Here is a 107,649-nt window from a genome sequence, read left to right on the forward strand (position 1 = left end):
CGGGCCTGGCTTGGCCGCGCCTGTGGCGTGAAGGCGCCGTCACCTACCCGGTGGCGGATGACAACGATCCGGGCCAGCCGGTGGTCTTCACGCACGGCTTTCCCACGGCCGACGGCCGCGCGCGCCTGGTACCTGCCGCACTCACGCCGCCCGCCGAAACCCCGGATGCGCAGTTCCCGCTGGTGCTCATCACCGGCCGCCAGCTTGAGCACTGGCACACCGGCAGCATGACGCGCCGCAGCGCCGTGCTCGATGCCATCGAGCCCGGCCCGGTGCTGAGCCTGCACCCGCGCACGGCCGCACGCCTGCAACTGGGTGCGGGCAGCGCGGCGCGTGTGGCCTCGCGGCGCGGTGCCATCACGCTGCCGGTGCGGCTCGATGACGGGCTGCCCGCCGACACGGCCTTCATTCCCTTCGCCTACGCCGAGGCTGCGGCCAACCTGCTCACCAACCCCGCGCTCGACCCGCTGGGCAAGATCGCCGAGCTGAAGTACTGTGCGGTGGACGTGCGGCCCGCGGCTTGATCGAGGTCAAGCGCCGGGCCGTGGCCCCGGCCCACAATGGGCCGTTCCGTTCTGAACCCAAGGAGGCCCGCATGTTCAAGAAGATCCTCGTCCCCACTGACGGCTCCGACGTGGGCGCAAAGGCCGCCAGCGTGGCCGCCGAAATGGCCAAGGCCGCGGGTGGTCAGGTGGTCGGCGTCTACGTGATCGACCCGTTCCCCTACATCGGCATCGGTGACGCGTCGGCCGTGGGCCTGCAGAGCTACCTGAGCGACGCCAAGCGCGTGGCCGGCGCTGCGCTGGAGCAGGTGGCCAGCGCCTGCCGCGCCCAGGGCGTGCCTTTCGCGGGCGACACCATCGAACGCAACCTGGTGTGGGAGGGGATCCTGGAAACCGCCAAGGCCGAAGGCTGCGATCTCGTCGCCATGGGTTCACACGGCCGTCAGGGCGTCAAGGCGCTGATCCTGGGTAGCGTGGCACAGAAGGTGCTCACGCATGCCCAGGTGCCGGTGCTGATCGTCAAGGGGTGACACCACCCGGCGCGTCTTCAGCGCCGGAAACGTCCGCTGGCGTCGATGATGGAGAGATCCGCGAAGTCCAGCCCGGTGTGATTGGTGGGGCTGTAGCTCACGGTGAGTCCACCGAGGTCGTAGCGCGTCATGCCCTCCAGCGCGTCGCGCAGTTTCTGTGGCGTGGGGTTGGGCCCGGCGCGGCGCAGCCCTTCGGTGAGCACCTTGGCCGCGGCGAAGCCCTCCATCATGGCGGGTGACACGCCGGGCAGGCCCTTGGCGCGCGCCAGGTCCTGCGCTTCCTTGATCAGACCGTAGCTCACCGAGCGTTCGTTCGGGAACACCTGGGTCACGATCACGCCATGCGCGTGCTCGCCCAGCAGCTTGATGAACCCTTCCGACGCGTTGTTCGACAGCGTGACCACCTGCGCCCGCGAGCCCGCAGCGCGCAGGGCCTTCACCGCGCTCGCGGTGTTGCCCGCCGAGGCGATCACCATCACCGCGTGCGCCTGCAGTTTTGCGACCTCGGCGGCCACGGCGCTGTAGTCGGGTTTGTCGCGCGGCGTCTTCTGGCGCAGCACGGGTTCGAGCTTCACCTTCGCAAAACCCTGCATGGCACCGGCGGCGCTGTCGGCACCGAAGGAGTCGTCGGTTTCGATGATGGCGATGCGGTTCTGGCCGATGCTGGCCAGGTGCTCGATGGCGCGGGCCGCCTCGCGCTGGTAGGTGGCGCGCACGTTGAACACCCAGGGGTTGACGGGTTCGTGCAGCAGCATGGCCCCGGTGCTGGGGCCCACCAGTGGCACCTTTTGCTCGGCCAGTAGCGGCAGCAGGGCCTGCGAGTGCGGCGTGCCGCGGTTCAGGAACAGCGCCAGCACTTTGCGGTCGGTGATCAATTCGCGCGATACCTCCACCGTCAGCTTCGGGTCGAATTTGTCGTCCACCGAAATCAGCTCGATCGGCTGGCCGTTGACGCCGCCGCGCGCGTTCACCGCGTCGAAATAGAGCCGGGCGCCGTCGGTGTTCTCTTTCACGCCTGCAGCCACCGAACCGGTGAAGCCAGAGGTTTGCCCGATGCGCAACTGCGCGTGGGCGCTGCTCAAGGCAAGGGCCAAGGCCCCCAACGCCATCCATTGTTTGATCATGTTTTCCACTCCAGTGGGAACGTCGGTGTCATTGATCGGTCATGTCGCCGATCAGGCTGGCGGTATTGAACAGAGCTTGCGGCGAACACGCCAGTGTGGAATTGACGTAGGGCCGGACACGGTGTCTCAGTGGTCTCTAGAATCTCCCGCTCTTCAATCCGGAGCGCCACATGTCCGATGAGCATCGCCCTTCCGATCTAGTCAGGGCGGAGACCAAAACCGCAATGGAGGTCGACCGAATGGCCGAGGGCCTCATCCGCATCCGCGGGGCGCGCCAGCACAACCTCAAGGGGCTCGACCTCGATATCCGCACCGGCGAACTCACCGTGGTGACCGGGCCCAGCGGTTCGGGCAAATCCAGCCTGGTGTTCGACACCTTGTTTGCCGAAGGCCAGCGCCGCTATGTCGAGACCTTCAGCGCGTACGCACGGCAGTTCCTGGACCGCATGGACAAACCCGCGGTGGACCGCGTGGAAGGTGTGCCGCCCGCGATCGCGATCGACCAGACGAATCCGGTGCGCTCGTCGCGCTCCACCGTGGGCACGATGACCGAGCTCAATGACCACCTCAAGCTGCTGTTCGCGCGCGGTGCCGAGCTGTTCGACCGCGAGACCGCGCTGCCGGTGCGACACGACTCGCCCGAGACCATCCATGCCGAGCTGCAGCGGCGCAGCGCCGCGCAAGGTGACCCGCGGCTGGTGCTGACCTTCCCGGTCGAGCTGCCGGCCAACACCACCGCCGACGAGGTGGAGCAGTGGCTCTCGGCCAGCGGCTACACCCGTGTGCAGGCCGAGCGCACGGTGCAGCGCGAGTTGAAGGAAGAAGCGCCCGCCAAGGGCAAGAAGGCCAAGCCCGCGATCGAGGCCGTGAAGGTGCTCGACGTGGTGGCCGACCGTTTCCGCCTGGCCGGTGCCGACACGGCCCGCGTGATGGAAGCCATCGAGGTCGGTTTGAAGCGCGGCGGCGGGCGCCTGACGGTGTACGCGGTGAAGGACGAGGGCGAGCCTGACATCTGGAAGTTTTCCACCGGACTGCACTGCCCCGAGAGCGACATCCGCTACACCGAGCCCACGCCCTCGATGTTCTCGTTCAACTCGCCCGTGGGCGCGTGCGACAGCTGCCGCGGCTTCGGCCGCGTCATCGGCGTCGACTACGGCCTGGTGATTCCGAACGACAAGCTCACGCTGCGCAACGGCGCCATCAAGGTCTTTCAGACGCCCGCGTGGAAGGAGTGTCAGGACGATCTGATGCGCCACGCCGAGGCCGCGGGCATCCCGCGCGACACGCCCTGGGCCAAGCTCACGCCCGAGCAGCAGGCCTGGGTGAAGAACGGCTCGCCGCAGTGGAACGGCAAATGGAACCAGCAGTGGTACGGCGTGGGCCGCTTCTTCGAATATCTGGAGAGCAAGGCCTACAAGATGCACATCCGCGTCCTCTTGTCCAAGTACCGCAGCTACACCGAGTGCCCGGTGTGCCGCGGCGCACGCTTGAAGACCGACAGCCTGCTCTGGCGCATCGGCACGAAGGCGCAGGCCGACGCGGTGCTTCCCCCGGCGCAGCGCTACCTGCCCGCGGGTGTGCGCTGGTCGCGTGCGCAACTGGAGGCGCTGCCCGGCCTGTGTCTGCACGACCTCATGCTCATGCCGCTCACCAGTCTGCGGCGCTTCTTCGATTCCATCGCGCCGGCGCAGGCCGGCAGTGCGGGCGAGCAGCAGGCGCTCAAGCTGTTGCTGGAAGAAATCAACACCCGCATCCGCTACCTGTGCGAGGTCGGCATCGGCTACCTCACGCTGGACCGGCAGAGCCGCACGCTCAGCGGCGGCGAGGTGCAGCGCATCAACCTCACCACCGCGCTCGGCACCTCGCTCGTGAACACACTGTTCGTGCTGGACGAGCCCAGCATCGGCCTGCACCCGCGCGACATGGCGCGCATCGTGGATGCGATGAAACGCCTGCGCGACGCCGGCAACACGCTGGTGGTGGTGGAGCACGACCCGGCCGTCATGCTCGCGGCCGACCGCCTGATCGACATGGGCCCGGGCCCCGGCGAGCGTGGCGGGCAGATCGTGTTCGACGGCACACCCGAGCAGATCCGCGCGGCCGACACGCTCACCGGTGCCTACCTCGGCGCGCGCAAGACCATCGGCATGGGCTTCAAGCGCGCGGTGACCGACAGCACCCCGCGCCTGATTCTGGAAGGCGCGCGAGAGCACAACCTGCGCAACCTGTCGGTGGAGTTCCCGCTGCAGCGCCTCGTGGTGGTCACCGGCGTCTCGGGATCCGGCAAGTCCACACTCATCCAGGACGTGCTCGCGCCCGCGCTCATGCGCCACTTCGGCCAGAGCACCGAGTCGCCTGGCGCGCACGACCGCCTGCTGGGCGCCGAGCAACTGGCCGACGTGGTCTTCGTCGACCAGTCGCCCATCGGCAAGACGGCGCGCTCCAACCCGGTGAGCTACGTTGGCGCCTGGGACGCGATCCGCGCGTTGTTTGCCGACGCGCCGCTGGCGCGCCAGCGCAGCTACACGCCAGCCAAGTTCAGCTTCAACAGTGGCGACGGCCGCTGCCCCACCTGCGGCGGCTCGGGCTTCGAGCACGTGGAGATGCAGTTCCTCTCCGACGTGTACCTGCGCTGCCCCGACTGCGACGGCAAGCGCTACCGGCCCGAGATCCTGGAAGTGAAGATCGAACGCGGCGGTCGAATGCTCAACGTGGCCGACGTGCTCGAACTCACCGTCAACGAGGCCGCCCACCTCTTCTCGCACGACCGTGAGGTCATCCGTGCCCTGCAGCCCATCGTCGACGTCGGCCTGGAGTACGTGAAGCTCGGCCAGCCCGTGCCCACGCTCTCGGGCGGCGAGGCGCAGCGTTTGAAGCTCGCGGGCTTCCTGGCCGAGGCCGCCAAGACCGCGAGCGCGAGCCGCCAGCCGCTGTCGCGCAAGGGCACGCTGTTCCTGTTCGACGAGCCCACCACCGGCCTGCACTTCGACGACATCGCCAAGCTCATGCGCTCGCTGCGCAAGCTCATCGACGCCGGCCACTCGCTGGTCGTCATCGAGCACAACCTCGACGTGATCCGCGCCGCCGACTGGCTGATCGACCTCGGGCCCGAGGGTGGATCGGGGGGCGGCGCCGTGGTGGCTGAGGGCACGCCCGAGTCGGTGCGCGAACACCCCACGAGCCACACCGCGCGCGCCCTGCGCGAGTACGCGCAAGCGATGGATCGCGTGGTCGCGGTGAACGAGGCGCCGGCCATCCCGTACGCGGGCAGGCCGGCCTCACCCGCCGCCGCGGGCGGTAACGCCATCCGCATCGTCAACGCGAAAGAGCACAACCTCAAGCACCTCAGCGTCGACATCCCGCGCGGCAAGTTCAATGTCATCTCGGGCGTCAGCGGTTCCGGCAAGAGCACGCTGGCCTTCGACATCCTGTTCAACGAAGGCCAGCGGCGCTACCTGGAAAGCCTCAATGCCTACGCGCGCAGCATCGTGCAGCCCGCGGGCCGGCCCGAGGTGGATGCGGTGTACGGCATTCCACCCACGGTGGCGATCGAGCAGCGCCTCTCGCGCGGTGGGCGCAAGAGCACCGTGGGCACCACCACCGAGGTCTGGCACTTCCTGCGCCTGCTGTATGTGAAGCTGGGCACGCAGCACTGCGTGCACGACGGCGCGGCCGTGAAGCCGCAAAGCGCCGACAGCATCGCGGCCACGTTGTTGCGCAAGCACGCCGACCGCCACGTCGGTCTGCTCGCGCCGCTGGTGGTCAATCGCAAGGGTGTTTACACCGAACTGGCCGACTGGGCGCGCCCGCGCGGCCACAGCCACCTGCGGGTGGACGGTGAGTTCCTGCCCACCACGGGCTTTCCGCGCATCGACCGCTTCAAGGAGCACACCATCGAACTGCCGGTGGCCGATTTCGTGATCGACCCGGCCGACGAGGCGAACCTGCGCGCGCAGCTCGCGAAGACGCTGGAGGTGGGCAAGGGCACACTGCACCTGCTGCACCCGCTGGACGGCTTGAAAGAGGCCATCGCCGACGGCCGCTCCACGCGCGACATCGGCGCTGTGGAAGTGTTCAGCACCGCACGCGCCTGCCCGGTGTGCAGCACCAGCTACCCCGAGCTCGACCCGCGCCTGTTTTCGTACAACAGCAAGCACGGCTGGTGCCCCGACTGCGTGGGCACGGGGGTGAAGCTCTCGCGCGAGCAGCGCAAGGCGCTTGACGATTCGGTGCGTGACGACAACGAGAAAGGCCGCGAGCAGAGCTTTGCCGAGCCCGAGGTGGAGGGCGTGGGTGACGAGGCCTGCCCCAGTTGCGAAGGCACGCGCCTCAATGCGCAGGCGCGCGCAGTGCGCTTCAATGGCGTGGCCATCACCGACATCGCGCGGCTGTCGGTCAGCGAGGTGCGTCAATGGGTTCGTGGCTTGATGACCGGTGATGGCCTGGCCGGGCGCGAAGCCGACATCGCGCGCGACCTGTTGCCCGAGATCGAAAGCCGCCTCGCCTTCCTGGAGCAGGTGGGTCTGAACTACCTCACGCTCGACCGCGGCGCGCCCACGCTCAGCGGTGGCGAGGCGCAACGCATCCGCCTGGCCGCGCAGCTCGGCAGCCACCTGCAGGGCGTGTGCTACGTGCTCGACGAGCCCACCATCGGCCTGCACCCGCGCGACAACCAGATCCTGCTCGACGCGCTGCACCAGCTCGGCGCGCAGGGCAACACCCTGGTGGTGGTGGAGCACGACGAAGACACCATCCGCCGCGCCGACCACGTGATCGACATCGGCCCCAGCGCGGGCAAGCGCGGCGGGCGTGTGGTGGCGCAGGGCACCGTGGCCGATCTGTCGGCCACCGCAGACTCACTGACCGGCCGCTACCTGCTGCACGCCATGAAGCACCCGCTGCAGCCGCGGCGCGTGGTGAAGACCGCGGACGATGCGCTGGGGCTGCGCGGCGCCGCGCTGCACAACCTGCAAAAGCTTGATGTGACCGTGCCGCTCAAGCGCCTGGTGGTGGTCACCGGCGTCAGCGGCTCGGGAAAGAGCACGCTGGCGCGCGACGTGCTGCTCACGAACGTGGCGGCCGCGGTGCAGATGCGCAGCACGGCGGCCGGCAAGAAGGCGTGGGAGAAGGGCGATCGCCCGGCGTGGAGCGGTTGCGACAAACTGCTTGGCAGCGAACCGGTGGACCGCGTGCTCGAGGTCGACCAGACGCCGATCGGCAAGACGCCGCGCTCCTGCCCGGCCACCTACATCGGTTTCTGGGACACGGTGCGCAAGCTGTTCGCCGACACGCTGGAGGCCAAGGCGCGCGGTTACGGCCCGGGCCGCTTCAGCTTCAACACCGGCGAAGGCCGCTGCCCCACCTGCGAAGGGCAGGGCATGCGCACCATCGAGATGAGCTTCCTGCCCGACGTGAAGGTGCCGTGCGAAACCTGCCACGGCGCGCGCTTCAACCCCGAGACGCTGGCCGTCACCTGGAAGGGCAAGAGCATCGGCGACGTGCTGCGGATGGAGGTGGACGAGGCGGTGGACTTCTTTGCCTCCATGCCCGCCATCAGCCACCCGCTGCAACTGCTCAAGGACGTGGGCCTGGGCTACCTCACGCTGGGCCAGCCCTCGCCCACCTTGAGCGGCGGCGAGGCGCAGCGCATCAAGCTCGTCACCGAACTCAGCAAGGTGCGCGACGACGTGGGGCGACGCGGACAGAAGGCGCCGCACACCCTCTACGTGCTCGACGAACCCACCGTGGGCCTGCACATGGCCGACGTGGAAAAGCTCATCCGCGTGCTGCACCGCCTGGTGGACGGTGGCCACAGCGTGGTGGTGATCGAGCACGACCTCGATGTCATGGCCGAGGCCGACTGGATCATCGATCTGGGCCCCGAAGGCGGCGCCGGTGGCGGCTGCGTGGTGGCCGCGGCCCCGCCCGAGGCGGTGGTGGCCGCGGGCACGCACACCGGACGCGTCCTGGCGCCGGTGCTCGCGCGGGGCTGAGTCAGGGGCGAGGCAACGGCAAGGCTGTCTTGTAGCGCACCTGCTTGAGCGCGAAGCCCGAGCGGATCTTTTCCACCTCGGCCATCGGTGAGAGGCGCTCAAGGATGAAGCGCTCCAACGCACCGATGTCCGGCACCACGACGCGGATCAGGTAGTCCGAATCGCCGGTCATGAGGTAGCACTCCATCACCTCATCGAGGTCGCTGATGCGCGCCTCGAAGCGCGCCAGTGCTTCCTTGCTCTGGGTGCGCAGGCTGATGTTGATGAAGACATTGAGCCCGAGGCCCAGGCGGGCCGGGTCCACCAGCGCCACGTATTGGCGAATCACGCCCGAGGCTTCCAGCGCCTTCACGCGCGCCAGGCAGGGCGAGGGCGACAGGCCCACGCGCTGGGCCAGGGCCACGTTGGACAACGAGCCGTCGCGTTGCAGCTCTTCGAGTATTCGACGGTCTGTGTTGTCCAAGGTGTGATCTGCCGATGAGGTGGATGATGACGGCATTTTCTGCTGTTCTGACCGGCGTTGGCCCGTTTTTCGACATCACATGCCGCGGCCTCCCCGGTACAGTGCCGCAGCATGAAGCCGACCGACCTCACCGCCTTCGACCCCGACCCGCAGGAAACCGCCGAGTGGGAGGACGCTTTCCTGGCGCTGCTGCACGCCCAGGGCCCGGCGCGCGCGCGCCAGATCCTGGACGGCCTGGCGCGGCTGGCGCGCGGCCACCGCGTGGGCTGGCAGCCGGGGCTGAACACGCCGTATGTCAACACCATCGCGCCGGAGCAGCAGCCGCCCTTCCCGGGCGATCTCGCGATCGAGGAACGTCTGGCCTCCCTGATGCGCTGGAATGCGCTGGCCATGGTGGTGCGTGCCAACCAGGCCTACGGCGAACTCGGCGGTCACATCGCAAGCTATGCGAGCGCCGCCGATCTGTTCGAGACCGGCTTCAACCATTTCTTCCGCGCGCGCAGCACCGATCACGGCGGCGACCTCGTGTTCTTCCAGCCGCACAGCGCGCCTGGCGTGTACGCGCGCGCCTTCCTCGAAGGCCGGCTGAGCGAGCAAGACCTGCTGCACTACCGCCAGGAGATCGTGGCGCCTGCGCGCGGTGCACGCGGCCTCTCCAGCTACCCGCATCCCTGGTTGATGCCCGACTTCTGGCAATTCCCGACCGGCTCCATGGGCATCGGCCCGATCAGCTCGATCTATCACGCGCGCTTCATGCGCTACCTCACGCACCGCGGCTTGCTGGATTGCGCCGGTCGCACCGTGTGGGGCGTGTTCGGCGATGGCGAGATGGACGAGCCCGAGAGCATGAGCGCGCTCACCCTGGCGGCGCGCGAGAAGCTCGACAACCTCGTCTGGGTCGTCAACTGCAACCTGCAGCGGCTCGATGGCCCGGTGCGCGGCAACGGCCGCATCGTGGACGAACTCGAACGCCTCTTCGCCGGCGCGGGCTGGAACGTGATCAAGCTGCTCTGGGGCAGCGACTGGGACGGCCTGTTCGCGCGCGACCCGGGCGGCGCGCTTGCGCGCGCGTTGGGCGACACGGTCGATGGCCAGATGCAGACCTTCGCCGCCAAGGACGGGCGCTACAACCGCGAAAACTTCTTCGGGCAGAACCCGGCACTGGCCGCCCTCGTCGAAGGTCTGAGCGACGAGCAGATCGACCGCCTCAAGCGTGGCGGGCACGACCTGGTGAAGATCCACGCCGCCTACGCGGCCGCGCAGGCGCACCGCGGCCAGCCGACCGTCATCCTCGCGCACACCAAGAAAGGCTATGGCATGGGTGCGGCGGGCCAGGGCCGCATGACGACCCACAGCCAGAAGAAGCTCGACGCCGGGGAGCTGCTGGCCTTTCGCGACCGGTTCGAGTTGCCGCTGAGCGACGAGCAGGCCACCGGCCTGAGCTTCCTCAAGCCGGCCGACGACAGCCCCGAGCTTCGCTACCTGCGCGCGCGCCGCGAGGCCCTGGGCGGCCCGCTGCCGCGCCGCGAAACCGCCTGCGAGCCCGTGCCCGTGCCCGCGATCGAGCGCTACGCTGGCTTCGCACTGGCTGCCGACGGCAAGGCCATGAGCACCACCATGGCCTTCGTGCGCCTGCTGGGCAATCTGCTCAAGGACGCCACGCTGGGGCCGCGCATTGTGCCCATCGTGGCCGACGAGGCGCGCACCTTCGGCATGGCCAACCTGTTCAAGCAGGTCGGCATCTACAGCAGCGTGGGGCAGGTGTACGCGCCCGAGGACATTGGTTCGGTGCTGAGCTACCGCGAGGCGCTGGACGGGCAGATCCTGGAAGAGGGCATCAGCGAGGCCGGCGCGATCGCGAGCTGGACGGCCGCCGCCACCAGCTACAGCGTGCACGGGCTGGCCATGCTGCCCTTCTACATCTACTACGCCATGTTCGGCTTCCAGCGCGTGGGCGATGCGATCTGGGCCGCGGCCGACCAGCGCGCGCGTGGCTTCCTGCTGGGCGCCACCTCGGGGCGCACCACGCTGGGCGGCGAGGGCTTGCAACACCAGGACGGCAGCAGCCACCTGGTGGCCGCGACCATCCCCAACTGCAAGGCCTATGACCCCGCGTTCGCCGGCGAGATGGCGGTGATCGTGGATGCGGGCATGCGCGAGATGCTGGTGGAGCAGCGCGACGTCTTCTACTACGTCACGCTCATGAACGAAAACTACGAGCAACCCGACCTGCCGACCACCGCCCGCGAAGGCGTGCTGCGGGGTGGCTACCACTTCACGTCCCTCGGTCCCGAGGGTGGCGCGCCCCTCACGCTGCTGGCATCGGGCGCCATCTTCACCGAAGCCAGGCGCGCCGCCGACCAGCTCGCGGCCATGGGCCATCGGGTGCACCTCTGCAGCATCACGAGCTGGAGTGAACTCGCGCGCGACGCCGAGCTTGCGCTCGCGCAGGGCGGTACGGCGTGGCTGCATACCCTGCTGGCCGACACCGCCGGCCCGATCACCGCGGTCAGCGACTATGTGCGCGCAGTGCCCGAGGCGATCCGGGCCTGGCTGCCCGGCGGGCGCGCGATGCGCACCCTGGGCACCGATGGGTTCGGACGCAGCGACACCCGCGCCGCGCTGCGGGCCTTCTTCGGGGTGGACGCAACCCATATCGCCGCCGCGGCGACGCAAAGCGCGCGATGATGCGGGGCGGCTTCCGTCGGCCCGGCCCCGTCATCGCGTGACCCACCCCATCATCCTCGTGCGACCCGAAGCGCCGCCCAAGCCCGCGCTGGGCGCCCCTTGCAACGGCTGCGGCGTGTGCTGCCTGCTCGAGCCCTGCCCGCTGGGGCGTGTGATCTCGCGAAAACGCCAGGGCGCGTGCAACGCACTGCGATGGGACGATGCCTCAGGCATCTACCGTTGCGGCGCCCTCACCGACGCCGCGGGCGTGCTCGGCCCGCGTTGGGGCTTCGCCGCACCGTTGCTGCGCCGCTTGGCGCGGCGCTGGATCGCGGTGGGCGTGGGCTGTGATGCGGAGGTCGACGTGGCGGAAATCGGGTCACGTCGCTAGCGCCAGGCTACGGCTGGGCGTGGAACCTGCATGGCCATCAGGAAGTATTGGTAAGCTTTCTACAGTCGCGCACCCTCTCCGTGGAATCCAAGCCTGCTCGGCGATGCCTGGTGGGCGTGGTCGTCCTGGCACACCATCGAAGCACTTTCATGGCATTGCTTCCGCGCCCATCGCCCATCCGCCCCGTATGGTTGGCCGCCTTGTTGCTCGTGGCCACCGCCTTGTCTGTCGTTCGGACCGGCTTCCACTTCGGGATCAGCAACAACGTCTTTCACGTTCCCCTGGTGCTGGACTGGGCGCAACAGCCGGCATTCGAGCAAGACGCGTTCTATGCCACGCTCGGCAAGTTCACGTCAGTGGTCTGGCCCATCGTTCGCTGGGTGGTGAACGAGGCCAACGTCGGTCTGGTCTTCTTTGTGGGTCACTTCGTCAGCCGCCTGTTGGCGGTGCTGGCGATCTTGTGGCTGCTGATCCGGCACTTTCAGATGCAATTTCACCTCGCCGCTGTGGGTCTGCTGGTCTGCGTACTCACACCCTGGTTGGTGGGCGCCAGCTCGGTGGGGGGGCACGGGCTATGGGTGCGTTACTTCACTCACAGCGAGGTCACATGGGGGCCGTTGCTTGCCGCACTGATGGCGGCCCAGGCCGGACGCTGGGTGCTTGCGGGGGCGCTTGCGGGCGTCGTTTTTGCCATCAATGCCTTTGTCGGCATCTGGTTGCTGGCCATTCTAGGGCCGGTGTTTCTGCTCGGCGGCGGCGAGCGCGCATGGTCTCAGGTCCCCAAGGGCGCGCTGGCTTTTGGCCTCCTGGCTTCTCCCGTGCTCGTGTGGATCGTGCAGTCCATGAGCACTGGCGCCAGGGTCGATTTCGATTACCTTGAGTACATCCGTACCTCGTACCTATTACCCCGAGCACTTTCTGATTGAAGCGGCTACCCCACGCGAACTAGTCATCTTCGCCTTCCATTTCTTGCTCGGTTTGCTGGCCGCCGCACTTTCACCACGGCCCCGATTCTGGCTCGTTGTGCTGGGCGCCTGCGCAATGGTCTTCGCGGCCGGAGCGGTGCTGCCGTACATGCTGAATCAACGTATCGTTTTCAACCTGCACCTGCTTCGCATCGAGGGCGTTGCTCAGTGGCTTTCCGTGGTGCTCGCGATTGCGGTGCTGAGCGTTCGCCTTGGTGGCGAGCGCGATCCGTCGGTGCGCGTGTTCGCGATGATTGGCTTGTTGTCGATGCTGTCAACGCTGCAAGAGCCCACGGGGCTGGCCTTCGCGGCCCTGAGCCTCCTCGCCATCGTCGCAATCGAGCGGGGATCACGCTGGATTCCGGGCTGGCTGCGTGCAGCCCAGTGCCGCCTTGCGGTGGCATTCACCGCGATGGTTATTGCTGCCGGCGCCTGGCGGTGGGATTGGACCTTGCTCAATGGACTGCTTTGGATCGTGATGGGCGGCTGGGCGCTCGGCCTGCTGTTCGGGCTCACGTGGCGCAGGCCCTATGGGGTGTTTGTGCCAGTCGCGTTGATCGCGCTTCTGCCTCACATAGCCAAGAGCCCGGGCCTCCAACTCGAGGACGCACATCCACCGGGGCTTACGGAGTTGACCACCTGGGTGCGCGAACAGGGTGTGGCAGGCCCTTTCCTGATCAGCCTTGCGGGGCATGGCGATGGTCACGATTATTTCCAGCTACTCAGCCGCCAGCGGGTATGGGTGGACTGGAAGCAGGGGGCTGCTGTGATGTGGGAGCCGCGCTTTCGCGACCAATGGATACAGCGCTACCGCGAGGTCAAGGCGCTGAAGACACCTGCGGAGTTTGCCGATTACGCGCGCGTCAACGGCCTGCGCCACATGATTGTGGACCAGGTGGGCGCAGATTGCCCGACGGCTACGCGGCAACTCTTTCGCACCAGCCAATACCTGCTCTGTCAGCTGGACTGATCAAGACGACCACAGCCAGAGGGCCACCATGGCGAGCAGGGCAGCCACCACCATCAGCATCCGCGTGCGCACGCGCAGCAGTTGCACCGCCTCCACCAGGCGCGCGTTCTGTTCGGCCAGTTCGCTCAGCGTCTGCGCCATCTGCTGCTGCGCGGTGGCCTGCTGATCGATGAGTTGCCGCGCCTCGATGAGGCGGTTGCGAAGTTCCCCCAGGCTCGGCGGCTCGGCGTTCGGGTCCATCGGTGCGCTCGGTGGCACGGGCACGGGCGGTGCCTTCTGTTTGTCGAGCAGCTTGCGCGCGGCGTTGAGCACCTTGGGCGCGTGTTCGATCACGTCACCCCAGGGGATGATCTTGAGCGCAGCGATCCAGGGAATGGCCATGGTGGGGTCCTTGTGCAAACACCGGGTGAGAGGCGCGGCACGGTTCAGGGTTCCGGGCGCCGCAGCAACCATACCCCCAACGCGGCCACGCCCACCAGCAGGGCGGGAAAGCCCAGCACCGGCGCCCACTGCAGCGCCGCAGCGCCCAGCGCGGGCGCCAGCACACCGCCCAGCGTGTAGCTCATCACCAGCACCGCGGTGCTGTTGACCAGCGTGATGCCTTGTTCGCGCGAGCCGATGTCGATCATGGCCAGCGTGTAGAGGCACCCGCCCGCACCGCCCCAGACGAAGGCCACGGGCGCGGCCAGCCAGGGTTGCCCGGCCACGAAGGGAATGAGCAGCGTGCCGGCGAGCGTGACCCAGGCACACAGCCGCATGAGCGTGAGCCGCGCGGCGCGCGCGTCGCCCCAGCGCGCCCGGGGGTGGTCGGCCATGCGGTCGGCCAGCACGCCGGCGGGCAGCATCATGAGCGCGCTGCCCAGGCCGCTGGCCGACACCAGCAGGGCGGCCAGCACCGCGCCCAGGCCCAGCGCCAGACCGTAGAGCGGCAGGATGGAGGTGAGCCCGCTCTCGAAGAAGCCTCCGACGAAGCCCACCGTCATGATCAGCGGGTGCGCGGCGAGCGCGTGCCACACGCCGGCCAGACCCACGCGGGCGTCGTGCGCGTCGGCCACGGGCGGCACGCGCGGAATCAGCAGACTCCAGGCCAGGCCGATCGCCATGCAGGCGAAAGCGATCCACAGCGCGGTGTCGCTTTGCGGTCCTACCCAGGCCAGCATCAGCGGGCCCAGCACGAAGGTGGCGCCGACCAGGGTTTCGAACAGGCCCACGTAGCGCCCGCGTTGTGCAGGCGGCGCGAACTCCGCCACGATGGCCTCGGCCAGCACCCAGCGCAGGCCCGAGGCCATGCCGGCCACCAGCTTGAGCGCAAACCACAGCGGCAGCGCGGGTGAGAGCGCAAAGACGGCGGTGGCCAGCGTCGGAATGAGTGCCGACAACCACAGCGTCGGCCGCCGGCCCAGGCGGCGCGTGACGGCCGAGGCGAACGGCACCATGAGGAAAATGCCCAGCCAGCCACTGGCCGCGAACAGGCCCGCGAGCGCGGTCGATTCGCCAGCGTCCTTCAGGCGCAGCAACAGCAGCGGCGTGAGCATGAAGTAGCCCACGAGCTCGAAGAAGGTGGCGCCGAAGATGGCGACCAGGCCCAGGCGTGCGTGGGCGGGCGGGGTGGATATGACCCCCCGCGCCGGCAACGGGTGTTCGCTCACAGGCCCCTCGCCGCCAGCAGGGCATGCGCCACTTCGGCGAAGCCTGCACCGCGCTCGGCGGACGTCACGTAACGCGGCAGCGTGTGCAGTTGGGGCACGAAGCGCGCGATGTTCGCCACGCCCACGCTGTGCGGGAAGTGGGCGAACATCACCTGGTCGTTGGTCGAGTCGCCCACGTAGACCCAGCGGTCGAGCTCGTCGTCCAGGTTGCGGCCGGTGCGCTCGCGCAGCACCCAGCGCGCGCCTTCGAGCTTGTCGTGCCCGCCGATCCAGCCGTTGACATGGATGCTGCTCACCGTGGCACGCAGGCCCTCGGTGTGCATCAGGGCCACCACGCGCGCGATGGTCTCGTCGCTCAACTGCGTGAACTCGCTGTGGTCGATCGCGATGTCGGTCTCGCGGCCGGCGCTGTCGGTGGCGCGCCGCGCGCCGGGCACCTCGGCTTCCACGCGCATCAGCACGCGTTGCAGGTGCGCAAAGTTCGCGGCGCGGGTGGCGCTGTCCTGCAGGTACAGGCGGCCGCCGCCGGGCAGCAGTGCCACGGCACCGTTCTCGGCCACGATGGCCTCCACCGGCCAGGCCTGATCCCCCTGGGCAAACGGTTCGCTCCAGCCCACCGGGCGGCCGGTGATGGCGTACACGGGCAGGCCGGCTGCCCGCAATTCGTGCAGCGCGGCCAGCGCGGCGGGCTCGATGGCGCCGTCGCGGGTGAGCGTGTCGTCGATGTCGGTGAAGATGCCCGCGATGCGCGCGCGCTGCGCGGCGGGCCACTGGCTGAGTTCCTGCATGGGGTGCGAGGATAGCCGGGCGGTCTGGCAGGAAACGGCGCCCTGCGATAGAATTTCGGGCTTCCGAGGAGCGTTGCAGCGCCGGCATGGCGTGAGGCTCGGAACCGAATTCGCAACGACGCTCATCCACTTCTGTGCGGTGAGCGTTTTTTTTCGCCCCGCGGCAAGTGGTTTTTTCAAACACGTTTTGGAGCAAACCATGAATGCACGCATTCCCACCCTGCCGACCGACTGCGCGATCGCCGACATTTCCCTGGCCGACTGGGGCCGCAAGGAAATCAAGATCGCCGAGACCGAGATGCCCGGCCTGATGGCCATCCGCGAGGAATACGCGGCCAAGCAGCCCTTGAAGGGCGCACGCATCACCGGCTCGCTGCACATGACCATCCAGACCGCGGTGCTCATCGAGACGCTGCAGGCACTGGGCGCGCAGGTGCGCTGGGCCTCCTGCAACATCTTCTCCACCCAGGATCACGCCGCCGCGGCCATCGCCGCCAACGGCACGCCGGTGTTCGCCATCAAGGGCGAGACGCTGGTCGACTACTGGGACTACACGCACCGCATCTTCGACTTCGGCGCCAAGGGCACGCCGGGCGAAGGCCCCAACATGATCCTGGACGACGGCGGCGACGCCACGCTGCTGATGCACCTGGGCAAGAAGGCCGAGAAGGACCCGTCCGTGCTGGCCAACCCGGGCAGCGAGGAAGAGCGCATCCTGTTCGCCGCCATCAAGGCCAAGCTGGCCGAAGACAGCACCTGGTACAGCCGCAAGAGCGCCGAGATCATCGGCGTGACCGAAGAGACCACCACCGGCGTGCACCGCCTCAAGGAAATGGCGGCCAAGGGCCACCTGATGTTCCGCGCCATCAACGTCAACGACTCGGTCACCAAGAGCAAGTTCGACAACCTCTACGGCTGCCGCGAATCGCTGGTCGATGGCATCAAGCGCGCCACCGATGTGATGATCGCCGGCAAGGTGGCCGTGGTTTGCGGCTACGGTGACGTGGGCAAGGGCTCGGCCCAGGCGCTGCGCGCCCTCAGCGCTCAGGTGTGGGTGACCGAGATCGACCCCATCAACGCGCTGCAAGCCGCCATGGAAGGCTACAAGGTCGTGACCATGGAGTGGGCCGCGGACAAGGCCGACATCTTCGTCACCACCACCGGCAACCGCGACGTCATCACCTACGCGCACATGGCCGCCATGAAGGATCAGGCCATCGTCTGCAACATCGGCCACTTCGACAACGAGATCCAGGTCGCCGAGCTCGAAGCCAAGTGCCAGTGGGAAGAAATCAAGCCCCAGGTCGATCACGTCATCTTCCCCGACGGCAAGAAGATCATCCTGCTCGCCAAGGGTCGTCTGGTGAACCTGGGCTGCGGTACTGGCCACCCCAGCTTCGTGATGTCGTCCAGCTTCGCCAACCAGACCATTGCGCAGATCGAGCTGTTCAGCCACCCGGACAGCTACGACCTGGGCAAGGTCTACGTGCTGCCCAAGCATCTGGACGAGAAGGTCGCACGCCTGCACCTCAAGAAGGTCGGTGCCATGCTGACCGAGCTGTCGGACGAGCAGGCAGCGTACATCGGCGTGCCGAAGCAGGGCCCCTACAAGCCGGACACGTACAGATATTGATCACCCCCGCCGCGCTTCGCGCGACCCCCTTCCGGGGGCGATGCCAGCGGCCCGGCGAAGCCGGTTCCGCGGCATCTCTGGATGGGGCCGCTGCGTTCCACCATGCGTGCTGATCAACTCCTCGTCGAGCGCGGACTCGCGGCGTCGCGATCACAGGCCCAGCGGCTGATTGCCGCGGGCGTGAGGTGGCGCCTTGGGGCCGACTGGAAGCCCGTGGCCAAGAACGGCGACGAGCTGCCACTGGCAGCCGAGTTGCAGGTGCTCGATGCGGCCGAGGCGCGCTTTGTGTCGCGTGGCGGCTTGAAGCTCGACGGTGCGCTCACGCACACCGGGCTCGACGTGCGTGGACTGCGCGCGCTCGACGTGGGGCAGAGCACCGGCGGCTTCACCGACTGCTTGCTGCAGCGCGGTGCGGCGCAGGTGGTGGGCGTTGATGTCGGCAGTGGTCAGCTCAACCCGCGCTTGCGTGGCGACGCGCGTGTGATGGCGATCGAGCAGATCAACGCGCGTGAGCTGACCGCGCAGCAACTGCGCGAGGCCGGGGCCGAGCCGCCGTTCGACCTGATCGTGGGCGACCTGTCCTTCATCTCGCAGACGCTGGTGTGGCCGGCGCTCGCGCCGCTGCTCAAGCCGGGCGGCCATGGGCTCATGCTGGTCAAGCCGCAGTTCGAGCTGCAGCCCGGGCACATCGGCAAGGGCGGGCTGGTGAAGGACGCGGCGTTCTACCCGCTGGTGCGAGAGCGCATCACCACCGCGCTGCAAGGCCTGGGCCTTGAGGTGCGCGACTATTTCGACAGCCCCATCGCCGGTGGCGATGGCAACCGCGAGTTCTTCGTCTTCGTCCGGAAACCGGCATGAACCTGCCCATCAGTTTCGAGTTCTTCCCGCCCAAGACGCCCGAGGGCGCCGACAAGCTGCGCGCAGTGCGCCAGCAGCTCTACGCGCGTCAGCCGGTGTTCTGCTCCGTCACCTACGGCGCGGGCGGCTCCACGCAAGCCGGCACCTTCGGTACCGTGAAAGAGATCCTTGCCGAGGGCGTTGATGCCGCGTCGCACTTCTCGTGCATCGGTGCCACGCGTGCCGGCGTGCGTGAGCAGCTCGCGCAACTCAAGGCCATGGGCGTCAAGCGCCTGGTCGCGCTGCGCGGCGACCTGCCCAGCGGCTACGGCCTGGGCGGCGAATTCCAGTACGCGAGCGACCTGGTCGCCTTCATCCGCGCCGAGTCGGGCGAAGACTTCCACATCGAGGTGGCGGCCTACCCCGAGGTGCATCCGCAGGCCAAGTCGCCCGAAGCCGACCTCAAGGCCTACGTCACCAAGGTGAAGGCCGGTGCGCACTCGGCGATCACGCAGTACTTCTACAACAGCGACGCCTACTTCCGTTTCGTGGATGACGCCTACAAGCTCGGCGCCGATGTGCCGGTGGTGCCGGGCATCATGCCGATCACCAGTTCCACACAGCTGATGCGCTTCTCGGACGCTTGCGGCGCCGAGATCCCGCGCTGGATCCGCCTGCGGTTGCAGGCCTACGGCGACGACACCGCGTCGATCAAGGCCTTCGGGCTTGATGTGGTGAGTGACTTGTGTGAGCAACTGTGCAACGGCGGTGTGCCGGGCCTGCACTTCTATACGATGAACCAGAGCGCGGCCACCCTGGAACTGCTGCGCCGCCTGGACCCGAACTGAACCCATGTCCGCCCTTCGCCACCTGATCGCCCTGGCCGTGGTCGCCGCTCTCGCGGGCTGCGCCAGCGGGCCACCGCCGTCGTCGGGCGACGATGCTGGCGTGGTCAGTGGCGGCCGTGAGATCGAACGCGGGATTGCCTCGTGGTACGGCGCGCAGCACCACGGCCGGCGCACCGCGAGTGGCGAGGTGTTCGACATGAACGCCCTGACCGCGGCCCACAAGACCTTGCCCTTCGGCACGCGGGTGCGGGTGTTGAACCCGGCGAGCGGACAGGCGGTGGTGGTGCGCATCAACGACCGCGGCCCGTTCACGCCGGGTCGCGTGATCGATCTCAGCCGCGCGGGCGCCGAACGCATCGGCCTGGTCCGCGCTGGTGTCGCGCCGGTGGTGATCTACGCCGATTGAGCGTGTCGCTCAGCGTTCGTCGTAGCTCACGACGATGCGGTCCGTGGTGGGCCGCGCCTGGCAGCTCAGCACGAAGCCCTGTTCCATCTCCCAGGGCTCGAGCGTGAAGTTCTTCTCCATCGCCACGCTGCCTTCCATCACCTTGGCGCGGCAGGTGCAGCACACGCCGCCGCGGCACGACCACGGCAGGTCGAGGCCGGCCTCCAGCGCGACGTCGAGCACACGCTGGTCGCGGCCCATGCGCAGTTCGTGCGGCTTGCCGTCGAGCACCACGGTGAGCGCGACCTCGCCCTCGCTGCGTTCGGTGTGGCCCAGCTGCACTTTCACGCGCTCGGCGCTCGGCAGGGCCTCCAGCGTGGGTGACGTGAAACGTTCGGTGTGGATGCGCTCGGGCTTCACGCCGGCGCCGAGCAGGGCCTGCTCGGTGGCCTCGATCATGGCTTCGGGGCCGCAGATGAAGACCTCGTCCATGCTGGCCACCGGCAGCAGCGTGGCGACGATCTCGCGCACCTTGTCGCCGTCGATGCGGCCTTCGAGCAGCGGCACCTCCTGCGCCTGGCGCGACAGGATGTGGATCAGCGTGAGCCGGTCGCGGTAGCGGTCCTTCAGGTCCTGCAGCGCTTCGTTGAACATCACGCTGGCCATGCGCCGGTTGCCGTAGACGAGCGTGAACTTGGCGGTTGACGACTCCTCCAGCGTGCTCGTCATGATCGACAGGATGGGCGTGATGCCCGAACCCGCCGCGAAGCCCACGCGGTGCAGCGCGCGTGGGCGGTGCACGGTGAAGCGGCCATCGGGCGGCATGGCCTGCAGCGTGTCGCCGGCCTTGAGTTGCGTGGCCGCCCAGTTGCTGAACACGCCGCCTTCCACCGGGCGGATGCCCAGCGTGAGCTCGCCCTTGCTCGTGTAGAGGCTGCGTGCACTGCTGATGGAGTAGCTGCGCCGCACCTCCTGGCCACCGATGCGCGCGCGCACGGTGAGGAATTGTCCGGGCTCGAAGGCAAAGGCGGTGCGCTGTGCCTCGGGCACGGCCAGCGTGACGGCCACCGAGCCCGCGGCCTCGGGGCTCACGCGTGCAACGGGCAACTCGACGAATCCGCGGGGGGTGGCGTTCATGGTCAATACGGCTTGAAGAGGTCGAAGGGTTCGAGGCAATCGAGGCAGCGATGAAGCGCCTTGCAGGCCGTCGAGCCGAAGGGCGAGGTTTCGGTGGTGTGGGTGGAGCCGCAGCGCGGGCAGGGCACGGGCTGGCTGGCGGCGCGGCGCGCGAAGGTGATGACCTTGTCGCTGCCGTGTGCGGCGCGCCCGTTCGGCGGCGCAATGCCATAAGCGCGCAGCTTCTCGCGCGCGGCAGGCGTCATCCAGTCGGTGGTCCAGGCGGGGGCGAGTTGCGTCACCACACGCCCTGGCAGGCCGGCGTCGGCCAGCGCGGCGCGGATGTCGTCCTCGATCTGGCCCATGGCCGGGCAGCCCGAGTAGGTGGGCGTGATGACCACCTCGGGCACGCCGTCGGCACCCACGCGCACCTCGCGCAGGATGCCCAGTTCGGTGAGGCTCACGACCGGGATCTCGGGGTCGGCCAGGTGCGCGATCGCCGCTTCAATCGCGCGCACGGCCTGCACGGCCCGCACGGCCTGCACGGGCGCAGAGGCGTCTGTGCGCAGCGTGGCGTCCATCACCACACCGCTTGCGGGTGCTCGCGCGCCAGGCTCTGCATCTCGGCGAGCAGAAAGCCCATGTGCTCGGAATGCAGGCCGTGCTTGCCTTGCGACACGTGGCCCGCGGCAGGGGGGCGCTTCAGCGTGGCCTCGGCCAGGGCCTCGTCCACCAGCGCATCCCACGCGGGTTTGAGCGTGGCCAGTGCCACGCCGGTGCCGCTGGCTGCGGCCGTGGCTTCGGCCTCGCTGCCGCTCCAGAATTCCTGCGTGTACGGCATAAGGTGGTTCAGCGCGGCCTGCGCGCGCGTGTGGCTGTCCTCGGTGCCATCGCCCAGGCGCACCAGCCAGTCGCCCGCGTGCTGCAGGTGGTAGCGCACCTCCTTGAGCGATTTGGCGGCGATGCCGGCCAGTTGCGCATCGGCGCTGTCCTGCAGGGCTTCCCACCACAGGCGCATCAGCGCGGCGTAGAGAAAGTTGCGCACGATCGTGGTGGCGTAGTCGCGGTCCTGGCGGGCCGGGCCGGCCAGCGGGCCGTGGTGCGGCAGTTCCAGCAGAGTGAAGTTGAGGAACTCGCGCGTGCTGCGGAAGTACGCCAGCGTGTCCTCGGTGATCGCACCGTTCGTGCGCGCGCCCTGCAGGTGTTCGAAGCGCGCCGCGAGCGACGCATCGACGTTGATCAGCGCAGCCGCGTGCTGGTAGAGCAGTCGCGCCTGGCCCAGGTGGTCGAGCGCGTGGTTGGCCAGCGCGAGGTCTTCTTCAAGAATGGGCCCGTGGCCGCACCATTCGGCGTTGCGCTGCCCGAGCACCAGCGCGTTGTCGGCCAGGTGCAACAGGTAGTCCACCGGCGCATGGGTGGGATGGGCGTTCACATGTGCCCCACTTTCTCCGGGATCTCGTAGAAGGTCGGGTGGCGGTAGATCTTGTCGGCCGCGGGGTCGAAGAAGGCGTCCTTGGCGTCGGGCTCGCTGGCGGTGATGCTGGCCGAGGGCACGACCCAGATGCTCACGCCCTCCTGGCGGCGCGTGTACACGTCGCGCGCCATCTGCAGCGCGTGCTGTGCGTCGCTGGCGTGCAGGCTGCCGCAGTGCTTGTGCTCCAGGCCCTGCTTGCTGCGCACGAACACCTCCCACAGGGGCCATTCCTTCAAGGCTTTGGGATCGTTCGCGGTGCTCATGCGGCCTCCTTCAGGGCGCGTTGCTGTTGCTTGCGCGCGTGGGCCAGTGCGGCCTCGCGCACCCAGGCACCGTCCTCCCAGGCCTTCACGCGCGTGGCCAGGCGCTCCTTGTTGCAGGGGCCGTTGCCGTTCACCACGTTCCAGAAGTCGTCCCATTCGATGGCACCGAAGTCGTGGCCGCCCTTGGCCTCGTTCCACTTCAGATCCGGGTCGGGCAGCGTCACACCCAGCACCTCGGCCTGCGGCACCGTGGCGTCGACGAACTTCTGGCGCAGCGCGTCGTTGCTGATGCGCTTGATGCCCCAGCGCATGCCCTGCACGCTGTTCGGGCTGTTGTCGTCGGGCGGGCCGAACATGGCCAGCACCGGCCACCACCAGCGGTTCACCGCGTCCTGCACCATCGCCTTTTGCTCGGCGGTGCCCTGCATCATGGTGAGCAAGGCCTCGTAGCCCTGGCGCTGGTGGAAGCTCTCTTCCTTGCAGACGCGGATCATGGCGCGCGCATACGGCCCGTAGCTGCAGCGGCACAGCGGGATCTGGTTCATGATCGCCGCGCCATCGACCAGCCAGCCGATCACGCCGACGTCGGCCCAGGTGAGGGTGGGGTAGTTGAAGATGGAGCTGTACTTGGCCTTGCCGCTGTGCAGCGCCTCGACCATCTGGTCGCGGCTGGTGCCCAGGGTTTCGGCCGCGCTGTAGAGGTACAGGCCGTGCCCGCCTTCGTCCTGCACCTTGGCCAGCAGGATGGCCTTGCGTTTCAAGCTCGGTGCGCGGCTGATCCAGTTGCCCTCGGGCAGCATGCCCACGATCTCGCTGTGCGCGTGCTGGCTGATCTGGCGCACGAGCGTCTTGCGGTAGGCCTCCGGCATCCAGTCCCGCGGCTCGATCTTGCCGTCGGCGTCCACCACGGCGTCAAAGTGCGCCTGCAGCGCGGCATCGGCTTCGCTCGCCACGGGCTGAAGCCCGGGCGCTGCCTGCCCGTCGGGCACGTTGAAGGATTGCGTGTACATGCGTGTCTCCTGGCCCTCGACCGGGCGCGATCTGCAGTCTAGCAAATTAGCCGACCGATCGGTCGGCTAATGCGATTCCGCTGGTCGGGAACCCGACGCCACCCCGCGCTCACCCACGGAAGTTCCTGATTTCTCTCGCTTTGCCCGACGCGCGCCTTCTTCAGCCACACGGGCAGCGACGGACGCTCGTCGGGCGACCGGGCGAATGCCGCAGGCTATGTGTGGAGCACGGTGGCTGAGAACATCGCCGCGGGGCCGACCAGCCTCACGGGAGCGCTTGATGGCTGGATGAACAGCACCGGCCACTGCCAGAACCTCATGCGGGCCAGCGTCACGGAGTTCGGGCTGGCGTGCATGCGCAGGGAAGGCGCTGACCAGACGCCGTACTGGACGATGGTGCTGGCCCGGCCCTGACCACCCCGCAGCGAACCGCTCCATCCTGGCGACCCTCAGCCGTCGCCTGTCTCCACCGCGTGGCCCTGGCCGCGTCCGCGCCCGAGCACATCCACCAGCAGCGGCAGCGCTTCCTTGAGGCCGGCGGCCAATGTGTGCGGGGGGTTGATGATGAACACACCACTGGCGGTCAGCCCCGGACGCTCGTTGGGCTCCAGCGGCGGGTGCCCGACGGCCAGCGTGGCATGCAGCCAGCCACGCCCGGCGCGTTGTGCCGCCGCGCGCAGCTTGCGCGGCAGGTCATGCGCCTCGGTGCGGGGAATCACCGGGTACCAGACGACATAGGTACCCGTCGCGAAGCGCTTGAGCGCATCGAGTATGCAGGTGCTTACTTTCCCGTAATCGCTCTTCAGCTCGTAGCTGGGATCGATCAGCACGAGCGCCCGGCGCGAGCCCTGGGCGTCGGCCGGCGGCGGCAGCAGCGGCTTGAGACCCTCGAAGCCGTCCTGTCGCAGCACGACCACGCTGCGCCCGGCCTCCAGCTGGGCCATGTTGGACGACAGGGTCTTGCCGTCGGTGGGGTGGAGCTCGAACAGCTTGAGGCGGTCGCGCGACGCGTCGCGCATCAGCCGTTGCATCACGAACGGTGAGCCCGGGTAGACGCGCAGCGAGCCGCCCGGGTTGAAGCCGGCTACTAGATCCAGGTAGTCGTCGATCAGCGGGGTGCTCGCCCCCCCTTTGCCCTGGGCGGGGCGCAAGGCCGCAAACAGGCGCACCACGCCATGTTCCGCCTCGCCCCCCTTGTCGGCGAATTCGCTGTCGAGCCGGTACAGCCCTGCCCCGGCATGGGTGTCCACCAGCGTCAACGTCGGTGGCTTGAGCATCAGGTGGCGCAGCGTGGCAATGAGCACCAGGTGCTTGAGGACGTCGGCGTGGTTGCCGGCGTGAAAGGCGTGGCGGTAAGAGAACATGCGCGGGCGATGGTAGCCCCGATTTGCCCCCGGTTCGCCGATTTCGTACAATGGCAGGCTTCGCAGCGATTTCCTGTGGCCCCGCGGCGAAGTTCGGTCAACAGCCGAAACACCACCTAAGAGGGTTCCGTCAGAGAACCGCCGACCGTGGAAAAGGGCCGCCAAACCCTCGATACAGGTTCAACATGACCAAAACGTTCAGCGCCAAACCCGCTGACGTGAAGCACGAGTGGTTTGTGATTGACGCGACCGACAAGGTCCTCGGACGAGTTGCCAGTGAAGTGGCTCTCCGACTGCGCGGCAAGCACAAGGCCATTTACACGCCTCACGTCGATACCGGTGACTTCATCGTCGTCGTCAACGCAGCCAAACTGCGCGTGACGGGCACCAAGTCCACCGACAAGATGTACTACCGCCACTCGGGCTTCCCGGGCGGTATCTACGCCACCAACTTCCGCGACATGCAGGCCAAGCACCCCGGCCGCGCGCTGGAGAAGGCCGTCAAGGGCATGCTGCCCAAGGGCCCCCTGGGCTACGCCATGATCAAGAAGCTCAAGGTCTATGGCGGCCCCGAGCATCCGCACACCGCCCAGCAGCCGCAGGCGCTGGACATCTGAAGGAGCCCTGAATGATTGGTGAATGGAACAACGGCACCGGCCGTCGCAAATCCAGCGTCGCCCGCGTGTTCCTCAAGAAGGGCAGCGGCAAGATCACGGTCAACGGCAAGGACATCCAGCAGTTCTTCGGCCGCGAGACCTCGATCATGATCGCCAAGCAGCCGCTCGTGCTGACCGACAACGTCGAGACCTTCGACATCCAGGTCAACGTGCACGGCGGCGGTGAGTCCGGGCAGGCCGGCGCGGTGCGCCACGGCATCACCCGCGCGCTCATCGACTACGATGCGACCCTCAAGCCCGCTCTGTCGCAGGCCGGGTTCGTGACCCGCGATGCCCGCGAAGTGGAACGCAAGAAGGTCGGTCTGCGCTCTGCGCGGCGCCGCAAGCAGTTCAGCAAGCGCTGACGCTTCGGCCAACGGCCCACAGAAACCGCCTTCAAGTCCGCTTGGGGCGGTTTCTGCTTTCTGGGCCTTGCTTTCGTTTGCTTGCACTTGAATGAAAGGGTTGCATGCGTTGGCGCCTGGTGCGTAGGAGATGGTCGGCGGGAGCCCCGCGCATGGCGGTGCGCAGCGCGCTGCCCTGGCCGCTGCGTTGGCTGCTGGTGGCCATCATGCTGGGCTTCTCGGGTGCGCTGGCCCTGTGGGCCTTCGAATTCGGTCGCGACATCGCGGGTGTGGACCGCAACGCCCAGGCCGAGCTGCAGCGCCTGCGCGTGGAGGCCAAGGACCTGCGCGAACAACTCATGCAGGCACGCGCCGAGGGCAGCACCTCGGTGAGCCAGCTCACCGCCGAGCGCGCCATGATCGATCAACTGCAGGTACAGATCCGCCAGCTCGAGGCAGACAACCAGTCGTTGCGCAACGACCTGGGCTTCTTCGAGCGTCTCATCCCCGCCAGCGGCGGCGATGCCCTGGCCATCCGTGGCTTGCAGGCCGAACGCCTGTCGGCCACGCAATGGCGCTGGCAGGTTCTGATGATCCAGGCCGCGCGCCGGGCCCCAGAATTCCGCGGATCACTGGAGATCAGCTTCACGGGCACGCTGGCCGGCAAGCCCTGGTCGGCCAGGCACGCGTCCGCGCCGCAATCGGTTCTGGTGAAGGGTTATCTGCGCCAGGAAGGTCTGGTGGACTTGCCCGCGCAGGCGGAGGTCAAGTCCGTCACCGCCAAGGTGTTGCAGGGCAGCGCGGTACGGTCCGTGCAGACCCTCGACCTGTGAAGCCGCCATCAAGGAGACGCCCATGTTCGGCAACAAGACCAAGCAGCCCCCCATCAAGAGCCTGATCGCGCAGGGCACCCGAATCCAGGGCGACCTTCAGTTCAGCGAGGGCCTGCGCATCGACGGCGAGGTCAACGGGAACATCCGTGCCGCCGACGGCGAGCCGAGCATCCTGATCGTCAGCGAGGTGGCGTCTGTCAGCGGCTCCATCGAGGCCGATCACGTGATCATCAATGGCCACGTCAAGGGCCCGGTGCTGGCCCGCGAGCTGCTCGAACTGCAGCCCAAGGCCCACATCGAGGGCGACGTCTCCTACCGCTCGATCGAAATGCACCAGGGCGCCCGCATCGCTGGCCAGCTCAAGCCGGTGGCGACCGATGGCACAGCGGCAATGCCCACACTGAAACTGGCGGCAAACAGCTGATTCGGGCAATCCCGAGCGCGGTGACGTACCATTCGGCTATCTGCGGGCGTCCATGCCCGCCCCCTACGAGAGGAACACCCCATGAGCGCTGTCGCCGAAACCGTCCAGACCGAACTGCCCGCCCCGCTGGTCTTCACCGACAGTGCAGCGGCCAAGGTGGCTGAGCTGGTGGCCGAAGAAGGCAATCCCGACCTGAAGCTGCGCGTGTTCGTGCAGGGCGGTGGTTGCTCCGGCTTCCAGTACGGCTTCACCTTCGACGAGGTGGTCAACGAGGACGACACCTCGATGAGCAAGAACGGCGTCACCTTGTTGATCGACGCCATGAGCTACCAGTACCTGGTGGGCGCCGAGATCGACTACAAGGAAGACCTGCAGGGCGCCCAGTTCGTGATCAAGAACCCCAACGCCACCACCACCTGCGGCTGCGGTTCGAGCTTCAGCGTCTGACACCGGTCAAGCCGATCGGCACAAAAAAGGGGAGCTTCGGGCTCCCCTTTTGTTTGGGCGGCTGACCGGCCAATGCCGAGCCCAGCCCGCGGTGCTCAGTCTGCGCTGGCGGTCTGCATCGTGGCGGCGGCGGTGAGCTGCAGCCGCTGGGCCTGGGCCACCACCATGAACGCGGGGCGCAGGCCATCGGGCAGCTTGACGGCCTCGCTCTGGCGCGCGACCTGCAGCGGATCCTTGTGCACGCCGTTATCGCGGAACTCCCAGTGCAGGTGGGGCCCGGTGGACATGCCGGTGGAGCCGACGTTGCCGATGAAGTCGCCCTGGGCCACGCGTTGGCCGGTGCGCACGCCGATGCGGCTGAGGTGCGCGTAAACGGTGACCTGGTTGTGGCGGTGGCGAATGAAGATCACGTTGCCGTAGCCGCGTTGCACGCCGGCAAACTCGACCACGCCGTCACCCACCGTACGCACCGGCGTGCCGGTGGGGGCGGCAAAGTCCACCCCGAGGTGCGCGCGACGCTGGCCCAGCACCGGGTGAAAGCGCATGCCATAGCCGCTGCTCACGCGGGAGAACTCCAGCGGCGACGAGAGGTAGTAACGGCGCTTGCTCTCGCCGTCGAAGCCGTAATAGCCGCCCTTGAAGCCGGGGGCCTCGAACCACACGGCCTCGTGCGTGCGGCCGTCGTTGATGAAGTCGGCGGCGAGGATGCGCCCGGTCTTGAGCGGCTCGCCGTCGGCGGTGAGGGTTTCGTAAACCACGTGGAAGCGGTCACCGCGGCGCAGGTCGCGCCGGAAGTCGATGTCGCTGGCGAACATTTCGGCCAGCTGCACGGCCACGGCGTCGGGCACGCCAGCGGCGTCCGTGGCGGCGAACAGCGAGCTCTGGATCTCGCCACCCGCCAGGCGCGGACTGGATTCAAGGCGACCCTTTTCCAGGCGCGAGCTCAGGCCGTCGGCGCCGCGCTCGACCACCAGGCGCAGGAAGCCACGCTCCTCGCGCGGGTCCACCCAGCGCGCGGTCAAGCGCTGCAGTTCCTGGTCGGGTGCGGCCTCGGCATGCACCAGGCGGCTGGCGCGGCTGGCGAGCAGTTGCCGGGCCAGCGGGTCGCGCCCGAGGAAGGCCTGGGCTTCGGTGTCGTTGACGCCCAGTCGCTGCAGCAGGCTCTGGGGCGTGTCATCACTGCGTGTGGTGTCGCTTCGGTACAGCGTCCAGGGCCTGGGGTCGGCCAGCAACGGGTTGCCCAGGGCAAGGTCCGTGGTCGCCAGTGGCGAGGCGATCAGGGTGGGTTGGGCCGAGGCCGGCAGGGCTTCGACGACCTGACGCACCGGCAGGTCGGCGGCGTCGGGGGCAAGCGGGGCGATGCCGAAGGCCGTGACGCCGGTGCCCAGCAGCAGCGCACCAATACCGCCCATGAGCCGGCGGGGGTGGCGGATGATCAGGTCAGTGGTCTGTCGGCCCAGGGCGGCCGTGGCGTTGAAGGTCTGGCGTATCAATTTCGGTCATCCATGAAAGGGCCGGTGAGGGCGCCAGGGCCACACACCGATATCCAGGGAGTGAGCGGGCGGCGACGCGAGAGTTCACGCCACAAGCCGGGCTTTACAGGCGCGCACTTTCCAGTGCAAAAAACACGCCAACTAAAATCCGGCGATAGCCGGCAAGTGTAACGACGCCACGGCCCCCTCCCATCGGAAGAAACACGTATGAATAAAGGTTCAATTTCGCCCGACAAGTCCGCGGCAGACGCGAGCGGCACCGCTGCGCTGACGGACGGCGTGCGCCACGCCCTGGCCGTGACGCGCCGGGGGTGCGAAGAATTGATCCCCGAAGCGGACTGGGTGCAAAAATTGTCACGCTCGGAGCGCACCGGCACGCCGTTGCGCATCAAGCTCGGGCTGGACCCGACGGCGCCCGACATCCACATCGGCCACACCGTGGTGCTCAACAAGATGCGCCAGCTCCAGGACCTGGGGCACACGGTGATCTTCCTGATCGGCGACTTCACCAGCCTGATCGGCGACCCCTCGGGTCGCAACAGCACGCGCCCGCCGCTCACGCCCGAGCAGATCAAGGCCAACGCCGAGACCTACTACAAGCAGGCGAGCCTGGTGCTCGACCCGGCCAAGACCGAGATTCGCTACAACAGCGAGTGGAGCCTGCCGCTGGGCTCGATGGGCATGATCCAGCTGGCGGCCAAGTACACCGTGGCGCGCATGATGGAACGCAACGATTTCCACGACCGCTTCAAGGCCGGCACGCCGATCAGCGTGCATGAGTTCCTCTACCCGTTGATGCAGGGATACGACTCGGTGGCGCTCAAGAGCGACCTGGAGCTCGGCGGCACCGACCAGAAGTTCAACCTGCTCATGGGCCGCCACCTGCAGGCCGAGTACGGCCAGGAGCCGCAATGCATCCTGACCATGCCGCTGCTCGAAGGCCTTGATGGCGTCGAGAAGATGTCCAAGAGCAAGAACAACTACATCGGCATCACCGAAGACGCCAACACCATGTTCGCCAAGGTGCTGTCGATCTCGGACACGCTGATGTGGCGCTGGTACACGCTGTTGTCGTTCCAGACGATCGAGGCGATCGAGGCGCTGAAGCGGGAAGTGGCCAACGGGCGCAACCCCAAGGACGCGAAGGTGATGCTCGCCAAGGAGATCACCGCGCGTTTCCACAGCGCCGCTGCGGCCGATGCCGCCGAGCAGGACTTCATCAACCGCAGCAAGGGTGGCGTGCCCGACGAGATTCCCGAGGTGGCGCTCACGGGCGCGCCGCTGGGCATTGCGGCGCTGCTCAAGTCGGCCGGGCTCGCGCCCTCCAGCAGCGAGGCCAACCGCCTCATCGACGGCGGCGGCGTGCGCGTGGACGGCTCGGCCGTCAGTGACAAAGGCCTCAAGCTGAGCGCCGGCACCTATGTGGTGCAAGTCGGCAAGCGCAAGTTCGCGCGCGTCACGCTGGGCTGAAGGCGGCGGCGCAAACCGTTTGCCGCGGCGCGACCCCCCGGGCGGATCGGCCCCGGGGACAGCGTCCCGCGCAGCATCGCTGCGTGGGCGCTCAAGTCACCGTGCGCCGGCCTTTTCGAGCATCGCCACCATCTCGGCGTAGCCCCGCGCTTTCGCCAGGGCCAGCGGCGTCTGCCCATGGCGATCAGCGAGCTGCAGGTTGGCGCCGGCGTCGATCAGGGCCTTGAGCGTGGCCTGGTGGCGCTTGCCCCCGTCGCCCAGCACGATGGACTCGATCACGGCGGTCCAGTGCAGGTTGTTCACGTGGTCCAGCGGGGCGCCGGCGGCAATCAGTTGCCGCACCACGCCGTCGTGGCCCAGGTGCGCCGCGGCGATCAGGGCGGTGCCGTCATAGCGGCTGGTCACGAGCTTCGCACTTGCGCCCTGCGCCAGCAGCGTGCGCAGCGTGTCTTCGTCGTCGGCCACGGCGGCGATGGTCACCGCGTCATATCGACCGTGTTCCAGCTTCGCGTGGTTCGCGCCCGCTTCCATCAACACGCGAACCGCCGCGCCCTGGCGCGCAAAGGTGGCCACGTGCAGGGGCGTGCGACCGGCGCCGTCGGTGGCGTCGATCGCCGCACCAGCCTTGAGCAGGCGCGCGATCTGCGCCACGTCGCCGCGCTGCGCTGCGGCGTGCAGGCCCTGGTAGGCCGCGCTCTCGGCGGGCGACGGCGGCACCTGGGCCATGGCACTGGCCGCGGTCGTGGCCAGCGTCAGCAAGAGCGCACGGCGCTTCATTGCAGGGCCGCCTTCACCTGTTCCAGCGCGGCCATGGCGCACTGTTCGTCGAGGTGGCCGCCTGGCGCACCGCCCACGCCCACCGCGCCGATGACCTCGTTGCCGGCGCGCACCGGCACGCCGCCGCCAAGCAGCAGGAAGCCCGGGATGTCCTTCAGGTTGGCGGCTGCGGGGTTCTTCTGTGCCGCTTCCATCATGGCCAGCGTGGTGTTGCGCGCCGAGGCCGAGGTGTAGGCCTTCAGGCGGCTGGCCTCGAGCGTGTGCGGACCGGCATTGTCAGCGCGCTGCAGGGCGCGCAGGTTGCCGGCGCGATCCACCACCACGGCCGTCACGGCGTGCCCGTTGGCGCTGCACGCGGCCACGGTGGCGGTGGCGATCTGGTTGGCCAGCTCGAGCGAGAGCACGCGCTCGCTGCGCACCAAAGGTGCGGCGGATTGGGCTTGTGTCAGAGCGGTGGCGCCGAGCAAGGCAATGGCGAGGGCGGTGCGGATGGGGGTGTTCATGTGGGTCTCCGGGAGGGCGTTGCGGTTCGATCAACCGTGCCTGCACTGTAGGAATCGCGGGCCGTGCGCGCCATTCGCGCGGCTACGTCCGCCACTGCGTAGAACTACGCAGCAGGCCCTTGCCCGGCCACCAGCGCCGCGTAGCCGCGCACCAGTTGCGCGAGCGAATCGACCTGCAGCTTCTCGAACACGTGTGCGCGATGGGTTTCCACGGTGCGCGGCGACAGGTCGAGCACGCGCGCGATCGCCTTGTTCGACAGCCCCTCGACGATCAGTGCCAGCACCTCACGCTCGCGTGGCGACAACTGCAGCCAGCGCTCGCGCGCCGCGCGATCGGTCTGGGCGCGCTGGCGCGACTGCGCGTGCTGGCGAACCGCCTGCTGCAGCGCCTCGATCAGCGCCTCGTCGTCGACCGGCTTCTCCAGGAACTCGGCCGCGCCGGCCTTGAAGGCGCGGCGACACATCTCCACCGTGCCGTGGCCGGTGAGCATGATCACTGGCTGGTCCACGCCCTGCGCGATCAGCGTGTCGAGCACGCTCAGGCCGCTGATGCCGGGCATGCGCACGTCAAGCACGATGGCGCCGATGCCCTCGCGATCGAAGTCGCGCAAGAAGAGTTGCGGGTCGCCCCAGGACACCACGCGCAGGCCCACCGTGCCGATCAGCAAGGCCAGGCTCTCGCGCACCGCCTCGTCGTCGTCGATCAGGTGCACGGTGGGGGAAAGGGCGTCGTTTGGCGACGGTGTCATGGCGTGTGAAGCGGCAACTGGAGCGTGAAATGTGCGCCGCCCTCGGGCGCGTTGGCGGCGCTCAGTCGCCCGCCCTCGGCCTGCGCGAGCGACTCGCTGAGCGTCAGACCCAGGCCAAGGCCGCCGTCCCGCGTGGAGAAGAAGGGCTCGAACACGCGCGACAGTACATCGGGTGGCAGGCCCGGGCCGCTGTCGATCACGTCCAGCACGGCTTGCTTGCCTTCGCGCCGCACCGCCAGATGCAGCTCGCGCGCGCCCCCGGCCTGTCGGTCCATGGCCTGCAGGGCGTTGGCGATCAGGTTGTGCACGATCTGATCGATCGCAACCGTATCGGCCATCACCTGCACGGGCTCGCTTGCACGCCAGCGCACCGACACACCGCAACGTTCGATTTCGGGCTGCAGCAGGTGCAGCGCCTCGCGCACGCAGGCCGCCAGGTCGAGCGCCACGCGTGCCGTGGACGCGTCCGCCGGCGCCTGCAGGCCGCGGCGCAGGCGGCCCAGGACGTCCGCCGCGCGTCGCGCCTGTGCCGCGGCCCGGCCCATGGCTTCGCGCGCGGTGTCCAGCTCGGGCGGGTTGTCGGCCAGCAGGCGCTGCGCGGCCTGGGTGCTGGCGAGCACTGCCGTCAGCGGTTGATTCAGCTCATGTGCCAGACCCGCAGCGAACTCACCCATGGCGTTGAGACGGCCGAGCTGGCCCAGTCGCAGCAGGGCCTCGGCGCGCTGTCGCGCCTCGCGTGAGCGCAGCGCGTGGCGCCATGCCACCAGCACGGTGGTCACGAACAGCGTCCATGCACCCATGGCCAACCAGGGCAGTTCACCCCACCCCACCCAGCGGATGGCCACCGCATGGAAAGGCTGGCTCTCGGCGGCCACCACCTTGTCGAAATCGAAGCGCCAACCGCGCGCTTGCGGCTGCCCGGGCTGCAGCACCAGCGACTGTCCGCGCCATTGCAGCGCCACCTGCACCGGGCTGTTCGCGCGGTCCATCGGCCAGTCGGCATCGGGCACCAGGCCAGCCAGCGCGATGTCGAGTGCGTAGGCGCCGTTGCCCGCGCCCTGCACCAGGGTGTAGCGGCCCTGTGCCAGCTCCGCGTCGGCCATGGCCGCGCGCCCGCTGGCCCGCGCGGCGGTTTCGGCCTCGGTGAGCGCGGCATCGGGCCAGGCGCCACCGGGCTCGCGCACCCGCACCTGCAACAGCCGAGGATGAATGGCGCTCAAACGGGGCAGGGCGTCGGCGCGTGCGGGCTCCAGCAGGGCCAATGTGGCAAGCACGGCGTCGTGCTGCACCACCTGCTGGCTCAGCAAACGGTGCACGATGCGCGCGTCGGTCTCGAACGCGGCGCGCTGCGCGTCGAGACCGCGTTGCGCGATCAGCCAGGCCCCGAGCAGCGACAGGCCCAGGCCCGCCGCGCCCCAGCTCAACCTTGACCACCACGCACGCTGCATGCGATCCATTCTGGCACGCGACAATGCGGTGCATGACCGATCTGCTTCAACGCCTCACGCCACGCCGCCTGCTTCAGGTCTCGGTGGTCGTGGCGCTGCTCACCATCGTGCTCAAGACCGCGGCCTGGTGGGTCACGGGCTCGGTGGGCCTGCTGTCCGACGCGCTGGAATCGCTGGTGAACCTGGCCGGTGCCACCTTCGGGCTGCTCATGGTCACCATCGCCGCGCGGCCGGCCGACGAAGACCACCCCTACGGCCACCACAAGGCCGAGTACTTCTCCTCCGGTTTCGAGGGCGTGCTGATCATCGTTGCAGCGATCGCCATCGGTTGGACCGCGGTGGACCGCCTGCTGGCGCCGCAGCCGCTGGAGCAGGTCGGCCTGGGGTTGTGGCTGTCCGTCATCAGCTCGGTGTTCAACGGCGTGCTCGCCTGGGTGATGTTGCGCGCCTCGCGCGTGCACCGCTCTGCTGCACTGGAGGGTGACGCCCGTCACTTGTTCACCGACGTGTGGACCTCCATCGGCGTGGTCGTGGGCATCCTGCTCGTTGGCGTCACCGGCTGGCTCTGGCTCGACCCGGTGATTGCCATCGCCGTGGCGCTCAACATCCTGCGCGAGGGTGCGCGATTGGTCTGGCGTGCCTCGCAGGGCCTGATGGACGAGGCGCTCGACCCCGTGCTGCAGGACACGATCGAGCGCACGCTGGCGCGTTACGCCAAAGAGCACCAGGGCCGCGAGATCGTGCGCTTCGACCACGTGATCACGCGCAAGGCTGGGCAACGCCGCTTTGCCGACCTGCACATGCACGTCCCGGGCGCCTGGACGCTGGCGCGCGCCGCGGCGCTGCGCGGCGAGGTGGAGCAGGCGCTCATGGACGCGGTGCCGGGCCTGCTGGCCAGCATCCAGCTGCTGCCCACCGATGTCGAGGCACTGGCGGTGGAAGACGAGGGTGTGCTGTGATCGCGCTGCTGCAACGGGTGAGCCAGGCCCGTGTCGACATCGCGGGCGAGACGGTGGGCGCCATCGGCCCGGGTCTGCTGGTGCTGGTGTGCGCCGAGCCCGCCGATACCGAGGCCGTGGGCCTGAAGCTGCTGCAGAAGATCCTCAAGCTGCGCATCTTTGCCGACGAGGCCGGCAAGATGAACCGCAGCGTGCAGGACGTGGGCGGTGGTCTCTTGATCGTCAGCCAGTTCACCCTGGCGGCCGACGTCTCGGGCGGCAACCGTCCGGGCTTTACCAACGCCGCGCCACCCGCCCTGGGCCAGGCGCTTTATGACGCCTTCGTGGCCGCGGCGCGCGCCGCGCACCCGGTGGTGGCCACCGGCCGCTTTGGCGCCGACATGGCGGTGCACTTGGTCAACGACGGCCCGGTGACGATCCCGCTGCGCATCGGCGCCTGAGCGCCGGCGCCGGCCTCAGGCGTCGCGCACCTCGGCGCTCGGGCCATTGGTCTTGACCGAATCGATGCCGTTCTGGCGCGAAGCCTCGGAGGTGTACATCTGGCTGGTGCCGATGACCTGGCCGTTGGACGCCTTGAGATTGAAGTAGAAGCGCCCGTCCGACGCGGTCTTGAGCTCGTAGCGTTCGGGCAGCGGTGCGTTCTTCTGCACCGACGCCACGCCGTTCTGCGCCGACGCCCTGGCGTCGTACTGCTCGCTGCGCAGGATCACCTGGGCATTCGCGGCCTTCAGCACAAACGAATGCTGCCCCTTGTCGTTCTTCGAGATTTCGTACCAGCCGGACATGATTGCTCCTCGGGTCGGGTTGAAGACACGGGGCATGTTACGCAGTGCGCATGACAGCCGCAGCCACCCGGCGGCGCCGATCGCTCCGGAATTACCCGCAGTCGCGGGCAGCCGTGTCAGGCATAAGGATTCTTTTCGCCCAGGCTGGCGAGGATGGCCACCTCGCGCGCCTCCATCGCTTCGGCGTCGGCCTCGCTGGTTTCATGATCCCAGCCCTGCGCGTGCAGCGCGCCGTGCACCAGCAGGTGCGCATAGTGCGCGGCCAGCGGCTTCTTCAGCTTTTTCGCTTCGGCCGCGATGACCGGCGCGCACAGCACCAGGTCGGCCGTCACCACCGGTTCGCGCGTGTAGTCGAAGGTGAGCACGTTGGTGGCGTAGTCGCGGCCGCGGTAGTCGCGGTTGAGGGCCTGGCCTTCCTCGGCGTCGACGATGCGCACGGTGAGTTCGGCCTCGCGTTCGAGCGCGCGGCGCAGGCAGCGCGCCACGAAGGCGCGCGGCAGTGCCGCGCGGTGTTCCGCCACGCCATCGAAGCGGCCGAACTGCAGCGAGAGCATGAGCGCGGGCAGGGCCATCAGCGCGCTGCCTTCTCGGCCTTGCAGTTGGCCAGCAGCACGCGCTCCTTCGCCGTGTGGTCGGCGGCCAGGAAGCTCAGGAATCCCTCGTCGCCCTTGGTGAACCAGCGCAGGCTGTGTTGCTCGTCGAGCGCGATGTAGCGCACGCCCGAGGCGCTGGTGCGGGCCTTGAGCAGCGCGGTGCGGCCGTCGTGATGCAGCGCTGCGAACGAATCGCCATGGCCGAATTCGAGATAGGCCACGTCGATGATGGCGCCGCCGTCGCAGCGATAGCGCACCGTTTCGCTGCTGTAGCCCGGGCCCTGCACGGCGCCGCTGGCAGGCGGCTTGGGGGGCAGCAGCTGGCAACCGCTGACCAGCGCGGTCAGGGCGAAAAGGGCGGGCAGGCGCATGGGCGGGCTCCTTCAGTCGGCGTTGCGGCGGCTGCGCCGCGGGGCGGGTTCGGCGTCGACTTCACGGGCCGGGCTGCGCGCTTCATAGGCGTCGACGATGCGCGCCACCAGGGGGTGGCGCACCACGTCGGCGCTGGTGAGGCGCGTGAAGCCGATGCCGGTGACGCGCTTCAACACCCGTTCGGCATCGATCAGGCCGCTCAATTGCGTGCGCGGCAGGTCGATCTGGCTCACATCGCCGGTGACCACGGCCTTGCTGCCGAAGCCAATGCGCGTGAGGAACATCTTCATCTGCTCGGGCGTGGTGTTCTGTGCCTCGTCGAGGATCACGAAGGCATGGTTGAGCGTGCGCCCACGCATGAAGGCCAGCGGCGCAATCTCGATCTGCTGGCGCTCGAAGGCTTTCTGCACCTTGTCGAAACCCATCAGGTCGTACAGCGCGTCGTACAGCGGGCGCAGGTAGGGGTCGACCTTCTGGCCCAGGTCACCGGGCAGGAAGCCCAGCTTCTCGCCGGCTTCCACCGCGGGGCGGGTGAGCACGATGCGTTGCACGGCGCTGCGCTCCAGCGCATCCACCGCGCAGGCCACCGCCAGGTAGGTCTTGCCGGTGCCGGCCGGGCCGATGCCGAAGGTGATGTCGTGCAGCGCCATGTTCTCCAGGTAGCGCGCCTGGTTGGGCGTGCGCCCGCGCACTTCGCCGCGGCGCGTCTGCATGGCCAGCGCGCCGTCGCCGGGCTCCTGCAGCGCGGTGTCGCCACTCAGCATGAGCTGCACCTGCTCGGGCGGGATCGGGCCGCGCGCCATCTCGTAGAGCGCCTGCAGCACTTCCAGCGCCTGCTGGGCCTTCGCCTTGGGGCCTTCGATGCGGAACTGCTCGAAACGGTGCGCCACCTTGACCTGCAGCGCCGCTTCGATGGAGCGGATGTGCGCGTCCAGCGGGCCGCACAGGTGCGCCATGCGGGTGTTGTCGGGCGGGCTGAAGGTGTGTCTGAGAATCAAGCCGATAATTCCTGAAGGCGCTGGAAGGACACCGATGATAGGCAAGTTGACCGGTACGTTGCTGGAGAAGAACCCACCCCAGATCCTGCTGGACTGCCATGGCGTGGGTTACGAGGTGGATGTGCCGATGAGCACCTTCTACCTCCTGCCCGCCAGCGGCGAGAATGTCTCGCTGCTGACCCACTTCGTGGTGCGCGAGGACGCGCAGATCCTCTACGGCTTTGCCTCCGCGGCCGAGCGCGATGCGTTTCGCCAGCTCATCAAGATCAGCGGCGTCGGGCCCCGCACCGCGCTGTCGGTGCTCTCCGGCCTGTCGGTGAACGACCTGGCCCAGGCCGTGAGCACGCAGGAGACCGGCCGCATCGTCAAGGTGCCCGGCATCGGCAAGAAGACGGCCGAGCGGCTGCTGCTCGAACTCAAGGGCAAGCTCGGTGTGGACCTGGGTCTGCCCGCCGGCGGCGTGGCGCGCAGCGACGCGCAAGCCGACATCCAGCAGGCCCTGATGGCCCTGGGTTACAACGAAAAGGACGCCGCCGCCGCGCTCAAGGCCCTGCCGGCCGATGTGGGCGTGGCCGACGGCATCAAGCTGGCGCTGAAGTCGCTTGCGAAGTAAGCCATGAGCATCCAGACCGACGACTTCGCCCCCGCACCGCGCGTCATCTCGCCGGTGACGGTCTCGCCCAAGGAAGAGGCGATCGAGCGCGCGCTGCGCCCCAAGCTGCTCGACGAGTATGTGGGCCAGATGAAGGTGCGCGAGCAGCTCGAGATCTTCATCGGCGCCGCGAAGAAGCGTGCCGAGGCGCTGGACCACGTGCTGCTGTTCGGCCCGCCCGGGCTGGGCAAGACCACGCTGTCGCACATCATTGCGCAGGAGCTGGGCGTGAACCTGCGCCAGACCAGCGGGCCGGTGCTGGAAAAGCCCAAGGACCTGGCGGCGCTGCTGACCAACCTCGAACCCAACGATGTGCTTTTCATCGACGAGATCCACCGGCTCTCGCCGGTGGTGGAGGAAATCCTCTACCCCGCGCTGGAGGACTACCAGATCGACATCATGATCGGCGAGGGCCCGGCGGCGCGCAGCATCAAGCTCGACTTGCAGCCCTTCACCCTGGTGGGCGCCACCACGCGCGCGGGCATGCTCACCAACCCGCTGCGCGACCGCTTCGGCATCGTCGCGCGGCTGGAGTTCTACACCGCCGAAGAGCTCACGCGCATCGTCACGCGCAGCGCCGGGCTGCTCAATGCGCCGATCGACGCCGATGGCGCGTTCGAGATCGCACGCCGCTCGCGTGGCACGCCGCGCATCGCCAACCGTCTGCTGCGCCGGGTGCGCGACTACGCCGACGTCAAGGGCGGCGGGCGCATCAGCAAGGACATCGCCGAACGCGCGCTGGCCATGCTCGACGTCGACCCGCAGGGTTTCGATCTGATGGACCGCAAGTTGCTGGAAGCGGTGATCCACCGTTTCGATGGCGGTCCGGTCGGGCTGGACAACATCGCCGCCAGCATCGGCGAAGAGCGCGACACGATCGAGGACGTGATCGAGCCCTACCTCATCCAGCAGGGCTACCTGCAGCGCACGCCGCGCGGACGCACCGCCACGCTGGCGGCCTACCGCCACCTGGGCGTGGTGCCGCCGCAGGGTGAGGGCACGTTGTTCGCCGATGGCGCCTGAACGCCCCGCCAGCGTCCATCGGCCCGCACCATGACCCAGACGCCGCCCGCCGCCACCACCGCCGGGGAACGGGTGTTGCCGCAACCGGCCAGCGCCACCGAGGCGCTGTACCGCGCCGCCCTGAGCGGCGCGCAGCTAGCGCATTACCTGCCAGCGTTCGCCCGTTTCGACGAGCTCGGGGTGGCGCGCACCCAATGGAACCACGCCGCGGCCTGGCTGGGCTGGCACTGGCTGCTGTACCACCGGCTGTGGCGCCATGCCTTGCTGCACGCGCTTGGGGTGGCGCTGGCCGTTGCCGCCTGGTGGTGGCTGCAGCGCGTCGCCGGCCCCTGGCCCGAGGGGGTGCGCTGGGGACTGCTCGTGGCCATTGCCGCGGTCGCCGTGGCGGTACCGGGGTTGTGGGGCGATGCCTGGCTGCACGCCGACGTGCGTCGGCGCATGACCGCCGCGGTGCGCCGCGCGCGCACCGTGCAGGAGGCCTGCACCTTGCTGGCCCGGCCATCGGCCGCGCAGCGCATGTGGATCGCCGTGATGGCGCTGGAGGCGGTGGCGCTGGTGGGCTGGCGTCTGGGTGGCCATGACGAAGGGGTGGCGTCCACCCCGCCAGCCCCCGAGCCCGTGCTGTCGGAGCGGGTGCCCGAGGTGCGGGAGGCGGTCGCAACAACACCAGCAACAACACCAGCCATAGCTGCCTCACCAGAGCCAACACCTGCGCCTGCACCTGCAACAGCAACAGCAACAGCAAGCGCATCCGCATCCGCATCCGTAAGCACCGAACCCCTGCCCAGCCCCCTGCCGACGCCCGAGCCCCCGGCCAACGCGGCAGGCGCCGACGCGCCACGTGCGCGTCTGGGCGGGCACGGTGTGGCCGTCGGCATCTTTGCCGATCCGGCCAACGCCGAGCGCGCGGCGCAGCGCCTGCGTGGCGCGGGCCTGCCGGTGGTGGTCGATCCGCTGGAATCGGCGCGCGGGCCGCTCACGCGGGTGCGCGTGGGGCCGTTGGGCACGCATGACGAGGCGCTCGGCGCCGCGGAGACGGTGCGCAACCTCGGCCTGGAGGCGAAGGTCTACGGCCCCCGCTGAGCCACCCGTTTGCCGCCGCTGGGGGGCGTTGTCAGCCGATCGCGCCGCGCGCGTCCACACGCAGCACGCGTTCGACACGGCCGCTGACCAGCCCGCCGCGCACGCCCACCATGGCATCGTGCAGGTTGACCGTCGGGTCGCAGTGGCCGGGCACCAGCCACACCGTGTCGCCCAGGGCGGGCAGGTGGTCGCCGCGCAACACGCCGTGTTCGTCGCCCCCGTTGGCGTAGCTCAGGCCATGGGGCCACCACACGCGCGGCAGTCCGCTGTCGATGGCGTGGCTCTTGTGGCCGGCGTCGATCACCGCATGGGCATCGCCACGGCTCATCACCTGTGCCTTCACGAACAGCGCGTGCTCGAAAGCCGGCGCACCCTCGTCGGGGGTGTTGGCGGCGTAATCGGCGTCCATGAACAGGTAGGAGCCGGCCTGCAGTTCGCCCCACAGGCCGCTGGCCGCTTCGTGGACGAAGGTGCCGGTGCCCGCGCCGGTGACCAGTGGCACCGCGATGCCCGCGGCCTCGATGAGCGCGCGCGTGTGCGCCACCGCCTGCGCCGCGCGGGCGATGGTGTCGCGGCGCTCGGCCACCGGGCGCTGGTGCTGGGCGCTGCCGTGGTAGGCCTGCAGCCCGATAAAGCGCAGCGTGCGCTGCGCGGCCACCGCGCGTGCCAGCGCGAGTGCGGGTTCGCCCGGCGTCACGCCGCAGCGGCCGTGGCCGACGTCGATCTCCACGAACACGTCGATGGCCTGCGGGTGGTTCACACCCGCGTGCGCCAGCGCCTCGCCCAGGCGCTGCACGCCCAGCGCGCTGTCCACCGCGATGGCAAAGCGCGTGCCGCCGTTGGCGTTCGCACGAACCGCCTGCGCCAGGCGCGCGAGCTTGGCCGGGTCCACCGCCTCGTTGCTCACGTAGATGTCCTCGACGCCCTGTGCCGCCAGCGCGAGCGCCTCGTCGATCTTCTGCACGCACACGCCCACCGCGCCGTGTGCCATCTGCAGCTTCGCGAGCTCGGCGCATTTGTGCATCTTCGCGTGCGGTCGCAGCCGCAGACCCCGCGCGGTGCAGAAATCGGCCATTCGGTGCAGGTTGCGCTCCATGGCGTCGAGGTCGATCACGAGCGCGGGCGTGTCGATGGCGGCCACGCCGTGGCCGATCAGCCCGTCAAAGCGAGCCAGCCGTGGGTCAGGCGCTGCGTTCATCGAGCACATCCTCGTCGTCGCCCACCTGCAGGTGGCTCACGTCGCCCCATCCCACCAGCGCCAGGCCCTCGGGCGACCACAGCAAGCGGTTGACGCCGGTGTTGGCCAGCTGCCAGGTGCGCGGGGCCTGCAGGTCCACGCGCGTGGCTGCACGGTAGAGCACGTCCAGCACGCCGCCGTGTGCCACCAGCAGGATCTGCTCGCCCACGTGCCGTTCAGCCAGGCGCAGCACCGTGGCCACCACGCGCTCGCGCAACTGCACCAGGGTTTCGCCGCCGGGCGGCGCGAAGTCGGGCATGCGCTTGCGCCAGGCCAGCGTTTCGGCCGGGTAGCGCAAGGCGAGTTCATCCCAGGTATGGCCTTCGAAGCGGCCAAAACCGCGCTCACGCAGGCCGATGTCGGCGTGCACCGGCAGGTCGTGCCGCTGCGCCACCGCCTGGGCGGTGTCGCGCGCGCGCTTGAGGTCGCTGCTGTAGATGGCGGCGATGGGCTCCTGGCCCAGGGCGCGCGCCAGCCGCGCGGCCTGCCAGCGGCCATGCTCGTTGAGGTCGATGTCGGTGTGCCCCTGGATGCGCGTGTCGCGGTTCCAGGTGGTCTCGCCGTGGCGAACGGCCAGGATGCGGGTGGCTTGCAAGGCGTTGGGTACTCGGGGGAAAGAACCGGTGAAATGTACCGGTCCTTGCGACACAATGGGCCGCATGGACATGCCGAGCGCACCTGGCGCCGACTTCACCACGCTGTTCCACTTCCTGCCGATCGGTGCTTACCGAAGCTCGGCCGAGGGACGCATGATCCACGCCAACGAGCAGCTGGCGCGCATCAACGGCTTTCGTGACGTCGAGGAGCTGCTTGACCGCGCGCGGCACGACCCCGATGGCTGGTATGTCGACCCGGCTCGCCGGCACGAATTCCAGTTGCGGCTGGCGCGCGACGGCGAGGTGCGCGGCTTCATCTCGGAAGTCAAGCGCCGCCACGACAGCGAGCGCATGTGGGTGAGCGAGAACGCGCACATGGTGCGCGACGCCGATGGCCGCGTGCTGTTCTACGAGGGCACGGTCGAAGACATCACGGAGCGCGTGGCCCAGCAGAAGGCCATGCGCGAGCAGCAGGAGCGCATGCAGGCGCTGGCCGACCAGATCCCCGGGGTGGTGTTTTCGCTGCTGGTGCGCCCGGACGGCACGCGCGCCTACCGTTTCGTCAGCTCGGGCGTGCGCGCGATGTACGGCTTCTCGCCCGAAGACCTGTTGCGCGATCCGATGCTGATCGCGCGCTACCGGCACCCGGAGGACATCGGCCGGCTCGACGGCGAGACCGAAGCCATCAAGGCTGGCAAGGTCGAACTTGCCGGCGAGTTCCGCATCGTGTTGCCCGATGGTCAGGTGAAGTGGATCTACAAGCGCTCCTGCGAGGTGCTGCGCGACAACGAAGGCGTGCACCGTGTGGGCGTGCTGCTCGACATCAGCGCGCGCAAGAGGGCCGAGGATGCTCTGCGCGAGAGCGAGGCGCTGTGGAAGCTCGCCCTGGAGAGCGCGGGGGAAGGTGTGTGGGACTGGAACCTCGTGACCGGCGAGGAGTACCTCTCGGACAGCCTGCTGTCGATGTACGGCTACACGCGCGACGAGGTGCAGGGCGTGGCCGAGGACCTGGACGCCCGCACCCACCCGGACGACATCCCCGCCATGATCGAGGCGAGACAGGCGCACTTCGAGGGCCGTGCGCGCCTGTACCGCAACGAGCACCGCGTGCGTGCCAAGGACGGCCGCTGGCTGTGGATCCTCACGCGCGGCATGGTGATCTCGCGCGACGAAAGCGGTCGACCCACGCGCATCGTGGGCACGCACACCGACATCACCGATCTCAAGCAGGCCGAGGAGCAGCAGCGCGTGCTGGAGGGCCAGTTGCGCGAGAGCCAGAAGATGGAGGCCATCGGCACGCTGGCCGGCGGGGTGGCGCACGACTTCAACAACCTGCTGGCCGCCATCCTGGGCAACCTGGTCCTCGCGCGCGAGGATGTCGGTGCCGAACACCCGGCGCAGGAAAGCCTGGCCGAGATCAACCGCGCGGCCATCCGCGCGCGCCAGCTGGTGCAGCAGATCCTCACCTTCAGCCGCCGTGGCGCCCAGGTGATGGAGCATCAGCCGCTGTTGCCCCTGGTGGAAGAGGCCCTGGGCCTGATGCGCTCGCTGCTGCCCGCGGGCGTGCGGCTGCTCACGCGGCTGTCCAAGGAGCCGCTGCCCGCGCTGGTGGACGCCACGCAAATGCAGCAGGTGCTCATGAACCTGTGCACCAACGCCTGGCAGGCGTTCGCGGGCCGCAGCGGCGAGGTCACCGTGGCACTGGAGCGCGTGGCGCTGGACGCCGCGCAGGCGCTCCAGCTGGGCGCGCTCGAGCCTGGTACCTACGCCCGCCTGAGCGTGGCCGACAACGGCCCCGGCATGGACGAGGTGACGCAGCGCCGCGTGTTCGAGCCCTTCTTCACCACCAAGGCGCCAGGCGCCGGCACGGGCCTCGGCCTGGCCGTGGTGCACGGCATCGTGAAGGCGCACCGGGGGGCCATCGGCCTCACCAGCCAGCCAGGTGCAGGCACGCGCTTCGACGTCTACCTGCCGCTGGCCGCCAGCGCGGCCGCGCCCCTGCCCGATCTTGCGGTCATACCGCCGCCCGCCCCGGCCGCCGCGCCCGAGGGTCGGCACGTGGTCTACATCGACGACTACGAGGCGCTGGTGTTCCTGGTGGGCCGGCTGCTGCGCAAGCAGGGCTACCGCGTGAGCACCTTCGAGTCGGGCGAGGCGGCGCTGGCGTGGTTCTCGCAGCACCCGCGGGAGCCGGTGGACCTGCTGGTGACAGACCAGAACATGCCCGGCATGGCCGGCGTGGAGGTGGTGCGCGAGCTGCGCCGGCTGCGCCCGGCGCTGCGCATGGCCATCGTATCCGGGCACGTGAGCGACACGCTCATCGCCGAAGCGGCCTCTGCCGGCGTGGACGACGTGCTCGCCAAGCAGGACAGCATGGACGCGCTGGGCGCCGCGATCCGTGGCCTGCTGGAACCCGCCGCCGGCACCGCGCCGGCGGTCTGATCAGCGCGGCACTTCGATGTTGACCTGACGCACGCCCGCGGGCGGTGTGGGAAAGCCCTGCAGCGCGGCATCGAGCATGGCCATCCAGAGCGCGGGGCTGCTGTTCCAGCGCCCGTCGTGCGCGCCGCGGGTTTCGTACACCACGCGCCCGGTCGAAGCGTCGCGCACCACCAGTGACACGGCACGCTGGTAGTACGGCGTCTCGAAACGCGGGAATGCGGGAAAGAAGATCACCTGACCGGTACCGGTGACCACATAGTCGCGCCCGGGCAGGGCAAAAGGCGAGCCGTACGGGCCCCAGCGATCCCAGGGGTCTTCCCAGGGCGCGCGAGGCAGGCGCACCGTGCTGGCGTTGACTTGCACGGTCCAGGGCGAAGCCACGCCCGTGGCAGCGCGGCTCCAGCCGAGCTTGGCGAGCGCCGCCTCGGCGTAGCGTTCCAGCTCGTCCTGGCTGCGCGCGCCCCGCTCGTCCTGCTGCGAGGGCAGGCGCTCGAATCGGTAGACCTGGGGGGGCGCGGGCACGGCATCGCTGGCGCCGCGGTCCTGCCAGCGGGGAAAGCTCTCGACCTGGTTGTCCACCAGGAACACCGAAGCGCAGCCCGACAGCAGTGCGGTGGCGACGATGACAACGGCGGCAAGGGCCGGACGCAGGGAAGCGGGCATGCGGTTACTCCGGGTGTCACCGGGTTCGGGCGTGCGCTCAGTCCCCGGCGGTGATCGGTATGACCGGACGCACCCAGCCGGGGTTCCCATCGGCGCCCGCCGCCGCCGGCGGCGCGCAGGGCTCCTCGTCGAACGCCTTGTCGCCGTCCTCGCTGGCCTCGCCGGTCGCGCGCAAGGTTTCAAACGGAAACAAGGAGCGGTCCAACAAGTGGCTGGGCACCACGTTCTGCAGCGCATTGAACATGTTTTCGACGCGGCCGGGGAATTTCGCGTCCCACTCGCGCAGCAGGTTGCCCACCTGCTTGCGCTGCAGATTCTCCTGGCTGCCGCACAGCGTGCAGGGAATGATCGGGAACTGGCGCACCTCGGCCCAGCGAGCGAGGTCCTTCTCGGGCACGTAGGCGAGCGGACGGATCACCACGTTCCTGCCATCGTCGCTCACCAGCTTCGGTGGCATGCCTTTGAGCTTGCCACCGAAGAACATGTTGAGCAGCAGCGTCTGCAGGATGTCGTCGCGGTGGTGGCCGAGCGCGATCTTGGTGGCGCCGAGCTCCCCGGCCACTCGGTAGAGGATGCCACGGCGCAGCCGGCTGCACAGGCTGCACAGCGTCTTGCCCTCGGGGATCACGCGCTTGACGATGGAATAGGTGTCCTGGTTCTCGATGTGGAACTTCACGCCGAGCTTGCCCAGGTACTCGGGCAGCACGTGCTCGGGAAAGCCGGGCTGCTTCTGGTCGAGGTTGACGGCGATGAGCTCGAAGTTCACCGGCGCGCGTTGCTGCAGCTTGAGCAGGATGTCGAGCAGGCCGTAGCTGTCCTTGCCGCCCGAGACGCAGACCATCACGCGGTCGCCTTCCTCGATCATGTTGAAGTCGACGATCGCGCGGCCGACCTCGCGGCACAGGCGTTTTTCGAGTTTGTGGTTTTCGCGTTCGATGTCCATGGTGCGTTCCTTCACCAGCTCCCGCTTTCCATGCGGATGGCGACCTCGCAGTCGTCGAAGATCTCCAGCTTGGCGATGCGCACGCGCACGCCGATCACGCCGGGCAGCTGCATCAGCCGGCGCGTGAGCTTGCCGATCAGGCTCTCCAGCAGGTTCACGTGCTCGGCGGTGCATTCGTCGATGATGATCTGGCGCACCTTGCGGTAGTCGAGGACGTGACCGATGTCGTCGTCGTGCGGCAGCAGCGGTTGTGTGCCCTGGTTGAGCTCGGCATCCACCCGGATCGGCTGCGGCGCCTGCTTCTCGCGGTCGAGGATGCCCAGGTTGGCATCGAAGCGCAGTCCGCTGAGCGTGAGGATCTGGTTGCCGGCGACGGTGGGGATCATGGGGTCCTCACATCAGGGAAAAGTCGCGCTCGAAGCGCATCAGGTGCTGGCCGCCGTCAACCAGCAGCGTGGTGCCGGTGATCGAGCCATTGTCCAGCGCAAAGGCCACGGCCGCGGCCACGTCGGCGGGGGTGGAGGAGCGACCCAGCGGCGACTGCCGGTGCAACTGGGCGAACTTCTCGTCCGACAGCATGTGGCTGGTGAGCGTGAGCCCCGGCGCTACGCCGACCACGCGCACGCGGGGCGCGAGCGCCAATGCCAGCATGGTGGTGGCCGCCTCCAGCGCCGCCTTGGACAGCGTGTAGCTGAAGAAGTCGGGGTTCATGTTCCACAGCTTCTGGTCGAGCAGGTTGACCACCGCGCCGCTACCGTCGCCCGCCGCCAGGTGCTCGTGCAGGGCTTGGGCCAGCAGCACCGCCGCGCCGGTGTTGGCTCGCAGGTGCGTGTCCATGGCGGCGTAGCCGAAGCTGGCGGCGCTGTCGTGCTCGAAGGTGGACGCGCTGTTGATCACCGCGTGCACGGCGCCGAAGTGCGCCGCCACCGCGGGCAGCAGGGCGCGAACGTTGGCTTCATCGCCCAGGTCGGCGAAGAAGGTGTGTGCGCTGCCGGCACGCCCGCTGGCGGCAGCGCAGTCGGCCGCGGTGGCGCGCGCCTCGTCCACCGAGTGCCGGTGGTGCACGGCCACGTTCCAGCCCGCGCGTGCCAGCGTGAGCGCGATTTCGCGGCCCAGGCGCTTGCCGGCGCCGGTGACGAGCGCTGTGCGGGGCGAAGGGGGGTGGAGGTCGGGTCGGGTCGGGGCCATCGGGGACAATGCGGCGCGTGAACACCGCACCCGTGAACGAGGCCAAGAGTGTAGCGAGCCCCCTGTCGGCACGCATTGCCACGGCCATCCGCGCCGCGGGCGGCTGGCTGCCCTTCGATCGCTTCATGGCCATGGCGCTGTACGAGCCGGGCCTGGGGTACTACGCCCACGGCAGCCGCAAGTTCGGCCACCTGCCGCAGCAAGGCAGCGATTTCGTCACCGCCCCCGAACTCACGCCGCTGTTCGGCCGCACGCTGGCGCGCCAGGTGGCGCAGGCGCTCGCGGCCACCGGCACGCGCGAGGTCTGGGAGTTCGGTGCCGGCAGCGGCGCGCTGGCGCGCCAGCTCATCGAGGGCCTGGCAGAACTTGGCCAGCCGCTCGAGGGCTACCGCATCGTTGACCTGTCGGGTGCGCTGCGCGAACGCCAGCGCGCCACGCTGGCCGCCCACGCCGACCGCGTGCAATGGCTCGATGCGCTGCCCGAGCGCTTCGAGGGCGTGGTGGTGGGCAACGAGGTGCTCGATGCGATGCCGGTGACGCTGCTCGCGCGCGTCGGCGGCGCCTGGTTCGAGCGCGGTGTGGCACTGGCCGATGACGGCGGCGATCGCCTGGCCTGGGCCGACCGCCCCACGGCGCTGCGCCCCCCACTGCCCGTGCCCGGTGAGCACGACTACCTGACCGAGATCCACCCGCAGGCCGAGGCCTTCGTGCGCACGCTGGGCGACCGCCTGGCGCGCGGCGCGGCCTTGCTCATCGACTACGGCTTCCCCGAGGCCGAGTACTACCACCCGCAGCGCGCCATGGGTACCCTGGTGGCGCACAGGGCGCATCGGCGCGACGACGACGTGTTGGGCGCCCCGGGCGAGAAGGACCTCACCGCGCACGTCAACTTCACCGGCATCGCACTTGCCGCACAGGGCGCCGGGCTGGACGTGATCGGCTACACCGGGCAGGGCCGCTTCCTGCTCAACGCCGGCCTGATCGATCTCGCGCGCGATGCGGGCGTGCGCGAGAACGCCAACCTGCTCAAGCTCGTGAACGAGCACGAGATGGGCGAGCTGTTCAAGGTCATCGCCCTGGCGCCGCGCGCCAGCAGTGCCGGCTGGGTGCCATTGGGCTTTGCCAGCGGCGACCGCACGCACCGTCTCTGAGGAATCCCGCCGTGATCCGCTGGATGATCGTCATCTTCCTGGCCTTGCTGCTGATCAGCTGGGCCACGCCGCTGTTCAAGAAGCTCGGCTTCGGCCGATTGCCCGGCGATTTTCACTTCAAGGCCTTCGGCCGCGAATGGTTCCTGCCGTTCGCGAGCACGGTGCTGCTCAGCCTGGTGGCCTCGCTCATCGGCTACCTGATCTGATGGCCTTGAGTTCGAGCGCGGTGGCCGCAACTGGCCCGCCATGAACGCCAGCGCCCTGCCCCTGCACACCGTGTGTCCGCATTGCGGCACCACCAACCGACTCTTGCCCGAGGCGCTGAATGCCGCGCCCGATTGCGGGCGTTGCCACCGCCCGCTGTTCACCGGTGCGCCGGTGTCGCTGGACGAAGCCGGCTTTCCCAAGACGATCGAAAAATCCGATTTGCCGGTGCTGGTGGACTTCTGGGCGCCCTGGTGCGGCCCCTGCCGCGCCATGGCGCCGCAGTACGAGGCCGCGGCGCGCGAGCTCGAGCCGCAGGTGCGCGTGGTCAAGGTCGACACCGAGGCGGCGCCGGCCCTGGCGGCGCAGCACAACATCCGCAGCATCCCCACGCTGGCCTTGTTCGTGGCCGGGCGCGAGATTGCCCGCCAACCCGGGGCCATGGGTGCATCCGACATCGTGCGCTGGGTGCGCGCCCGGTTGACGGGCTGAAGAGGGCTCAGGCGCCTGCGTTGTCCTGCGGCATGTCCGCGCGCGACAGGAAGCTGCGCCAGGCGAGCAGGAACTGGTCCCAGGCGGCCAGGTCGGCAGGGTCCATGCGGGCGCGATCGCCTTCGGTGGGGCAGTCGACCATCCTCAGGAAAGTCTGACGCAGCAGCGCCGCAGCCGTGGAAGCGTCCTCGCGCGCAACAGCCTTGGCGATCACGTGCCTTTCGAGGGCCGGTGCCAACACGTAGCGCGCCAGCATGTCGTTGCGCCAGGCGTTCTTCAGGGCTTCCTTGCGCTCGGGGGTGTTGCTGCTGGCGTCGATGGCGTCGATGCCGATGCGCAAGTCCTTGCGAAAGTCTGCGGGCAGCTGGTCTTCCAGGCCGGCCTGGGCGAAGAGCGGATGGAATGCCGCCACCGTGTCCCGCAACAGATCGCTGGCGTTCTGTCGTGCCAGGTCGGGCGGCAGCGAAGCGATCAAGCCGTCGATCGCCGGCAGGTGGGTGTCGAGGAACGTTTTCATGCCCGGCGTCTTGCCAGCCTGCACCGCCATGGTCTTGCCGATCGGGGTATTGGCCGAGAACGCCTGGTTGGGATCGTTGGCGTCGTCGGCGGCAACCTGAAGCTCGCGCTTGAGCCACTCACGCCGCTTGATGGGATCGGGCGTGCCTTCCCGCAGCAGATTGTCAAGCCGCGTCTGCCGCATCAACGGGGGGCTGACGCGCTGGTGTTTTTCGTGGGTCGCCTTGATCAACGTCAGGGTCTCGGCGTTCAGTTCGGGAAAGTCTTCGCTGAGGGCGATTTCATCTGCGGCCGTTCTGGCCGCGTTGTCATCCATCGCCGGGCGCAGCGTGCCCAGGGCGAAGCGGAGCGCCGCTGCCTTGATGGCCTGCGGATGGTTCGACAAAGGTGATTGGCGCGAGCTGGCGACAATCTGCAGGGCTTCCCGGCCCGGCCATTGCACGGCGTCCCGCGGCGTCTCGGTGATCAGGTTCATCGACGCCAGCATCTTCTCGACCTTGGCCAGGTCGCGGTGGTAAGCCACCGCGCAGGCCTGGGCCGCCTCCCGGGCCGACATGGCACGGGTCGGATCGCTCAGCAGCGGATGCATCGCGAGCTTGATCTGCAGGATGGCGGTCTCGTCGCCCGTCTGAGGGTAGTTGGGTGCGAGGCTGTTCATTGCATCGCGCGCCAGCGCCAGTTCCTTCACGTCGTTCGGGCACTGCTGGTGGGCGCAGGTTGTTGCCAGCTTGCGCAGGTCTGCCGCTTGGCTGGCGTCGTCGGCCACGGCGTTGCGCATCCGCGTCTTGAGGGTCTGGATGGCCTGGTCCCGCTCGGCCACGCTGGCGTCGTGACAGACGCCGAGTTGGTGCAGGGCGGCCGCGGCTGCGGCGTGGTAGTCGAGGTCGTTGAGCGTGCGGCTGGTCAGCGCCGCGTGGTCCTGTGTGAGGCCGATGCGCTCGGCAGTGCCTGCGCCGTACAGATCGTCCACCCGCCTCGCGAGCTCGCCCAGCGCGGCCTTGCTTTGATGCCGCAGGGCTTCACGCGAGGGCTTGTCGCCCAGCCGCGCCAGGAACTCGGTGGGTGAAAACAGTTTGCTGTAGAGCTTGCCGTTCTTGTAGCGCAGGTACTTCCCGGCGACGGCGTGGTGCTGGAAAGGCGTGGCCATGTCGCCGAGGCGCTTGGGGTCACCTCGGGGCACTTCCACCTTGTTCTTGATGCTGACGGCTTGCCTGACGTCCTGTCGGAACTTCTGAAGACTCATGGTGCTGGTTTGTCTGGATTGGGGCCGAGGATGGGTTCAGGCGCGCAGGCCCTGAGAAATGCCTGCGAGCCCCTCGATGGTCGATGCCCCGGCGGCGTTGGGCGACTGCATCAGGCTGCGCCATGCATGTGTCCGGTTGGCGAAACGCTCGAGGCATTCTCCAAGCCGCTCTTGCGCAAGCGCGGTGACGGGCAGGGTCTGTTGCAGTCGGTGTTCGCCAGTTGCGTCGATGCTGAACGCGGCGTCGGCGTGAAAACCTAGGTACTGCAGCATGAGTTCGTGCAACCTGTGCGAGCCCTGCGCGGGCCCGCTCATGCCGATGCCGGTGCTGATCGTGAGCAGGCCGCTATCGATGACAGCAACATCGATCCAGTGGTCATCTGCTGCCAGCAACCGCCAGGCCGGTGTCCCGTCTTCACGCACGAAGCCGAGCAGCTGGTCGGACTGGTCGATGGCCGCTGCGATGAGGGCGTCGAGGGTCTCCGGATCGTCGAGGGAATGAACGTCGTTCATGGGTGCTCTGCGCAACAGGTGGCAGCGCGCGCTGCCGGTCGTTGTCTGGGTAACGCGGGATGTGCTGTGGTTCCTGCGGCGCAGAGCCCCCTATGATTTCCCGCCATGAGATCGCCTCTACCCTGCGCCCGCCTGCTGGCCGACATCGGTGGCACCAATGCCCGCTTTGCCTGGCAGGCCGCGCCCGGCGCACCGATCGAAGCCCTGACCGTGCTGCCGGTGGCCGGGTTTGCGCGGCTGCAGGACGCGCTGCGCCACTACCTCGACACGCAGGCACCCGGCCCGGTGGGATCGGCGGCCATCGCGATCGCCAGCCCGGTGCTGGGCGACGCGGTGCGCATGACCAACCACGACTGGGCGTTCTCGCAACGCGATCTGCAGGCCGCGCTGGGCTTGCGGCACCTGCGCGTGCTCAACGACTTCACCGCGCTCGCACTGGCGCTACCGGCGCTGCCCGAGAGGCACCGTCGCCAGGTCGGCGGCGCGGCAGCGGATGCTGAGGGCGCGATCGGTCTGCTGGGCGCAGGCACCGGTCTGGGCGTCTCGGGCCTCGTGCCCGACGGGCGTGGCGGCTGGATACCGCTTCAGGGTGAGGGCGGGCACGTGACGCTGCCCGCGCAGGACGCGCGCGAGCGCGTGGTGGTCGATGGGCTGGCGCGCCGCCACGGCCACGCCTCGGCCGAGCGCGTGTGCAGCGGCGACGGGCTGCTCGACACGTTCCGTGTCCTGTGCGAGGCCGAGGGCGCAGCCACCCATGGCATCGAGACGCCGGCCGCGGTGGTCGAAGCGGCCTTGACGCCACGCCAACCACAGGCGGTGGCCGCGCTCGACGTGTTCTGCGCCTTGCTGGGTACGGTGGCCGGCAACCTCGCGCTCACACTGGGCGCGCGCGGTGGCGTCTACATCGGCGGTGGCATCGTGCCGCGCCTGGGCACACGCTTTGACGCCTCCGCCTTTCGCACGCGTTTCGAAGGCAAGGGCCGCTATGCCGACTACCTTCGTCCAATTCCGGTGTGGGTGATCACCGCGCCCGAGTCGCCGGCCTTGATGGGTGCGGCGCGCAGCCTGGACGGCTTGGATTGAGCACGGCCTTGGGGTACGCTGGGCTGCTCCGCAACCCGTTCATGGAGGCCGCATGAGCAACCCCCTGCGCACGGTTCTCGTGTTCACCCCCGAAGACCAAGCCTGGCTGCGCCGCATGCAGCTCATGGTGCCCGACTACTGGCGCGGCCACGGCGTGGCGCCGATCCCGGGCGACGTGTTTCGCGTCGGTGGGCGCCAATTCACGGTGCAGGGCCGGCTGTGGGAGCACGACCTGCAGGGGCCGTTGCTGCGTGTCTTCATCGGCTCGGCCCACGCCGAGAGCGATTCGGTGTTCGGCTGAGCACGGCTCAGCCGTCGTCCAGGTCCCACTCGAAGCCGCAGCGCTTGCAGCAAACGGGCACCAGGCGCTGGGCGTTGCCGTCGGTGCTTTCGGTGCGCGCGGGCCGCTCGGACAGCCGCAACTGGCCGTAGGCCTGGCAACGCGGGCAATTGGCCTGGTTGGCCAGCTCCTCGGCGTGCATCAGCAGATAGGTGTAGCGCTGCAGGGACCACAGCGTGACGGCGGCCGATACAACCACGAACACCGTGTTGAGCATCTTCTCTTCGCGGCTGGCGCCATCGAAGGCCTCGAAGCTGGCCAGCAGCGCCACGGCGGCCAGCACCGCCAGCGCCATGTGCGCGTGGCTCGAAAGCAACTCGCGCTCGTACCACTTGCGAAAGCCCAGCCGCCGGATGCCCTCGGCCAGGGGCGGGTTGAGCGGGTTGGGTGCGGGCATGGAAGCCTCCGGCGTTGGAGCAGCCATGCATGGTGGCACTGCGTGCACCGGGAAGCCAGCGCCGCCCGCCAATCTTGCGTGCGGCAGTCGGGCAATCCGGTGCGCCGCGGGTCAGTGTTGCGTCACTTGCTGCATCGGGAAGGCGGGCGCCTTGCCCGCGCGGTCGGCGCCGGCGTAGACGGTGAGGTGCGGGTAGGGGATCTCGATGCCTTCGGCGTCGAAGGCGGCCTTGAGGCGGCGCAGGTACTCGCGGCGCACGCCCCACTGCTCCAGCGGCTGGGTGCGGAAGCGGCAGCGGATGACCACCGCGGAATCAGCCCAGCGGTCGACGCCGGCGATCTCCAGCGCGTCCAGGATGCGCGGGCCGAAGGCTGCGTCGGCGCGCATGTCCTCGCCCACGCGGCGCATCACCGCCATCACGGCGTCCACGTCCTCGCGGTAAGCCACGCCGATGTCCATCACCGCCTGGCTGAAGCCACGCGACATGTTGATCACAGTGGTGATGTGACCGTTGGGCACGTAGTGCACGTTGCCGTCGTAGTCGCGCAGCTGCACGAAGCGCAGCGTCACCTCTTCGACCAGGCCCGAGTGGCTGCCCAGTTGCACCACGTCGCCCTGACGGATCTGGTTCTCCAGCAGCAGGAAGAAGCCGGTGAAGTAGTCCTTCACGAGGCTCTGTGCGCCGAAGCCCACCGCCAGGCCCACCACACCGGCCGCGCCGAGGATGGGCGCCACCGACACGCCGAGTTCGCCCAGCACCAGCATGCCCGCGATCAGGCTCACCACCACCGCCACCAGGTAGCGGAACACCCGGCCCAGCGTCTCGGCGCGTTTGGCGGCCTCGCGGTCGTCCAGGCGGCTGGCGATGCGCTGGCGCATGCTGCGGATGCCGCGTTGCAGCACGCCGATCAGCACCCAGGCGGCGATCAGGATGAGGGTGATGCGCAGCGCCGTGGTGGCGGCGCCGCCCAGGCCGGCCCACCAGGCGGCGGCCAGGTCGATGAGGTTTTCATTCATGCGGACTCCTTGCGTGTCTCTCGGAGGGCGGCGAGGAAGGCCTCGCGCCACCAGTGCACGTCCTGCGTGCGGATGCGGTCGAGCAGCGCCGCGTGACGCTGCTGCCGCTCGGCCAGCGGCATCTGCAGTGCGCGCTGGATGGTCTCGGCCGTGCGGCCGGTGTCGTGCGGGTTGACGAGCAGGGCTTCGTGCAGCTGCTCGGCCGCGCCGGCAAAGCGCGAGAGCACCAGCACGCCGGGGTCGGCCGGGTCCTGTGCGGCCACGTACTCCTTGGCCACCAGGTTCATGCCGTCGCGCAACGGCGTCACCAGCGCCACCGCGGCCGCGCGGTACAGCCCGGGCAGGCGCTTGCGCGCCACGTTGCGGTGGATGTAGCGCACCGGCATCCAGTCGAGCTCACCGTGTTCGCCGTTGATGGCCCCCGAGAGGCTTTCGAGTTCGGAACGCAGCGCGGCGTAGGCGTCCACCGATTCGCGGCTGGGCGAGGCGATCTGGATCAGCGTGGCGCTGCCCTTGTTTTCCGGGTAGTTCTGCAGCAGCGTGCGAAACGCTTTCAGGCGCTGCGGCAGGCCCTTGGAGTAATCGAGCCGCTCCACGCCCACCAGCAGGCGGCGGCGCGCGTACTCGCGCTTGAGTTGCTCGTGCATCTCGCGCGCTTCCTTGCCTTCGGTCAGGGCCTGGAACTCCTCGACGTCGATGCCGATGGGAAAGGCCTGCGCGCGCAGGGTCTTGCCGTGGGCACGGAACTCGTGTTCGCCGAGCACGTCGGCGCCCACCTCGACACCCACATAGCGCGAGAAATGCGCCACGTCGTTGCGGCTTTGAAAACCCACCAGGTCATAGGCGAAAAGCGATCGCATCAGCCGGTCGCTCTCGGGCAGGGCGGCCAGCAGCTGCGGTGGCGGCAGCGGCACGTGCAGGAAAAAGCCCATGCGTTGCTCGCAGCCCATGGCGCGCAGCTCGGCCGCCAGCGGCATCAGGTGGTAGTCATGAACCCAGACGATGTCGTCGGGCCTCAGCAGGGCCTTCAGGCGCTGCGCGAACAGGCGGTTGACGCGCTGGTAGCCGGCGAAGCCACCGGCGTCAAAGTCGGCCAGGTCGAGCCGGTTGTGCAGCACCGGCCAGAGCACGCCGTTGCTGTAGTTCAGGTAGTAGCTGTCGTGGTCCTCGCGGCTCAGGTCCACCGTGGCCAGTTGCACCGCGCCGGCCTGCTGCAGATGCAACTCACCCTCGCCCGGCGTACCGCCTTCGGTGATGTGCCCGCTCCAGCCGAACCACAGGCCGCCCGAACGCTCCAGCGCCTGGCCGAGCGCCACCGCCAGGCCGCCGGCCGCGGTCTTGCGCGGGTCGGCCACGCGGTTGGAGACGACCACCAGGCGGCTCATACCACTGAGTCCCACGGGGCAGAAAGCCGCACCGCGGCGTTGATGAGCCCGACCATCGAGTAGGTCTGCGGGAAGTTGCCCCACATCTCACCGGTGGTGGCGTGGGTGTCTTCGGACAGCAGGCCGAGCGGGTTGCGCACCGCGAGCATGGCCTCGAACACCGCGCGCGCTTCGGCCGTTCGCCCGGTGCGTGCAAGCGCATCGATGCGCCAGAAGGTGCAGATGTTGAAGGCCACTTCGGGCTTGCCGAAGTCATCCGAGGCCTCATAGCGGCGCATGTAGGGGCCGTCGCACAGGTGCTTCTCGAGCGCGTGCAGTGTGGACACGAAGCGCCGGTCCATCGGGTCGATCAGGCCGACCTCGGCCATCAGCAGCACGCTGGCGTCCAGATCGCGCCCGCCGAAGCTCTCGGCGAAGGCCTGGCGTTCCTCGCTCCACGATTCACGCAGGATGCGTTCGCCCATGGCGCTGGCGCGCTCGCCCCACTTCTGCGCACGGTCGGGCAGCTGCAGTCGCCGCGCGATCTTGGCCAGGCGGTCGCACGCGGCCCAGCACATCAGCGCGGAGGAGGTGTGCACGCGGGCGCGGGTGCGCAGCTCCCACATGCCGGCGTCGGGCTGGTCGAACACGCGCACGGCCTGCTCGCCGATCGCCTCCAGCCGCTCGAACTCGTCGGGCCCCGGCTGGTGCAGCAAGCGCTGGTCGTGAAAGGCCTGCGCGGCGGCCAGCACGATGTTGCCGTAGACGTCATGCTGGAAATGCTCGTGCGCCTGATTGCCCACCCGTACCGGGCCCATGCCGCGGTAGCCGGGCAGGGTGCCGACGATGCGCTCGGGCAGGGCGCGCTCCAGGCCGATGCCGAGCAGCGGCTGCACGTGCCCGTTGCCCTCGCGCGTGCTGCCCACCACCACGTTCGCCAGCCAGCGCAGGTAGTCCTCCAGCGTGCCCATCTCGGACAGGCTGTTGAGCGCGCGCACCACGAAGAAGGCGTCGCGCAGCCAGCAGTAGCGGTAGTCCCAGTTGCGCTGGCTGTCGGGGGCTTCGGGAATGCTGGTGGTCATGGCGGCCACGATGGCGCCGGTGTCCTCGAACAGGGAGAGCTTGAGCGTGATCGCGGCGCGGATCACCGCGTCCTGCCATTCGAGCGGCAATGCCAGGCGCTGCGTCCAGCCGCGCCAGTACGCGGTGGTTTCCTGCTCGAAGCGGCGCGCGGTCTCGCCCACGCCGTCGCCCAGGGTCTCGTCGGGACCGAGCAGGAAGTTGTGCTCCTGCATCAGCAGAAAGGGCTCGCCCGAGAGCACGTGGCTCACGGGGGCGTCGGTGTAGAGGCGCAGCGTGAGGTGTTCGCCCACGTAGCGGATGTGATTGCTGCCCGAGGTGATGCGCGGCGCCTGGGCGCCCCAGTCGAAGCGCGGCGTGAGGCGCACGCGCATGCGCGGTGCGCCGCGCAGCGCGCGCACCCGGCGCACGATCTGCATCGGCCGGAAGAAGCGCCCGCGCGAGGCGAAGCGTGGCGCGAAGTCGGTGATCTGCAGTCCCTGGCCGTGCACGTCCCACAGTTCGGTCACGAGCACCGCTGTGTTGGGTTCGTAGCGCTGGCGAGCCTCGGCGAAGTCCTCGATCTCGATCGCCCAGTCGCCCTGGTCGCTGTGTTCGCCGCCGAGCAGGGCGCAGAACACGGGGTCGCCGTCGAAGCGCGGCAGGCAGGCCCAGACCAGGCTCGCGCGCGGATCAATGAGGGCGCTGATGGTGCAGTTGCCGATCACGCCGAGGTTCAGTGACGGCGGGGCACTCCGGGCGAAGCCAGGGCTCATGTGCAGGTCTCCAGCGCGTGGCGCAACCAGGCCCGCAGCGCCTGGGGGTTGGCGCAGCGGTGCTGCGCGCGGGTCGGGCCGTCGCCGACCTTGATGGTCTCGCCCTGCAGTGCATGCACGGCGGCAAAGCCGTCTTCGTCGGTGACGTCGTCGCCCGCAAAGCAGGGGCGGCGGCCTGCAAAGGGCGCCTCGCTCATGAAGGCTGCGATGGCGTAGCCCTTGCCGACCTGCGCTGACTTGACCTCGACCACCGCCTTGCCATGCATGAGTTGCAGGTCATCGCGGCCATTGAGCGCCTGTGTCAACAGGTCCAGGCAGGCCGGGCCGAGTGCGGGGTTGAGGCGGTAGTGCAGTGATAGGGAGGTCTGCTTGCGCTCCAGCACCAGGCCGTGATGCCGCGAGACGAAATCCTGTGCGAGGTCGGCGAGGGCTTGCAGTTCGGGCGTGTCGGCCAGGCGCAGGCGGCCGTCGCCCGCGACGCGCACCGCACCGTGCTCGAAGGCGCCAGGCCAGCGCTGCGCAGGCAGCCAGCGCCGCAGGTCGTCGCGCGCGCGCCCGGTCACGATGGCCAGGGCGCCATCGAGTCGTTGGTGCAGGGCGTCGAGCAAGGGCGGCAGGTCGTCGGGAACCTGCACGGCGTCGGGGCGGCTGGCGAGGTCGGCCAGGGTGCCGTCGAAATCCAGGAACAGCGCCGATCGCCGGGCCGACAAGGTGGGCAGCGTCGTCGTCATCAACCGCTTACCGTACCGCGCTTCGGGGGTCAGGGGCAAGCGGTGGCGGGTTTGCCGCAGTGCAGCACTGCGGAAAATCCGCCCGGCTTGACAGCCCGCTCGATGGTGGTCGAGCGCGCCCCTTGCGACCCGTTTCAGACCGGTTGCGCCAGCGCTTCCTGCAGGCAGGCGAGCCGCGCGGCCCGCAGCCGTTCGCCAACCTGCGGGCCACTCAGGCCCTCGCCCAGCGCCTGGCGGGTGATGGCAGCGGTATCCAGGGCCTGCACACGCTGCAGCGCCTGTGCCAGCCGCGCGGTGGCCGCGCGCACCGCGGCACCGGCGTCGGGCGCGCTCAAGGCCTCGCCCTCGACGACCCGCAAGCCCTCGAGAAAGCGCGTCGGCTTGCGCCAGGCATCGCAGCGATTGAACAGTTCGAGCATGGTGTCGGCATCGCCCGCCGACCGCAACGTCTCGCGCTCGCGGTGGACCAGCAGGGCCAGATCGCGCGCGTCATTGGGCACGCGCCAGCGCTCGGCCAGCGCCCGCAGGGCCGCCTCGTCGCGCAGTGCGGTCACCAGCCAGGTCCAGCGTACCGGCAGTGGTGCGTCGGTAAACAGCGGGTGTGTTTCGAGTACCGATGCGCGTTCGGGGCCGAGCGCCGATTGCTTCAGGGCGTCGAGCCCCCAGGCGGCGAGCAGGCCGCAGTCGTCCAGCGTGGCGATCAGCCGGCTCGGACGCGCCTCCATCAGGCCGCGCGCCACCTCCTGCCACACGCGCTCGGCCACCAGGTGGTCGGCCTCGCCGTGTTGCACCATCGCGCGCATCAGGGCCATCGTCTCGGGCGCCACGCGAAAGTCGGGCCAGCGCGCCGCAAAGCGCGCCACGCGAAGGATGCGCACCGGGTCCTCGGCGAAGGCCGGCGTGACGTGGCGCAGCGCGCGTGCGCGCAGGTCGGCCAGCCCGCCCCAGGGGTCGATCAGTGGCGCGTTGGCGGGGTCATCGGCGTGTGCCGCATCCACCGCCATCGCATTGACGGTGAGGTCGCGTCGCGCGAGGTCCTCTTCCAGCGTGACGTCGGGTGCGGCTTGAAAGGCGAAGCCGTGGTAGCCCGGTGCGGTCTTGCGCTCAGTCCGCGCGAGCGCGTACTCCTCGTGCGTCTGCGGGTGCAGGAAGACCGGGAAATCGCGCCCCACGGGTTCGTAACCCGCGGCCGCCATCGCCTCTGGCGTGGCGCCCACAACCACCCAGTCGCGGTCCGCGCGCCCGGGTGCGGGCCAGCCGAACTCGCGCGCCAGCCAGGCATCGCGCACCGCACCGCCCACCAGGTAAATCTGCATGGGCGCGAGTCTAGGGTCTGTTGCGACCCAAGGGCATTCAGCGCGGCGCCGGCGCCACGCGGTAGGGCTCGTCGAAGGCGATGAAATCGTGCTCCTTCAAGGCATCGTCGATCCAGGCCCGCACGCCGGGCAGGGCGAGCACACGATCAACGTAGGCCTGGATATCGTCGGGCACCGGCAGTGCGTAGGTGCGGATGCGCGTGCACACCGGTGCAAAGAAGGCGTCGGCAATGGTGAAGCTGCCGAACAGCAGGGCGCCCGCGGCTTGCGCTGCCAGCAGGTCGCGCCACATGGCCACCAGGCGCTCGACATCGGCGCGCACGCCAGCCTGATCGCGCCAGATCAGCGCGCCCACGTCGGGCAGCGCAGCCTCGATGTTCATGGGGCAGTGGCTGCGCAGCGCATTGAAGCCGCTGTGCATCTCGGCGCACACGCTGCGGGCCCGTGCGCGCTGGCGCGGGTCGGTCGGCCACAGGTGCTTGTCGGGAAAGCGCTCGGCCAGGGCCTCCGCGATGGCCAGCGAGTCCCAGACCACGAAGCCGTCATCGACCAGGGCGGGTACCTTGCCCACCGGGTTGATGGCCTTCACCCGCTGCTTGAAGACCGAGTCGGCCTCGAACGAGTCGAACCGGATCTGGATTTCCTCGAACGGGATGCCGGCCTGGCGCATCAGCACCCAGGGGCGCATGGACCAGGACGAGTAGTTCTTGTTGCCGATGATGAGTTGCAGGGCCATGGTGTGCTCCGTGTGGAGCGCCGATGGTAGAGCGCGGTGGCCCTGCGATCGATGCGCAATGCGGGCCCGATGGATGCGGGCCCGTCATGAATGGCGGGCGTTCAGGCGTACTTTTCGAGGATGCGCGTGGAGCGCTCGACGTCGCGCATGACCGGGCCTTCGACCGCCACCTCGGCCACGGCGTCCATCACGTTGCAGGCCATCATGCGGTAGAAGGCCTTGTCCATGGCCTTGCGCGCGGCCGACATCTGCTGGGCCACCTCCTCGCAGGGGCGTTCCGTCTGCACCATCTCGATGAGGCCGCGGATCTGGCCTTCGATGCGTTTGAGGCGGTTCACCACATCGCGCTGGGTGTCGACGCTGTTGGCGGTCGTGCGGCCGCGCTGCGGCGGTTGGACGAGGGTCTGGACGTTCATGTTGCGCCTGTGCCTGAAAGTAGTTTAAAGGTGCTCATTCAAGAGCGGCGCGAGTCTGCCAGATAACACCAACCCAGTACAGTTTTCGAGGGCGCCGCGGCGCGATTCATCCGATCAACGTCCAGCCTGCTGCCGCCAATGCAGTAGTTGGCTGCGCCCATTGCGCTGCCCGAGGTAGGTGGGCGCGATCGTGTGGACGCTCGCCGGTGCGATGCCCAGGCTGTTCAGCCCGGGCAGCTGCCCGCTGGCGACGTTGGGCACCGACATGGCCGCAACGTTGTCGCGGCTCATGAGGGGCGGCCCGGGCATGAGCTCCATCACCGCGGCCTGCAGGCGGCCCAGCGCGGCGGGCAGACCGATCACCGGGCGCTCGTGGCTGCCATGGCGGCCGGCAAGCCGCACCAGCTCGCGCAACGTGAGCACGTCCGGGCCGGCGCATTCGATGGTCTGGCCCTGGGTGCTCCGGCCGATGGCGTCATCGCGCAGGCAGGCGGCGATCGCGGCCGCCACGTCTTCCACCCACACCGGCTGGAAACGGGCCTCGGCGCAGGCCAGCGGCACCATCGGCGCAAGCCCTTGCAGTTGCGCGAACAGGTTGAGGAAGCGGTCGCCAGCACCGAAGATCACGCTCGGGCGCAGCACGGTGAGGTCGAGGTTGGCGCCGCGCAGCACCTCCTCGCCGCGCGCCTTGCTGCGTTGGTAACGCGACGGCGCATCTGTCGCCACGCCGAGAGCGCTCACGTGCACGACGCGGGACACGCCTTCGGCCAGGCAGGCCTCCTCGATGGCCAGTGGTAGCTCCACGTGTACGCGCTCGAAGGCCTCCTCGCTGCCATGCAGGATGGCCACGAGGTTGACGATCACGTCATGCCCGGCCATGAGGCGCAGCAGTTGCGCAGGGTCGTGCACGTCGGCCTCGATCACGGTCACGCGCGGCAGGTGCTGCACCGCCGCAGCGTTGCGCGCCCGCCGCGTGGGCACGGTGATCTGCCAGCCTTCGCGGTGCAGGCGTTCACAGGTGTGGCGGCCAACGAAGCCGGTGCCGCCGAGCACGAGGACGTTTTTCATGGGGTGTTCTTCCAGGGTCGACAAAGCGCTCAGGGCAGTTCGGTGTTCACCGCTGCGGCAGTGGCGCTGCGCGGGCCCACCTGGCCCAGGCGCGCGCGCAGCGATTGCGGCTGGCCGGAAAGCAATGCCGCGTACTGCGTGGTGTTGGCGAGCACGCGCTGCACGTAATCGCGCGTCTCCTCGAACGGAATGTTCTCGGCCCAGATCTCGCCGGGCAGCACAGGGCCGTTGCGCCACTGCCGCGCGCGGCTGGGGCCGGCGTTGTAGGCGGCCGCGGCCAGCGGCAGCGAGCCCTCGAAGTCGTCGAGCGCAAACTTGAGGTAAGCAGTGCCGATCTGGATGTTGGTGTCGCGCTCGGTGATCTGTTGCGGGCGCCAGTCGGTCAGGCCGATCTTGCGCGCCGTCCAGCGCGCGGTCGCGGGCATCACCTGCATGAGGCCCGAGGCGCCGACGTGCGAGCGGGCGTCGGTGACGAAGCGGCTCTCCTGACGGATCAGGCCGTAGACATAGGCAGGGTCAAGGCCGATTTCTTGCGCGCGTGCCACGACCTGTTCGCGGTAAGGCGTGGGGAAGCGCTGCGTCTGGTCGATCACCTCGCGCGTGCGCAGGCTGGTGTTGATGCAGCGGTCCCAGATCTGTTCGCGGCAGGCCAGTTCGGCGGCGGCCAGCAGTTCGCGGTCACCCATGCCGCCGGGGCTGTGCAGGGCCACCTGGTAGTTCCACTCGCGCACCCCCTCGCCGCGCAGGCCCAGGCGCAGGGCCGCGAGCGCGCGGCGCAGGCCCGCATCTTGCGCCGCGGCGCGGCGCTCCTCGGCCGTGAGCGGCTCGGGTGCTGCGGGCGCGGTGATGGGCAGGCCCAGCGCTTCGAGCGCCAGCATGCCGTGAAAGCTGTCCGGTGCGGCGATCGATTCGAGCAAGGCGCGCGATTGCGCGCGCGCCACCGTGGCGTCGGGTTCGGCCAGCGCCTCGATGGCGCGGGCGCGCCAGTAGACCCAGGCGGTCTGGCCCCGCTGCGCCGGGCTCATGGCGTAGATCGCGTCACGCACCGCAGCCCAGCGGCCGGCCCGCAGGCCGGCGCGCGCCATCCAGGCCAGGTGTTCGTCCGTCATGTGCTGCAGTTCCCCGCGCGCATAGAAGGTGAGCGCGTCGTCCTGCAGGCGCTGCGCCGCGCGGCGGCCGATGGCGCCCCAGGCCCAGCCGCGCTCCTCGGCGCTGAGCTGGCTGCGCCACTTGAGGCTGTCGAGCTCGGCGGCGGCGGCGTTCGGGTCTTGCGCGGCCAGGCGGACCAGCGCCAGCGTGACCAGTTCCTTGGTGCGGGGGCGGATGGCGGTGATCTTGTCGTCGAGGTAACGCGCCGGGTTGTCGGCGATGGCTTCGAGCTGCGCCGCGCGGTCGGGGTCGATCAGCGCCAGCGCCTGACGCGCTGCGGCCGGGCGGTTGACCTCCATCATCAGTCGCGCGCGCTGCCACACCACCGTGTCCTTGAGGTGGCCACTGGCCAGCAGCGCCTGCGCCGCGGTGGCGCAGCCGTCGTCGACGTCGCGCTGGGCGAGCCAGAGCTCACGCACGCGTTCGGCCGCCACCTCGGGCGGCAGGCGGCTGCCCGCGGCGTCCAGCATCACCGTGTAGCAGGTGACCTGGCGGTCGTCGTTCATGCGGAACAAGGGCCGCTCGGCCTCGAAGCGTGCCCAGTCGCGCTGCTTGCCCAGTTGCAGCAGCCAGTCGTTGCGCAGCCGGTCTTCCCAGTAGGTGCCGGCCATGGCGTCGAGCGCGGCGCGGATCTCGGCCGGGCTTGCGCTGTCCAGGCGCACGCGCATTTCCCAGTAGCGCGCCAGCGGCTCCAGCACGTGCCCGCGCGTGGCGGGCAGCAGGCGCGTGAGCTCGGTGCTCTGGTTCTTGCGGAAGGCCTCGCGCATGTCCAGCACGGCTTTGTCTGCAGCCGGCTGCGAGGCGGCCAGGGCGGGCAGCAGCAGGCCCGCCATAATCAATCGGCGGCCCAGTCGCGCGGTGCGCGCGAAGGGCGAGTCCACGGGCGAACCCGGTGGCAAAGTCAATGTCATCTCGCTTCCCTGAATCTCGAGCACACGGAACACACGTCGATTATGGACAGCAAGCCCGGTCAGAGTTCCCCTTTCCCCGACGGCAGGACGGCCGGCGGCTCTCCGGGCGAGGCCAAGGCCCGCTGGCGCAGATCGCTCATCGACAAGCGCCAGGCGTTGCCCGACCGTCTCTGGCGCAACGACCAGTTGCAGCGCGTGATGCGGGTGTGGCTCGTGAACCGGCCCGACGCGGTGATCGGTGCCTACTGGCCCATCAAGGGCGAGTTCGATCCGCTGCCCGCGCTGTTTCGCTGGCAGGAGGCCGGGCTGGAGGAAGACGCGCAGGGCCAGCAGCGTCACCGCCGCATCGGCCTGCCGGTGATCAACAAGATCGACAAGACGCTGACCTTCCACACCTGGTACCCGGGTTGCCCGATGGAAGAAGACGCCTACGGCATCCCCAAGCCCAAGGACACCGAGGTGGTGCAGCCCACACTCATCTTCGTACCTTGCGTGGGCTACGGCCCGGGCGGCTACCGGCTGGGTTACGGCGGCGGCTTCTATGACCGCACGCTGGCCACGCTGGCGCCACGGCCGTTCACCGTGGGCCTGGGCTACGACTTCGCCTTCCTGCCCGAACTGCGCCCCGAGCCGCACGACATGCCACTGGACGCGATTCTGGTGGACACCGGCGTTGCCTGGCCGGTGGACTGAAGACCGTCACGGGTGCTCGGCCGTGGCGTGCACCTCGCTGATGCGCTTCTCGCGCCGGATCAGGTAGAGCCCGCTGCCGATCACGATGGCCGCGCCCAGCCAGGTGTGCGAGGCCGGCAGCGTTTGCCAGATCAGCCAGTCCAGCCCCAGGCCCCAGGCCAGCGCGCTGTACTCGAACGGCGCCACGATGGAGGCTTGCCCATGCCGGAACGCCTCGGTGATGGCGAGCTGGCCGCCGAAGCCGGTGATCGCCAGCGCAAGCAGCAAGGGCAGATCGGCGCGGGCGACTGCCTGCCAGTTCGGCCAGGCCAGCGCCCCTGCGCCCACGGATATCGCCACCATCATGGTGAGGATGAGTGCCTCGCTGCTGTCGGTACGGGTGGCCAGACGCCCGGCCACCGCCGTCACGGCGTAGCACAGCGCCGCGCCCAGCACCGCCAGACCTCCGGTGGTGGCCAGGCTGGCCTGCAGGTCGGCGCCGCTGGGGCGCAGCGCAATCAGCACGCCCACGAAACCGACGCCGATGGCCCACCAGTGCGCTGCCGGCACGCGCTCCTTGAGCACCGGCACCGACAACGCGGTGATCAGCAACGGCGCGATGAAGAACAGCGTGTACGCGGCCGACAGCGGCAGTGTGCGAACGCCCACCGTGAACAGCGTGAGCATGACGATGCCAAGCACGCCGCGCAGCACGTGCAGTGGCCAGCGCACGCGCAGTACCGTGTGCCAGGCGCCGCGCCAGGCGATGTAGAGCAGCACGAGCGGCAGTGCGGTGAGGCCGCGCAGCGCGGCGATCTGCAGTGCGGGGTAGCGCGCCGAGAGTGTCTTGAGTACCGCGTCCATGAGGGCGAAGAAGCCCACGGCGATGAGCATCGCGACGATGCTGCGCAGGTTGCTGTTGTGCATGGGGTCAGTCGATGTTGTCCACGGTGTCGGGATCCGGCACGTCGCCGATCGCCTCGCGCGTGAGTGCGGCCTGCTGGAGCAGCCAGTCGGCGAAGGCCTTGACCTCGGGGCGCTGCGGGCTGCGCGGCGCCATCACCAGCCAGTACACCAGCGGTGAGTCGATGCGCGTGTGCGGCAGCGGCTCCACCAGCGCACCGCTGGCCAGGTTCTCGGCCACCAGCGGCAGTCGCGCCAGCGCCACGCCCTGGCCGATCACGGCGGCCTGCACGATCTGCTGTGCGTAGTTGAAGTACAGCCAGCGCTGCGGATTCAGGCGCGGGCGTTGCGCGGCCTTGGCGCGCCCGCGTGGCGTGGGCGCGGGCTCGGGGCTGGCGAAGTGGTCGAGCCAGCGCTGCCAGGTCAGCCATTCGAGGTGGCGGGTACGGTGCGCGTCACCGGCTTCGATGAGCGCGCAACCCGCGAGGTCTTCGATGCGCTGGATGGGATGGCTCTGCAGCAGCCAGGGGCTGGCCACGGGCGTGAGCTTCTCGCCGAAGAGGCGGATGGCGCCCGCCGGTACCGCCTGCGGTACGGCGTAGCGCAGCGCCAGGTCGACATCGGCGGTGGACAGGTCGACCGCCGAGTCGGTGGCGTCGATGCGGATGTCGATGTCGGGGTGGTCGCGCTGGAAGGCCTCCAGGCGCGGAATCAACCACATCGAGGCGAACGATGCCCAGGTGGTGATGGCCACGCTCTTGCGCCCCGCGCTCTGGCGGATCTGGCGCACCGTGGCGTCCATGCGTTCAAGCGCGCTGCTGGCCGCGCGCAGCAGTTGCGAGCCCGCCCCCGTGAGCTCGACCGCGCGGGTGTGACGCAGGAACAGCGAGACGCCCACCTCGTCTTCCAGCGCCTGGATCTGGCGGCTCACGGCGCTCTGTGTGAGCGAGAGTTCCTCGGCCGCGGCGCGGAAGTTCAGGTGTCGGGCCACGGCCTCGAAGGCGCGCAGGTGGCCCATGCCGATCGGGCGGGTGCGGGGGTGGCGGGCGGTGAGCGACATGTCGAAGCATTGATGCGCTGATGGAATCAATAGCTTAGCCGGGTTTCATTGGACGCTGGACGCCCGTGGCGAGAAGATGACATCCGCGCCAACACCCCCGGCGCCTGGAGAACCGACATGGCTACCCGTTCCGAATCGGCATCAAACACGTCGCGCCGCGGCCACCTCGTCGCGGCCCACCGGGCCATCAGCCTGTACCCCGCCGAGGACAGCTGCCTGAACATCACCAGCGGCCGCGCCTGGGTCACGTTGAACCAGCCGCACGTACCGGCCGGGCTGGGCGACATCGTGCTGGAGCGCGGCGAGCGGCTGCATGTGCCCGCCGGTGCCCACCTGGTGATGGAGCCGTGGCAGAGCGGCGATGCGCTGCGCTTTGACTGGTGTGTCGAGCCGTTGAGCGTGGCGGCACCCGGGCGCTTTGCACGCGAGGTGGTCGCACCGACGCGCGAACTCGGCCATGCTCTGGGTCACGTGGCACTGGCGTTCGGGCGGTTGCTGCGCGGCGTGCTCGGTTACGGCGAGTTCCTGGTGGCCGGCCGCGGCCGCGTGCTCTCGCGCTTCGAGTCGAACCCGCCTTGAGCGTGAGCGCCGACGCGGTGTCGGGGTGAGCACAATAGGCGCATGGCCCGACCCAAGTCCGCTACCCACGATCTCAAACGCGACCAGATCCTCGACGTCGCGGCCGAGTGCTTCGCACGACTGAGCTTTCCGGCCGCGAGCATGAACCACATTGCCCAGGCGTGTGGCACCAGCAAGGCGCGGCTGTACCACTACTACGAGAGCAAGGAAGCCATACTGTTCGATCTGCTCGACCGCTACACCCAGCGCCTGCTGGCGTTGATCGGAGAAGCCGAGGGCCGCGCGCAGCGCAAGAACCTGAGCGAGCGCGAAGCGCTGAACGAACTCGTGCGCGCCTTCCTGGCCGAGTACGAGAGCAGCGCCACGCGCCACGTGGCCCTCGTGTCGGACACCAAGTTCCTGGGCGAGGTGCAGCGCGAACTCATTCTGGACCGCCAGCGCGACGTGGTGGCGGCCTTCACCCGCTTCATCAAGCGCGCCTACCCCGAGCGCGTGACCCCGGCCAACCAGGCCGCGCTGGCCATGATGCTGTTCGGCATGATCAACTGGACCTTCACCTGGCTGCGTCCCGGCGGGCCGATGAGCTATGCGGGCTTTGCCGAGGAGGTGGTGGCGGTGATCGAAGGCGGGCTGGCGGGGCGGCGGCCGTGACGTCCGTCGGGCCTTATTGATTTACGGATGTGAAACGAATTTCGTTTAGTTAAAATTCATACATTCCCACGGAGACCACCCCCATGAGCAAAGCCTTCGCCTCCCAGGCCGACCTTCAGGACAAGAAGATCACCTTCGAGCAACTCAGCCCGCACTGCTGGGCCTACACCGCCGAGGGCGATCCGAACTCGGGCGTGATCATTGGCGAGAAGTTCATCATGGTGAGCGACGCCACGGCCACGCCGGCCATGGCGCAAGACCTGATCGCGCGCATCCGCCAGGTCAGCGACAAGCCCATCAAGTACGTGCTGCTCACCCACTACCACGCGGTGCGCGTGCTGGGGGCCAGTGCCTACGTGGCCGAGGGCGCCACCGAGATCATTGCCAGCCGCGGCACGTACGAACTCATCGTGGAGCGCGGCGCCGAAGACATGCAGAGCGAGATGGAGCGCTTTCCGCGCCTGTTCCGTGGCGCCGACACCGTGCCCGGCCTGACCTGGCCCACGATGGTCATCGGCGACGGCACAGCGGGCCGCCAAGGTTCACTCACCGTCGACCTGGGCGGTGTGAAGGTCGAGATCTGGCACCCCGGCCAGGGCCACACGCGCGGCGACACCATCGCCTGGGTGGAGAGCGAGAAGGTGCTGTTCAGCGGCGATCTGGTGGAGTACGAGGCCGGCGTCTACACCGGCGACGCCCAACTCGAAGAGTGGCCCGCCACGCTGGAGGCGCTGCGCGCGCTCAAGGCCGAGTACATCGTGCCCGGGCGCGGCGAGGCCATGAAGGGCAACGCCGACGTGAACAAGGCGCTCGACTACACGAAGCGCTGGGTCACCACCCTGTTCCAGGCCGGCAAGGAAGCCGTGGCCGCCAACATGGACCTCAAGGCCGCCATGGCCCACGCCCGCAAGAGCATGGACCCGGTGTTCGGCCACGTCTTCATCTACGAGCACTGCCTGCCCTTCGACGTGAGCCGCGCCTACGACGAAGCCAAGGGCATCAAGAACCCCCGCATCTGGACCGCTGAGCGGGACAAGGAGATGTGGGCGGCCTTGCAGGCCTGACCGCGCAGCGGTTGGGCCTACAAGCACCCAGCGGCCTTGCAGGCCTGACCGCGCAGCGGGTCCTGCCCGCAACGTTCATTCGAATGGATGACGTTCGGCAACCTTCATGATTACAAAACAATCATAAAGTATTAGTTTTGATACCATCATCGGCCTTCGATCTTGGTTGGTGGCGAATGTATGGTGTCGTTTCTGCGTCTTGCTTTTGGGTCATTGATGGCGATCTGCACCATCGGCCCCGGCCTCGACTGGCTCTGGCAAGCCGTGATGGGCGCGGATTCGAACCCACCCACCCTCTGGGTGCTCACATTTCTCACCATGGCGGCGATACTGGCGTTGATGGCGCGCTACTGTGGGCACCGCCAGCGTATCCTGAGCGACGAGGTTGAACGTTGCTGCAAGGCGAAGTCGGAACTCGAGCGCCAGGTGCTGAAACACAGAAAATCATCTCATCGGAGAGGGCACTGATGATCAATCTGCTCGTACTGCATGTGCTGATCTTTGTGGTGGCCGCAGCGGTCTTCTATCAATTGTTCTTGCGTGCGGCCCGGCTTCGGGCCCGCTTTCGTTTGTACGAGGTGCGCGACAAGCTGATCCTGCTCGTCGCGCAGGATCGGATGACGGAGGATCAGCCCGTCTTCAAGCATCTTTACGGTCGAGTCAACCAGTTGCTGCAGTCAACGCCTCATGTGGGCGTGGACGACATCCTTCAGGTGGTGCTTTCCCAGCGGCGCGATGAGGACTTTGATCACGCACTGGCGCAGGCGCGCATTCGCCTCGCGCGCTTGTCGAAAGACCCGGTGATGAACGACGACGCCGTGCGCACGGTGGTGCGCGAGTACTTTGCTGCGGTGGAGTACAGCATCCTCACCCACAGCAGCTGGATGCGGGCATTTTTCCTCCTCTCGCGCTATCTCACTCAGCAACTGGCGGAGTCCCTGCTCAATCGGCTTGCGCCCAAGCAAGCGCGGCAAGTGGTTGCCAGCGCGCGGGTGTTCCACGACGCCGAAATGCACTTGCAGGCCTGACCGTTCGTCACGGGCACATTCCCTTCGGTAAGCCGCCCTCGGGCGGCTTTTTGCTGGGCGCCGCTACGATGCGCGCTCCATGGCCTCCTCCGACCCTTTGATTGCCGCCGCCACCGATTGGGCCATCGTGTTCATCTTCGGCGTGGTCTACCTCGGCATGTTCCTGGGTGGCTTGCCGCGCTTGCGGCTGGACCGATCCGGTGTCGCGCTGCTCGGTGCCATCGCGGTGATCGCTGTTTCGGGCATGGATGTGGTGCAGGCGGCCGAGGCCGTGGACCTGCCCACCATCCTGCTGTTGTTTGCCTTCATGGTGATTTCGGCCCAGATGCGCCTGGGCGGTTTCTACGCCGCGGTTACGCGCCGCGTTGGCGAGTTGCCCCTGCCCGACCCCGCGCTGCTGGCCGCGCTCATCGCCGTGGCGGCGGTGTTGTCGGCGGTGTTTTCGAACGACGTGGTGTGCCTTGCGATGACGCCGATCGTGGCGCGGCTGTGCCTGCGCCGGGGCACCAATCCGCTGCCGTTCCTGCTGGGCCTGGCGTGTGCGGCCAACATCGGGTCGGCCGCCACGCTCATCGGCAACCCGCAGAACATGCTCATCGGCTCGGTGCTGCAGCTCGACTTCGCCGCGTACGCGCGCGCCGCCATCGTGCCGGTCCTGATCAGCCTGGTGCTGCTGTGGGGCTGGCTGGTGTGCGTGCCGCATGCCGGCGTCGATCCGTTGCCCCCGAGCAACCGGCGCTCCGAGGACCCGCCGTTCAACCCCTGGCAGACGGCCAAGGGGTTGGCCGTGGCTGGCGTGCTCATGGGCCTGTTCCTGTTCCACGACGGGCCGCACGAGGTCTGGGCCCTGGTCGGGGCGGCGCTGTTGCTGCTCAGTCGCCGGCTGGCGTCGGCCGAGTTCATGAAGCTCATCGACTGGCCGCTGCTGATCCTGTTCATGGGCCTGTTCGTGGTCAATCACGCCTTCGAGCAGACGGGCCTGTCGGCCGGGGCCGTGGCCTGGATGGCCGAACGCGGGGTGCAGCTCACCGACCCCGGCCCGATGCTGGTGGTGGGCGTGGGCCTTTCGAACCTGGTGTCCAACGTGCCGGCGGTCATGCTGTTGCTGCCGCACTTGCAGGGTGCCCCGCAGTCCGGTGTGCTGCTGGCGCTGGTCACCACCTTCGCCGGCAACCTGCTGTTGGTGGGTTCGATCGCCAACCTCATCGTGGCCGATCTGGCGCGCCAGCAGGGCATCCTGATCGACTGGAAGCGCCACGCCATCGTCGGCATCCCGGTCACGCTGCTGTCGCTGGGCGTGATCTGGATCTGGCTGCGCGCAGTGACCTGATGAGTTCGGGCTCAGCGCTGCGCGCTGAGCGTGTGGAAGTCGCTCTCGTAGCTTTGCAGCGAGCGCACCAGTTGCTCGCGCTGGGCGGGCGTGGTGCTGTTGTGCAGGGCCGCGAACTGGGCGCAACCGTGGCGAATGGCCGCTTCGCTGTGCGCCTGGTAGCCCGGCGTGGGCGAGCGCAGCAGGCTCTGGGCGTGCGCCCGCAACGCGGCCTCGGCCTGGGTCGGCTCGCGCTGGGCGGTCTGCAGCGCCTGCAGCAGGTCGGTCTGGCGACGCCGCCGTTCGGCCTGGGTGCGCTGTGCATCCCAGGGGGACTTTTCCAGCCATTGGCGCAGCAGCGCCCGCTGTTCCTGGCTCAAGGCACCGTAAAAGCGTTCGCTGCGCTCGACGGTGGTGTCAAGCCGTCGCTGCAGCCGCTGCTCGCGCGTGCCACGCAGGAAGTCGCGCTCGAACGAGCTGTTGCTGCGCGCCTGGCGGCGTTGCAGGTTCTCCAGTTGTGCGGCGCTGAGCTGCGGCGCAATGCGCGCGAACGGCTCGATCACGCGTTCGCCAGCGCTCCACAGGCGGCCGCGGATGGCCTCGAACTGGGTGCAGACTTCATCGGCCGTGACGTCGCGCAGTGCCATCGCCTGCCATTGACGCAGCAGGCCGGCATAGGTGGGCAGTTCCTCGCGCCGGTGCCAGCTGAAGAAGCCGTCGATCTCGTCGCGCACCTGCACCGATTGCGCGTCGCTGAAATCGAAGTGGTTGTCGAGCCACCAGTGGCTCAGGTGCGGCGCCTGGTTGTACGCAAAGCGTGCGGTGGTGCAGGCCACCAGCGTGGTCACGACGCCGAGCACCACAAGGGTGCGGGCGATAATCCGGCGCAACCTGGCACCGCCCCGGCGGGCTTGCCGATCAATTGCGAAAGAGGTGCTCATGTCGAAACCGGTGGATGTGGTGGTGATGGCCGCGGGCAAGGGCACGCGCATGAAAAGCCAGCGGCCCAAAGTGTTGCACCGCATCGGCGGGCGTGCACTGGCCCAGCACGTGATCGACTGCGCCGCGCGGTTATCGGCGCGCTCGGTGGTGGTGATCACCGGTCATGGTGCGGCGCAGGTGGAGGCCGCGTTGCGCGCGCCGGCCGCCATGTCGCTGCGCTTCGTGCGGCAGGAGCCGCAATTGGGCACCGGGCATGCGGTGCAGCAGGCCGTGCCCCTGCTGGCCGATGACGGCCTGACGCTGGTGCTGTCGGGTGACGTGCCACTGACGCGCCCCGAGACCCTGCAGGCGCTCGTCGATCTCGGGGCGGGTGAGCACCCGGCACTGCTCACGCTTGATCTGCCCGACCCAACCGGTTACGGACGCGTGGTGCGTGGTGCCGATGGTTCGGTACAAGCCATCGTGGAGCACAAGGACGCCACCGACGCCCAGCGCGCGATCACCGAGATCTACAGCGGCATCATGGTGGTGCCCACGCGCCTGTTGCGGGGCTGGCTGGCGCGGCTGGACAACCGCAACGCCCAGAGCGAGTACTACCTGACCGATGTCGTGAAGTTTGCCGTGGCCGACGGATGTACCGTCAAGGCCCACCGCATCGACGATGCGGTGCAGGTGGCGGGTGTGAACAGCCCGCAGCAGCTTGCCGAGCTCGAACGCGCCCACCAGCACAGGCTCGCCAGTCACTTCATGCAGCAGGGTGTTCGCCTGGCCGATCCGGCCCGTTTCGATGTGCGCGGCGAGCTGGTGTGTGGCCAGGACGTGGAGATCGACGTCAACTGCGTGTTCGAGGGCCACGTCGAACTCGGTGACGGCGTGCGCATCGGTGCGAATTGCGTGATTGCCAACGCGCGCCTCGAAGCAGGCGCGGTGATCCATCCGTTCACGCACATCGACGGCGAAGCACTCGGTGTGCGCGTGGGGCCCGGCGCGCTGGTGGGGCCGTTCGCACGCCTGCGCCCGGGGGCCGACCTCGGCGCCGAGGTGCACATCGGCAACTTTGTCGAGGTCAAGAACAGCACCCTGGCCGCGGGCGCCAAGGCCAACCACCTGGCCTACCTGGGTGACGCCACGGTGGGTGAGCGCGTGAACTACGGCGCCGGCAGCATCACCGCCAATTACGACGGGGCCAACAAGCACCGCACGGTGATCGAGGCCGACGTGCACGTGGGCAGCAATTGCGTGCTGGTGGCCCCGGTCACCATCGGCGCCGGCGGCACCGTGGGTGCGGGTTCCACCATCACCAAGAGCACCGAGCCGGGCGCGCTGGCGGTGGCCCGTGGGTGCCAGGCCAGCATTGCGAACTGGCAGCGGCCGCAGAAACAGAAGAAGCCCGTTTGAGACGGTTCGGAAAAAACAAAAGCGCCCTGTGGGGCGCTTTTGTCTTGGGGCGGGTGTTTCCGGTGGATGGGGGTCAGCGCCCACCGCGCACATCGAACGAACCGCCGTCGTAGCGGCGCGACTCGCCGCGCGGCTTGCGCGGCGCCAGTTCGTCCTCCAGGCTCATGAGGCCGCTCAGGCCCAGCACCTCGGAGTCACGGTAGGCCGAGTTGCCGTACTGCTCGTCCAGCGTGGACATCTGGCTCTCCAGCTCCTTCTTCACGGTCTCGCGGTCGGGCTGTGTGGGCTGCGCCGACTTCGGCTTGGGCAGTTCGACCAGGTTGAGCTGGGCGCGGAACTCGGCCGGCGAGGGCATGCGATGGATGCCGTTCTTGAGGAACAGGAAACGCACACCCGCGGTCTTGAGGATGCGGTTCTTCACCTTCGTGCGCTGCGCCTTGGCTTCGGCATTGCTCAGGTGGTACTGCTCGATGTCGAAGGCGAAGGTGGGACGACCGTCGGGCGCGCAGACCACGAAATCCACGCGGTGCTCTTTCAGGCGCTGCTTGGCGGCGGCCTTGTTGGCGGCGCGGCGCACCGAGAGCATGTTGCCCAGCGACACGTTCGGCAGCACGACCTGGCCCGGGAATGTGTCCTGGAGGTAGTCGAGCATGGCCACCTGCTCGGACGACAGGATGCGCTCCGGGCTGAAGCGGTCGTCGCGACCATCGTCCTGGGAGCGCATGAAGCGCATGTAGAGCCAGACGCACAGCGCAAGCACCACCGCGGCAATCACCGATCCCGTCACCACCATGTCCATGAAAGAAACCTCCTGAGGCGCCGACGCCCGGCGGGTCGGCAGAATTTGTTGCGAGGTTGTTACACCAAGCGCATTCCGTCAACTCCTGGCATGGACGCAGCGCGCATAAGTGTGCGTTTTGATGCGAACTCCCCGGGGTGTTTAAGCCGTTCGGTCACATCGGGGTTCTGAGCGGCAGGCGCGGATCGAATTTGGCGCAGCGCGTGCTGAAAAAGCCCTTGACGTTGCGCACGTTGGCGTCGCCCGTGAACAACCGCTGCGTGAGGGCCAGGTAGTCGGGCATATCGGCGCAACGCACCACGAGCACGAAATCCGGCCCGGGGCTGACGCGGTAGCACTGCTGCACCCGCGCTTCGGCCACGGCACGGGCCTCGAACGCCTCCAGCGCCTCCGCACCCTGGCGTTCCAGGCTCACCTCGACGAGCGCGGTCAGGCCGTGCCCCAGCAACGGTGCCAGGCGGTCGGCGTCCAGCAGCGCCACCTCGCGCGCGATCAGGCCGCGCTCGCGCAGGCGCTTGACGCGGCGCAGGCAGGTGGGCGGGCTCAGGTGCGCGCGCTCGGCCAGGGCCTGGTTGGTCAACGACGCGTCGTCCTGCAACAGCTCCAGCAGGCGCAGATCGGTCGCATCGATGGATGAGTCTTCCATTGAGGTCTATGTTTTGAATGAAATGGCAACGTATCTGCCTTCAAGACAGAATGTGCTGATCCAGGTTCAATTTTGCACGTTAATTTCATTCAGGGCTGACTAGCATTCGTCCCGTTCAAACACCGGAGGCGTTCATGTGCGGCATCGTGGCGGGGGTTTCGGGGCGCGACATCGTGCCCGTGCTGGTTCAAGGTCTGCAGCGGCTGGAGTACCGCGGCTATGACTCCTGCGGCGTGGCTGTGCACAGCGCCGGTCTGAAACGCGCGCGCAGTGTGGCCCGCGTGGCCGAACTCGCACAGCAGGTGCAGGCGGAGGGCATCGCCAGCGGCACCGGCATCGCCCACACCCGCTGGGCCACGCACGGTGCGCCCGCGGTGCACAACGCGCACCCGCACTTCAGCCACGGGCCCGGTGTGCAACAGGGCACAGCTGGCCGCGTGGCGCTGGTGCACAACGGCATCATCGAGAACCACGACGAGTTGCGCGCAGCGCTGCAGGCCAAGGGCTATGTGTTCGAGAGCCAGACCGACACCGAGGTCATCGCCCACCTGGTCGATTCGCTGTACGACGGCGACGTGTTCGCCGCACTGCAGGCTGCGGTGAAGCAGCTGCACGGCGCCTATGCGCTGGCCGTGTTCCACAAGGACGAGCCACACCGCGTGGTGGGCGCGCGCGCGGGCTCGCCGCTGGTGTTGGGCGTGGGCACCGAGGGCGAGCATTTCCTCGCCAGCGACGCCATGGCGCTGGCGGGTGTGACCGACCAGATCGTCTACCTGGAAGAGGGCGATCTCGTCGACCTGCAGATGGGGCGCTACTGGGTGGCAGACGCCAACGGCCGTTCGCTGGACGCGACGCAACGCCCGGTGCGCACGGTGCACGCCCACAGCGGCGCGGCCGAACTGGGGCCCTATCGCCACTACATGCAGAAAGAGATCTTCGAGCAGCCGCGCGCCATCGCCGACACGCTCGAAGGCGTGGCCGGCATCACGCCCGAGCTCTTTGGCGACGGCGCCTACCGCGTGTTCAAGGACGTTGATCGCGTGCTCATCCTGGCCTGCGGCACCAGCTACTACAGCGGTTGCACCGCGAAGTACTGGCTCGAGTCGATCGCGAGGATTCCCACCCAGGTGGAGGTGGCCAGCGAGTACCGCTACCGCACCAGCGTGCCCGATCCACGCACCCTGGTCGTCACCATCAGCCAGAGCGGCGAGACCGCCGATACCCTGGCCGCGCTGCGCCACGCGCAAAGCCTGGGCATGAAGCACACGCTGACGATCTGCAACGTGGCCACCAGCGCCATGGTGCGCGAGTGCGAGTTGGCCTACATCACGCGCGCCGGCGTCGAGATCGGCGTCGCGTCCACCAAGGCGTTCACCACCCAGCTCGCGGGCCTGTTCCTGCTCACGCTCGCGTTGGCGCAGGTGCGTGGATACCTGAGCGAGGAACAGGAGGCCGAACACCTCAAGCGCATGCGCCACCTGCCCGTGGCGCTGCAGGCCGTGCTGGCGCTGGAGCCGCAGGTCATCAGCTGGGCCGAGGACTTTGCGCGCATGGACAACGCGCTGTTCCTGGGGCGCGGCCTGCACTACCCGATTGCCCTGGAAGGCGCGCTCAAGCTCAAGGAAATCAGCTACATCCACGCCGAGGCCTACCCCGCCGGCGAACTCAAGCACGGCCCGCTGGCGCTGGTGACGGCTGCCATGCCTGTGGTCACCGTGGCACCCAACGACACCCTGCTGGAAAAGCTCAAGAGCAACATGCAGGAGGTGCGCGCACGCGGTGGCGTGCTCTACGTGCTGGCCGACGCCGACACGCGCATCGCCAGCAGCGAGGGCATTCACGTCATCCGCATGCCCGAGCACTACGGTGCACTCTCGCCCATCCTGCACGTGGTGCCGCTGCAGTTGCTCGCGTATCACACGGCGCTGGCCAAGGGTACCGATGTCGACAAACCGCGCAACCTCGCAAAAAGCGTGACGGTGGAGTGATGCGGGGTGGTGACGATGCCGATCTTTGATTGACAATTATCGAGGATATTTGAAAGGGATACTTCAAAAATTGACTAATATTTTTAGATTATGGATATTTTTGACAATTTAATCGTGTAAATAGTGAGTGTCAGCCGAAAACGAAAACTGTCACCCACTTTTCATGTTGGAAAGAGATCGCGCGCTCGCGCGAAGGGCAATCCTGTCTCGGCAGCTCAGCGCACCTTGCTTTCCAGATGACTAGACGGAATAAAGCTCGTCGGAGCGGCAGCTGACTGGAAGGGCTGATGTGCAGCGCTATGGCGAGCTTTACATAGCGCTGCCTATGCCGAGATCGCAACTGCACATAGTTGCGATCTCGGCATAGGCAGCGACAGCCGTCGGTCGTGGTCACGAGCTGGGTAGACGCTGGCTGGCACGAAGCCGTCATCGACTCACCCGTCAGCGTTACGGCAACAACGACGGCTATTAAGGGGGCTGCAGTCATCCAGCCCCAGCCCGACCAGTACCGCGCCGGTCAGTACGGCTGCGTCGGGGGTGAACCAACCGACGAGGCTCATGACGAGGTCAGGCGTCGGCATGAGAGATCTGCACGTTCATTTTCCGTATCATTTCCTTGAGGCGATCCGGATCAATCGCCACGTCCCGAGCCCGCCGTCCCGCCCGCGCTCAGGGGCTGGCCCCAAGTGTCTTCAAACAGCACATCGTCCAGTGCCGTTCGCTGTGCCCAGCGCTGTTGCTGGAGCATGGGGTCATCATAAAAATGGCGGACCGGGCCAATGCACAGCAGCGCGACGGGCTCTGCGCCTTCGGGCATACCCAGCAATGAAGCCACCGCCACCGGGTCGAACATCGAAACCCAGCCCATGCCCAGGCCCTCGGCGCGCGCGGCCAGCCACAGGTTCTGTATCGCGCAGGCGGTCGAGGCGAGGTCCATGTGCGGCAAGGTTCGCCGGCCGAACACATGCTGTTCACGGCCCTCGGACAGCGCCACCACCCAGACCTCGGCCGCGTCCATCAGGCCTTCGACCTTGAGGCGCAAAAACGCATCCATGCGCTCTCCCAGCGCCGTGGCGGTTTGCTGCCGCTCCTGTTCCACCAGCGCCTGCAACTCGGCCCGCAACGCGCGCGTGGCTACCCGCAGGAAGCGCCACGGCTGCATGAAGCCCACGCTGGGCGCATGGTGCGCGGCCATGAGCAGGCGGCGCATCACAGCCGGCGCAACCGCACCGCCGGCAAAGTGGCGCATGTCGCGCCGCTCGAAAATGGCGCGGTAGACGGCCTCCTGCTGAGCCGGCGAAAAAACGTGCTCCGGGGCCGTCGCCCCGGTCAGGTCGGTGTCTGCCGCGGCGGCTTGCACGGCAGGACTTTCAACGGCCCGCGTCATGATTGCTTTCAGCGGATGAACGGGTCGGTGGCAGGCGGCACAGGATGCCGCTGCGCAAAAGGGCAGGGCGGGCATCGCGGGGCAAGTTGCCATCGGGCGCCCGAAAATGCATCACGGCGCAATCCAGCAGTTGCCGGGCAGCGTCCTCTGAGGGGGTCAGGTCGCCAAATTGGAAGCTGTGCTTGCCAGGAGCCTGAAAAGCCACCGTGCAGGCGCGCGAGCAGCCGGCCGTGCACGCCACCCCTCGCACATGAATAGCGGCCCACTCGGGCTGATCGCCGAAGGCCTGTGCGGTTTGCACGGCTTCCAACAGAATGTCACCTGCAGCGCGCTGATCTCGCGTGTTCTCCGCAGGGCGGCAGGTGGTGCAAATGATGAGCTCAGTCGTGCTGAGGTCGGTTTTTGGAGTCATTGTGTGTCAGTGGTGGGTTGGCGCAACTCGGCGCCCCAGGCCTGTGCCCAGGCCCTGCAGCGTCCGAGTGGGCGAGGAGAGTTGTCGAAATCGACGATGACGATGTGGTCAGCCGCCGTAGGTGCTGCTGGTTGCTCCAGGCTGCGCCCGTCGGTGAGTAGCCACAGCAGGCGGCGCCCATTGCCGTGGCGCCGCCGATGCGCCAGAAGTTCGGTCTGCGCCTGACCCAGCGCTGCCGCCAGGGGCGTACCGCCACCCCCGCCCAGCGGCCGAAGGCGCCCCAACGCCGAGCGCCGCGCCTGGGTGGGCGACAGTACGCATTGCACCCCCTGTCCCCCGAACAGCAGCAGTCCGACCTGGTTGCCGGTACGGGCCGCGTCCTCGATAAGGCGCGCCGCGAAACCCTTGGCCCACGCCAGACGACCGCTTTGCCGCATGGAGCCGGAATTGTCCAGCGCGATCAGGTGAAGCGTCGACATGTCAGCGGGGCGGTGTTCGCGCTGCAGATGGGACCGCTGCAAGGCGGCGGGCCCTTTGCGCAGCAGAGTGCGACACCAATCGATTCGCCCTGGCGTGTGGGTCGATGCCTGCATCGCGTTCTGCGCCAGTTGCGGCCTTGCGTATGGGTCAATGGAGAACCACCGCCGCAGTCCGGGCACCGTGGAGGCGCGGCCTGCGGGGTGGCTCAGGCTTTTTTTGCGACAGGCCCCCCAGTGGTTCGAACCGCTTCCCAGCCTTCAGCCTGCGCCGGCAGTGCGCCCCAGTCCCCGGCGGCACTCGTCAATGAATGATCTGCCTGCGACCCGGCACTGCCCGCCCCTGAGGGGCCGCTGGTAGTGCGGGGGGGCGCCGCAGCCTGCTGGGCCTGGGGAGCCGGCGCCATCCGGCGGTGGCCCAAGGCCCATTCGGCCACGGTGTCGACATCCGCCGGCGTCACCTCGAGCCGACCCGCCAGCACGGCATGGGCCCGGGCCGCCTTCAGCAGCACTAGGTCACCGCGCACACCGTCCACGGCGGCCTGCACGGCCAGCGCGGTGGCGTGCGCCAGCACGGCATCGCTCCAGTCCACCGCAGGTAGCGCTTCTCGCGCGGCTGCCATCCGGGACACCAGCTCGGCCTGCGCGCTGGCTGTGCGCTGCATCAATGCCTGCGGATCGAGGTCAAAGTCCAAGCGGGCACGGACGATCGACTGGCGCAGCGCATGATCGGTGGGATTTTCCAGCACCACCGACAGGCCAAAGCGATCCAGCAACTGGGGGCGCAACTCGCCCTCTTCGGGGTTCATGGTGCCGATCAGCACGAAGCGGGCCGCATGCTGGCGCGAAACGCCCTCACGCTCGATCGTGTTGATGCCGCTTGCCGCCGCGTCAAGCAGGGCGTCCACCAGCGCGTCGGGTAAAAGGTTGACCTCGTCCACATAAAGGACGCCGCCGTGCGCACGAGCGAGCATGCCAGGCGCCAGGCGCACGAGGCCGTCGCGCAGTACGTGTTCGAGGTTGAGTGTGCCCACCAGTTGCTCAACGGTGGCCGCGAGCGGCAGGCTCACGAAGGGAGCACCCGGCAACAAAGCCGCCAGTGCGCGCGCCGCAGTCGATTTGGCCGTGCCGCGTGGCCCGCTGATCAGCACGCCGCCGATGCCGGGGTCTACCGCCGCCAGCAGGAGCGCCTGCCGCAGCCCGGCGTGGCCGATCAGCGCAGAAAATGGGTACATCACATCGTTGGCGTCCTGCAGTTCGTGGGACGTGTTGTGTGCGTTGAATGTCTTCATTTCGTGGGTCCTTCGCCCTGAGTTTCGAGCCGGTGTTCCAGTGCCAGCAAGGTCTGTTGGATGCGCTCCCGATGCTCGCCGGGTTCCTGCCACATACCACGCTGCATGGATTCAAGCAGGCGTTCGCCCATGCTGCGTAAGGCCTGGGGGTTGTGTTGTTCAAGAAAGGCGCGGTTGACAGGGTCGTACACGTAGGCATCGGCCACAAGAGCGTACTGGTGGTCCCCCACCAGGCCAGTGGTTGCGTCAAAGCCGAAAAGGGAGTCGACGGTGGCAGCCATCTCGGAGGCACCCTTGTAGCCGTGGCGTTGCACACCCGCGATCCACTTGGGGTTGACCACGCGGGCCCGCACCACCCGCGCTAGTTCGTCACTCAGGCTGCGGATGCGCGGCGATCCAGGTGTGCTGAAGTCGCCGTGGTACATGGACGCCGCCTTGCCGCTCAGGTGTTGTACCGCGGCAGCCATGCCGCCCTGGAACTGGTAAAAGTCACTTGAATCCAGGATGTCCTGTTCCTGGTTGTCCTGGTTCTGCAGCACCACATCGAAGCCGCCCACACGCCGCTCGAAGCTGGCGCGCGCCGCCGCACCGTGTTCGTCCTGGCCGTAAGCAAAGGCGCCCGCACGCAGGTAGGCCTGGGCGATGTCACCCGGCGCTTCCCAGCGCCCACTGTCGATGACGTCTTGCACGCCGGCGCCGTAGCCGCCCGGCCGCGGGCCGAAAACACGCCAGCTGGCCTGCCTCTGCGAGACCTCTTCGGACATCCCTTGGGCACACGCATCGGCCGCCTCGCGCTGCACGCGAGCACGCACTGGATTCACGTCGTCGGGCTCGTCTTCTAGCGAGATGGCCGCCACCGCCTTAACCGCCGTGTCGAACAGGTCGATCAGATTCGGAAAAGCGTCGCGAAAGAAACCCGAGATGCGCAAGGTCACGTCCACCCGAGGGCGGTCACGTATCGCCATCGGGAGCACCTCGATGTCCACTACGCGCTGGCTGCCCGGCGCCCACTTGGGCCGCACGCCCAGCAGTGCCATGGCCTGGGCGATGTCTTCGCCGCCAGTGCGCATGGTGCTGGTGCCCCAGACCGAAAGCCCGACCGACGCTGGAAACCCGCCGTGGTCCTGCAGATGGCGCTCGATCAGCCGCTCGGCCGCCATTACGCCCATGGCGTAGGCGGTGGGTGTAGGCACCGCGCGCGTATCGATTGCGTAGAAATTGCGGCCGGTGGGTAATACGTCCGGCCGTCCGCGCGATGGCGCGCCGCTCGGTCCGGGGGGGATAAAACGGCCTCGCAAGCCGCGCAGCAGCTGGGTCATTTCCTGCTCGCCGCAGGCGTCCAGCCGGGGGCCGAGCCGCTCCTGCAGCTCGTCCATCACCTGCGCGGTGAGCGGCCACTTGGCGCGGTCCAGAGGTTCGCTGCCGTCCACCAGACGGCTGGCCAATCGCTCCAGCCGATCACGGGTGTGGCCCGCATGGCGCCAGGCTTCGTTTCCTAAGGCTGCCAGTACCGGTGGGCGCGACTGGGTCCAGTTCTGGTTCCAGTTGGGGTCGAGCGGGTCGAATCCGTCCAGCCGCAGGTCGGCTGACAAGGCTTGCAACAAGCTGGCTTGTCTCTGGCCTTTGCCGCGTGGAAACCGCGCCAAAGCAAGTAGGGTATCGGTCCGCAAACGCCCTTGAGGCGACAGACCGAACACGTGCAGACCGTCCCGGATCTGTGATTCCTTGATCTCGCACAGGTAGGCGTCCAGCCGTTCCAGCAGGCGCTGGCGTGCGGCTTCGTCGGCGGGCGCCTCAAAACCCAGGTCGGCGTGCAAGCCGTGGCGCAGCACTTCCTCCAGAATGGTCTGGCGCAACCGAGTGGCGCGGCGTGGGTCGAGCGACAGAGCCTCGTAGTACTCGTCCATCTGCCGCTCCAATACCTGCAGCGCCCCGTAGGTTTCGGCCCGCGTCAGCGGCGGCATCAGGTGGTCGATGATCACCGCCTGCGTACGCCGCTTGGCCTGGCTGCCTTCGCCCGGATCGTTGACGATAAAAGGGTACAGGTGGGGCAGCGGCCCGAAGATCGCATCTGGCCAGCAGCCCGCACCCAGCGCCACGCTCTTGCCCGGCAGCCACTCCAGGTTGCCGTGCGTACCCACATGTACCAGCGCATCGGCGCCCCAGACGCGGCGCAACCAGAAGTAAAACGCAAGGTAGTTGTGCGGGGGCACAAGGTCGGCATCGTGGTAGCTTGCGACCAGGTCCAGGTCGCGCCCGCGGGCCGGCTGCAGGCCCACGAAGACCTGGCCGACGCGTAGGCCCGGCACCATGAAGCGGCCGCTGCGCAACAACGGGTCTTTCTCGGGTGGTCCCCACAGCGCGTTGACCTCGGCCTGCTGGTCAGGGGGCAGGGCTTCAAAGTCAGCCAGGTAGTCGGCCATGGAGAGGCTTTGCCCGACGGGGCGATGGTCGTTGGCGTCCACTTTGTGGGTTACGCCCTCGATCAGTCGCGCCATTAGGGCGTCGCCGTGTGCGGGCAGCTCGCCCGTGGCATAGCCTTGGGCCTGCAGCGCGCCTAGGATGCCCACCACCGAGGCCGGGGTGTCCAAGCCCACGGCATTCGCCAGGCGGGCGTCGTCGCTGGGGTAATTGGCCAGCACCAGGGCCAGGCGCTTATCGGCCGCCGGCTTGCGGCGCAGGACGCACCAGCGCCGGGCAAGCTCGGCGACGAATGCAATCCGGTCGGCCTCTGGTTGGTAGCGCACTACATCCACCTGCGAGCGCTCGCAGCGCCAGGCCACGCCCTTGAAGCTGATGGCCCGGGTGCCGATGCGGCCGTCCACTTCGGGCAGCACGACCTGCATGGCCAGGTCGCGCGGCTGCAGGCCGTGCGGATCGGCCCGCCACTGCTCACGCGCGCAGCCGGCGGTGATGAGTTGCAGCACCGGCGCGTCGCCGGCGAGCAGTGGAGCGTCCACGCCGTCGGCGCCATCGTCGCCCATGGCACCGACTGCAAAGCTGGTGGCGTTGAGCACGACATCGACAGAGTGCTCGGCAGCCAGGGCATGCACGGCCGCCAGTGACGAGGGCGACTTCAGCGAGTCCAGCGCCAGGGCCAGCGGGTTGACGCCCTCGCTGTGCAAGGCCATCATCAGGGCGTCGAACACCGCTGTATTGCCCGTCTGCGCATGGGCCCGGTAAAACAGCACGAGGGCCACCGGTGCACCGTCCAGCCAGGCCAGTGGCAGGGCTGGAAGGTAGCGTGCGACGGGCGGCAAGGGCTGTGGCAGCGCGGGCAAAGACCCCCGCCCCAGCGCGCGGTACGCGATCAAGTCAAAAAAGGCGCGGGCATTGTCGCGACCGCCCTCGCGCAGGCATTGCCACATAAAACGGCTGTCCTCCACTGCTGCTGTGCTGCGCAACAGCAACTGTGGGTCCTCCAACTGCTCGCCCGAAAACATGGCCAGCCACTGGTCGTGCTGGCGAGCCAGCGTCGTCGCCTGTTCCACCACATAGGCCCAGTCCGCTGGTGCGCCCAGGTGGTCGATCACCACGATACGGGCGTGGCGCAGCACGTCGTCAACGTACATGTCGGTCGATGCGGGCTGCCGCAACCACATCAGATTGGCCAGGCGCACGGTCGGGAAATCGGGCGGCAGCGCCGCCACCGCTTCTGCCAGCAGGGACAACGTGGTGTCGGCCACCGTGAGGACCACGATGTCGGCAGGCGTTTGCGCGACGCGCACCACGCCCAGGCCAGCGTCTTCCACGTGGCCGCCGGGTCGGGTAGACAAAAGATGCATGTTGGACCTTGGGGACGTGGCGTCAATCCACCGGGTTCATGGCGCCCGGGGCGGCAGTGTTCGTGCCGGACAATGCGGCGCGAACGCCGGGCGCCACCCAGCGCTGGAACGCCAGGCCTCCCACCAGCCCCATGCAAAGCCAGAACGACAGCGCAACCCAAGTGGTCGCCAGGATGAACTGGTGACCCAACTGCTCCAGTGAGGCATGAGCTTCAGGGCCAAAGCCCGCGAGTGCATCTCCTCGCGGCTTGGGCGCTCCCACCAAGAACGGCAGCACGAGCAAAGCCGCCACCGCCAGCCAGCGCCAGGGACTGCGCACAAATGCAGCGATGGCGCAGGCACCCGCTGCGCACCCCACCGCCAGCGTCCACCATATCTGTCGGGCCTGCAGCGGGGCCGCCTGCATGCCGGGAACCTCGGCGTGCAGCCCCAGGGTGGGCCACAGGTGAAAGCTCAGCCAGCCGGCCGCCGCCACCAGACCAGCGACACGCAACGAAGCGCTCGCCGTCAGGCAGGACGTGTCCTGCCGAGAAAACCAGAAGCCCATCGCTGCAAACACCAGTAATGCCATGCTAAAGGCATGCAGGATGTTGGCGACCCACGTCCAGCCAGTGCGCTCTACGCCGTTCTCGGGCGCCCATTCCTCGGCAGCACCATGGTCGTGCGCCGGGCCGGCTTGGCCCTCGCCATGCGCGTGATCGGTGAGCGCTGCGCCTGGTGGGGATACCTCTGCCTTTTGGTCCTCGTACACCTCGGCCGCCAAGATCAGCGGAGCGGCCTGCCAGCGCTGCACACCGGTTTGGAGACTGCCCACCACCACAGCGGTAGTGAGCGCTGCCCAGATCAGCTTTTGAAAAAGCATGTTGCTCTCCTTGGTGCCAACAATTCAGTGGCAGGGCTTAACAGTAATGTGTCGGACATCGTGTGCGGCGTTGTGGGCCAGCGGGCTCTCAGCGAAACCCACGCCATACATAACCACCAAGCCGAGTGCCGCCGCTGCCAGCAAGGGGCGCAACACAGTCCGGGCCGAGTCGTGGGTATAGGAGGGTCTGTGGGTCACGGAGGTCGAGTCGGGCATAAAAAGTCCTTTCAAGGGTGGAGTGGAGGGAAAAACGCACGGGATAAGTGCTAGCGGGTCAATTCGGCCTGGAGCTCAGAAAGCAGGCCGGCGGCGTCCAGGTGGTCGCCGATCAGGACCAGGCGGGTGGCACGCGGCTCGTCGGCGCGCCAGGCGCGGTCGAAATAGCTGTCAAAGCGCTGGCCCACTCCCTGCACCACCAGGCGCATGGCCGCACCGGGCAGCGCCACGAAGCCCTTGACGCGGTAGATTTCATGACGCTGCACCAATACCATCAGCGCCGCGAGCAGCCTGTCACGGTCGGTCACGGTCAGCGCCACCGACACGGAGTCGAAAGCGTCGTGGTCATGGTCTTCTTCGTCGTCGTGGTGGGTCTTGCGCTCGTCAATGACATCTTCCACCGCACGCTGCAGACCCAGCAGCACGTCCAGCGGCACATCGCCATGCGATGCGCGCACCAGCTTCACGCCGGCCGGTGCTTCGGCGCGGACGGTGGCTTCGACGGCCTCGAGCGCCACCGCGTCCATCCCGTCGACCTTGTGCACGATGACCAGATCGGCCGTGGCCAGCTGGTCTTCAAACAGCTCGTGCAGCGGCGAGTCGTGGTCGAGGTTCTCATCAGCACGGCGCTGGGCATCCACAGCCACCGGGTCGTCCGCGAAATCACCGGCGGCCACAGCGGGCGCGTCCACCACGGTGATGACTGCGTCCACGGTGAAGGCGTTGCGCAGCGCAGGCCACTGGAACGCCTGCACCAGCGGCTTGGGCAGTGCCAGGCCCGAGGTCTCGATCACGAGGTAGTCGATTTGGTCGCGACGGGCCGCGAGCAGCTCCATCACGGGTGCGAATTCTTCCTGCACCGTGCAGCACAGGCAGCCGTTGGCCAGTTCGAACAACTGGCCGTTCTCTTCGCCGCTCTCATCGCAGCCGATGCCGCAGCCCCGCAGCAACTCGCCGTCGATCCCAAGCTCGCCGAACTCATTGACGATGACCGCGATGCGGAGACCCTGCGCGTTGGTGAGCAGCTTGCGCAATAGTGTGGTTTTGCCACTGCCCAGAAAACCGGTGACGATGGTGGCGGGGATTTTCTGGAGATTCATGAGGGGCCTGTTGATGAAATGGATGAAAGATCAAAGCAAAGAGCGGGTGTGCGGAAATGACGACGCCATCAGTCCTCGATGCCGCGTTGCGCAGGCACACCGGCATTGAAATGGTGTTTGATGAGTGTCATCTCCGTCACCATGTCGGCCAGCTCGATCAGCTCGGCTGGCGCGTTGCGCCCAGTCAGCACCACCGTCACCGACGGGGGCCGTTCGCGCAGACAGGTCAGTACCGTCTCCAGTGCGATCCAGCCATATCGCAGCGGATACATGATTTCGTCGAGCACCACCATGAAGTGCTCTCCGGTCCGCACGGTTGCCTCGGCCTTGGCCCAGCCGGCCTGCGCCAGTTCTGCAGAATGATCGAGGTCGCGGCTTTTCCAGCTGAAGCCATCGCCCAGCCCCTCGATGGGGATGCCCAGGGACTCAAACAGGCGGTGCTCGCCGAAACGGGCCGTTGGCACCTTCATGAACTGGTAAACCTTGACTTTTTTGCCCCGGCCGTGCGCGCGCAGCGCCAGCCCGAACGCGGCCGTGCTCTTGCCCTTGCCCTTGCCGGTGTGGACCATCACCAGCCCGCGGCGCTCGCCCTGGGGCTTGGGGGTGTCACGGTTGATAGGCGGTGTTTCAATTTGCATGATGGGTGTGGGCCGGGCCCGTTCGCTTGAGCAGATAGGTGTCCATGATCCAGCCGTGTTGTGCCCGCGCCCGCTCACGCTCGCGCACGATCACCGACCCCATTTCAGCCAGGCTGCCACTGATGCACAACTGGTTGGCCATGCCCAGGTAGGCGCCCCACCAGATGTGCAGACCCGCCGGCGCCAGGGTCTGGAAGGCGCACTGACCGTCCAGCATCACCGCCACGGTATTGGCACTCGCTGGCCAGCCAAGCTCGCGCAGCTGCCGCCCGGTGGTGATCAGCACGGGCGCGTTGATGTCGTTGAGTGCGATGGCGTGCGCCGCCGTGAGGGCCTGCAGCGCCGTGATGCCCGGCACCACATGGATGGTCAGCTCGGTCCGCAGAGCCAGCCGCTGGGCAATGCGCAGGCTGCTGTCGTACAGCGAAGGGTCGCCCCAGACCAGCAGCGCCACCCGCCCGCCATCGGGCAGGTGCCGGCCGATGGTGTCTAGCCAGGCGGCGGCGATGGCGTCGTGCCAGCGGTCGACCGCTCCCAGGTAGTCGGTGTCGGCACCTTCGCGCACCGGCATGTCGAAGGTCGCGATCACGGCGCCGTCGTGGGTGATCAGTTCCCGGCACAGGCTCAGGCGCAGGGCCGCCAGTTCGGCCTTGTCCTCGCCCTTATGCGGTATCAGGACCAGCTGGGCTTTGTTGAGGGCCGCAGCACCCTGGCGGGTGATGTGGTCCGGATGGCCCGTGCCCATGCCGATCAGGCTCAGCTCGAGTTTCATTCGGCACCTTCGAGGAAACGCTTATCAGCGCCTATCGGGCGGTAGCGGCGGTCGTAGTCGGCCGCGTACAGGCGGCTGTGGCCGAAGTCCTGCGCGCCCAGGTTGTGCCCGACCACGATGAGCGCGGTTCGGTCGATGCCTTCGCCCATGGCCGCCTCGATGGTCGAGAGGCTGGCCCGTACCACCCGTTCGTCAGGCCAGCTGGCGCGCCAGACCACGGCCACTGGGCAGTCGGCGCCATAGTGGGGCAACAGCGTCAGCACTACGTCGGACAGCACATGGATCGACAGGTGGATGGCGAGCGTGGCCCCGGTGATCGCAAAGTGGGCGAGGGCTTCGCCCTCGGGCATGGGCGAGGCGCGGCCGCTGGTGCGGGTGAGCACCACCGACTGGCTCATGCCCGGCAAGGTGAGCTCGCAGCCCAGCGTGGCAGCCGCCGCCGCGAACGAGGGCACACCTGGCGTGACGGTATACGAGATGCCCGCCTCACGCAGGGCGCGCAACTGCTCGCCCATGGCAGACCACACCGACAGGTCGCCAGAATGCAGGCGTGCCACGTCCAGCCCCTGCTCATGCGCACTACGCAACTCGGCGACGATCTGCTCCAGTGACAGGGGCGCGGTGTTGACGATGTGCGCGCCGGGCGGACAGTGCGCCAGCACCCCCTCAGGCACCAGCGAGCCGGCGTACAGGCAAACGGGACTGGCGGCAATCAAGTCGCGCCCCCGCAGGGTGAGAAGGTCGGGGGCACCGGGTCCAGCGCCTATGAAGTGAACGGTCATGGTGCAGTGTGATCAGGCTTGTAAAGGGCGATGGCTGCGGTGGCGGTGCCGTCGGCACTGATGTGGCGGCGCGATGCGAGCACCGCGCCCTGGCCCGCAGCCGCCAGGGCGGCAGACTCGGCGAGGCTCTGGAACCCGTAACGTGCGGGTGCGTGTGGGCTGGGCTGCGTGCTTTGGGCGCGCACATAGGCCAGCGGCACGGATGCAACCGGTAAACCCAGCTCGGCCGCGAGCTGGGCCAGGGCGGGGTGGTCGCATTTGTCCTGTGCTGTGGCCAGCGCCTGCAGCAACATTGGGACGTGTTGATCGTGTTGTGCCGACTGCACGGCCTGCTCCAGCACCTGGCGCAGCGCATGGCAGGAGGTGTGATGGCGAAAGCCCAGGCCGGCGACAACTCTCATCACAGCCGCACGCTCCACTGAACCACCGGACGTGACGGTTGCCAGCTGAGCATGCGCCCCAGTGGCTGCGCCTGTGCAATGGCCACCTGCAGCAGCTCGCCGCCGTGCCGGACGAGCAACTCTTGCAGCAATGACTCGGTTTGCAGGGTGACGCTGTTGACCACCAAGCGCACACCCCGGCCTGCCGAGGTTGCGATGGCGTCGAAGATGGCGCGGTCGAAACCGCCCCCAACGAAGACGGCATCGGGCCGAGGCAGCGCGGACAGGCACTCCAGGGAGTTACCGGTTTGCACATGCAGCCGGTTTGACAGCCCGAACTGTTCTGCGTTGTACCGGATATTGGCCGCGCGCTCCGCCTGCTGTTCGACAGCGTGCGCGCAGCCTCCAGCCAGGCACCATTCCACCGAGATCGAGCCGGATCCCGCGCCCAGGTCCCACAGGCATTCGCCTGGGCGCGGCGCCAGGGCGCGAAGCGTCAGAGCTCGGATTGTGGATTTCGTGATCTGCCCGTCGTGGACGAACAGTTCATCGGGCAGGCCGCTGGAGGCGGGCAGGCCCGGCGGGCCTTGGTGCAGATCCATGGCCAGCGCCAGCGGCGCCTGCAATTCGGGCAGGTTCGCCGCCGCCAGGCGGAACGCACGGACGCGCTCAAGCGGGCCGCCCAGGCGCTCCAGCGCCCATCCGCTCGCTTCGCCAAAACCTTGGGCGCTGGCCAGCGCGACCAGCGCGCGCAGGGCCTCCGCGTCGCGCACCAGGCAGACCAGGCGTTGACCACGGCGCAGCCAGGGCCGTACCGTGCTCAAAGGCGCGGCGTGAAGACCCAGGCACTGCACGTTCTCCAGTCGCCAGCCGAGTTTGGCAGCGGCGCGCGAGAACGTGGAGGGCGCGGGATAGGCGATCCATTCACCGGTTTGCAGGTACTGGCAGACGCTGCCACCGGCTCCGAACCAGAACGGGTCTCCCGAGGCGAGCAAGGTCACCGGCTGACCGCGCAGGGCCAGCAGGGGCTGAAGGTCGAACGGCACATCCCAGGCTGTACCGCGGTCGTTCACTTGCGCCAGCGCCAGGTGGCGTGGCGCGCCGAAAACGTGGTGGGCGCTGGCTAGTGCGGCGCGGCTAATATCGCTCAGTCCTGCCAGCCCGTCCTCCCCCAAGCCAATGATCGACAGCCACGGTTCAGCCATGCGACGTGTCCTCCTGCTGGGTGGCACCACCGAAGCCAGCCAGCTGGCACAGGCATTGGCCACGGCCGGCGTGCCCGCTGTTTTTTCTTACGCTGGGCGAACCCATGCGCCCGTGGCGCAGCCCTTGCCCACCCGTGTGGGTGGCTTTGGCGGTGTGGCCGGGCTGTGTGATTGCCTGCAGGCCGAGGCCGTCACCCATGTGATCGACGCCACGCACCCTTTTGCTGCCCAGATGAGTCGCCACGCGGTGCAGGCCTGCGCCGAAATGGCGCTGCCTCTGCTGGCACTGGAGCGCCCGGCCTGGCAGGCACAGGCCGGTGACAAATGGCAGCACACAGCCGATATGGCCGGCGCCTTGGCAGCCCTGCCCGAGCGCGCGGCCCGGGTGTTCCTGGCGATTGGCCGGCAGCACGTGGCGCCTTTCCTCGACGAGACCCAGCACTGGTACCTGTTGCGGCTGGTCGACCCCGGTCTGACACTCCCAGAGGGCCGGGGCGCCGTGGTCATAGACCGCGGCCCGTTCACGCTGGACCATGACCTGGCCCTGATGAAGCGACACCGCATCACCCATGTGGTGGCCAAGAACGCGGGCGGGCAGGGCTCCCGGGCGAAGCTGGACGCCGCGCGGCAACTGGGCTGCACGGTCATACTGATTGATCGCCCGCAGTTGCCTGAGCGCCCCACCGTGAGCACGGTTGAGGATGCGCTGCGTTGGCTGGGTGTGCAAGCCGCTCATGAGGCCGAACGAGGGGTGTAGACAAAACGTCCCACGCGCCGAGTGGTGGAACTGCCCACGATGACCAGGGTGCGCATGTCGGCCATTTCGGGCCGTGCATCGCACAGGGGCACGCTCAGCAAATGCTCATGCGGCGTGCTCACGGCCCGCGCAAACACGAGCAAGCGAGTGGGCTCGCAGGTTTCGCACAGCACTTGCAGCACCTGCTCAAAGGTGTGAGGCCGGCTGGCCGAGCGGGGGTTGTAGAAGGCCATGGCCATGTCGGTGCCGGCGGCTGCGCGCACGCGCTTCTCGATCAGTGCCCAGGGCTTGAGGTTGTCGCTCAGGTTGATGGCGCAGAAGTCATGCCCCAGGGGTGCGCCGGCCCGCGCGGCCGCGGCCAGCATGGCGGTGATGCCAGGCAGCACGCGGACGTCCAGCGCCTGCCAGTCCTCGCGCCCCTCCATGGCCTCGAACACGGCGGCGGCCATGGCGAACACACCTGGGTCGCCCGAGGACACCAGCACCACGCGGGCGCCTTGGGTGGCCAGCGCCAGCGCGGCGCAAGCCCGGTCAAGCTCTTCGCGGTTGTCGGACGGGTGCAGGCGCAGCCCGGGGCGCGCGGCCACGCGTGCCACATAGGGGATGTAACCCAGCACATCAGTGGCATCGGCCAGTGCTTGGCCCACGGCGGGCGTGAGCATGGCTTCGTCGCCCGGGCCCAGGCCCGCAATGCACAGCCAGCCGCTCATTCGGCCATCTCCGGCCGCCGGCCCTGGCCATGCACCAGCACGATGGCGAAATACGGGCAGACCTCGTCGGGTGTGTCGGCCAGGCGCGCCATCTGTTGCTGGGGCATTGTGCCGTGCTGTACCAGCCAAGCCTGCTCGAGCCGGCCAGCGCGTGCCAAGGCACGCCGCACACGCGGCAGATTGCGGCCGGTTTTCATGACTACGATGGCGTCGGCTGCCTGCATGCGCTCGACCAGGGTGTCTTCGGGTAGCGTGCCCATCAGCACCGTCATCACGTCGTCGCCCCAGGTCATGGGTTGACCGGTGACCCACCAGCAGCCCACCATGCCGGGGATGCCCGGCACCACCTCCACCTCTGCGCGGCCTTGCAGCCGGGTATAGAGGTGCATGAAGGACCCGTAAAAAAAGGGATCGCCTTCGCAAAGCACCACGATGTCCCGCGTCCTCGCCAGCTCAGTCAGGCGCGCCGCCCATTCGTCGTAGAAGCGGGCCAGGCACTCGATGTAGGCCGGGCTGTCGAAAGGCAGCTCGGTGGTGACCGGGTACTCCATCGCGTATTCCATCGCGCCTGGAGCCAGCAGCGCATTCACCATCTTCCGTGCCTGCCCGGATCGACCCTTCTTGCGGAAGAAGGCGACGTGCTGCGCGGTGCGCACCAGACGGTCGGCGCGTACGCTCATCAGATCCGGGTCGCCAGGTCCCAGGCCGGCGCAGATGATACGGCCCATCAGATCTCCTGCTCGCTGGCCAGCGCATTAACGGCGGCCACGGTGATGGCCGAGCCGCCCAGTCGGCCGTGCACCACAAGCGACGGTGCGGCATTCGAAGCCATCAGTGCCGCCTTGGACTCGGCCGCGCCCACGAAACCCACCGGGCAACCGATGATGGCGGCCGGTCGCGGGCAGTTCGGATCCTGCAGCATATTCAGCAGATGGAATAGCGCCGTGGGGGCGTTACCGATGGCTACCACGGCCCCGGCGAGGTGCGGGCGCCAGAGTTCCAGCGCAGCGGCGCTGCGGGTCGTGCCCATCTCATGCGCCAGCGCGAGGATCTGCGGATCCTGAAGAGTGCAGATCACCTGGTTGTCCGAGGGCAGGCGCTTGCGCGTGATGCCCTCGCTGACCATGCGCGCGTCGCACAGGATGGGCGCGCCTTCCTGCAGGGCCTCGCGTGTGGCTTGCGCCATGCCCGGCGTGAACGCCACGTGCTGTTCCAGGCCTACCAGGCCGGCCGCATGAATCATGCGAACCACGGCCAGTGCCTCGATTGGCGTAAAGCGGCCAAGCGCGGCTTCGGCGCGAATGATCGCGAAAGACTGGCGATAAATGGCGTCGCCATCCCGTTCATAGCGGTGCAACATGGGCCGTTTCTTCTCTCAATCGTTGTTCGAGGGCCGCACGGTCCAGCCCATGGTAGTCCGGCAGGCTGGCAGCGGTGCCGCGCCGGATGAAGTCCCACCCATGGTCCGTGGCGACCACCGTGGTGGCAAATTTCGGATGGGCGCAGCCTTTGGGACACCCCGAGACGTGCAGCAAGTGTCCCGGGGCCACCGAAGGCGCCAGCGCCAGCGCCAGGTCACGGGTGGTACCGCGTGCCTGCGCACAGCCCGGAGCGCCCGTGCAGGCGGCGACCCGCAGGCGCGCATCGCCCGGATCGGTAATGAGTTCGGCGCAGGTGGGCAATCGGCTTGCGCTTTCGACGAGCAGGCTGCGCCACGGAGTCAGCCGCAAAGCGCCGCACGCGCCCAGCGCCGCCAGGGTCTCGGCCTGCACGAGACCAAAGACCAGACCCACGATCTGCCCTGCGAGTTGGGGCCCCGGCCCGGGCGCGGGCAGCGCGCGGTCAGGCACCGGCGTTGGTCGCCACTCTGGCGGCAACCCGCGCTGTCTCACAAGGGCGGCCATCCGCCCACGGCCTGCAGGTGCACCGCCAGCGTCCAGGAACCAGCGTGACAGGGCCAATGCATGCTGTGGCGCCGCCCACGGCGCGACGACCAACCCACCATCGGCCCCATCGGCATAGACGAGTACGCCATCGACGTGGCGCTCGAGCCGGATATCTGCATGGGTGTTGCGCATGCAGGGCGCAGTGCCGGTGTCGACCACGAAGCCGAACTTGGCTGGTAGTTCGGGCACATCCCTGCCGGCAAGCAGTTCGCCCAGCTGCAGGGCCAGGTGGGGCGTGACATCGCCCTCGGTCCACAGCGGGTTGACCTGCACGTTGCGCCGAGCCTCGGACGAGACGTCTTCGTCGACCAGCCCCAGCGTGCACAAGGCATCGAGCAACTCAGCGTGCCGCCCGGGATCCACGCCGCGCATCTGCAGGTTGGCCCGGTTGGTCAGCTCCAGCATCGGGTTGGCGTACCGCCGCGCCAGTGCGGCGATGCCTTGGGCCTGCGCCATGCTCAGTCGCCCGGCTGGTGGACGGATGCGTATCACCAGCCCGTCGCTGGCTGCCAGGGGCCGCAAGGTGCCGGGGCACCAGCCCTTAACCTGCACAGCGCCATCGCTGCGAAGTGAAGTGAGGTCGGTCATGGATTGGCGCGTCCCGCTTCACGCAGATTGGAAATGGGGGCTCAGCTGCACCGTCTCACCGATGATGAGCAATCCAGGCTGAGGACCATACGCAGGGGCGGTGGCGGCCAGCCGGCGAAGGCCGCAGGCCTGCACCGTCTGCGACGCGCGAGTACCGTCACGTATGACCGCCGCCGGGGTGGTAGGCGACAGTCCATGTGCGATCAGTTGTTCTGCAATCTGTGGCAACCGCTGGATGCCCATGTAAAACACACGTGTCTGCCCGGGGCGAGCCAGCGAACGCCAGTCGTGCGTGGCCTCCGCGTCGGCAAGATGGCCGGGCAGGAATACGCAGCTGGTCGACAGCTCTCTGTGGGTCAGCGGGATACCTGCAGCGGCTGAGCACCCGTTGGCGGCCGTGACCCCCGGCACTATCTCAAACGCAATACCAGCGGCCTGCAAGGCCTGCACTTCTTCCCCACCACGTCCGAAGACGTAGGGATCACCGCCCTTGAGCCGCACTACGCGCCGCCCCTCCCTCGCGTGCTGCACCAACAAGGCGTGAATGTCCTCCTGAGGGATAGCGTGATTACCCAGGGCCTTACCCACATACACACGCTGCGTTCCAGGGGGAATCCGTTCCAGCACTTCGGGTGAAACTAGCCGGTCGTACATCACCACCTCCGCGGCCTGAAGGCGGTCCAGCGCGCGCAAGGTCATAAGGTCAACCGGACCAGGGCCAGCGCCCACGATCGACACCCAGCCAGTGCGCTGCAACTCATCCATGGCCACGGCCCGTCCAGATCGCGTGGTTTCGTCCACGAGCCGCCAATCCCAGCAAGTACCACATCAGGCTGTGATGTAAAACCGGGGCTCGACCCAAGGTGAGCCTTTGAGGCGGTGTAGTTGCTTGGCCAGTGCCAGCACGGCCAGGTCTACCAGCGGCTCCAGTAACAAGCCCATGTAGGCCACGCCAAAGGTGCCGATGCTCGGCAGGTTTGCAGCACCTAAACCCTGGCCTTAGACGGCCCATAAGCCCGGCCAGACCACGATGCCGCCCTGTTACGTCAACGACAGCTTCAAGGTCTGCGCGTGTCGGTTGGACGGGGCAGACGTTGCGCGGCGTGCTCGAGCTCATGCCAAAGTACCCGGTGACAGCAAGGCGGCAGCTGCCGCCGGACTGGATGCCATCCAGGCATGGAAGTAACTTGCGCGCACGGCGCCGTGCTGATACAGCGCTTCTCCCGTTCCAGCAGCGCCACTGCGGCCGGGGTCCGTGCGTTTTGTTGGCTGCAGTGCTGTTTCGCAGGTCGAGTAGTGAAAGGTATGGCCGCGTAAAACCCCGGCAGACAGCGCCAACTGCTGCATACCCAGCCCCGCTAGCCGTGGCTGCATGCGCACTAGCCCGGGCAAGAGGCCCCAGGCTGGGTGGTGATTTCCTTCGGTGTCCACGATTGCATCGAACAACGCCATCATGCCGCCGCACTCAGCCCAAAGGGGCCGCCCCTGCGCCACATGAGCCTTCAGGCTGTCGCGGCACGTCAGACTGTCGGCCAGAGCGTGCGTGTGCAGTTCCGGGTATCCGCCGGGTAGCCATACCGCGTCGCAGGCGGGCACCGGCTCGTTGGCCAGCGGCGAGAAAAACACCAGCTTCGCGCCGAGCTCACGAAGCGTGTCTAGGTTGGCGGCGTAAATGAAGCAGAAAGCAGCATCACGCGCCACCGCTACGGTCTGACCCGTCAGCAACCTGGGTGTGGGCTGCATTTCAGGCGGTGAGTCGAACGCCACCGACCAGCGCTGTAGGGCCTCGGCATCCATCTGACCCAGGGAGGTGTGCTGGAGTGCATCGGCGGCCGCATCCAGGCGGGCTAGCGCGTCTGGCAGTTCGCCCGCGACGGTCAGTCCCAGGTGACGCTCCGGCAGCTTGAATGCGGCGTTGCGCATCACTGCCCCCAGCCAACTCGCTGGTGCTATCGCGTCGCCGGCTGGCAACGCAGCCTGCAGCAGCTGCGCATGCCGCGGGCTGCCCACGCGGTTCGCTAGCACCCCGGCCCAGGGCAAGCCCGCACGGTAGTGCTGCAGGCCAAAGGCCAATGCACCAAAAGTTGCAGACATAGCCGACGCATCGATGACCGCCAGCACTCGCAAGCCGAAACGGCGCGCCAGGTCCGCAGCACTTGGCTCCCCGTCAAACAGGCCCATGGCCCCTTCGACAATCACCAGATCGGCGTCCTGCGCAGAGGCGTACAGGCGCGCCCGTACGTCGTCCTCGCCGGTCATCCAGAGGTCCACGTTGTGCACCGGCTGGCCAGTCGCCAGTTCCAGCCACATCGGGTCCAGAAAGTCCGGCCCACACTTGAATGCCCGCACCCGCCGGCCCTGCCGCGCATGCAAGCGCGCAAGTGCAGCGGTGACCGTGGTTTTACCTTGCCCAGAGGCCGGCGCGGCGACCAGGATCGCAGGGCGGTGGACCCGGGTTACCACCGGGTGCAAGCCAACCACATCACTGCGGGGTCCGCATGCAAAGGACTTGAAGCCATAGGCGAGAAAACACAAGCAGAAGCCCTCACCGCCTTCCCCGACAGTGCTTGAGCGTAAAAGTGGACTGCCCGTTGCCAGACGCACCACCACCTTGTTGGCCGGTATCCGGGCTGACAGAACAACCTTCATCGCCTTCCCAGACAACAACGTGTGTCGTCCAGTGGCTGCGTGATGAAAGCGGAGGGGCCCGATCTGCGTCGGGTCTCTCGTCTGCTTACCGTTGCGGGGGCAGCGCAGGTTAGGTTCGTCCTTGTGGACTCGCCCTCCTGCTTCCCGTTGAACTGCAGCATGTGAACCACACCGCGAGCACCAACGTTCGTGAGTATAACGGGGAGGCCCAGTACTCACCATACAGCGCCCGGTTCGTGCCCCCTCCCGTAGGTCTCGACCACACACAGCCTGGAAAGCCCACGGACAACGGGCTTATCGAGTCGTTCAACGGTCGCTTGACCGCTATCACGTCGGCCAAGTTGCACTTGGAGCAGCGCCGGAGGCAAGCGGATACCGCTCGCGGACACAGCTAGGAAAATCATCACAAATCCCGCGACAAGGACGCCAGACCCAAGGGGGGCGCTACTCCAAGGGTGTCCGAGGTTCACTTCATTGTGGGTTCCGCCTTGCTGCTCTGCTGGGCGTGGGTCAAGCAGCCGTTGGACTTGCTGCCGGTCTGCTGATCCAGAGGCTGTTCTTCGCCCCCACCGACCTGCCGCAGTACGGCATGAACGTCACAACACTGCAGGTGCCGCTGTTCGCCACCGCCGCACTGGCCCACAAGGTGATCCCCGCTGACGTAGGCTACGCCGACATCCGCTCTGCGCATACACTCGAGCTGTATCTGGCCCACCAGGGCGGCATCGTTTTGTGGGTGGGCTTCTGGGCTCTCTACAGCCAGGGCTTTGACGCCGATAACCTTTCCAGCATCGGAAGCTTCGCCGCGGCCTACATGACAGTCGTGTTGCTTGAACCCCTGATCGACCTTGCCATCCTGGCCATTGCCAAGACGCTGCGCCTTCTCGAAGGCACCTCGCTGGTGGAGCGCAGTCTTAACAACGTAGCCTGACCCACTATGAACATTGAAGCTCTACCAGTCCAACCGTATGTGGACGCGCAACAAGAGGAACGGCGCGGTTTGATAACAGTGCACACTGGTTCCGGCAAGGGTAAGAGCACGGCCGCATTAGGCTTGGCCCTACTTGAGCACGGCCATGGCAAGGAGGTGAAGGTTTACCAGTTCGTGAAGATGCCGAAGACGCGGTTCGGAGAACATCGCCTTCTCGAGCAGCTCGGCATTCCTATTGAGGGTCTTGGCGACGGCTTTAGCTGGAAGAGCTGCGATATGCACCACTCGGCCGGACTCGTGTTGCAAGGCTGGGCCAGAGCCGAGGCTACGATCCGCGCTGGCAAACACTCCCTAGTGGTGCTGGACAAAATCATGTTTCCGCTGTGCCACGGTTGGATACCCCTGGATGCCGTTCTCGCCTGCCTGCGGGAGCTCCAGCAGCACGTGCACGTGGTGCTCACCGGGCGCGGTGCTCCTGCAAAGCTGATCGAGCTGGCCGATACGGTGACAGAAATGACGTTGATCAAGCATCATTTCAAAGCGGGCGTGCCAGCCCAGCGAGGCATCGATGACTGATGAAGGCTGGTGCGGGCTGTTGGCCATCGGGTTTGTCCAAAGAGACGGTGCTCATAGCGGGGGATCACCCGCCAAAGTTCCCGCCACGAAGGAATGGTGGGGGGGCTCAAACTCCAGATCGCGGTGTCACCATGCGCTCCATCGGCGACGGCGGAGAACAGGAACGCCAGCTTGCTCAGCAGTACCGGCTATGGCAGAACGCACTGTCGATACGCTGGCTGGTCACTTCAGGACTATCGGGCCGCATTGCCGCTGACTTCGATCGCGATGCAGTGCGGATGGACGTCGACGATCGGCAACGTCATTGAGCGGGCTGTAGGACGCAACACTTATGGTCGCTATTTGCTTTCTACATCAGCGCTTTGACAAAACTATTGCCGCTAAGGGTCGGGAGCACCAACTCGCATTAAGCACATGCGGTCGTTCGCTTACGGACCGCTATCAATGATGGCCAAAAACCCGGTCCTGAGCGTGAAGCGGCCATACTCATGGTCGACCGTCTAATGACCGTTGACGGCCGACGCTGCCAGCCATGAGCTCAATCCCTAATGACTCAGTTCAGTCTGGGGACTAAACTGCTCTCGCGGTAGTCTCCGAGCTGGGATGGTTGGTTGACGGCGATGGTGCACGCGCCGATGTTGTGAGCCTAGGCAATTGGCCTCGATCACGACAGGAGCACCATCATGAATGCACCCCATCCGACGGTCTCACCGTTGCGCCAGCGCATGCTCGAGGACATGCGGATGCGCAAGCTGGCCCCCAAGACGCAGACCGCCTACATCCGAGCCGTGCGCCGGCTTGCCGCGTACCTTCACCGTCCTCCGGACACCGCCACCGTGGAAGAGCTGCGCAACTTCCAGCTGTACCTGGTGGACCAGGGCACCTCACCTACCACTCTCAACGCCACCATCACCGGGCTGAAGTTTTTCTGCGAGATCACGCTGGACCGCGCAGACCTGACGGCCAAGATGCAGCCCGTTCATGTGCCCCGCACCTTGCCGGTGCGAGGAAGTGGCGCGCCTGATCGCAGCGGCACCCAACCTCAAGCACCAGACCGCGCTGTCGCTGGCCTACGCCACGGGCCTGCGTGCCAGCGAGGTGGTTTCCTTGAAGGTCGGCGACATCGACAGCCAGCGCATGACGCTGCGCGTGGAGCAAGGCAAGGGCAGCAAGGACCGCTACGCCATGCTCTCGCCCGTGCTGCTGGAGCGCCTGCGAGTCTGGTGGCGCGTGGCGCGCGCCCAAGGCAAGATGCTCGAAGGCGGTTGGTTGTTCCCGGGCATGAATCCCGTCGACCCGCTCACAACCCGCCAACTCAACCGCGCCATTCACATGGCGGCCGAGTCGGCGCACATCGACAAGCGCGTGTCCATGCACACGCTGCGCCACAGCTTTGCGACCCACCTGCTGGAGCAGAAGGTGGACATCCGGGTGATCCAGGTCCTGCTGGGACACAAGAAGCTGGAGACGACGGCCATGTACGCGCAGGTGGCCACCGACGTCTTGCGCGAGGTGGTCAGCCCGCTGGAGCAGCTCAGCACCGCGTAGGCCCACCATGGGCACCGCTGCCCTGGAGGTGGCGGACATCTTCCGCACCCACGGGCCGGCCTGGCGGCAAGCCCAGCGCTCCCACCTGAGCCTGGGTCAGCTCAAGGTCATGACAGCCATCGAGCAGTGCCGCAGCGCGGCACTGGGGGGACATGTGCTGCGCTGTGAAGACTGCCAGCGCCTGCAGGTCGCTTACAACTCCTGCCGCAACCGCCATTGCCCCAAGTGCCAGGCCAGTGCTGCACAGCGCTGGCTGGATGCGCGTCAGGGCGATCTGCTGCCCGTGGACTACTTCCATGTGGTCTTCACGCTGCCCGCACCCATCAGCGAGATCGCGTACTGGAACAAGGCCGTCGTCTACGGCCTGCTGTTCGAGGTGGCGGCACAGACGTTGCGCACCATCGCCGCCGATCCCCGGCACCTGGGTGCCCAGATCGGTGCCACCCTGGTGCTGCACACCTGGGGTTCGGCACTCACGCACCACCCGCACGTGCACGGCATCGTGCCCGGCGGCGGGCTCTCGCTGGACGGAGAGCGTTGGGTGGCTTGCCGACCGGGTTTCTTCCTGGCGGTGCGCGTGCTCTCGCGCCTGTTCAGGCGGCTCTTCCTGGAAGCACTGGAGCAGGAGCATCGAGCAGGCACGTTGCAGTTCTTCTCGCAACACGCCGCGCTGGCCGATCCAAAGGCCTTCGCGCGGTGGCTCGCACCGCTGCGCCGGTGTGAATGGGTGGTCTATGCCAAGAAGCCGTTTGCGGGGCCACAGGCTGTGCTGGCCTACCTCTCACGCTACACGCACCGGGTGGCGATCTCCAACTCGCGCCTGGTGGCGCACGACGAGCGCGGTGTGACGTTCCGCTGGAAGGACTACCGCGACAAGGACCGAGGCCAAGGCAAGACACGCCACAAGACGATGACGCTCTCGCCGCAGGAGTTCATGCGCCGCTTCCTGCTGCACGTCTTGCCCGGCGGGTTCCACCGCATCCGGCACTACGGGTTGCTGGCCAACACCCATCGAAGGGAATGCATCGAGCAGGCGCGCCAGCTGCTCATGCCTGAGGCGCCAAGCGCATGGGCCGAGAAGGTCGGGTGCGGTGTGGCCGAGCAGATCCGTCCGACCTTCGTGTGTGTTCACTGCGGCGCGATGATGCTCATCGTCGAGACCTTCGCTCGTGGGCAGCCCAAGTCAGCAGCCTTGCACTTGTTGCCAAGGCTATCGAACAGGGCCTGCGAAGTGCCATCGTGCGTACAACGTGAACCGGTGCAGACCAACAAGGGCGCTTACAGCCACCGATGCGAGGCTTGATCTTGCACACCAGACTTGGAGAGGAAGGGTTCACTCGAATCGAAAATCGCAACGGTCCCCAATACCTTCGCGCCACACCGAAACACGGCTCAGGCGAACATCCGACAAGACGGCTAACTGGACAATGAAGGCACAGAGGTTTTCGAGCGTCGGAATGCCCAGGCCGGGGACCTCGTCCAGCAGCCGGTGGTCCAAATGCTCACGCAACTGCGCCACCAGCAAACGCAGCTGACCCAAATCGATCACCATGCCCGTATGGGGGTCTACAGCACCGGTCACCGAGACCTCGCCCCGGTAGGTGTGCCCATGCACTCTCGCGCTGCCCTCGCACCCAATCTCCCGCTGGAGGGTGTGCGCAGCGTCAAAGAAGAAACTTTGCGAAATTTCGAATGTCATCGGATCCCGACCATTTTGTGGGTTTGTAGGGTCAGGCGCCAGCGAGGGTCACGCAGACAGTACTCAATAGCCCAAAGTGTGTTCTTCTCCAGCTCGGGGCCGTCCATGGGCTGCAGCAAATGGCGCTCGAAGTTCAGTTCGATCAACGCATCCAAGTCCATACCAAACTGGGGAACGACAACTTTGAGCTCGTGGCCTGCACGAATCTTGAGAGATGTGCGGGCCTTTGGACTCACGCACAGCCAGTCAACCCCCGCTGGCGCAACGATTGTGCCGTTGGTCTCCACCGCGATCTCGAACCCGCTGCAGTGCAGCGCTTCGATCAACGCTGAATCGACTTGCAGCAATGGTTCACCGCCTGTCAACACGACCAGCTTCTGCCCCGCCACCAGTGCCGGCCAATGGGCTGAAACCTGGTCCGCCAGCGCCTGGGCCGAATCGAACTTCCCTCCACCAGTGCCATCCACGCCGACAAAATCGGTGTCGCAGAACTGGCATTGAGCGCTCGCGCGATCGGCTTCCCGCCCGGACCAGAGATTGCAACCGGCGAACCGGCAGAACACTGCAGCTCTGCCGACGTTGCCGCCTTCACCCTGTATGGTGTAGAAAACTTCTTTGACCATGTAGCTCATGGAACTGGTCTCGTGAGTGAACCGCCCCCGGAATTTGGAGGTTGGTTGGTTTTAGTCAGCCCCCACCGTTGGAGTCTGACTGGCGAGTTGCCGGTAGTAGTTTGCCCAAGCCTCTGCAGGCGGTAGGTACTCGAAGGGTCCGCGAAGCCTTTGATGGTTGAACCAAGACACCCATTCCAGTGTGGCCAGCTCCACCGATTCACGGGTTGGCTAGGACCGGCGATGGATCACCTCGGCCTTGTACAGCCCGTTGACCGTCTCGGCCAAGGCGTTATCGAAGCTGTCGCCCTTGCTGCCCACATAGGGCTAAATGCCCGCTTCTGCGAGCCGTTCGCTGCAGCAGATGGAAACGTATTGCGACACTCCCTCGGAATGATAAGTCAATGCGCCATCACGCTCGGGCTACTTGGCATGCAGGGCCTGCTCCAAGGCATCCAGAACGAACTCCGTGTGCATTGACCCGCTACCCCACGATGCGCTTGGCGTATCGGTCTGGTCGCGCTAGACCCATTCGTTGAGGGTCTGCGGCACGCAGCCGATCATACGAGCGATGGATTCGATGGCAGCCCACAGACGGGTACAGACGCATCACGGCAGCGCTGCGCAGGTCAATGGCAGAGCCCATCAACCACAAGTGCGTGCAGCGCCTGATGCAAAAGATGGGATTGCGCGCATTGATTCGGGCGAAGAAGCGCTTCTGTTGATCAAACGCCGCTCAGTTCGTCGTGCCCCGCGCTTGTGACCGCACCTGACCATCGACTGACACTGCGCTCTTGACTTGTGAGCCCACCGAAGTAGCACCTTCAGCCTTGGCATCGCTTACTGCTGACAGCGCTGCGCCGCTTCGGCCTTCATTTTGGTATCGAGCATCCGATCGCCCGTTGACGCCCGTCATGGCGCGAGCCCGGACATCACTTGAAATTCCGCTGTGATTTCCGAGGCGGACGTCGGCGATGCCAGCATTCGCGCCGACATTGGCATCGACACCCACTCCCACGCCAATACCCAATCCAGCGGCCTGAGCGTTGAACCCCCAGGAGAGAGCTGTGGCCATCAGCATGGCAGCAGGAAACGTCATCTTCGAACGGACAGTCATATGTGACTCCTTTGCTGTTGAACAGAACTTCAGTCTGCAGCACAAACCCAGTTACATGCATGTCTGCTGCGTAGGAGATGTAACGGGCCAGGATGGCCCGAGCGACCCTCCGGTTCTGCCAGGCGCATGCCCCCTCAGGGCACCGGCAACACGATGTCTACCCGCCCGCCGCCCAACGGGCCACCCGAAAGCTTCAGCTCCCCATGGTGGCTGGTCACCAGGTCGTTCACCACTGCCAGCCCGACGCCGTGCCCGGGCGTTCGCTCGTCCCCCCGCACGTGCAGTTGCAAGATGGACTCGGTGTCGCTGAATCCAGGGCCGTCGTCCTCGATGCGAATGCACAAGGATCCCGGCTCACGCCATATCCGCACCAAGACCTGGGTGTGCGCCCACTTGGCCCCGTTGTCCAGCAGGTTCCCAAGCATCTCGAACAAATCGCCCTCGTCGATGCGCCAGGCCAGGTCGGCCGGGCACTGGACGCTGAAGTCCAATGCCCTTTCGGCATACACCTTGGCCAGCGCGCTGCGAATGCGCTCCAGGATCGGCGCCACCAGAAGTGGCGGCGCAAAGCGCGCGGCGCCCCCGGCGATGGCGCGCCCCAGCTGGTGCTGCACGATGTCGTCCATGCGGCTCACCTGCTGGGCCACGGTGGCTGGCAGTTGCGCCGGCTCGGCCAGGGCGCTGCGCAGAACAGCCAGCGGAGTCTTCAGGCTGTGGGCGAGAAAGCTCAGCGCGTCGCGATGTCGGGCCTGACGCTCGCGCTCCTGCTCGATCAGGTTGTTCAGGTTGTCCGTGAGGCTGGAGATTTCGGTAGGGTAGCGGCCGTCGATGCGCGATTGCCCGCCATCTTCGATACGCCGGATCTCGCTTGCCACGTGCCGCAGCGGCGCCAGGCCCCACCGCAGCAGCCACAGCTGCGCCAGCAACAGCAGCACGGCGGCGCCGCCCAGCCAGAGCCAAAGGGTGCGGGTGAAGGCGCCGACTTCGCGGTCGAAGGCCGCGCGGTCCTCCAGCACCGTGAGCACCAGCGGTGCCTCACGCTCGGAGGCCTTCCAGGTGACGGCATAGCTGACCGACAGGAAGGACTTGCCGGCCCCATCCACCGTCTCGTTGCGCCATTGACCGGGTTGCTGGCTGCGCCGGAACGGTGGCTGCAGGCCCAAGGTCGAGGCCGACTGCCACTGATCCCTGCGCAACACGTTGTAGATACCCGCGTACAGGCCGGACCCCGGTAGCGACAGGCGCGGCTCCGCAAACTCGGGCGGCATCACCAGCGCACCGCCAGAATCGAGTTCGGCAGCTGCCAGCAGCAGGTAGATGGTGCTCTGCAGCCGGCCGAAATAGGCCGCCCGCACGCTTTCGGCATTCGCACGCTGCACCGCCAGCCCCGCGCCGGCCATGAATGCCAGCAGTACCACCGCAGCACCCAGAAGCAGGCGGGTACGGATGGAGTAGCCGGCCTTCATTCGAGGGTGAACCGGTAGCCCCGCCCCCGCACGGTCTCGATCGGGCCGACGTTGCCGTTGGGGTCGAGCTTGCGCCGCAGGCGACCCACCAGCACTTCCAGCACGTTGCTGTCGCGGTCCTCCCCGTGCGGGTACAGGTAGTCCGACAGCGCCTGCCTGGTGACGATGGCCGGGCGCTGGCGCACCAGGTACTCGAGCAGGCGGTACTCGAACGCCGTGAGCTCCAGCACCGCGCCGCTGAGCCGCACTGCCTGCGCCGACGGGTCGATACTAAGGGGGCCGAGCGTCAGCACGTCAGTGGAGGCCCCCAGCGAGCGCCGCAGCAAGGCCTTGAGCCGCGCTGCCAGCTCCGGGTATTCGAATGGCTTGACCAGGTAGTCGTCGGCCCCGGCTTCTAGGCCCACCACTTTGTCTTGCCAGCTGCCGCGCGCGGTGAGGATCAGAATGGGTAGGGCGCTTCCCTCCTGCCGCAGACGCTGCACGATGGTCAGCCCGTTCAGCTTGGGCAACCCCAGGTCAACGATGACAAGATCGACCGGGTACTCGCGCGCCAGAAACAGGCCCTCTTCGCCGTCCTTGGCTTGGTCGACCCGGTAGCCATCGGCCTCCAGCTGGCGGGCCAAGGTGAGCCGTAGCGCGGCATCGTCCTCGATCAGTAACAAGCGCATAGGGCTGAAGCTCAGCAGGCTGGCCCTAGCGGATCTGGCCAGTGACGACGTCCACCTGGATCACGCGGACCTCACCAGCCGGCGTGACCACCTTGATGCGCCATACCGGCTGTGCTGAAGACTCGGACTTCTCGACGGACAGCACGCGGGCGCCACTGGCCCGCTGGGCCACCGCGGCCGCGTCGTCGCGGCTCAGGTCGGCCCAGGCCAGGTTGGATACCACCAGCAGGGTGGCGCAGAGTAGTTTGGCAAATGTGTTCATCGGTTGTAAGTATCAAGGTATTCGCGTCCGCCACGTTCATCACGCCTGCCCTGGTATTCGCGTCCACCCTGGTATTCGCTCTCAACCGGAGCAAATGAAACGCGAATCGGCAAGGTGCGGCCTGGGTTCTCGCGGGTCACCGTGCTGTAGACCTGGCCGCGGTACTCGTACTCGACTAGGTAACCCGTGAGGCGAGACTGCACGTCGTTGACAGTGCGGCAGTTCTGCACCTGGCGCTGCTGCGGCTGGGAGGCCTGCTGGTAGCCACCACCCCAGTTGTTCTGGTTGGCAAAGTGCTCGCCTGCCAGCGCGCCGACCACGGCACCGAGCGCGGTGGCGGCGTCTCGGCCGCGGCCCTTGCCAACCTGGTTGCCGAGCAAGGCGCCGGCCACACCGCCAACCGCCAGCCCCCCGTAATTGCGCGAAGCCGCCACGGGTTGCTGCTCGGTCACCCATTGACTCGTGCACTCGTTGCGCGGCACGGAGATGTTCTCGTACCGCGGTTCGACGTTGCGCACGCGGGCAGTGTCGTTGAAGGTCTGGGCTTGGACGCCCGCTGCCACTAACGTGGTCAGAAAAAGAATGGAGGTATGTTTCATGGAAAGCTCCTTGGTTGATGTGAGACGGAGCTTAGAAAGAAGTGGGTGAACCGAAGCTGAACGAAATTGATAAATGTTTCCTCGCGACCCAGAGGTGTGTGGGGTGTTACACCCGGTTGGTCGCCGCATCCGCAGCGCGACTTTGAGGTGCGAAGGGACCTACTGAAGCCGCAGTACAAGACTTGTTGGGAAGACCTACCCGTGGCAAAGGTGTGGGCTTCTCCAGTTTGACGGACGGTTTTCTTATCCACCAGGCTTGCTCCGTCGTTGAAGCTGCACTCTGACGTACCAGTCCACCGAACGCACGGGACCGACAGCTTTGGGAGGACCTGGCGCCGTTCGAACTCTGCTTTTCGTAATGACCGACAGGCAACATCATGACGATTCGGTACCTCGACGGCGAACGTCCGAGTTCAGTCGAGGCTGTGTGTAAACAACTTTGGCGCTCCGCCGAGCATGACGTGGCGATCGCAGCGGTTTGGCGGTGGCGAAGTTGCTTTCGCAAGTGCGGCGGCACCGCGGCCGTTCCGGCCTAAGTTTTCATCTGCGCGATCAGTGCCTCAGTACCAAGGATCTTGATTACTCGCCGCAGGTTGTATGCCAACACCTGCAGACTCATCTCGGTTCGCACGCGGGGTAGTGTTCTGGTCAGGAAGTGCGTGGATCCCATCCACGCCTTCAGCGTACCGAACACGTGCTCCACCGTGCTCTGTCGAAGTCGAGATGCTTCAGGCGCCCCGTCAAGGCGGGCCTGGACGATCTCTAGAACGTCTTCATGCTCCCAACGACTGATGCGCCGCTGGGGAGCCGGAGTGCATTGGCTCTTGATGTCACAACCACGGCATGCAGAGGACCAGTACTTGTGCAGCGTCTTGCCGTCCTCGACAGTGGTGAAGCGCCGAATGGCTGTCTGCCCGAGCCTGTCAGTAATTTTGTGTGCGAGGCATAGCATGACGATCAGGAGCATCTATGCCAAGCAAGACAAAGACGAAGAACGCGGCTATTGCCGCCAGGACAGCGGCGCTGCCGCAGATCCCCAAGGA

The 107,649-nt window shown here is 67.7% G+C and carries 111 protein-coding genes, 6 pseudogenes and 2 riboswitches (1 of these 119 only partly in view); of the genes and pseudogenes, 46 read left to right on the top strand and 71 right to left on the bottom strand.

Annotated features, from left to right (window positions below):
• Positions 1 to 524: the end of a molybdopterin-dependent oxidoreductase gene (locus M3149_RS13485; RefSeq protein WP_251710066.1), read on the top strand. 2,299 nt of this gene lie to the left of the window's left edge; 524 of the gene's 2,823 nt are visible here — the last part of the coding sequence; its start codon lies off the left edge, out of view; the stop codon is at positions 522 to 524.
• Between the two features lie 71 nt (positions 525 to 595).
• Positions 596 to 1,033, top strand: coding sequence for a universal stress protein (locus tag M3149_RS13490; RefSeq protein WP_251710067.1), 438 nt, complete (start codon positions 596 to 598; stop codon positions 1,031 to 1,033).
• Between the two features lie 17 nt (positions 1,034 to 1,050).
• Here the strand turns inward: M3149_RS13490 and M3149_RS13495 are convergent, their stop codons facing one another.
• Positions 1,051 to 2,157, bottom strand: a complete 1,107-nt coding sequence (locus M3149_RS13495) for an ABC transporter substrate-binding protein (protein WP_251710068.1) — start codon at positions 2,155 to 2,157, stop codon at positions 1,051 to 1,053.
• Positions 2,158 to 2,396: 239 nt separating this feature from the next.
• On the opposite strand from M3149_RS13495, the gene uvrA reads away from it, so the two are divergent.
• Entirely contained in the window at positions 2,397 to 8,150 is a 5,754-nt protein-coding gene (gene uvrA, locus M3149_RS13500; protein ID WP_251710172.1) for an excinuclease ABC subunit UvrA, read from the top strand.
• A gap of 1 nt (position 8,151) precedes the next feature.
• On the opposite strand, the gene M3149_RS13505 is transcribed toward uvrA, so the two are convergent.
• Complete coding sequence (locus M3149_RS13505; RefSeq protein WP_251710069.1) at positions 8,152 to 8,649, bottom strand: Lrp/AsnC family transcriptional regulator; 498 nt, start codon at positions 8,647 to 8,649, stop codon at positions 8,152 to 8,154.
• A gap of 75 nt (positions 8,650 to 8,724) precedes the next feature.
• Here M3149_RS13505 and mdeB point away from each other — a divergent pair, with 75 nt between their 5' ends.
• The 4 genes from mdeB (at position 8,725) to M3149_RS13525 (ending at position 13,606) form a co-directional block, all read left to right on the top strand.
• Positions 8,725 to 11,301, top strand: a complete 2,577-nt coding sequence (gene mdeB, locus M3149_RS13510) for an alpha-ketoglutarate dehydrogenase (protein ID WP_251710070.1) — start codon at positions 8,725 to 8,727, stop codon at positions 11,299 to 11,301.
• Positions 11,302 to 11,338: 37 nt separating this feature from the next.
• Positions 11,339 to 11,671: a hypothetical protein gene (locus M3149_RS13515; protein WP_251710071.1), complete on the top strand. Its 333-nt coding sequence runs from the start codon at positions 11,339 to 11,341 to the stop codon at positions 11,669 to 11,671.
• 149 nt (positions 11,672 to 11,820) lie between these two features.
• Entirely contained in the window at positions 11,821 to 12,597 is a 777-nt protein-coding gene (locus M3149_RS13520; RefSeq protein ID WP_251710072.1) for a hypothetical protein, read from the top strand.
• On the top strand, positions 12,548 to 13,606 hold the full coding sequence (locus M3149_RS13525) for a hypothetical protein (RefSeq protein ID WP_251710073.1): 1,059 nt from the start codon (positions 12,548 to 12,550) through the stop codon (positions 13,604 to 13,606). Before M3149_RS13520 ends, M3149_RS13525 begins: the two co-directional genes overlap by 50 nt.
• On the opposite strand, the gene M3149_RS13530 is transcribed toward M3149_RS13525, so the two are convergent.
• The 3 genes from M3149_RS13530 to M3149_RS13540 are packed head-to-tail and all read right to left on the bottom strand — an operon-like array spanning position 13,607 to position 16,043.
• Positions 13,607 to 13,987 (bottom strand): hypothetical protein, encoded by a 381-nt coding sequence (locus M3149_RS13530; protein ID WP_251710074.1) that lies wholly within the window; start codon positions 13,985 to 13,987, stop codon positions 13,607 to 13,609.
• Positions 13,988 to 14,031: 44 nt separating this feature from the next.
• Positions 14,032 to 15,255 (bottom strand): MFS transporter, encoded by a 1,224-nt coding sequence (locus tag M3149_RS13535; protein WP_251710075.1) that lies wholly within the window; start codon positions 15,253 to 15,255, stop codon positions 14,032 to 14,034.
• Positions 15,252 to 16,043: an HAD-IIB family hydrolase gene (locus M3149_RS13540; RefSeq protein WP_251710076.1), complete on the bottom strand. Its 792-nt coding sequence runs from the start codon at positions 16,041 to 16,043 to the stop codon at positions 15,252 to 15,254. The genes M3149_RS13535 and M3149_RS13540 overlap by 4 nt, the downstream gene beginning before the upstream one ends.
• Positions 16,044 to 16,102: 59 nt before the next feature.
• A riboswitch (S-adenosyl-L-homocysteine riboswitch) is annotated at positions 16,103 to 16,174 on the top strand.
• Between the two features lie 68 nt (positions 16,175 to 16,242).
• Here M3149_RS13540 and ahcY point away from each other — a divergent pair.
• The 4 genes from ahcY to M3149_RS13560 all read left to right on the top strand — a co-directional run bounded on the left by ahcY (position 16,243) and on the right by M3149_RS13560 (position 19,767).
• Positions 16,243 to 17,676 carry an adenosylhomocysteinase gene (gene ahcY, locus M3149_RS13545; RefSeq protein ID WP_251710077.1) on the top strand — a complete coding sequence of 478 codons (1,434 nt, stop codon included), beginning with the start codon at positions 16,243 to 16,245 and terminating at the stop codon, positions 17,674 to 17,676.
• Between the two features lie 102 nt (positions 17,677 to 17,778).
• Complete coding sequence (locus tag M3149_RS13550) at positions 17,779 to 18,534, top strand: TlyA family RNA methyltransferase (RefSeq protein ID WP_251710078.1); 756 nt, start codon at positions 17,779 to 17,781, stop codon at positions 18,532 to 18,534.
• Positions 18,531 to 19,361, top strand: a complete 831-nt coding sequence (gene metF / locus M3149_RS13555; RefSeq protein WP_251710079.1) for a methylenetetrahydrofolate reductase [NAD(P)H] — start codon at positions 18,531 to 18,533, stop codon at positions 19,359 to 19,361. The genes M3149_RS13550 and metF overlap by 4 nt, the downstream gene beginning before the upstream one ends.
• Before the next feature lie 4 nt (positions 19,362 to 19,365).
• Complete coding sequence (locus M3149_RS13560; protein WP_251710080.1) at positions 19,366 to 19,767, top strand: septal ring lytic transglycosylase RlpA family protein; 402 nt, start codon at positions 19,366 to 19,368, stop codon at positions 19,765 to 19,767.
• Between the two features lie 9 nt (positions 19,768 to 19,776).
• Here M3149_RS13560 and M3149_RS13565 read toward each other — a convergent pair whose 3' ends face one another.
• Genes M3149_RS13565 through paaA form a run of 5 tightly spaced genes read right to left on the bottom strand, consistent with a single transcriptional unit; the run spans position 19,777 to position 23,609 of the window.
• The gene (locus M3149_RS13565; protein WP_251710081.1) at positions 19,777 to 20,883 is read right to left on the bottom strand and encodes a 2Fe-2S iron-sulfur cluster-binding protein; all 1,107 of its coding nucleotides are present in this window, start codon (positions 20,881 to 20,883) and stop codon (positions 19,777 to 19,779) included.
• A gap of 2 nt (positions 20,884 to 20,885) precedes the next feature.
• Entirely contained in the window at positions 20,886 to 21,443 is a 558-nt protein-coding gene (paaD, locus tag M3149_RS13570; RefSeq protein WP_251710082.1) for a 1,2-phenylacetyl-CoA epoxidase subunit PaaD, read from the bottom strand.
• On the bottom strand, positions 21,443 to 22,294 hold the full coding sequence (paaC, locus tag M3149_RS13575) for a 1,2-phenylacetyl-CoA epoxidase subunit PaaC (RefSeq protein ID WP_251710083.1): 852 nt from the start codon (positions 22,292 to 22,294) through the stop codon (positions 21,443 to 21,445). Before paaC ends, paaD begins: the two co-directional genes overlap by 1 nt.
• Positions 22,291 to 22,599 (bottom strand): 1,2-phenylacetyl-CoA epoxidase subunit PaaB, encoded by a 309-nt coding sequence (gene paaB / locus M3149_RS13580; RefSeq protein ID WP_251710084.1) that lies wholly within the window; start codon positions 22,597 to 22,599, stop codon positions 22,291 to 22,293. The genes paaC and paaB overlap by 4 nt, the downstream gene beginning before the upstream one ends.
• On the bottom strand, positions 22,596 to 23,609 hold the full coding sequence (paaA, locus tag M3149_RS13585; RefSeq protein WP_251710085.1) for a 1,2-phenylacetyl-CoA epoxidase subunit PaaA: 1,014 nt from the start codon (positions 23,607 to 23,609) through the stop codon (positions 22,596 to 22,598). The genes paaB and paaA overlap by 4 nt, the downstream gene beginning before the upstream one ends.
• Before the next feature lie 153 nt (positions 23,610 to 23,762).
• Between paaA and M3149_RS13590 the strand changes: the two are divergent.
• Positions 23,763 to 24,023: pseudogene (locus M3149_RS13590) on the top strand (CAP domain-containing protein); the annotation flags it as partial.
• A gap of 35 nt (positions 24,024 to 24,058) precedes the next feature.
• Here the strand turns inward: M3149_RS13590 and M3149_RS13595 are convergent.
• Positions 24,059 to 24,973, bottom strand: a complete 915-nt coding sequence (locus M3149_RS13595; protein ID WP_251710086.1) for a 23S rRNA (adenine(2030)-N(6))-methyltransferase RlmJ — start codon at positions 24,971 to 24,973, stop codon at positions 24,059 to 24,061.
• Between the two features lie 185 nt (positions 24,974 to 25,158).
• On the opposite strand from M3149_RS13595, the gene rplM reads away from it, so the two are divergent.
• The 5 genes from rplM (at position 25,159) to erpA (ending at position 27,677) form a co-directional block, all read left to right on the top strand.
• On the top strand, positions 25,159 to 25,590 hold the full coding sequence (rplM, locus tag M3149_RS13600) for a 50S ribosomal protein L13 (RefSeq protein ID WP_251710087.1): 432 nt from the start codon (positions 25,159 to 25,161) through the stop codon (positions 25,588 to 25,590).
• Between the two features lie 11 nt (positions 25,591 to 25,601).
• Positions 25,602 to 25,994 (top strand): 30S ribosomal protein S9, encoded by a 393-nt coding sequence (gene rpsI, locus M3149_RS13605; RefSeq protein ID WP_251710088.1) that lies wholly within the window; start codon positions 25,602 to 25,604, stop codon positions 25,992 to 25,994.
• Positions 25,995 to 26,098: 104 nt separating this feature from the next.
• Positions 26,099 to 26,806 (top strand): DUF6776 family protein, encoded by a 708-nt coding sequence (locus M3149_RS13610; RefSeq protein WP_251710089.1) that lies wholly within the window; start codon positions 26,099 to 26,101, stop codon positions 26,804 to 26,806.
• A gap of 22 nt (positions 26,807 to 26,828) precedes the next feature.
• Complete coding sequence (locus M3149_RS13615; protein WP_251710090.1) at positions 26,829 to 27,230, top strand: bactofilin family protein; 402 nt, start codon at positions 26,829 to 26,831, stop codon at positions 27,228 to 27,230.
• Positions 27,231 to 27,311: 81 nt separating this feature from the next.
• Complete coding sequence (erpA, locus tag M3149_RS13620) at positions 27,312 to 27,677, top strand: iron-sulfur cluster insertion protein ErpA (RefSeq protein WP_251710091.1); 366 nt, start codon at positions 27,312 to 27,314, stop codon at positions 27,675 to 27,677.
• A 95-nt stretch (positions 27,678 to 27,772) separates the two neighbouring features.
• Here the strand turns inward: erpA and M3149_RS13625 are convergent, their stop codons facing one another.
• The gene (locus tag M3149_RS13625; RefSeq protein ID WP_251710092.1) at positions 27,773 to 29,170 is read right to left on the bottom strand and encodes a M23 family metallopeptidase; all 1,398 of its coding nucleotides are present in this window, start codon (positions 29,168 to 29,170) and stop codon (positions 27,773 to 27,775) included.
• A 207-nt stretch (positions 29,171 to 29,377) separates the two neighbouring features.
• Between M3149_RS13625 and tyrS the strand changes: the two genes are divergently transcribed.
• Positions 29,378 to 30,640 (top strand): tyrosine--tRNA ligase, encoded by a 1,263-nt coding sequence (gene tyrS, locus M3149_RS13630; protein WP_251710093.1) that lies wholly within the window; start codon positions 29,378 to 29,380, stop codon positions 30,638 to 30,640.
• A gap of 96 nt (positions 30,641 to 30,736) precedes the next feature.
• Here tyrS and M3149_RS13635 read toward each other — a convergent pair whose 3' ends face one another.
• From M3149_RS13635 to M3149_RS13650, 4 genes are all read right to left on the bottom strand, one after another.
• Positions 30,737 to 31,417 (bottom strand): ankyrin repeat domain-containing protein, encoded by a 681-nt coding sequence (locus M3149_RS13635; protein WP_251710094.1) that lies wholly within the window; start codon positions 31,415 to 31,417, stop codon positions 30,737 to 30,739.
• The gene (locus tag M3149_RS13640; protein WP_251710095.1) at positions 31,414 to 31,920 is read right to left on the bottom strand and encodes a GlcG/HbpS family heme-binding protein; all 507 of its coding nucleotides are present in this window, start codon (positions 31,918 to 31,920) and stop codon (positions 31,414 to 31,416) included. Before M3149_RS13640 ends, M3149_RS13635 begins: the two co-directional genes overlap by 4 nt.
• Positions 31,921 to 32,024: 104 nt before the next feature.
• Positions 32,025 to 32,669: a response regulator transcription factor gene (locus M3149_RS13645; RefSeq protein WP_251710096.1), complete on the bottom strand. Its 645-nt coding sequence runs from the start codon at positions 32,667 to 32,669 to the stop codon at positions 32,025 to 32,027.
• Positions 32,666 to 34,117, bottom strand: coding sequence for a sensor histidine kinase (locus tag M3149_RS13650; protein WP_251710097.1), 1,452 nt, complete (start codon positions 34,115 to 34,117; stop codon positions 32,666 to 32,668). Before M3149_RS13650 ends, M3149_RS13645 begins: the two co-directional genes overlap by 4 nt.
• A gap of 32 nt (positions 34,118 to 34,149) precedes the next feature.
• On the opposite strand from M3149_RS13650, the gene M3149_RS13655 reads away from it, so the two are divergent.
• Both M3149_RS13655 and dtd read left to right on the top strand, forming a co-directional pair.
• Positions 34,150 to 35,076 (top strand): cation diffusion facilitator family transporter, encoded by a 927-nt coding sequence (locus tag M3149_RS13655; protein ID WP_251710098.1) that lies wholly within the window; start codon positions 34,150 to 34,152, stop codon positions 35,074 to 35,076.
• The gene (gene dtd, locus M3149_RS13660) at positions 35,073 to 35,516 is read left to right on the top strand and encodes a D-aminoacyl-tRNA deacylase (RefSeq protein ID WP_251710099.1); all 444 of its coding nucleotides are present in this window, start codon (positions 35,073 to 35,075) and stop codon (positions 35,514 to 35,516) included. The genes M3149_RS13655 and dtd overlap by 4 nt, the downstream gene beginning before the upstream one ends.
• A 15-nt stretch (positions 35,517 to 35,531) precedes the next feature.
• On the opposite strand, the gene M3149_RS13665 is transcribed toward dtd, so the two are convergent.
• From M3149_RS13665 to M3149_RS13680, 4 genes are all read right to left on the bottom strand, one after another.
• Positions 35,532 to 35,861: a YegP family protein gene (locus M3149_RS13665; RefSeq protein WP_251710100.1), complete on the bottom strand. Its 330-nt coding sequence runs from the start codon at positions 35,859 to 35,861 to the stop codon at positions 35,532 to 35,534.
• Positions 35,862 to 35,977: 116 nt separating this feature from the next.
• The gene (gene ybeY / locus M3149_RS13670; protein ID WP_251710101.1) at positions 35,978 to 36,433 is read right to left on the bottom strand and encodes an rRNA maturation RNase YbeY; all 456 of its coding nucleotides are present in this window, start codon (positions 36,431 to 36,433) and stop codon (positions 35,978 to 35,980) included.
• Positions 36,433 to 36,825, bottom strand: a complete 393-nt coding sequence (locus M3149_RS13675) for an MliC family protein (protein ID WP_251710102.1) — start codon at positions 36,823 to 36,825, stop codon at positions 36,433 to 36,435. The genes ybeY and M3149_RS13675 overlap by 1 nt, the downstream gene beginning before the upstream one ends.
• 12 nt (positions 36,826 to 36,837) lie before the next feature.
• Positions 36,838 to 37,824, bottom strand: coding sequence for a PhoH family protein (locus M3149_RS13680; protein ID WP_251710103.1), 987 nt, complete (start codon positions 37,822 to 37,824; stop codon positions 36,838 to 36,840).
• 34 nt (positions 37,825 to 37,858) lie between these two features.
• Here M3149_RS13680 and ruvA point away from each other — a divergent pair, with 34 nt between their 5' ends.
• Genes ruvA through M3149_RS13695 form a run of 3 tightly spaced genes read left to right on the top strand, consistent with a single transcriptional unit; the run spans position 37,859 to position 40,582 of the window.
• Complete coding sequence (gene ruvA / locus M3149_RS13685; protein WP_251710104.1) at positions 37,859 to 38,437, top strand: Holliday junction branch migration protein RuvA; 579 nt, start codon at positions 37,859 to 37,861, stop codon at positions 38,435 to 38,437.
• Positions 38,438 to 38,440: 3 nt separating this feature from the next.
• Positions 38,441 to 39,499: a Holliday junction branch migration DNA helicase RuvB gene (gene ruvB / locus M3149_RS13690; protein ID WP_251710105.1), complete on the top strand. Its 1,059-nt coding sequence runs from the start codon at positions 38,441 to 38,443 to the stop codon at positions 39,497 to 39,499.
• Between the two features lie 30 nt (positions 39,500 to 39,529).
• Positions 39,530 to 40,582 carry an SPOR domain-containing protein gene (locus M3149_RS13695; RefSeq protein WP_251710106.1) on the top strand — a complete coding sequence of 351 codons (1,053 nt, stop codon included), beginning with the start codon at positions 39,530 to 39,532 and terminating at the stop codon, positions 40,580 to 40,582.
• Between the two features lie 31 nt (positions 40,583 to 40,613).
• On the opposite strand, the gene M3149_RS13700 is transcribed toward M3149_RS13695, so the two are convergent.
• On the bottom strand, positions 40,614 to 41,780 hold the full coding sequence (locus M3149_RS13700) for a DSD1 family PLP-dependent enzyme (protein ID WP_251710107.1): 1,167 nt from the start codon (positions 41,778 to 41,780) through the stop codon (positions 40,614 to 40,616).
• Entirely contained in the window at positions 41,764 to 42,414 is a 651-nt protein-coding gene (locus M3149_RS13705) for a histidine phosphatase family protein (RefSeq protein ID WP_251710108.1), read from the bottom strand. The genes M3149_RS13700 and M3149_RS13705 overlap by 17 nt, the downstream gene beginning before the upstream one ends.
• 64 nt (positions 42,415 to 42,478) lie before the next feature.
• On the opposite strand from M3149_RS13705, the gene M3149_RS23040 reads away from it, so the two are divergent.
• Positions 42,479 to 44,857, top strand: coding sequence for a hybrid sensor histidine kinase/response regulator (locus tag M3149_RS23040; protein ID WP_285887092.1), 2,379 nt, complete (start codon positions 42,479 to 42,481; stop codon positions 44,855 to 44,857).
• On the opposite strand, the gene M3149_RS13725 is transcribed toward M3149_RS23040, so the two are convergent.
• From M3149_RS13725 to M3149_RS13740, 4 genes are read right to left on the bottom strand one after another with little or no spacing between them, the layout of a single operon-like run.
• Positions 44,858 to 45,520: a hypothetical protein gene (locus M3149_RS13725; RefSeq protein WP_251710109.1), complete on the bottom strand. Its 663-nt coding sequence runs from the start codon at positions 45,518 to 45,520 to the stop codon at positions 44,858 to 44,860.
• Between the two features lie 37 nt (positions 45,521 to 45,557).
• Positions 45,558 to 46,463, bottom strand: a complete 906-nt coding sequence (ttcA, locus tag M3149_RS13730) for a tRNA 2-thiocytidine(32) synthetase TtcA (protein ID WP_251710110.1) — start codon at positions 46,461 to 46,463, stop codon at positions 45,558 to 45,560.
• A gap of 11 nt (positions 46,464 to 46,474) precedes the next feature.
• Positions 46,475 to 46,849, bottom strand: a complete 375-nt coding sequence (locus M3149_RS13735; protein ID WP_251710111.1) for a dihydroneopterin aldolase — start codon at positions 46,847 to 46,849, stop codon at positions 46,475 to 46,477.
• 7 nt (positions 46,850 to 46,856) lie between these two features.
• Positions 46,857 to 47,651 carry an SDR family oxidoreductase gene (locus M3149_RS13740; protein WP_251710112.1) on the bottom strand — a complete coding sequence of 265 codons (795 nt, stop codon included), beginning with the start codon at positions 47,649 to 47,651 and terminating at the stop codon, positions 46,857 to 46,859.
• A gap of 8 nt (positions 47,652 to 47,659) precedes the next feature.
• On the opposite strand from M3149_RS13740, the gene M3149_RS13745 reads away from it, so the two are divergent.
• The 3 genes from M3149_RS13745 to trxC are packed head-to-tail and all read left to right on the top strand — an operon-like array spanning position 47,660 to position 49,498.
• On the top strand, positions 47,660 to 48,802 hold the full coding sequence (locus M3149_RS13745) for a class I SAM-dependent methyltransferase (RefSeq protein WP_251710113.1): 1,143 nt from the start codon (positions 47,660 to 47,662) through the stop codon (positions 48,800 to 48,802).
• Positions 48,803 to 48,813: 11 nt separating this feature from the next.
• A complete protein-coding gene (locus M3149_RS13750) occupies positions 48,814 to 49,008 on the top strand; it encodes a DUF2905 domain-containing protein (protein WP_251710114.1) in 195 nt (64 codons plus the stop codon).
• A gap of 40 nt (positions 49,009 to 49,048) precedes the next feature.
• Positions 49,049 to 49,498, top strand: coding sequence for a thioredoxin TrxC (gene trxC, locus M3149_RS13755; protein WP_251710115.1), 450 nt, complete (start codon positions 49,049 to 49,051; stop codon positions 49,496 to 49,498).
• Between the two features lie 7 nt (positions 49,499 to 49,505).
• Here trxC and M3149_RS13760 read toward each other — a convergent pair whose 3' ends face one another.
• Together M3149_RS13760 and M3149_RS13765 are read right to left on the bottom strand one after the other, a co-directional pair.
• Positions 49,506 to 51,257 (bottom strand): hypothetical protein, encoded by a 1,752-nt coding sequence (locus M3149_RS13760; protein ID WP_251710116.1) that lies wholly within the window; start codon positions 51,255 to 51,257, stop codon positions 49,506 to 49,508.
• A 36-nt stretch (positions 51,258 to 51,293) separates the two neighbouring features.
• Positions 51,294 to 51,770: a type III secretion system chaperone gene (locus M3149_RS13765; protein WP_251710117.1), complete on the bottom strand. Its 477-nt coding sequence runs from the start codon at positions 51,768 to 51,770 to the stop codon at positions 51,294 to 51,296.
• 105 nt (positions 51,771 to 51,875) lie between these two features.
• Between M3149_RS13765 and glk the strand changes: the two genes are divergently transcribed.
• On the top strand, positions 51,876 to 52,853 hold the full coding sequence (glk, locus tag M3149_RS13770) for a glucokinase (RefSeq protein WP_251710118.1): 978 nt from the start codon (positions 51,876 to 51,878) through the stop codon (positions 52,851 to 52,853).
• A 52-nt stretch (positions 52,854 to 52,905) separates the two neighbouring features.
• Complete coding sequence (locus M3149_RS13775; RefSeq protein WP_251710119.1) at positions 52,906 to 53,154, top strand: hypothetical protein; 249 nt, start codon at positions 52,906 to 52,908, stop codon at positions 53,152 to 53,154.
• A gap of 7 nt (positions 53,155 to 53,161) precedes the next feature.
• Here the strand turns inward: M3149_RS13775 and M3149_RS13780 are convergent, their stop codons facing one another.
• From M3149_RS13780 to M3149_RS13825, 10 genes are all read right to left on the bottom strand, one after another.
• The gene (locus M3149_RS13780; protein ID WP_251710120.1) at positions 53,162 to 53,590 is read right to left on the bottom strand and encodes a hypothetical protein; all 429 of its coding nucleotides are present in this window, start codon (positions 53,588 to 53,590) and stop codon (positions 53,162 to 53,164) included.
• A 111-nt stretch (positions 53,591 to 53,701) separates the two neighbouring features.
• Complete coding sequence (locus M3149_RS13785; protein ID WP_251710121.1) at positions 53,702 to 54,607, bottom strand: mechanosensitive ion channel family protein; 906 nt, start codon at positions 54,605 to 54,607, stop codon at positions 53,702 to 53,704.
• On the bottom strand, positions 54,604 to 55,992 hold the full coding sequence (otsA, locus tag M3149_RS13790) for an alpha,alpha-trehalose-phosphate synthase (UDP-forming) (RefSeq protein ID WP_251710122.1): 1,389 nt from the start codon (positions 55,990 to 55,992) through the stop codon (positions 54,604 to 54,606). Before otsA ends, M3149_RS13785 begins: the two co-directional genes overlap by 4 nt.
• Positions 55,989 to 57,806: a glycoside hydrolase family 15 protein gene (locus tag M3149_RS13795; RefSeq protein WP_251710123.1), complete on the bottom strand. Its 1,818-nt coding sequence runs from the start codon at positions 57,804 to 57,806 to the stop codon at positions 55,989 to 55,991. The genes otsA and M3149_RS13795 overlap by 4 nt, the downstream gene beginning before the upstream one ends.
• Positions 57,803 to 58,537 carry a trehalose-phosphatase gene (otsB, locus tag M3149_RS13800; RefSeq protein ID WP_251710124.1) on the bottom strand — a complete coding sequence of 245 codons (735 nt, stop codon included), beginning with the start codon at positions 58,535 to 58,537 and terminating at the stop codon, positions 57,803 to 57,805. The genes M3149_RS13795 and otsB overlap by 4 nt, the downstream gene beginning before the upstream one ends.
• Positions 58,538 to 58,671: 134 nt before the next feature.
• Entirely contained in the window at positions 58,672 to 59,853 is a 1,182-nt protein-coding gene (locus tag M3149_RS13805; protein WP_251710125.1) for a multifunctional CCA tRNA nucleotidyl transferase/2'3'-cyclic phosphodiesterase/2'nucleotidase/phosphatase, read from the bottom strand.
• A 37-nt stretch (positions 59,854 to 59,890) separates the two neighbouring features.
• Entirely contained in the window at positions 59,891 to 60,589 is a 699-nt protein-coding gene (locus tag M3149_RS13810) for a glutathione S-transferase family protein (RefSeq protein ID WP_251710126.1), read from the bottom strand.
• A 101-nt stretch (positions 60,590 to 60,690) separates the two neighbouring features.
• Entirely contained in the window at positions 60,691 to 61,005 is a 315-nt protein-coding gene (locus tag M3149_RS13815) for a metal-sensitive transcriptional regulator (RefSeq protein ID WP_251710127.1), read from the bottom strand.
• A 114-nt stretch (positions 61,006 to 61,119) separates the two neighbouring features.
• Positions 61,120 to 62,073 carry a complex I NDUFA9 subunit family protein gene (locus tag M3149_RS13820; protein ID WP_251710128.1) on the bottom strand — a complete coding sequence of 318 codons (954 nt, stop codon included), beginning with the start codon at positions 62,071 to 62,073 and terminating at the stop codon, positions 61,120 to 61,122.
• Positions 62,074 to 62,102: 29 nt separating this feature from the next.
• The gene (locus M3149_RS13825) at positions 62,103 to 64,055 is read right to left on the bottom strand and encodes a transglycosylase SLT domain-containing protein (RefSeq protein ID WP_435370746.1); all 1,953 of its coding nucleotides are present in this window, start codon (positions 64,053 to 64,055) and stop codon (positions 62,103 to 62,105) included.
• 120 nt (positions 64,056 to 64,175) lie between these two features.
• Here M3149_RS13825 and M3149_RS13830 point away from each other — a divergent pair, with 120 nt between their 5' ends.
• Complete coding sequence (locus tag M3149_RS13830; protein WP_251710130.1) at positions 64,176 to 64,826, top strand: 5-formyltetrahydrofolate cyclo-ligase; 651 nt, start codon at positions 64,176 to 64,178, stop codon at positions 64,824 to 64,826.
• A gap of 6 nt (positions 64,827 to 64,832) precedes the next feature.
• On the opposite strand, the gene M3149_RS13835 is transcribed toward M3149_RS13830, so the two are convergent.
• The gene (locus M3149_RS13835; protein ID WP_251710131.1) at positions 64,833 to 65,732 is read right to left on the bottom strand and encodes a DMT family transporter; all 900 of its coding nucleotides are present in this window, start codon (positions 65,730 to 65,732) and stop codon (positions 64,833 to 64,835) included.
• Between the two features lie 4 nt (positions 65,733 to 65,736).
• On the bottom strand, positions 65,737 to 66,768 hold the full coding sequence (locus M3149_RS13840; protein ID WP_251710132.1) for a LysR substrate-binding domain-containing protein: 1,032 nt from the start codon (positions 66,766 to 66,768) through the stop codon (positions 65,737 to 65,739).
• Positions 66,769 to 66,885: 117 nt separating this feature from the next.
• Here M3149_RS13840 and M3149_RS13845 point away from each other — a divergent pair, with 117 nt between their 5' ends.
• The 6 genes from M3149_RS13845 to M3149_RS13870 all read left to right on the top strand — a co-directional run bounded on the left by M3149_RS13845 (position 66,886) and on the right by M3149_RS13870 (position 71,420).
• Positions 66,886 to 67,347 (top strand): DUF2917 domain-containing protein, encoded by a 462-nt coding sequence (locus M3149_RS13845; RefSeq protein WP_251710133.1) that lies wholly within the window; start codon positions 66,886 to 66,888, stop codon positions 67,345 to 67,347.
• A gap of 42 nt (positions 67,348 to 67,389) precedes the next feature.
• Complete coding sequence (locus M3149_RS13850) at positions 67,390 to 67,998, top strand: TetR/AcrR family transcriptional regulator (RefSeq protein ID WP_251710134.1); 609 nt, start codon at positions 67,390 to 67,392, stop codon at positions 67,996 to 67,998.
• Between the two features lie 83 nt (positions 67,999 to 68,081).
• Positions 68,082 to 69,062: an MBL fold metallo-hydrolase gene (locus M3149_RS13855; RefSeq protein WP_251710135.1), complete on the top strand. Its 981-nt coding sequence runs from the start codon at positions 68,082 to 68,084 to the stop codon at positions 69,060 to 69,062.
• Between the two features lie 180 nt (positions 69,063 to 69,242).
• A complete protein-coding gene (locus tag M3149_RS13860; protein ID WP_251710136.1) occupies positions 69,243 to 69,530 on the top strand; it encodes a hypothetical protein in 288 nt (95 codons plus the stop codon).
• Positions 69,530 to 70,090, top strand: coding sequence for a hypothetical protein (locus tag M3149_RS13865; RefSeq protein WP_251710137.1), 561 nt, complete (start codon positions 69,530 to 69,532; stop codon positions 70,088 to 70,090). Before M3149_RS13860 ends, M3149_RS13865 begins: the two co-directional genes overlap by 1 nt.
• Positions 70,091 to 70,169: 79 nt before the next feature.
• Positions 70,170 to 71,420: an SLC13 family permease gene (locus M3149_RS13870; RefSeq protein WP_251710138.1), complete on the top strand. Its 1,251-nt coding sequence runs from the start codon at positions 70,170 to 70,172 to the stop codon at positions 71,418 to 71,420.
• Positions 71,421 to 71,431: 11 nt separating this feature from the next.
• On the opposite strand, the gene M3149_RS13875 is transcribed toward M3149_RS13870, so the two are convergent.
• A complete protein-coding gene (locus tag M3149_RS13875) occupies positions 71,432 to 72,340 on the bottom strand; it encodes a DUF6279 family lipoprotein (RefSeq protein WP_251710139.1) in 909 nt (302 codons plus the stop codon).
• On the opposite strand from M3149_RS13875, the gene glmU reads away from it, so the two are divergent.
• Positions 72,339 to 73,739 carry a bifunctional UDP-N-acetylglucosamine diphosphorylase/glucosamine-1-phosphate N-acetyltransferase GlmU gene (gene glmU, locus M3149_RS13880; RefSeq protein WP_251710140.1) on the top strand — a complete coding sequence of 467 codons (1,401 nt, stop codon included), beginning with the start codon at positions 72,339 to 72,341 and terminating at the stop codon, positions 73,737 to 73,739. The two genes, M3149_RS13875 and glmU, sit on opposite strands and share 2 nt — an antisense overlap.
• A gap of 73 nt (positions 73,740 to 73,812) precedes the next feature.
• Here glmU and M3149_RS13885 read toward each other — a convergent pair whose 3' ends face one another.
• Positions 73,813 to 74,538 carry a DUF2726 domain-containing protein gene (locus M3149_RS13885; protein ID WP_251710141.1) on the bottom strand — a complete coding sequence of 242 codons (726 nt, stop codon included), beginning with the start codon at positions 74,536 to 74,538 and terminating at the stop codon, positions 73,813 to 73,815.
• 154 nt (positions 74,539 to 74,692) lie between these two features.
• Complete coding sequence (locus M3149_RS13890; protein ID WP_251710142.1) at positions 74,693 to 75,184, bottom strand: Lrp/AsnC family transcriptional regulator; 492 nt, start codon at positions 75,182 to 75,184, stop codon at positions 74,693 to 74,695.
• A 134-nt stretch (positions 75,185 to 75,318) separates the two neighbouring features.
• On the opposite strand from M3149_RS13890, the gene glmS reads away from it, so the two are divergent.
• Positions 75,319 to 77,172 carry a glutamine--fructose-6-phosphate transaminase (isomerizing) gene (glmS, locus tag M3149_RS13895; RefSeq protein ID WP_251710143.1) on the top strand — a complete coding sequence of 618 codons (1,854 nt, stop codon included), beginning with the start codon at positions 75,319 to 75,321 and terminating at the stop codon, positions 77,170 to 77,172.
• Positions 77,173 to 77,803: 631 nt separating this feature from the next.
• Here glmS and bluB read toward each other — a convergent pair.
• From bluB to cbiT, 13 genes are all read right to left on the bottom strand, one after another.
• Positions 77,804 to 78,559 carry a 5,6-dimethylbenzimidazole synthase gene (gene bluB / locus M3149_RS13900; RefSeq protein ID WP_251710144.1) on the bottom strand — a complete coding sequence of 252 codons (756 nt, stop codon included), beginning with the start codon at positions 78,557 to 78,559 and terminating at the stop codon, positions 77,804 to 77,806.
• A complete protein-coding gene (locus M3149_RS13905) occupies positions 78,543 to 78,971 on the bottom strand; it encodes a DUF1636 domain-containing protein (protein ID WP_251710145.1) in 429 nt (142 codons plus the stop codon). The genes bluB and M3149_RS13905 overlap by 17 nt, the downstream gene beginning before the upstream one ends.
• On the bottom strand, positions 78,968 to 79,450 hold the full coding sequence (locus M3149_RS13910) for a vWA domain-containing protein (protein ID WP_251710146.1): 483 nt from the start codon (positions 79,448 to 79,450) through the stop codon (positions 78,968 to 78,970). The genes M3149_RS13905 and M3149_RS13910 overlap by 4 nt, the downstream gene beginning before the upstream one ends.
• Before the next feature lie 206 nt (positions 79,451 to 79,656).
• Complete coding sequence (locus M3149_RS13915) at positions 79,657 to 80,739, bottom strand: ATP-binding protein (protein ID WP_251710147.1); 1,083 nt, start codon at positions 80,737 to 80,739, stop codon at positions 79,657 to 79,659.
• On the bottom strand, positions 80,736 to 84,524 hold the full coding sequence (cobN, locus tag M3149_RS13920) for a cobaltochelatase subunit CobN (RefSeq protein WP_251710148.1): 3,789 nt from the start codon (positions 84,522 to 84,524) through the stop codon (positions 80,736 to 80,738). The genes M3149_RS13915 and cobN overlap by 4 nt, the downstream gene beginning before the upstream one ends.
• Positions 84,525 to 84,546: 22 nt before the next feature.
• Entirely contained in the window at positions 84,547 to 85,386 is an 840-nt protein-coding gene (locus M3149_RS13925; RefSeq protein ID WP_251710149.1) for a CbtA family protein, read from the bottom strand.
• Positions 85,387 to 85,410: 24 nt separating this feature from the next.
• The gene (locus M3149_RS23045) at positions 85,411 to 85,602 is read right to left on the bottom strand and encodes a CbtB domain-containing protein (RefSeq protein WP_285887102.1); all 192 of its coding nucleotides are present in this window, start codon (positions 85,600 to 85,602) and stop codon (positions 85,411 to 85,413) included.
• A 50-nt stretch (positions 85,603 to 85,652) separates the two neighbouring features.
• On the bottom strand, positions 85,653 to 86,702 hold the full coding sequence (cobW, locus tag M3149_RS13935) for a cobalamin biosynthesis protein CobW (RefSeq protein ID WP_251710150.1): 1,050 nt from the start codon (positions 86,700 to 86,702) through the stop codon (positions 85,653 to 85,655).
• Between the two features lie 68 nt (positions 86,703 to 86,770).
• Positions 86,771 to 87,340 (bottom strand): cob(I)yrinic acid a,c-diamide adenosyltransferase, encoded by a 570-nt coding sequence (cobO, locus tag M3149_RS13940; protein WP_251710151.1) that lies wholly within the window; start codon positions 87,338 to 87,340, stop codon positions 86,771 to 86,773.
• Positions 87,330 to 88,112 (bottom strand): precorrin-6A synthase (deacetylating), encoded by a 783-nt coding sequence (gene cobF, locus M3149_RS13945; RefSeq protein WP_251710152.1) that lies wholly within the window; start codon positions 88,110 to 88,112, stop codon positions 87,330 to 87,332. Before cobF ends, cobO (M3149_RS13940) begins: the two co-directional genes overlap by 11 nt.
• Positions 88,109 to 88,894 carry a precorrin-4 C(11)-methyltransferase gene (gene cobM, locus M3149_RS13950; protein ID WP_251710153.1) on the bottom strand — a complete coding sequence of 262 codons (786 nt, stop codon included), beginning with the start codon at positions 88,892 to 88,894 and terminating at the stop codon, positions 88,109 to 88,111. The genes cobF and cobM overlap by 4 nt, the downstream gene beginning before the upstream one ends.
• Positions 88,891 to 89,295: a cobalamin biosynthesis protein gene (locus tag M3149_RS13955; protein WP_251710154.1), complete on the bottom strand. Its 405-nt coding sequence runs from the start codon at positions 89,293 to 89,295 to the stop codon at positions 88,891 to 88,893. Before M3149_RS13955 ends, cobM begins: the two co-directional genes overlap by 4 nt.
• Positions 89,295 to 90,479, bottom strand: coding sequence for a precorrin-6Y C5,15-methyltransferase (decarboxylating) subunit CbiT (gene cbiT / locus M3149_RS13960; RefSeq protein WP_251710155.1), 1,185 nt, complete (start codon positions 90,477 to 90,479; stop codon positions 89,295 to 89,297). The genes M3149_RS13955 and cbiT overlap by 1 nt, the downstream gene beginning before the upstream one ends.
• Here cbiT and M3149_RS13965 point away from each other — a divergent pair.
• A complete protein-coding gene (locus tag M3149_RS13965) occupies positions 90,478 to 91,236 on the top strand; it encodes a cobalt-precorrin-6A reductase (RefSeq protein ID WP_251710156.1) in 759 nt (252 codons plus the stop codon). The genes cbiT and M3149_RS13965 overlap by 2 nt on opposite strands.
• Here the strand turns inward: M3149_RS13965 and cobJ are convergent.
• The 6 genes from cobJ to M3149_RS13995 form a co-directional block, all read right to left on the bottom strand.
• Positions 91,212 to 91,946 (bottom strand): precorrin-3B C(17)-methyltransferase, encoded by a 735-nt coding sequence (gene cobJ, locus M3149_RS13970; protein WP_251710157.1) that lies wholly within the window; start codon positions 91,944 to 91,946, stop codon positions 91,212 to 91,214. The two genes, M3149_RS13965 and cobJ, sit on opposite strands and share 25 nt — an antisense overlap.
• Complete coding sequence (gene cobI, locus M3149_RS13975) at positions 91,943 to 92,674, bottom strand: precorrin-2 C(20)-methyltransferase (protein WP_251710158.1); 732 nt, start codon at positions 92,672 to 92,674, stop codon at positions 91,943 to 91,945. Before cobI ends, cobJ begins: the two co-directional genes overlap by 4 nt.
• Positions 92,674 to 93,306: a precorrin-8X methylmutase gene (locus M3149_RS13980; protein ID WP_435370744.1), complete on the bottom strand. Its 633-nt coding sequence runs from the start codon at positions 93,304 to 93,306 to the stop codon at positions 92,674 to 92,676. The genes cobI and M3149_RS13980 overlap by 1 nt, the downstream gene beginning before the upstream one ends.
• Positions 93,290 to 94,480: a precorrin-3B synthase gene (gene cobG / locus M3149_RS13985; protein ID WP_251710159.1), complete on the bottom strand. Its 1,191-nt coding sequence runs from the start codon at positions 94,478 to 94,480 to the stop codon at positions 93,290 to 93,292. The genes M3149_RS13980 and cobG overlap by 17 nt, the downstream gene beginning before the upstream one ends.
• An 18-nt stretch (positions 94,481 to 94,498) precedes the next feature.
• The gene (cobA, locus tag M3149_RS13990; protein WP_251710160.1) at positions 94,499 to 95,245 is read right to left on the bottom strand and encodes a uroporphyrinogen-III C-methyltransferase; all 747 of its coding nucleotides are present in this window, start codon (positions 95,243 to 95,245) and stop codon (positions 94,499 to 94,501) included.
• A gap of 348 nt (positions 95,246 to 95,593) precedes the next feature.
• A complete protein-coding gene (locus M3149_RS13995; protein WP_435370747.1) occupies positions 95,594 to 96,943 on the bottom strand; it encodes a cobyrinate a,c-diamide synthase in 1,350 nt (449 codons plus the stop codon).
• A gap of 137 nt (positions 96,944 to 97,080) precedes the next feature.
• Positions 97,081 to 97,329: riboswitch (cobalamin riboswitch) on the bottom strand.
• A 36-nt stretch (positions 97,330 to 97,365) separates the two neighbouring features.
• Between M3149_RS13995 and M3149_RS23185 the strand changes: the two genes are divergently transcribed.
• From M3149_RS23185 to M3149_RS14020, 6 genes and pseudogenes are all read left to right on the top strand, one after another.
• The gene (locus M3149_RS23185) at positions 97,366 to 97,524 is read left to right on the top strand and encodes an integrase core domain-containing protein (protein WP_353056817.1); all 159 of its coding nucleotides are present in this window, start codon (positions 97,366 to 97,368) and stop codon (positions 97,522 to 97,524) included.
• 110 nt (positions 97,525 to 97,634) lie between these two features.
• Positions 97,635 to 98,060, top strand: a complete 426-nt coding sequence (locus M3149_RS14000; protein ID WP_251710161.1) for an energy-coupling factor ABC transporter permease — start codon at positions 97,635 to 97,637, stop codon at positions 98,058 to 98,060.
• Between the two features lie 6 nt (positions 98,061 to 98,066).
• Positions 98,067 to 98,636, top strand: coding sequence for a cob(I)yrinic acid a,c-diamide adenosyltransferase (cobO, locus tag M3149_RS14005; RefSeq protein ID WP_251710162.1), 570 nt, complete (start codon positions 98,067 to 98,069; stop codon positions 98,634 to 98,636).
• A 131-nt stretch (positions 98,637 to 98,767) separates the two neighbouring features.
• Positions 98,768 to 98,944, top strand: a complete 177-nt coding sequence (locus tag M3149_RS14010; RefSeq protein ID WP_251710163.1) for a hypothetical protein — start codon at positions 98,768 to 98,770, stop codon at positions 98,942 to 98,944.
• Positions 98,945 to 99,319: 375 nt separating this feature from the next.
• A pseudogene (locus M3149_RS14015) lies at positions 99,320 to 100,184 on the top strand (tyrosine-type recombinase/integrase).
• Positions 100,185 to 100,191: 7 nt separating this feature from the next.
• A pseudogene (locus tag M3149_RS14020) lies at positions 100,192 to 101,361 on the top strand (IS91 family transposase); the annotation flags it as partial.
• Positions 101,362 to 101,517: 156 nt separating this feature from the next.
• On the opposite strand, the gene M3149_RS14030 reads toward M3149_RS14020, so the two are convergent.
• From M3149_RS14030 to M3149_RS14040, 3 genes and pseudogenes are all read right to left on the bottom strand, one after another.
• Positions 101,518 to 101,883, bottom strand: a complete 366-nt coding sequence (locus tag M3149_RS14030) for a 6-carboxytetrahydropterin synthase (protein ID WP_251710164.1) — start codon at positions 101,881 to 101,883, stop codon at positions 101,518 to 101,520.
• Positions 101,880 to 102,515, bottom strand: a complete 636-nt coding sequence (gene queE, locus M3149_RS14035; protein ID WP_251710165.1) for a 7-carboxy-7-deazaguanine synthase — start codon at positions 102,513 to 102,515, stop codon at positions 101,880 to 101,882. The genes M3149_RS14030 and queE overlap by 4 nt, the downstream gene beginning before the upstream one ends.
• Positions 102,516 to 102,566: 51 nt before the next feature.
• Positions 102,567 to 102,980, bottom strand: a pseudogene (locus M3149_RS14040) (integrase core domain-containing protein); the annotation flags it as partial.
• Between the two features lie 98 nt (positions 102,981 to 103,078).
• Here M3149_RS14040 and M3149_RS14045 point away from each other — a divergent pair.
• A pseudogene (locus tag M3149_RS14045) lies at positions 103,079 to 103,207 on the top strand (IS3 family transposase); the annotation flags it as partial.
• A 23-nt stretch (positions 103,208 to 103,230) separates the two neighbouring features.
• Here M3149_RS14045 and M3149_RS14050 read toward each other — a convergent pair.
• The 6 genes and pseudogenes from M3149_RS14050 to M3149_RS14075 all read right to left on the bottom strand — a co-directional run.
• Complete coding sequence (locus M3149_RS14050) at positions 103,231 to 103,611, bottom strand: hypothetical protein (RefSeq protein ID WP_251710166.1); 381 nt, start codon at positions 103,609 to 103,611, stop codon at positions 103,231 to 103,233.
• Positions 103,612 to 103,745: 134 nt separating this feature from the next.
• On the bottom strand, positions 103,746 to 105,077 hold the full coding sequence (locus M3149_RS14055) for an ATP-binding protein (protein ID WP_251710167.1): 1,332 nt from the start codon (positions 105,075 to 105,077) through the stop codon (positions 103,746 to 103,748).
• Positions 105,074 to 105,745 carry a response regulator transcription factor gene (locus M3149_RS14060; protein WP_251710168.1) on the bottom strand — a complete coding sequence of 224 codons (672 nt, stop codon included), beginning with the start codon at positions 105,743 to 105,745 and terminating at the stop codon, positions 105,074 to 105,076. Before M3149_RS14060 ends, M3149_RS14055 begins: the two co-directional genes overlap by 4 nt.
• A 25-nt stretch (positions 105,746 to 105,770) precedes the next feature.
• Positions 105,771 to 106,007, bottom strand: coding sequence for a PepSY domain-containing protein (locus M3149_RS14065; protein WP_251710169.1), 237 nt, complete (start codon positions 106,005 to 106,007; stop codon positions 105,771 to 105,773).
• Positions 106,004 to 106,606 (bottom strand): glycine zipper 2TM domain-containing protein, encoded by a 603-nt coding sequence (locus M3149_RS14070; protein WP_251710170.1) that lies wholly within the window; start codon positions 106,604 to 106,606, stop codon positions 106,004 to 106,006. Before M3149_RS14070 ends, M3149_RS14065 begins: the two co-directional genes overlap by 4 nt.
• A gap of 532 nt (positions 106,607 to 107,138) precedes the next feature.
• Positions 107,139 to 107,522 (bottom strand): annotated as a pseudogene (locus tag M3149_RS14075) (transposase); the annotation flags it as partial.
• Positions 107,523 to 107,649 lie beyond the last annotated feature (127 nt).

The sequence above is a fragment of the Hydrogenophaga intermedia genome (assembly GCF_023715105.1).
Taxonomy (GTDB): domain Bacteria; phylum Pseudomonadota; class Gammaproteobacteria; order Burkholderiales; family Burkholderiaceae_C; genus Hydrogenophaga; species Hydrogenophaga intermedia_A.

Excerpts from the sequence above, each read along its gene's own strand:
- M3149_RS13490 (WP_251710067.1), top strand. The coding sequence starts at position 596 with ATGTTCAAGAAGATCCTCGTCCCCACTGACGGCTCCGACGTGGGCGCA.
- M3149_RS13495 (WP_251710068.1), bottom strand. The coding sequence starts at position 2,157 with ATGATCAAACAATGGATGGCGTTGGGGGCCTTGGCCCTTGCCTTGAGC.
- uvrA (WP_251710172.1), top strand. The coding sequence starts at position 2,397 with ATGGCCGAGGGCCTCATCCGCATCCGCGGGGCGCGCCAGCACAACCTC.
- M3149_RS13505 (WP_251710069.1), bottom strand. The coding sequence starts at position 8,649 with ATGCCGTCATCATCCACCTCATCGGCAGATCACACCTTGGACAACACA.
- mdeB (WP_251710070.1), top strand. The coding sequence starts at position 8,725 with ATGAAGCCGACCGACCTCACCGCCTTCGACCCCGACCCGCAGGAAACC.
- M3149_RS13520 (WP_251710072.1), top strand. The coding sequence starts at position 11,821 with ATGGCATTGCTTCCGCGCCCATCGCCCATCCGCCCCGTATGGTTGGCC.
- M3149_RS13530 (WP_251710074.1), bottom strand. The coding sequence starts at position 13,987 with ATGGCCATTCCCTGGATCGCTGCGCTCAAGATCATCCCCTGGGGTGAC.
- M3149_RS13540 (WP_251710076.1), bottom strand. The coding sequence starts at position 16,043 with ATGCAGGAACTCAGCCAGTGGCCCGCCGCGCAGCGCGCGCGCATCGCG.
- ahcY (WP_251710077.1), top strand. The coding sequence starts at position 16,243 with ATGAATGCACGCATTCCCACCCTGCCGACCGACTGCGCGATCGCCGAC.
- M3149_RS13550 (WP_251710078.1), top strand. The coding sequence starts at position 17,779 with ATGCGTGCTGATCAACTCCTCGTCGAGCGCGGACTCGCGGCGTCGCGA.
- metF (WP_251710079.1), top strand. The coding sequence starts at position 18,531 with ATGAACCTGCCCATCAGTTTCGAGTTCTTCCCGCCCAAGACGCCCGAG.
- M3149_RS13560 (WP_251710080.1), top strand. The coding sequence starts at position 19,366 with ATGTCCGCCCTTCGCCACCTGATCGCCCTGGCCGTGGTCGCCGCTCTC.
- M3149_RS13565 (WP_251710081.1), bottom strand. The coding sequence starts at position 20,883 with ATGAACGCCACCCCCCGCGGATTCGTCGAGTTGCCCGTTGCACGCGTG.
- paaD (WP_251710082.1), bottom strand. The coding sequence starts at position 21,443 with ATGGACGCCACGCTGCGCACAGACGCCTCTGCGCCCGTGCAGGCCGTG.
- paaB (WP_251710084.1), bottom strand. The coding sequence starts at position 22,599 with ATGAGCACCGCGAACGATCCCAAAGCCTTGAAGGAATGGCCCCTGTGG.
- paaA (WP_251710085.1), bottom strand. The coding sequence starts at position 23,609 with ATGTACACGCAATCCTTCAACGTGCCCGACGGGCAGGCAGCGCCCGGG.
- M3149_RS13595 (WP_251710086.1), bottom strand. The coding sequence starts at position 24,973 with ATGTTCTCTTACCGCCACGCCTTTCACGCCGGCAACCACGCCGACGTC.
- rplM (WP_251710087.1), top strand. The coding sequence starts at position 25,159 with ATGACCAAAACGTTCAGCGCCAAACCCGCTGACGTGAAGCACGAGTGG.
- rpsI (WP_251710088.1), top strand. The coding sequence starts at position 25,602 with ATGATTGGTGAATGGAACAACGGCACCGGCCGTCGCAAATCCAGCGTC.
- M3149_RS13610 (WP_251710089.1), top strand. The coding sequence starts at position 26,099 with ATGCGTTGGCGCCTGGTGCGTAGGAGATGGTCGGCGGGAGCCCCGCGC.
- M3149_RS13615 (WP_251710090.1), top strand. The coding sequence starts at position 26,829 with ATGTTCGGCAACAAGACCAAGCAGCCCCCCATCAAGAGCCTGATCGCG.
- erpA (WP_251710091.1), top strand. The coding sequence starts at position 27,312 with ATGAGCGCTGTCGCCGAAACCGTCCAGACCGAACTGCCCGCCCCGCTG.
- tyrS (WP_251710093.1), top strand. The coding sequence starts at position 29,378 with ATGAATAAAGGTTCAATTTCGCCCGACAAGTCCGCGGCAGACGCGAGC.
- M3149_RS13635 (WP_251710094.1), bottom strand. The coding sequence starts at position 31,417 with ATGAAGCGCCGTGCGCTCTTGCTGACGCTGGCCACGACCGCGGCCAGT.
- M3149_RS13640 (WP_251710095.1), bottom strand. The coding sequence starts at position 31,920 with ATGAACACCCCCATCCGCACCGCCCTCGCCATTGCCTTGCTCGGCGCC.
- M3149_RS13645 (WP_251710096.1), bottom strand. The coding sequence starts at position 32,669 with ATGACACCGTCGCCAAACGACGCCCTTTCCCCCACCGTGCACCTGATC.
- M3149_RS13650 (WP_251710097.1), bottom strand. The coding sequence starts at position 34,117 with ATGCAGCGTGCGTGGTGGTCAAGGTTGAGCTGGGGCGCGGCGGGCCTG.
- M3149_RS13655 (WP_251710098.1), top strand. The coding sequence starts at position 34,150 with ATGACCGATCTGCTTCAACGCCTCACGCCACGCCGCCTGCTTCAGGTC.
- M3149_RS13665 (WP_251710100.1), bottom strand. The coding sequence starts at position 35,861 with ATGTCCGGCTGGTACGAAATCTCGAAGAACGACAAGGGGCAGCATTCG.
- ybeY (WP_251710101.1), bottom strand. The coding sequence starts at position 36,433 with ATGGCCCTGCCCGCGCTCATGCTCTCGCTGCAGTTCGGCCGCTTCGAT.
- M3149_RS13675 (WP_251710102.1), bottom strand. The coding sequence starts at position 36,825 with ATGCGCCTGCCCGCCCTTTTCGCCCTGACCGCGCTGGTCAGCGGTTGC.
- ruvA (WP_251710104.1), top strand. The coding sequence starts at position 37,859 with ATGATAGGCAAGTTGACCGGTACGTTGCTGGAGAAGAACCCACCCCAG.
- ruvB (WP_251710105.1), top strand. The coding sequence starts at position 38,441 with ATGAGCATCCAGACCGACGACTTCGCCCCCGCACCGCGCGTCATCTCG.
- M3149_RS13695 (WP_251710106.1), top strand. The coding sequence starts at position 39,530 with ATGACCCAGACGCCGCCCGCCGCCACCACCGCCGGGGAACGGGTGTTG.
- M3149_RS13700 (WP_251710107.1), bottom strand. The coding sequence starts at position 41,780 with ATGAACGCAGCGCCTGACCCACGGCTGGCTCGCTTTGACGGGCTGATC.
- M3149_RS23040 (WP_285887092.1), top strand. The coding sequence starts at position 42,479 with ATGGACATGCCGAGCGCACCTGGCGCCGACTTCACCACGCTGTTCCAC.
- M3149_RS13725 (WP_251710109.1), bottom strand. The coding sequence starts at position 45,520 with ATGCCCGCTTCCCTGCGTCCGGCCCTTGCCGCCGTTGTCATCGTCGCC.
- ttcA (WP_251710110.1), bottom strand. The coding sequence starts at position 46,463 with ATGGACATCGAACGCGAAAACCACAAACTCGAAAAACGCCTGTGCCGC.
- M3149_RS13735 (WP_251710111.1), bottom strand. The coding sequence starts at position 46,849 with ATGATCCCCACCGTCGCCGGCAACCAGATCCTCACGCTCAGCGGACTG.
- M3149_RS13740 (WP_251710112.1), bottom strand. The coding sequence starts at position 47,651 with ATGGCCCCGACCCGACCCGACCTCCACCCCCCTTCGCCCCGCACAGCG.
- M3149_RS13745 (WP_251710113.1), top strand. The coding sequence starts at position 47,660 with ATGCGGCGCGTGAACACCGCACCCGTGAACGAGGCCAAGAGTGTAGCG.
- trxC (WP_251710115.1), top strand. The coding sequence starts at position 49,049 with ATGAACGCCAGCGCCCTGCCCCTGCACACCGTGTGTCCGCATTGCGGC.
- M3149_RS13760 (WP_251710116.1), bottom strand. The coding sequence starts at position 51,257 with ATGAGTCTTCAGAAGTTCCGACAGGACGTCAGGCAAGCCGTCAGCATC.
- M3149_RS13765 (WP_251710117.1), bottom strand. The coding sequence starts at position 51,770 with ATGAACGACGTTCATTCCCTCGACGATCCGGAGACCCTCGACGCCCTC.
- glk (WP_251710118.1), top strand. The coding sequence starts at position 51,876 with ATGAGATCGCCTCTACCCTGCGCCCGCCTGCTGGCCGACATCGGTGGC.
- M3149_RS13775 (WP_251710119.1), top strand. The coding sequence starts at position 52,906 with ATGAGCAACCCCCTGCGCACGGTTCTCGTGTTCACCCCCGAAGACCAA.
- M3149_RS13780 (WP_251710120.1), bottom strand. The coding sequence starts at position 53,590 with ATGCCCGCACCCAACCCGCTCAACCCGCCCCTGGCCGAGGGCATCCGG.
- M3149_RS13785 (WP_251710121.1), bottom strand. The coding sequence starts at position 54,607 with ATGAATGAAAACCTCATCGACCTGGCCGCCGCCTGGTGGGCCGGCCTG.
- otsA (WP_251710122.1), bottom strand. The coding sequence starts at position 55,992 with ATGAGCCGCCTGGTGGTCGTCTCCAACCGCGTGGCCGACCCGCGCAAG.
- M3149_RS13795 (WP_251710123.1), bottom strand. The coding sequence starts at position 57,806 with ATGAGCCCTGGCTTCGCCCGGAGTGCCCCGCCGTCACTGAACCTCGGC.
- otsB (WP_251710124.1), bottom strand. The coding sequence starts at position 58,537 with ATGACGACGACGCTGCCCACCTTGTCGGCCCGGCGATCGGCGCTGTTC.
- M3149_RS13805 (WP_251710125.1), bottom strand. The coding sequence starts at position 59,853 with ATGCAGATTTACCTGGTGGGCGGTGCGGTGCGCGATGCCTGGCTGGCG.
- M3149_RS13810 (WP_251710126.1), bottom strand. The coding sequence starts at position 60,589 with ATGGCCCTGCAACTCATCATCGGCAACAAGAACTACTCGTCCTGGTCC.
- M3149_RS13815 (WP_251710127.1), bottom strand. The coding sequence starts at position 61,005 with ATGAACGTCCAGACCCTCGTCCAACCGCCGCAGCGCGGCCGCACGACC.
- M3149_RS13820 (WP_251710128.1), bottom strand. The coding sequence starts at position 62,073 with ATGAAAAACGTCCTCGTGCTCGGCGGCACCGGCTTCGTTGGCCGCCAC.
- M3149_RS13825 (WP_435370746.1), bottom strand. The coding sequence starts at position 64,055 with ATGGCGGGCCTGCTGCTGCCCGCCCTGGCCGCCTCGCAGCCGGCTGCA.
- M3149_RS13830 (WP_251710130.1), top strand. The coding sequence starts at position 64,176 with ATGGACAGCAAGCCCGGTCAGAGTTCCCCTTTCCCCGACGGCAGGACG.
- M3149_RS13835 (WP_251710131.1), bottom strand. The coding sequence starts at position 65,732 with ATGCACAACAGCAACCTGCGCAGCATCGTCGCGATGCTCATCGCCGTG.
- M3149_RS13840 (WP_251710132.1), bottom strand. The coding sequence starts at position 66,768 with ATGTCGCTCACCGCCCGCCACCCCCGCACCCGCCCGATCGGCATGGGC.
- M3149_RS13845 (WP_251710133.1), top strand. The coding sequence starts at position 66,886 with ATGGCTACCCGTTCCGAATCGGCATCAAACACGTCGCGCCGCGGCCAC.
- M3149_RS13850 (WP_251710134.1), top strand. The coding sequence starts at position 67,390 with ATGGCCCGACCCAAGTCCGCTACCCACGATCTCAAACGCGACCAGATC.
- M3149_RS13855 (WP_251710135.1), top strand. The coding sequence starts at position 68,082 with ATGAGCAAAGCCTTCGCCTCCCAGGCCGACCTTCAGGACAAGAAGATC.
- M3149_RS13860 (WP_251710136.1), top strand. The coding sequence starts at position 69,243 with ATGGTGTCGTTTCTGCGTCTTGCTTTTGGGTCATTGATGGCGATCTGC.
- M3149_RS13865 (WP_251710137.1), top strand. The coding sequence starts at position 69,530 with ATGATCAATCTGCTCGTACTGCATGTGCTGATCTTTGTGGTGGCCGCA.
- M3149_RS13870 (WP_251710138.1), top strand. The coding sequence starts at position 70,170 with ATGGCCTCCTCCGACCCTTTGATTGCCGCCGCCACCGATTGGGCCATC.
- glmU (WP_251710140.1), top strand. The coding sequence starts at position 72,339 with ATGTCGAAACCGGTGGATGTGGTGGTGATGGCCGCGGGCAAGGGCACG.
- M3149_RS13875 (WP_251710139.1), bottom strand. The coding sequence starts at position 72,340 with ATGAGCACCTCTTTCGCAATTGATCGGCAAGCCCGCCGGGGCGGTGCC.
- M3149_RS13885 (WP_251710141.1), bottom strand. The coding sequence starts at position 74,538 with ATGGACATGGTGGTGACGGGATCGGTGATTGCCGCGGTGGTGCTTGCG.
- M3149_RS13890 (WP_251710142.1), bottom strand. The coding sequence starts at position 75,184 with ATGGAAGACTCATCCATCGATGCGACCGATCTGCGCCTGCTGGAGCTG.
- glmS (WP_251710143.1), top strand. The coding sequence starts at position 75,319 with ATGTGCGGCATCGTGGCGGGGGTTTCGGGGCGCGACATCGTGCCCGTG.
- bluB (WP_251710144.1), bottom strand. The coding sequence starts at position 78,559 with ATGACGCGGGCCGTTGAAAGTCCTGCCGTGCAAGCCGCCGCGGCAGAC.
- M3149_RS13905 (WP_251710145.1), bottom strand. The coding sequence starts at position 78,971 with ATGACTCCAAAAACCGACCTCAGCACGACTGAGCTCATCATTTGCACC.
- M3149_RS13910 (WP_251710146.1), bottom strand. The coding sequence starts at position 79,450 with ATGTCGACGCTTCACCTGATCGCGCTGGACAATTCCGGCTCCATGCGG.
- M3149_RS13915 (WP_251710147.1), bottom strand. The coding sequence starts at position 80,739 with ATGAAGACATTCAACGCACACAACACGTCCCACGAACTGCAGGACGCC.
- cobN (WP_251710148.1), bottom strand. The coding sequence starts at position 84,524 with ATGCATCTTTTGTCTACCCGACCCGGCGGCCACGTGGAAGACGCTGGC.
- M3149_RS13925 (WP_251710149.1), bottom strand. The coding sequence starts at position 85,386 with ATGCTTTTTCAAAAGCTGATCTGGGCAGCGCTCACTACCGCTGTGGTG.
- M3149_RS23045 (WP_285887102.1), bottom strand. The coding sequence starts at position 85,602 with ATGCCCGACTCGACCTCCGTGACCCACAGACCCTCCTATACCCACGAC.
- cobW (WP_251710150.1), bottom strand. The coding sequence starts at position 86,702 with ATGAATCTCCAGAAAATCCCCGCCACCATCGTCACCGGTTTTCTGGGC.
- cobO (WP_251710151.1), bottom strand. The coding sequence starts at position 87,340 with ATGCAAATTGAAACACCGCCTATCAACCGTGACACCCCCAAGCCCCAG.
- cobF (WP_251710152.1), bottom strand. The coding sequence starts at position 88,112 with ATGAAACTCGAGCTGAGCCTGATCGGCATGGGCACGGGCCATCCGGAC.
- cobM (WP_251710153.1), bottom strand. The coding sequence starts at position 88,894 with ATGACCGTTCACTTCATAGGCGCTGGACCCGGTGCCCCCGACCTTCTC.
- M3149_RS13955 (WP_251710154.1), bottom strand. The coding sequence starts at position 89,295 with ATGAGAGTTGTCGCCGGCCTGGGCTTTCGCCATCACACCTCCTGCCAT.
- M3149_RS13965 (WP_251710156.1), top strand. The coding sequence starts at position 90,478 with ATGCGACGTGTCCTCCTGCTGGGTGGCACCACCGAAGCCAGCCAGCTG.
- cbiT (WP_251710155.1), bottom strand. The coding sequence starts at position 90,479 with ATGGCTGAACCGTGGCTGTCGATCATTGGCTTGGGGGAGGACGGGCTG.
- cobJ (WP_251710157.1), bottom strand. The coding sequence starts at position 91,946 with ATGAGCGGCTGGCTGTGCATTGCGGGCCTGGGCCCGGGCGACGAAGCC.
- cobI (WP_251710158.1), bottom strand. The coding sequence starts at position 92,674 with ATGGGCCGTATCATCTGCGCCGGCCTGGGACCTGGCGACCCGGATCTG.
- M3149_RS13980 (WP_435370744.1), bottom strand. The coding sequence starts at position 93,306 with ATGTTGCACCGCTATGAACGGGATGGCGACGCCATTTATCGCCAGTCT.
- cobG (WP_251710159.1), bottom strand. The coding sequence starts at position 94,480 with ATGACCGACCTCACTTCACTTCGCAGCGATGGCGCTGTGCAGGTTAAG.
- cobA (WP_251710160.1), bottom strand. The coding sequence starts at position 95,245 with ATGGATGAGTTGCAGCGCACTGGCTGGGTGTCGATCGTGGGCGCTGGC.
- cobO (WP_251710162.1), top strand. The coding sequence starts at position 98,067 with ATGAACATTGAAGCTCTACCAGTCCAACCGTATGTGGACGCGCAACAA.
- M3149_RS14010 (WP_251710163.1), top strand. The coding sequence starts at position 98,768 with ATGCGCTCCATCGGCGACGGCGGAGAACAGGAACGCCAGCTTGCTCAG.
- M3149_RS14030 (WP_251710164.1), bottom strand. The coding sequence starts at position 101,883 with ATGACATTCGAAATTTCGCAAAGTTTCTTCTTTGACGCTGCGCACACC.
- queE (WP_251710165.1), bottom strand. The coding sequence starts at position 102,515 with ATGAGCTACATGGTCAAAGAAGTTTTCTACACCATACAGGGTGAAGGC.
- M3149_RS14050 (WP_251710166.1), bottom strand. The coding sequence starts at position 103,611 with ATGACTGTCCGTTCGAAGATGACGTTTCCTGCTGCCATGCTGATGGCC.
- M3149_RS14055 (WP_251710167.1), bottom strand. The coding sequence starts at position 105,077 with ATGAAGGCCGGCTACTCCATCCGTACCCGCCTGCTTCTGGGTGCTGCG.
- M3149_RS14060 (WP_251710168.1), bottom strand. The coding sequence starts at position 105,745 with ATGCGCTTGTTACTGATCGAGGACGATGCCGCGCTACGGCTCACCTTG.
- M3149_RS14065 (WP_251710169.1), bottom strand. The coding sequence starts at position 106,007 with ATGAACACATTTGCCAAACTACTCTGCGCCACCCTGCTGGTGGTATCC.
- M3149_RS14070 (WP_251710170.1), bottom strand. The coding sequence starts at position 106,606 with ATGAAACATACCTCCATTCTTTTTCTGACCACGTTAGTGGCAGCGGGC.